General features: G+C 51.6%; 93 protein-coding genes, 2 pseudogenes and 1 riboswitch (1 of these 96 running past the window's edge). Of the genes and pseudogenes, 82 read left to right on the top strand and 13 right to left on the bottom strand.

Annotated features, from left to right (window positions below):
- From A3842_RS15550 to A3842_RS15530, 5 genes are all read left to right on the top strand, one after another.
- Window positions 1-1027, top strand: the 3' portion of a protein-coding gene (locus tag A3842_RS15550; protein ID WP_074101989.1) for a DNA-binding protein. 374 nt of this gene lie to the left of the window's left edge; 1027 of the gene's 1401 nt are visible here — the last part of the coding sequence; its start codon lies off the left edge, out of view; it ends in the stop codon at window positions 1025-1027.
- A gap of 412 nt (window positions 1028-1439) precedes the next feature.
- The gene (locus A3842_RS15545; protein ID WP_083606900.1) at window positions 1440-1826 is read left to right on the top strand and encodes a MarR family winged helix-turn-helix transcriptional regulator; all 387 of its coding nucleotides are present in this window, start codon (window positions 1440-1442) and stop codon (window positions 1824-1826) included.
- Window positions 1819-3579, top strand: coding sequence for an ABC transporter ATP-binding protein (locus tag A3842_RS15540; protein WP_074101988.1), 1761 nt, complete (start codon window positions 1819-1821; stop codon window positions 3577-3579). Before A3842_RS15545 ends, A3842_RS15540 begins: the two co-directional genes overlap by 8 nt.
- Complete coding sequence (locus tag A3842_RS15535) at window positions 3576-5489, top strand: ABC transporter ATP-binding protein (protein ID WP_074101987.1); 1914 nt, start codon at window positions 3576-3578, stop codon at window positions 5487-5489. Before A3842_RS15540 ends, A3842_RS15535 begins: the two co-directional genes overlap by 4 nt.
- Window positions 5490-5786: 297 nt before the next feature.
- Window positions 5787-8012 carry an MMPL family transporter gene (locus tag A3842_RS15530; RefSeq protein WP_074101986.1) on the top strand — a complete coding sequence of 742 codons (2226 nt, stop codon included), beginning with the start codon at window positions 5787-5789 and terminating at the stop codon, window positions 8010-8012.
- A gap of 265 nt (window positions 8013-8277) precedes the next feature.
- Here A3842_RS15530 and A3842_RS15525 read toward each other — a convergent pair whose 3' ends face one another.
- From A3842_RS15525 to A3842_RS15515, 3 genes are all read right to left on the bottom strand, one after another.
- Window positions 8278-8589, bottom strand: coding sequence for an antibiotic biosynthesis monooxygenase (locus A3842_RS15525; protein WP_074101985.1), 312 nt, complete (start codon window positions 8587-8589; stop codon window positions 8278-8280).
- Window positions 8590-8623: 34 nt separating this feature from the next.
- Complete coding sequence (locus A3842_RS15520; protein ID WP_074087374.1) at window positions 8624-9343, bottom strand: 3-ketoacyl-ACP reductase; 720 nt, start codon at window positions 9341-9343, stop codon at window positions 8624-8626.
- Between the two features lie 112 nt (window positions 9344-9455).
- Window positions 9456-11027, bottom strand: coding sequence for an FAD-dependent oxidoreductase (locus A3842_RS15515; RefSeq protein ID WP_074102017.1), 1572 nt, complete (start codon window positions 11025-11027; stop codon window positions 9456-9458).
- A 192-nt stretch (window positions 11028-11219) separates the two neighbouring features.
- On the opposite strand from A3842_RS15515, the gene A3842_RS15510 reads away from it, so the two are divergent.
- The 20 genes from A3842_RS15510 (at window position 11220) to A3842_RS15415 (ending at window position 36995) form a co-directional block, all read left to right on the top strand.
- Window positions 11220-11621 carry a Fur family transcriptional regulator gene (locus A3842_RS15510; RefSeq protein WP_074101984.1) on the top strand — a complete coding sequence of 134 codons (402 nt, stop codon included), beginning with the start codon at window positions 11220-11222 and terminating at the stop codon, window positions 11619-11621.
- 236 nt (window positions 11622-11857) lie between these two features.
- Complete coding sequence (locus A3842_RS15505; protein WP_074102016.1) at window positions 11858-13849, top strand: methyl-accepting chemotaxis protein; 1992 nt, start codon at window positions 11858-11860, stop codon at window positions 13847-13849.
- A 92-nt stretch (window positions 13850-13941) separates the two neighbouring features.
- A complete protein-coding gene (locus A3842_RS15500; RefSeq protein WP_074087372.1) occupies window positions 13942-14757 on the top strand; it encodes a uroporphyrinogen-III synthase in 816 nt (271 codons plus the stop codon).
- A gap of 38 nt (window positions 14758-14795) precedes the next feature.
- Entirely contained in the window at window positions 14796-15428 is a 633-nt protein-coding gene (locus A3842_RS15495) for a ThuA domain-containing protein (RefSeq protein ID WP_074101983.1), read from the top strand.
- 98 nt (window positions 15429-15526) lie between these two features.
- On the top strand, window positions 15527-15874 hold the full coding sequence (locus A3842_RS15490) for a phasin family protein (RefSeq protein WP_074087370.1): 348 nt from the start codon (window positions 15527-15529) through the stop codon (window positions 15872-15874).
- Window positions 15875-17545, top strand: a complete 1671-nt coding sequence (locus A3842_RS15485; protein WP_074101982.1) for an ABC1 kinase family protein — start codon at window positions 15875-15877, stop codon at window positions 17543-17545. It begins immediately after the preceding gene.
- A gap of 407 nt (window positions 17546-17952) precedes the next feature.
- Window positions 17953-19839: a DEAD/DEAH box helicase gene (locus A3842_RS15480; protein ID WP_083609601.1), complete on the top strand. Its 1887-nt coding sequence runs from the start codon at window positions 17953-17955 to the stop codon at window positions 19837-19839.
- 202 nt (window positions 19840-20041) lie between these two features.
- Window positions 20042-20998: a D-alanyl-D-alanine carboxypeptidase family protein gene (locus A3842_RS15475; RefSeq protein ID WP_083609600.1), complete on the top strand. Its 957-nt coding sequence runs from the start codon at window positions 20042-20044 to the stop codon at window positions 20996-20998.
- A gap of 592 nt (window positions 20999-21590) precedes the next feature.
- The gene (gene ltrA, locus A3842_RS15470; protein ID WP_074101981.1) at window positions 21591-22883 is read left to right on the top strand and encodes a group II intron reverse transcriptase/maturase; all 1293 of its coding nucleotides are present in this window, start codon (window positions 21591-21593) and stop codon (window positions 22881-22883) included.
- Between the two features lie 580 nt (window positions 22884-23463).
- A complete protein-coding gene (locus tag A3842_RS15465; protein ID WP_074087368.1) occupies window positions 23464-25035 on the top strand; it encodes an FAD-dependent oxidoreductase in 1572 nt (523 codons plus the stop codon).
- Between the two features lie 190 nt (window positions 25036-25225).
- Complete coding sequence (locus tag A3842_RS15460; protein ID WP_074087367.1) at window positions 25226-25561, top strand: DUF3243 domain-containing protein; 336 nt, start codon at window positions 25226-25228, stop codon at window positions 25559-25561.
- Window positions 25562-25743: 182 nt separating this feature from the next.
- Window positions 25744-26763, top strand: coding sequence for an LLM class flavin-dependent oxidoreductase (locus tag A3842_RS15455; RefSeq protein ID WP_074101980.1), 1020 nt, complete (start codon window positions 25744-25746; stop codon window positions 26761-26763).
- Window positions 26764-26877: 114 nt separating this feature from the next.
- The gene (locus A3842_RS15450; RefSeq protein ID WP_074087365.1) at window positions 26878-27354 is read left to right on the top strand and encodes a glutathione peroxidase; all 477 of its coding nucleotides are present in this window, start codon (window positions 26878-26880) and stop codon (window positions 27352-27354) included.
- Between the two features lie 243 nt (window positions 27355-27597).
- Complete coding sequence (locus A3842_RS15445) at window positions 27598-29238, top strand: formate--tetrahydrofolate ligase (RefSeq protein ID WP_074101979.1); 1641 nt, start codon at window positions 27598-27600, stop codon at window positions 29236-29238.
- A 329-nt stretch (window positions 29239-29567) separates the two neighbouring features.
- The gene (locus A3842_RS15440; protein ID WP_074087363.1) at window positions 29568-30932 is read left to right on the top strand and encodes an FAD-dependent oxidoreductase; all 1365 of its coding nucleotides are present in this window, start codon (window positions 29568-29570) and stop codon (window positions 30930-30932) included.
- 286 nt (window positions 30933-31218) lie between these two features.
- On the top strand, window positions 31219-32046 hold the full coding sequence (locus A3842_RS15435; protein WP_074087362.1) for a formate/nitrite transporter family protein: 828 nt from the start codon (window positions 31219-31221) through the stop codon (window positions 32044-32046).
- Between the two features lie 278 nt (window positions 32047-32324).
- Window positions 32325-34421, top strand: coding sequence for a molybdopterin-containing oxidoreductase family protein (locus A3842_RS15430; RefSeq protein ID WP_083609599.1), 2097 nt, complete (start codon window positions 32325-32327; stop codon window positions 34419-34421).
- Between the two features lie 129 nt (window positions 34422-34550).
- Window positions 34551-35762: an MFS transporter gene (locus A3842_RS15425; RefSeq protein WP_074101977.1), complete on the top strand. Its 1212-nt coding sequence runs from the start codon at window positions 34551-34553 to the stop codon at window positions 35760-35762.
- Between the two features lie 77 nt (window positions 35763-35839).
- Entirely contained in the window at window positions 35840-36370 is a 531-nt protein-coding gene (locus tag A3842_RS15420) for a GNAT family N-acetyltransferase (protein WP_074087359.1), read from the top strand.
- The gene (locus A3842_RS15415) at window positions 36336-36995 is read left to right on the top strand and encodes an MOSC domain-containing protein (RefSeq protein WP_371916005.1); all 660 of its coding nucleotides are present in this window, start codon (window positions 36336-36338) and stop codon (window positions 36993-36995) included. Before A3842_RS15420 ends, A3842_RS15415 begins: the two co-directional genes overlap by 35 nt.
- 329 nt (window positions 36996-37324) lie before the next feature.
- On the opposite strand, the gene A3842_RS15410 is transcribed toward A3842_RS15415, so the two are convergent.
- Window positions 37325-37873 carry a GNAT family N-acetyltransferase gene (locus A3842_RS15410; protein WP_074087358.1) on the bottom strand — a complete coding sequence of 183 codons (549 nt, stop codon included), beginning with the start codon at window positions 37871-37873 and terminating at the stop codon, window positions 37325-37327.
- 27 nt (window positions 37874-37900) lie between these two features.
- Window positions 37901-38146, bottom strand: a complete 246-nt coding sequence (locus A3842_RS15405; protein WP_074101976.1) for a DUF2164 domain-containing protein — start codon at window positions 38144-38146, stop codon at window positions 37901-37903.
- Between the two features lie 227 nt (window positions 38147-38373).
- Here A3842_RS15405 and A3842_RS15400 point away from each other — a divergent pair, with 227 nt between their 5' ends.
- Window positions 38374-40074, top strand: a complete 1701-nt coding sequence (locus A3842_RS15400) for a glutamine--tRNA ligase/YqeY domain fusion protein (protein ID WP_074087356.1) — start codon at window positions 38374-38376, stop codon at window positions 40072-40074.
- A gap of 381 nt (window positions 40075-40455) precedes the next feature.
- On the opposite strand, the gene A3842_RS15395 is transcribed toward A3842_RS15400, so the two are convergent.
- Window positions 40456-41676, bottom strand: coding sequence for an MFS transporter (locus tag A3842_RS15395; protein ID WP_074101975.1), 1221 nt, complete (start codon window positions 41674-41676; stop codon window positions 40456-40458).
- A gap of 145 nt (window positions 41677-41821) precedes the next feature.
- Between A3842_RS15395 and mobA the strand changes: the two genes are divergently transcribed.
- The 4 genes from mobA (at window position 41822) to A3842_RS15375 (ending at window position 46097) form a co-directional block, all read left to right on the top strand.
- Window positions 41822-42454: a molybdenum cofactor guanylyltransferase gene (gene mobA, locus A3842_RS15390; protein WP_083609597.1), complete on the top strand. Its 633-nt coding sequence runs from the start codon at window positions 41822-41824 to the stop codon at window positions 42452-42454.
- Window positions 42455-42559: 105 nt separating this feature from the next.
- Window positions 42560-44425: an ABC transporter ATP-binding protein gene (locus A3842_RS15385; protein WP_074101974.1), complete on the top strand. Its 1866-nt coding sequence runs from the start codon at window positions 42560-42562 to the stop codon at window positions 44423-44425.
- On the top strand, window positions 44355-45032 hold the full coding sequence (locus A3842_RS15380) for a response regulator transcription factor (RefSeq protein WP_074101973.1): 678 nt from the start codon (window positions 44355-44357) through the stop codon (window positions 45030-45032). Before A3842_RS15385 ends, A3842_RS15380 begins: the two co-directional genes overlap by 71 nt.
- Window positions 45033-46097 carry a sensor histidine kinase gene (locus A3842_RS15375; protein WP_074101972.1) on the top strand — a complete coding sequence of 355 codons (1065 nt, stop codon included), beginning with the start codon at window positions 45033-45035 and terminating at the stop codon, window positions 46095-46097.
- On the opposite strand, the gene A3842_RS15370 is transcribed toward A3842_RS15375, so the two are convergent.
- Window positions 46090-46833 (bottom strand): SDR family oxidoreductase, encoded by a 744-nt coding sequence (locus tag A3842_RS15370; protein WP_074101971.1) that lies wholly within the window; start codon window positions 46831-46833, stop codon window positions 46090-46092. The genes A3842_RS15375 and A3842_RS15370 overlap by 8 nt on opposite strands.
- A gap of 34 nt (window positions 46834-46867) precedes the next feature.
- The gene (locus tag A3842_RS15365; RefSeq protein ID WP_074101970.1) at window positions 46868-47473 is read right to left on the bottom strand and encodes a TetR/AcrR family transcriptional regulator; all 606 of its coding nucleotides are present in this window, start codon (window positions 47471-47473) and stop codon (window positions 46868-46870) included.
- 185 nt (window positions 47474-47658) lie between these two features.
- On the opposite strand from A3842_RS15365, the gene A3842_RS15360 reads away from it, so the two are divergent.
- A complete protein-coding gene (locus A3842_RS15360) occupies window positions 47659-51438 on the top strand; it encodes an immunoglobulin-like domain-containing protein (RefSeq protein WP_143186289.1) in 3780 nt (1259 codons plus the stop codon).
- Window positions 51439-51617: 179 nt separating this feature from the next.
- Here A3842_RS15360 and A3842_RS15355 read toward each other — a convergent pair whose 3' ends face one another.
- Window positions 51618-53078 carry an aminotransferase-like domain-containing protein gene (locus A3842_RS15355; RefSeq protein WP_074087454.1) on the bottom strand — a complete coding sequence of 487 codons (1461 nt, stop codon included), beginning with the start codon at window positions 53076-53078 and terminating at the stop codon, window positions 51618-51620.
- 282 nt (window positions 53079-53360) lie between these two features.
- Here A3842_RS15355 and A3842_RS15350 point away from each other — a divergent pair, with 282 nt between their 5' ends.
- The 4 genes from A3842_RS15350 (at window position 53361) to A3842_RS15335 (ending at window position 57450) form a co-directional block, all read left to right on the top strand.
- Entirely contained in the window at window positions 53361-53972 is a 612-nt protein-coding gene (locus A3842_RS15350) for a LysE/ArgO family amino acid transporter (protein ID WP_074101968.1), read from the top strand.
- 175 nt (window positions 53973-54147) lie between these two features.
- Window positions 54148-55542 carry a helix-turn-helix domain-containing protein gene (locus tag A3842_RS15345; RefSeq protein ID WP_244169784.1) on the top strand — a complete coding sequence of 465 codons (1395 nt, stop codon included), beginning with the start codon at window positions 54148-54150 and terminating at the stop codon, window positions 55540-55542.
- Between the two features lie 385 nt (window positions 55543-55927).
- Complete coding sequence (locus A3842_RS15340) at window positions 55928-56107, top strand: aspartyl-phosphate phosphatase Spo0E family protein (RefSeq protein WP_074101967.1); 180 nt, start codon at window positions 55928-55930, stop codon at window positions 56105-56107.
- Window positions 56108-56160: 53 nt separating this feature from the next.
- The gene (locus A3842_RS15335) at window positions 56161-57450 is read left to right on the top strand and encodes a helix-turn-helix domain-containing protein (protein ID WP_074101966.1); all 1290 of its coding nucleotides are present in this window, start codon (window positions 56161-56163) and stop codon (window positions 57448-57450) included.
- Between the two features lie 310 nt (window positions 57451-57760).
- Here the strand turns inward: A3842_RS15335 and moaA are convergent, their stop codons facing one another.
- Entirely contained in the window at window positions 57761-58762 is a 1002-nt protein-coding gene (gene moaA / locus A3842_RS15330; protein ID WP_074101965.1) for a GTP 3',8-cyclase MoaA, read from the bottom strand.
- A 488-nt stretch (window positions 58763-59250) separates the two neighbouring features.
- Here moaA and A3842_RS15325 point away from each other — a divergent pair, with 488 nt between their 5' ends.
- The 3 genes from A3842_RS15325 (at window position 59251) to A3842_RS15315 (ending at window position 61980) form a co-directional block, all read left to right on the top strand.
- A complete protein-coding gene (locus A3842_RS15325) occupies window positions 59251-59946 on the top strand; it encodes a TorD/DmsD family molecular chaperone (RefSeq protein WP_074087346.1) in 696 nt (231 codons plus the stop codon).
- A 167-nt stretch (window positions 59947-60113) separates the two neighbouring features.
- A complete protein-coding gene (locus tag A3842_RS15320) occupies window positions 60114-60587 on the top strand; it encodes a MarR family transcriptional regulator (protein WP_074087345.1) in 474 nt (157 codons plus the stop codon).
- Between the two features lie 157 nt (window positions 60588-60744).
- Window positions 60745-61980, top strand: a complete 1236-nt coding sequence (locus A3842_RS15315) for an MFS transporter (protein ID WP_074101964.1) — start codon at window positions 60745-60747, stop codon at window positions 61978-61980.
- 66 nt (window positions 61981-62046) lie between these two features.
- On the opposite strand, the gene A3842_RS15310 is transcribed toward A3842_RS15315, so the two are convergent.
- Together A3842_RS15310 and A3842_RS15305 are read right to left on the bottom strand one after the other, a co-directional pair.
- Window positions 62047-65217: an efflux RND transporter permease subunit gene (locus A3842_RS15310; RefSeq protein ID WP_074101963.1), complete on the bottom strand. Its 3171-nt coding sequence runs from the start codon at window positions 65215-65217 to the stop codon at window positions 62047-62049.
- 108 nt (window positions 65218-65325) lie between these two features.
- Window positions 65326-66243 carry a TetR/AcrR family transcriptional regulator gene (locus A3842_RS15305; protein WP_083606872.1) on the bottom strand — a complete coding sequence of 306 codons (918 nt, stop codon included), beginning with the start codon at window positions 66241-66243 and terminating at the stop codon, window positions 65326-65328.
- Between the two features lie 235 nt (window positions 66244-66478).
- Here A3842_RS15305 and cls point away from each other — a divergent pair, with 235 nt between their 5' ends.
- Window positions 66479-67987: a cardiolipin synthase gene (gene cls / locus A3842_RS15300; protein WP_074087342.1), complete on the top strand. Its 1509-nt coding sequence runs from the start codon at window positions 66479-66481 to the stop codon at window positions 67985-67987.
- A gap of 142 nt (window positions 67988-68129) precedes the next feature.
- On the opposite strand, the gene A3842_RS15295 is transcribed toward cls, so the two are convergent.
- The gene (locus A3842_RS15295; protein WP_256701709.1) at window positions 68130-69674 is read right to left on the bottom strand and encodes a phospholipase D family protein; all 1545 of its coding nucleotides are present in this window, start codon (window positions 69672-69674) and stop codon (window positions 68130-68132) included.
- A 280-nt stretch (window positions 69675-69954) separates the two neighbouring features.
- Here A3842_RS15295 and fni point away from each other — a divergent pair, with 280 nt between their 5' ends.
- The 43 genes and pseudogenes from fni (at window position 69955) to A3842_RS15085 (ending at window position 115204) form a co-directional block, all read left to right on the top strand.
- Entirely contained in the window at window positions 69955-71082 is a 1128-nt protein-coding gene (fni, locus tag A3842_RS15290; RefSeq protein ID WP_083609596.1) for a type 2 isopentenyl-diphosphate Delta-isomerase, read from the top strand.
- 39 nt (window positions 71083-71121) lie between these two features.
- Window positions 71122-71592, top strand: a complete 471-nt coding sequence (locus tag A3842_RS15285; RefSeq protein ID WP_256700727.1) for a GNAT family N-acetyltransferase — start codon at window positions 71122-71124, stop codon at window positions 71590-71592.
- Window positions 71593-71825: 233 nt separating this feature from the next.
- Window positions 71826-72926, top strand: coding sequence for a redox-regulated ATPase YchF (gene ychF / locus A3842_RS15280; RefSeq protein ID WP_074087341.1), 1101 nt, complete (start codon window positions 71826-71828; stop codon window positions 72924-72926).
- 298 nt (window positions 72927-73224) lie between these two features.
- Complete coding sequence (gene prfA, locus A3842_RS15275) at window positions 73225-74292, top strand: peptide chain release factor 1 (protein WP_074087340.1); 1068 nt, start codon at window positions 73225-73227, stop codon at window positions 74290-74292.
- Window positions 74293-74317: 25 nt separating this feature from the next.
- Window positions 74318-74689: pseudogene (locus tag A3842_RS33780) on the top strand (N5-glutamine methyltransferase family protein); the annotation flags it as partial.
- Between the two features lie 318 nt (window positions 74690-75007).
- Window positions 75008-75505 (top strand): annotated as a pseudogene (locus tag A3842_RS33775) (N5-glutamine methyltransferase family protein); the annotation flags it as partial.
- Window positions 75506-76174: 669 nt separating this feature from the next.
- Window positions 76175-77359, top strand: coding sequence for an FtsW/RodA/SpoVE family cell cycle protein (locus A3842_RS15265; protein WP_074101961.1), 1185 nt, complete (start codon window positions 76175-76177; stop codon window positions 77357-77359).
- 224 nt (window positions 77360-77583) lie between these two features.
- Window positions 77584-78750: an FtsW/RodA/SpoVE family cell cycle protein gene (locus A3842_RS15260; RefSeq protein ID WP_074101960.1), complete on the top strand. Its 1167-nt coding sequence runs from the start codon at window positions 77584-77586 to the stop codon at window positions 78748-78750.
- 94 nt (window positions 78751-78844) lie between these two features.
- Entirely contained in the window at window positions 78845-79603 is a 759-nt protein-coding gene (spoIIR, locus tag A3842_RS15255) for a stage II sporulation protein R (RefSeq protein WP_074101959.1), read from the top strand.
- Window positions 79604-79864: 261 nt separating this feature from the next.
- Window positions 79865-81034 (top strand): L-threonylcarbamoyladenylate synthase, encoded by a 1170-nt coding sequence (locus tag A3842_RS15250; RefSeq protein ID WP_256701711.1) that lies wholly within the window; start codon window positions 79865-79867, stop codon window positions 81032-81034.
- 145 nt (window positions 81035-81179) lie between these two features.
- Complete coding sequence (locus A3842_RS15245; RefSeq protein WP_074087336.1) at window positions 81180-81752, top strand: manganese efflux pump MntP; 573 nt, start codon at window positions 81180-81182, stop codon at window positions 81750-81752.
- A 60-nt stretch (window positions 81753-81812) separates the two neighbouring features.
- Window positions 81813-82400 (top strand): low molecular weight protein arginine phosphatase, encoded by a 588-nt coding sequence (locus A3842_RS15240; RefSeq protein ID WP_074101958.1) that lies wholly within the window; start codon window positions 81813-81815, stop codon window positions 82398-82400.
- Window positions 82401-82451: 51 nt separating this feature from the next.
- Window positions 82452-82534, top strand: a riboswitch (ZMP/ZTP riboswitch).
- Window positions 82535-82628: 94 nt separating this feature from the next.
- Window positions 82629-83282, top strand: coding sequence for a TIGR01440 family protein (locus tag A3842_RS15235; RefSeq protein ID WP_074087334.1), 654 nt, complete (start codon window positions 82629-82631; stop codon window positions 83280-83282).
- A gap of 114 nt (window positions 83283-83396) precedes the next feature.
- Window positions 83397-84647, top strand: a complete 1251-nt coding sequence (locus A3842_RS15230) for a serine hydroxymethyltransferase (RefSeq protein WP_074087445.1) — start codon at window positions 83397-83399, stop codon at window positions 84645-84647.
- Window positions 84648-85348: 701 nt separating this feature from the next.
- Window positions 85349-85978, top strand: a complete 630-nt coding sequence (gene upp, locus A3842_RS15225) for a uracil phosphoribosyltransferase (protein ID WP_074087330.1) — start codon at window positions 85349-85351, stop codon at window positions 85976-85978.
- A 68-nt stretch (window positions 85979-86046) separates the two neighbouring features.
- Complete coding sequence (gene wecB / locus A3842_RS15220; RefSeq protein WP_074101957.1) at window positions 86047-87234, top strand: non-hydrolyzing UDP-N-acetylglucosamine 2-epimerase; 1188 nt, start codon at window positions 86047-86049, stop codon at window positions 87232-87234.
- A 161-nt stretch (window positions 87235-87395) separates the two neighbouring features.
- Window positions 87396-87650, top strand: a complete 255-nt coding sequence (locus A3842_RS15215) for an AtpZ/AtpI family protein (RefSeq protein ID WP_074087328.1) — start codon at window positions 87396-87398, stop codon at window positions 87648-87650.
- Window positions 87651-87660: 10 nt separating this feature from the next.
- On the top strand, window positions 87661-88035 hold the full coding sequence (locus tag A3842_RS15210) for an ATP synthase subunit I (RefSeq protein ID WP_256701707.1): 375 nt from the start codon (window positions 87661-87663) through the stop codon (window positions 88033-88035).
- 15 nt (window positions 88036-88050) lie between these two features.
- Window positions 88051-88869 carry a F0F1 ATP synthase subunit A gene (gene atpB, locus A3842_RS15205; RefSeq protein ID WP_074087326.1) on the top strand — a complete coding sequence of 273 codons (819 nt, stop codon included), beginning with the start codon at window positions 88051-88053 and terminating at the stop codon, window positions 88867-88869.
- Between the two features lie 88 nt (window positions 88870-88957).
- Window positions 88958-89188, top strand: coding sequence for a F0F1 ATP synthase subunit C (atpE, locus tag A3842_RS15200; RefSeq protein WP_074087325.1), 231 nt, complete (start codon window positions 88958-88960; stop codon window positions 89186-89188).
- Between the two features lie 126 nt (window positions 89189-89314).
- On the top strand, window positions 89315-89803 hold the full coding sequence (gene atpF, locus A3842_RS15195) for a F0F1 ATP synthase subunit B (protein ID WP_074101956.1): 489 nt from the start codon (window positions 89315-89317) through the stop codon (window positions 89801-89803).
- Complete coding sequence (locus tag A3842_RS15190; protein WP_074087323.1) at window positions 89800-90351, top strand: F0F1 ATP synthase subunit delta; 552 nt, start codon at window positions 89800-89802, stop codon at window positions 90349-90351. Before atpF ends, A3842_RS15190 begins: the two co-directional genes overlap by 4 nt.
- Before the next feature lie 11 nt (window positions 90352-90362).
- The gene (atpA, locus tag A3842_RS15185; RefSeq protein WP_074087322.1) at window positions 90363-91874 is read left to right on the top strand and encodes a F0F1 ATP synthase subunit alpha; all 1512 of its coding nucleotides are present in this window, start codon (window positions 90363-90365) and stop codon (window positions 91872-91874) included.
- A gap of 154 nt (window positions 91875-92028) precedes the next feature.
- The gene (atpG, locus tag A3842_RS15180; RefSeq protein WP_074087321.1) at window positions 92029-92901 is read left to right on the top strand and encodes an ATP synthase F1 subunit gamma; all 873 of its coding nucleotides are present in this window, start codon (window positions 92029-92031) and stop codon (window positions 92899-92901) included.
- A gap of 133 nt (window positions 92902-93034) precedes the next feature.
- Window positions 93035-94432, top strand: a complete 1398-nt coding sequence (gene atpD, locus A3842_RS15175; protein WP_074087320.1) for a F0F1 ATP synthase subunit beta — start codon at window positions 93035-93037, stop codon at window positions 94430-94432.
- 59 nt (window positions 94433-94491) lie between these two features.
- The gene (locus tag A3842_RS15170) at window positions 94492-94908 is read left to right on the top strand and encodes a F0F1 ATP synthase subunit epsilon (RefSeq protein WP_074087319.1); all 417 of its coding nucleotides are present in this window, start codon (window positions 94492-94494) and stop codon (window positions 94906-94908) included.
- A gap of 258 nt (window positions 94909-95166) precedes the next feature.
- Complete coding sequence (locus tag A3842_RS15165) at window positions 95167-95424, top strand: DUF1146 family protein (protein WP_074087318.1); 258 nt, start codon at window positions 95167-95169, stop codon at window positions 95422-95424.
- A 191-nt stretch (window positions 95425-95615) separates the two neighbouring features.
- Window positions 95616-96998: a UDP-N-acetylglucosamine 1-carboxyvinyltransferase gene (gene murA, locus A3842_RS15160; RefSeq protein WP_074087317.1), complete on the top strand. Its 1383-nt coding sequence runs from the start codon at window positions 95616-95618 to the stop codon at window positions 96996-96998.
- A gap of 218 nt (window positions 96999-97216) precedes the next feature.
- Entirely contained in the window at window positions 97217-98305 is a 1089-nt protein-coding gene (gene spoIID, locus A3842_RS15155) for a stage II sporulation protein D (protein WP_256701706.1), read from the top strand.
- Window positions 98306-98366: 61 nt separating this feature from the next.
- A complete protein-coding gene (locus A3842_RS15150; protein ID WP_074087315.1) occupies window positions 98367-99110 on the top strand; it encodes a M23 family metallopeptidase in 744 nt (247 codons plus the stop codon).
- 310 nt (window positions 99111-99420) lie between these two features.
- Window positions 99421-99708, top strand: a complete 288-nt coding sequence (gene spoIIID / locus A3842_RS15145) for a sporulation transcriptional regulator SpoIIID (RefSeq protein ID WP_019915029.1) — start codon at window positions 99421-99423, stop codon at window positions 99706-99708.
- 130 nt (window positions 99709-99838) lie between these two features.
- On the top strand, window positions 99839-100837 hold the full coding sequence (gene mreB, locus A3842_RS15140) for a rod shape-determining protein (protein WP_074087314.1): 999 nt from the start codon (window positions 99839-99841) through the stop codon (window positions 100835-100837).
- A 50-nt stretch (window positions 100838-100887) separates the two neighbouring features.
- Window positions 100888-101763, top strand: coding sequence for a flagellar hook-basal body protein (locus A3842_RS15135; RefSeq protein ID WP_074087313.1), 876 nt, complete (start codon window positions 100888-100890; stop codon window positions 101761-101763).
- 17 nt (window positions 101764-101780) lie between these two features.
- The gene (locus tag A3842_RS15130) at window positions 101781-102596 is read left to right on the top strand and encodes a flagellar hook-basal body protein (RefSeq protein WP_074101954.1); all 816 of its coding nucleotides are present in this window, start codon (window positions 101781-101783) and stop codon (window positions 102594-102596) included.
- A gap of 8 nt (window positions 102597-102604) precedes the next feature.
- A complete protein-coding gene (locus A3842_RS15125; RefSeq protein WP_074087311.1) occupies window positions 102605-102847 on the top strand; it encodes a DNA-directed RNA polymerase subunit beta in 243 nt (80 codons plus the stop codon).
- A gap of 282 nt (window positions 102848-103129) precedes the next feature.
- Window positions 103130-103552 carry a 3-hydroxyacyl-ACP dehydratase FabZ gene (fabZ, locus tag A3842_RS15120; RefSeq protein WP_074101953.1) on the top strand — a complete coding sequence of 141 codons (423 nt, stop codon included), beginning with the start codon at window positions 103130-103132 and terminating at the stop codon, window positions 103550-103552.
- 48 nt (window positions 103553-103600) lie between these two features.
- Window positions 103601-105319 carry a phospho-sugar mutase gene (locus A3842_RS15115; RefSeq protein WP_074101952.1) on the top strand — a complete coding sequence of 573 codons (1719 nt, stop codon included), beginning with the start codon at window positions 103601-103603 and terminating at the stop codon, window positions 105317-105319.
- A 115-nt stretch (window positions 105320-105434) separates the two neighbouring features.
- Entirely contained in the window at window positions 105435-107471 is a 2037-nt protein-coding gene (locus tag A3842_RS15110; protein ID WP_074101951.1) for a DUF5693 family protein, read from the top strand.
- Window positions 107447-108583, top strand: coding sequence for a polysaccharide pyruvyl transferase CsaB (gene csaB, locus A3842_RS15105; RefSeq protein WP_074101950.1), 1137 nt, complete (start codon window positions 107447-107449; stop codon window positions 108581-108583). Before A3842_RS15110 ends, csaB begins: the two co-directional genes overlap by 25 nt.
- Before the next feature lie 7 nt (window positions 108584-108590).
- Window positions 108591-109346, top strand: a complete 756-nt coding sequence (locus A3842_RS15100; RefSeq protein WP_074101949.1) for a WecB/TagA/CpsF family glycosyltransferase — start codon at window positions 108591-108593, stop codon at window positions 109344-109346.
- Window positions 109347-109462: 116 nt separating this feature from the next.
- Complete coding sequence (locus tag A3842_RS15095; protein ID WP_074087305.1) at window positions 109463-110590, top strand: glycosyltransferase family 4 protein; 1128 nt, start codon at window positions 109463-109465, stop codon at window positions 110588-110590.
- Between the two features lie 165 nt (window positions 110591-110755).
- Complete coding sequence (locus tag A3842_RS15090; RefSeq protein WP_074101948.1) at window positions 110756-114709, top strand: S-layer homology domain-containing protein; 3954 nt, start codon at window positions 110756-110758, stop codon at window positions 114707-114709.
- Between the two features lie 153 nt (window positions 114710-114862).
- Window positions 114863-115204 (top strand): hypothetical protein, encoded by a 342-nt coding sequence (locus tag A3842_RS15085; RefSeq protein WP_074087303.1) that lies wholly within the window; start codon window positions 114863-114865, stop codon window positions 115202-115204.
- Window positions 115205-115343 lie beyond the last annotated feature (139 nt).

Here is a 115343-nt window from a genome sequence, read left to right as displayed (position 1 = left end):
GAAGTTGTTTACAGGCGGGAAGATTCAGGAATCCCTGGTTTTTTACCGGATTATCGTAGATAACGAGCCGGATAGCTATTCCGAACGAATGGCTATTTGCCAATACCGCATCTTCAAGTCGCTGGAATCCATAGTGGATAAAGAGGAACAGCTCCGTGCGGTCATTACCTTTGAGCCCTATCGCGGGCGTCTTCCGGAGAAGATGCAGCTCGATGGACTGCTGAAGCTGGCTAACGTCTGCTTCACACTCCATAAGTGGAAGGACGTAGAGAAGTTCGCCGATGAATTGAGAGCGCTGGCCAATGGGATTTACAGGGAACAACTTCGGAAGAAATCAAAGAGACGTGAGGAAGAATTGGATTTAGAACGCCCCCTGGTCATCTATTATGGTCATGGCTATCTGGCTAAGGCAACCGCACTTACCAAACAAGGTAAATATGAGGAAGCGAAGAAGTATACCGCCGGATATGCTGACCTAAGCTGGTTTGAAATTTTGGATGATGAGGGACGGGAAGTGGTTAAGGACTTCAGCCTTTTTGCAGTAGCCAACAGCTTTACGCTGGAGATGATGATAGGCAATAAAGCGGCTCTTCCGGCATATTCGGCCTTCTTGGCCAACAACCCTGGTGAGATTTTGCCCGGATTGGTAGTTATTGTCGAGGCTGCGAACCGTTACGGTTTCTCTGTCGATAAAGTGCTTGCGCAGTTTTCACGTGAAATGGTGCGCTTTGAGCAATTTATGGACCCTATTAATATTGACCGGTTATATCGTCTGCGTTACCAGATTTCGATGTACCTTCTGGACCGTGGGCAGTATAATCAAGGAGTAGAGACTATTCTTCAGTCTCTTCATTTGGCCATTCGGCTGAATGGTGCGGGCAACGTGATTGATTGTGTAACTTTATTTGAGACGTACAGGAACTATGCTACGGAACAGCAACAGAAGAAATATGGTGAAACCATAAGGGAGCTGAGAAAAAATGAAGAAAACACTGTTAACGGCATTCAGCGTTCTGGCATTATTTAGCTTTATTGTAATCGGACCAGGAGTGTCTAATGAAACTACGGGGTCAGCAGGCGGATCATTTACAATAATGGAGCATGGAATGGGTTATTAAGATCCGTTGCAGGTTGGACAACCAGGCACACAAAAAAACCGCCACTCCGGCGGTTTTTTTGTGTCTTTGATGTTTATAAAAGTGTTCTTCATTCCGTAATAATTGATAACGCATTCATGAATTGACAAAGTGCAGAACCGAAAATATAATTAGGTAACCTAATTAATATAGTGTTTAATAATTTGGCAACCTAATTAAAATCGAGGTGGAAGCATTGGGATAAATCATGAAAATCCAGTCGCACACAAGCTTTTTGCCGCACTCCGGCAGTTGCGCAAAACACACTGGCAGCACACGGTAGAGGGCCATAAGCCAAGTGAGATGACTTTATTAATATCTATCGCAAAAAGATCGCATGAAGGGGCCATGGGACTGAAGGTTTCTGAAATCAGCCGTTACATGGGACTCACCCCCCCAACCGTCACACAGTTGATTAACAGCCTTGAGGCCAAGCACATGGTGGAACGAATGCCGGATGCAACCGACCGCAGGGTCGTGCGGATCAAGCTGACGGAACAGGGAGAAATGATTACCCGCAGGGCAAAGGATCACATGAACCAGACGCTAAATCACCTGGTGGAGTATCTGGGCGAAGACGAAAGCGACCAGCTGGCGGAGCTGCTGCTGAAGGTGCGCAGATTCGTTGAGGACAATCCGCCGCCTAATTTGGACCGGTTACAAATGAACGGAGATGAGAAACTTGATTAAATTAATGAGACAATTGAAGCCCTTTAAGCTGGCTATCGCAGCCGTGCTGATCCTTGTATTCCTGCAGTCCATGGGGGACCTGTATCTCCCTACCCTGATGAGTGACATTGTTGACAAAGGGATTGTGCACGGAGACCGCAGCTATATTTGGAAAATCGGCGGATTCATGCTGCTGGTTGCCGCCGGAGGAGCTTTATGCTCCATCATAGCGAGTTACCTGTCGGCCAAAGTTGCCGCCGGGTTCGGTAAGAATACCCGTTCACGGATGTTCAATCATGTGGAGAACTTCACCCTGCATGAATTTGACAAGCTGGGAACAGCCTCACTGATTACACGTACTACCAATGATATTACACAAGTACAAACCGTACTGACAATGATGCTCCGCATGATGATCGGTGCCCCGATGATGATGATCGGCGGGATCATCATGGCGGTATCGGAGGATGCCAAGCTTTCCCTGATCTTTGTGGTCGTTATTCCGCTGCTGGTGGGTGCGATTCTCTTCATAGGGATGAAGGGTCTGCCACTGTTCAAAGCGATTCAGGTCAAGCTGGACAAATTGAACCGTGTGCTGCGCGAGCATCTGACCGGTATCCGGGTGATTCGTTCCTTTAACCGGATCAATCATGAGAACGAGCGGTTTACCGAAGCCAACAAAGATCTCACGGATACGGCCATCAAGGTTAATAAAATCATGGCAGGTCTAATGCCTCTGATGATGATTGTCATGAACTTCTCGATGATTGCCATTCTGTATTACGGCGGCATCCGGATCGGGGACGGAGATTTGCAGGTCGGCTCACTGATGGCTTTTATTCAATATGCCATGCAGATTATGTTCTCCCTGATCATGGTCTCTATGATGTTTGTGTTGATTCCCCGGGCGTCCGCTTCTGCGCTTCGTATTAACGAGGTGCTGGATATGCAGCCCGAAATTACAGATCCAACCGCTGGACAGCTCCAAACCACTGCCAATGCTACCCGCAAGGATGGACGGGACAACATGCATGGCTTTGTTGAATTCGATAATGTATCGTTCTCCTACCCTGGTGCCGAACAGCCAGCACTCTCAGGCATCAGCTTCAGTGCGAAGCCCGGTGAGATTACGGCGATTATTGGGGGTACAGGTTCAGGTAAATCCACTCTGCTCAGCATCATTCCGCGGTTCTATGATGTCGACGAAGGCGCAGTGCGTGTAGATGGCGTCGATGTGCGGGACATGACACAGGAGGAATTGCGCAGCAAGATTGGCTATATCCCGCAAAAGGCTGTACTGTTCACGGGTACGGTTAGTGAGAATATCCGCTACGGCAAAGAGGACGCTACAGACGAAGAAATTATCCATGCGGCCAAAGTCGCCCAAGCTTTCGACTTCATCTCCGCCATGAAAGACGGCTTCCATTCCGAAATTTCCCAAGGCGGGGGTAATGTCTCCGGCGGCCAGAAGCAGCGTCTATCGATTGCGCGTGCGTTGGTAAGAAAACCTGAGGTGTATCTGTTCGACGACAGCTTCTCGGCGCTTGACTTCAAGACCGATGCCAAGCTGCGGGCCGCACTCAAAGGCGAGACTACGGAGTCGACCGTAGTGATTGTTGCCCAGCGGGTCAGCACGGTTATGGATGCAGACCGGATCATTGTAATTGATGACGGCCGGATTGCCGGAATGGGCACACACCGCGAGTTGCTGGATAACAGTGAAGTGTACCGCGAGATCGTATCCTCGCAGCTGTCAGAGGAGGAAATAGCATGAGTGAACAGAATAGTGCAAGCAAATCAGCTCCCCGCCGGCAAGGCGGTTTCGGTGGCGGCCGCGGTCCTGGTGGCCCGGGCGGTCCGGGTATGGGACTGCCTCCTGAAAAGGCCAAGGATTTTAAAGGAACGCTGCGCCGTCTGATCCGCTATCTGCGGCCGCGTCAGATGCAGCTCATTATCGTATTTGTTATGGCGATTGCCAGTACAGTATTCAGTATTTTCAGTCCCAAAATCATGGGTAAAGCGACGACCAAATTGTTTGAAGGCGCATATGGCAAGCTGATGGGCGTGCCGGGTGCCAAGATTGATTTTGGCTATATTAACGATATTCTGATTATTCTGGGCGCTCTATACCTGTTCAGCGCATTGTTTAGCTATTTGCAGCAGTATGTGATGTCCGGTGTAGCGCAAAAGGTTGTTTTTGATATGCGCGAGCAGATCAACAGCAAGCTGGAACGGCTGCCGCTGAAATATTTTGATTCCCGTACCCACGGGGAAATTCTGAGCCGCGCGACCAATGACGTGGACAATATCAGCACTACGCTGCAGCAGAGCTTGACGCAGCTCATTACGGCCATTGTGACGATTATCGGGGTCATTATTATGATGCTGACCATTAGTCCTTGGCTTACCCTGATCACCATAATTACGCTGCCGCTGAGCTTTGTGGTTATCATGGGGATCAGCAAACGTTCACAGACCTACTTTATCGGCCAGCAGAAATCGTTGGGCCAGTTAAACGGGCATGTGGAGGAAATGTACACGGGTCACCGTATTGTTAAGGCTTTTGGGCGCGAGAAGCACTCGCTGGGTGAGTTCAATAAAATTAACGATTCACTCTATGACTCCGGCTGGCGGGCACAATTCATCTCTGGGATTATCATGCCGCTGATGATGTTCATCGGGAACCTGGGGTATGTGCTGGTCTGTGTGGTCGGCGGTATTTTTGTCACCAAGAAGATTATTGATGTCGGCGATATCCAGGCATTTATCCAGTATTCGCGCCAGTTCACTATGCCGATTACGCAAACGGCCAACATTGCCAACATTATCCAATCGACGATTGCCTCGGCAGAACGTGTATTTGAGCTTTTGGATGAAGAAGAGGAAATTCCTGAAGTCAGTACTTCCCTGGCCAAACGTCCAGCGGATGCAGAAGAGGGTTCGGTTGAATTCCGTCATGTGAAATTTGGCTACAAAGAAGATGCCATTCTTATTGAAAACATGAATATTGAAGTCAGCCCCGGACAGACCATTGCTATTGTAGGACCAACTGGTGCCGGCAAAACCACGCTGATCAACCTGCTAATGCGGTTCTATGAAATCAGCGGCGGTGAGATTATCATTGACGGTGTGAATATTACCCATATGAAGCGCAACGAGCTGCGCAGCAAATTCGGGATGGTGCTTCAGGATACGTGGCTGTTCAACGGGACCATCAGTGAGAATATCGCTTATGGACGCGAAGGGGCTACGGAAGCCGATGTGGTGCGGGCTGCTAAGGCAGCGCATGCCGATCACTTTATTCGTACACTGCCGCTGGGCTATAACACCATCCTGAACGAAGAAGCGTCCAATATCTCGCAGGGGCAGAAGCAGCTGTTGACCATTGCCCGGGCAATTTTGGCAGATCCTTCCATTCTGATTCTCGATGAAGCGACAAGCAGCGTCGATACACGGACCGAAGTGCAAATTCAGAAAGCGATGAATACGCTGATGAAGGGCAGAACGAGCTTTGTCATCGCCCACCGTCTGTCCACCATCCGTGACGCTGACCTGATCCTCGTGATGAACCAGGGTAGTGTCATTGAAAAAGGCACTCATGTGGAGCTGCTGGAAGCAGGCGGGTTCTACGCCGATCTGTACAACAGCCAGTTCTCCGATGAAGGTCTACCGGATGTAGGCTAAGCACTCATAATATAAACGGATAGTTTCATCAGCTGCGGCAGTTGCCGCACGAGAGGCTCCTCCTTCCAGCAGGCTAGTGCTTGCTGGGAATGGGGGGCTTTTTGATGTGCACACAAATGACAAAAAACATCTGATTCAGCACAGAGCCTGCAGTTAAGTATAGAGATATAGGCTATACACATATGAATAATGTGTTCTTTTGAAAAAAAGGTTTGATTAAAATTTTTAGGGTATATATGATAAAGGTAACAAAAATGACCCGCGGTTCATTTTGGGGCTGGTGGGTACGAAGAGAGGATGAAAGGAATGTCAGGCTACGGAAAATGGGTGGCAGGCAGTAAGACCAAATGGATTACTCTTGTTGTCTGGATTGCGGTCATAGGAGCACTCACCATGTTATGGCCTTCAGTGAACTCACAGGAGCAGAACAATGCGTCGAACTTGCCTGGGGACTCGCAGTCGGTGCGTGCGTCTGTGGTTGCAGAAAGGGAGTTCCCGGCCGGCAGCGGCGTTCCTGCCTTGCTTGTATGGCATAGGGAAGGCGGAATGTCTGAGAAGGACCTGGTACATATCACCACTATCTACAGCAAGCTTGAAAAGCAGCCATTGGCACATCAGAACTACGTTCCCCCGCTGGGACAGCTGCCGCCGCAGGCGCTGAAGGCTTCGTTGTCGGAGGATGGCAGCACGCTGGTCACACCTGTGTTATTTGATAAGACGGCTGACAGTGACCAACTCAGTGATGCTTTAACAGCATTGAAAAAGATGATAACCGCAGAAACGGGCGGCGACCCGGCTGTGGCGACGACAGACAGTAAGGATTTGAGCCTTCGGGTAACGGGACCGGTAGGGATTTCCGTCGATGCCACAGGACTGTTTCAGAACGCCGACGTATCCCTGCTGATCGCAACGGTTGTGCTGGTGCTGGTGTTCCTGCTGCTGATCTACCGTTCACCAATTCTGGCCTTGATCCCACTGGTAGCGGTAGGCTTTGCTTATGGAGTTACCAGCCCTGTGCTCGGTAAAATGGCCCAGGAGGGCTGGATCACCGTGGATTCCCAGGCTATTTCCATTATGACTGTGCTGCTGTTCGGCGCAGGTACGGACTATTGCCTGTTCCTGATTTCCCGGTTCCGTCAGATGCTGAAGGTGGAGGAGCATAAGGGCCACGCCTTGCTGCGTGCGATCACCCATTCCTCCGGTGCGATCGCGATGAGCGGATTTACCGTTGTGCTGGCGCTGTTTGCGCTGCTGCTGGCCAAATATGGCGCGTACCACCGGTTTGCGGTTCCGTTCAGCGTCTCGATTCTGATTATGGGGATTGCCAGTCTGACGCTGGTGCCTGCTCTGCTGGCGATCTTTGGCCGGACATCCTTCTTCCCGTTCATTCCGCGCACTCCGCAGATGGAAGCCGCCCGGGCCAAGGCCAAAGGCAAGCCGGCTCCGCAGCCTAATCCGACGCGTAAAAGAGGAATCGGCGATCTGGTTGTTTCCCGCCCCTGGGCGATTGTTGGCATAACGGTTGTCCTTCTGGGTGTCCTCGCGTCCTTTTCCAGCGGGATCAAGTTTACTTATGATATCCTCTCATCCTTTCCGAAGGATATGGAGTCGCGTCAGGGCTTTGACCTGATCGGCAAGCAGTTCTCTCCCGGTGAGCTGGCTCCGGCCAAGCTGATGATTGATACACAGGGCAAGGTGAACGGAGAGGATATCAAGGTTGTCCTTGGCGGCATTTCTTATATTGATAAGGTATCCGATCCGCAGCAGGGGGCAGTTAACAAGAATATTCTCGGCTATGATATTGAATTCAAGAGCAATCCGTATTCCCTGGAAGCCATGAATCACATTCCTGCGATACAGGCATCTACCGAGCAGGCACTGGCTGAATCCGGTCTGGACCATGCCAAGGACAGCGTATGGATCAGCGGACAAACGGCTACCCAATACGATACCAAAGAAATCGGAGAACGGGATACGGATCTGATTATTCCCGTCGTGATCGGGATGATTACCATACTGCTGTTAATTTATCTGCGGTCTGTGGTAGCGACAGTTTATCTGGTAGCCACTGTAATCCTGTCCTTCTTCTCTGCGCTAGGACTGGGCTGGATTATTATTCATTATATGATGGGGGCAGACGCCATACAGGGGGCGATCCCGCTGTATTCCTTCGTGTTCCTGGTTGCGCTTGGCGAGGACTATAACATTTTCATGGTCTCGAACATCTGGAAAAAGCGTAAGGTCATGCCGCTGAAGCAAGCCATTGCCGAGGGCGTGAATGAAACCGGATCGGTTATCACTTCAGCCGGGCTCATTCTGGCCGGAACCTTTGCGGTACTGGCCAGCCTGCCGATTCAAGTGCTGGTGCAGTTCGGCATCATCACCGCCATTGGGGTGCTGCTGGACACCTTTATAGTCCGCCCGTTCTTGGTGCCGGCGATTACTGTACTCTTGGGCCGCTGGTCCTTCTGGCCTGGCAAACACAAGGAGCTGGATCGGACGCTGTCTGTGAGCGAGGTTTGATAAGTATCTGAACATATTGGGAGATGGGGGTCAGGGAGCCTTAAGTAAGGCGTGACCCGGCATCTCCGATACTATTGGATATACAACAGGGATGCCTTGCTGAACCGTATAGGTCAGCGGGGCATCCCTGTTTAGGTAGGTTAAACAACGGCAGAAACGCCGTTAACGGGCGCGCCGCTGCCTCCGCAGCGAAGGCGTTTCTGCAGGCCGCTGCCGGTTTCTGCGCGATGAAGTCTGATCCGCGCTCCTTCCACCACCCGGAAGCCTACTCTCCTTGCGTACGGCTGAGCAGCAGCTCGTATTTGTCGAGCGAGGCTTCAATAATGTTCTCGTTCTTGCCGGCGCCGCGGTGAGACTCGCGGAAGGCCGGGCTGGTGGTCCAGCCCTTGAGGGCGTCCTCATCCTCCCATGTGGTGCATATTTTCAGTTCTTCTACACCGTTCTTGGGCGCGCCATGCCATACCTCCAGGCGGATGAAACCAGGCATGTCCTGTACGCCATTAGTTTGGCCAAAACGCCTGGCCAGGCCATCTCCATGGCCTTCTTTTACCTTAATGGTATTCGTTACTACGATCATGTCCAGTCCTCCTTCAAAAGGTTAATTCCCCCGTTTACTGCGGATTAGTAGTCCATATTCCTGCAGTTTTCAGGAAGACGCGGTCCGGCAGCTTCAAGGCGGCCAGCGTGAGCTCAGCTACATCCTCAGGCTGCATCATCCGGTCCTCGTCGCCAATCTTCAGGCCTGCATTCTCTGCCAGTCCGGTGTTAACGGTGCTTGGGGTGAGTGCAACCACACGGATGTTGTGCTTACGGACTTCCTGTGCCAGCGCTTCTGTCATGCCCATGAGCGCGAACTTGGAAGCACAGTAAGCAGAGCCGGTGGCAAAACCCCGCTCTCCGGCTGTAGAAGAGATGTTGATGATATTGCCGCTGCTGCGCTCAATCATTGCCGGCAGGGCTGCCCGGGTCACATAGTAACTGCCGAAGAGGTTGATCTGCATATGGCGCTCCCAATCTGCAGGGTCCATCTCCAGAAAAGTACCGAACTTGGCGATACCGGCATTGTTGATCAGTGCATCGAACGCACCGAGGTCATTCTGCAGGGCAACTACGGCCCGCTCTGCTTCCTCGCGGACAGCAATGTCTGCCACTGCAATGCTCACCTTGACATCATACACTTCGGTCAGCGCCGATCTCAGTGCCTCCAGATCAGCCGCTGTTCTGGAGATCAGCCCCAGATTTGCGCCTTCTTTGGCCAGTGCCATAGCCAGAGCTTTGCCGATCCCTTTGCCGGCACCGGTAATGACAATACTTTTTCCTCTCAAATCCATGATCTAACGTCACGCTCCTTTGCAATACTTATTAATAGGGCTGCTATTCAGCTCCCATTATACCCGAGCGGGAATGGAGAATCACGTCTCAGACAGGAGGGGGCGCTTCAGCTTACTCCCCGGACTCCAGCCTGGTGAGCGGAAGTGTCGCCGGACCTTCCAGCACATCTCCTTCAAAAGAGAAGCGGGAGCCGTGGCAAGGGCAGTCCCACGAGCGTTCTCCCTCGTTCCACTCCGTTTCGCAGCCCATATGAGTGCAGGTTCTGTCCACCAGATGCAGATGTCCCTTAGGGTCTCGGTATGCCCCAACGCGCTTGCCGTCATGAAAGACGACTGCACCTTGATCCGGCTTCAGATCATACGTCTTTTTATGGACAATCTCTACCTTGCCTGCTACCAGCTCCTTAGCGACATTGGCGTTTTGGACGATGAAATTTTTGATCGAAGGCCGGGCCTTGAAGCGTGAGGGGTCGAACAGTTCTGTGTAAGGATTGCCGTGCCGCTGGATACCGTCAGCAATCAAGCGCGCTGCCAGGGTTCCGGTAGTCATGCCCCATTTACGGAAGCCGGTGGCAATATATATTTCCTCATCCTCGGCGGTTTTGCCGATATAAGGCACACGGTCCAGAGTAACCAGGTCCTGGGTCGACCACCGGAAGGGAATACCCCGGATACCCAATAGCTCGCCGGCGAACTTCTCCAGATTCTCATAATGGCCGAAGGTGCAGATGCCTTGTCCGGTTTTGTGGTTGTCTCCGCCGACAATGACCAGTTTTTTGCCATTCCATTCCACTGCCCGCAGAGAACGGGCGGGAGTTCCGGCACTTAGATACATTCCACCCTCATAATCGGTTTCCGGATCAATAGCCAGACAGTAGGAGCGTTCTGCATGCAGACGGGAGAAATATAGTCCGCCGCCGTCATAAAAAGGAAAGTGGGATGCGGATACAGCATGTCTGCATTTGATGGTATGCTTGCCTTGTTCTGTATGCAGTGTAAGCGTGCCGCCATCCTTATCCACTTGTTCCCCAATCATCGTATGTTCGTAGATTATCCCGCCCTTATCCAAAATAACGTCCAGCAGTCCCTTAAGGTAGTGGAGCGGATGAAAACGGGCTTGGCCCGGAAGCTTAATGGCACCGTCCACGCTCAGGGGAAGCGAAATATGATCCTGCCATTCACCCGGAAGTCCGATCTTGCCATAGGCCTCGAACTCCGCCTCCAGCTGCCTCAGCGTCTTCTCATCCCCCTTGTCGGCATAGAGATAAGCTGTTTCGCGTGTAAGTCCGCAGGACAGGTTCAGCTCTTGCGCCGTTTGGATGATCCATTCCAATGCCTCACTGTTTGACTGGAAATAGAGCCGGGCTGCTTCTTCCCCGAAATCCTTGACCAGATCATGATAGATCAGTCCGTGCTGGGCGGTGATTTTGGCGGTTGTAAATCCGGTAGTCCCGGCAAATAGTTCCCCCGCTTCCAGTAGCGTCACCTTATATCCTGCCTTGGTTAGCAGGTAGGCCGTGGTAATCCCGGTAATTCCGCCGCCGACAATCGCAACATCGGTATCGTGGTTTTCTGCAAGAGGTGGAAAGGAAGGTATCTCGCTGCTGGCTCTCCAGAACGATTGCGGATATTGTGGAAGACCCTGCGGGAACTGTGGTGTGCTGTTCGAACTATTCTCTTTCAAGTCAATCTCCTCCATTACTGTAAGACTCATTTCATTTATTACCACACTCTTACCAAAAGAAACCCTGGTGCAGGGGGGGGGATGCCTGATGAAAGTAATGCGCGCGGTATTTCTGCATGCTGACCTGCCGGATTGACTATGTCATCCTCTGGATTTATACTTGGTCTAAAAACAAATTAGAGGATGATAAAGATGAAGACCCTGAATCTGACCTCCCAGCGTCAAGCCGTGTATGATATTGTCCGGGGTTCACATGACCACCCCACTGCCGCAGAAGTAATGAACAGGCTGGTAGAGCAGGGACATAATCTCGCCTATGGGACCGTATATAACTCTTTACGCTATCTGTCGGACAAACAAATGATCCGCGAATTGAAGCTGGGTGAGGCCGCCAGCCGATATGATGCCCGTCTCGATGATCATCAGCATATCCTCTGCGAGGTTTGCGGCGCGGTGGATGAGGTTATGACCCAGGTGCCGCAGGAATGGACAGACAGGGTCAGTGAGGAGACAGGCTATTCGATTACTCATGCGCATGTGGTGTTTGGAGGGGTATGTCCGTCCTGCAGAAGCAAAATGGGTAAGAGGTCTTAAGCACTGGCTGGAAGTGAAAATTAAATTCCGGAAAATCATGAACATATATAAGAAAAGACCGTTTTCATGGAAACGGTCTTTTTGCTGTGTTTATATGAAAATTCTACAAATTAGTATGATAATACTGAAGAGTTGGTAAATAAAAAAGGGTTTGTTTGGCTGATATATAATTATATATTAGGCTGAAGATCAATTCATACTTAAGACCCAAAAAGAAAGTGAGCGTGAACATGCATATGAAACACAAGTCCCGTTTAACCATCCGTATGAAGCTGATTACTACATATTTGCTTGTTCTTCTGGTACCGAGCATGATTATAGGCTGGCAAACCTACGATTCAGCCAGCAGCAAAGTGGAAGGCCAGCTTATGAACAATGCTAAGGAAAGTGTAGCGGCAGTAAATGAAATCATTGACGCGAATATTCAATCCAAAATGGATGATATCCAATATTTTGCCAAGAAGGTTTCCTCCGCATCTCTGAATGGAGAACAGTCTGGAGACGCTGGTGCTGCGGTAAAAGAAAGATTGAAGGAGTATGCCGTGCTTCACCCTGATGTGCTGGATATTTATGTCGCAACCAGCCGGGCGAAGATGGTGCATGCCGCGGATGTCAAGTTCCCGGTAGGGTATGACCCGCGCAAGGAGAATGCTTATGTAAATGCACTGAAGCACGGGAAGGGAGCGGTGATTTCACCGGCTTTCCAGACGGTTAATAATGAAACAGCAGTAGCGATTTCCGCTGTGCTTGAAGATGGCGGAGGAGTGATGACTCTGAACCTCAACCTGGCTGAGCTGGCGAATCTGACAGACATTAAGGTGGGTCAGGAAGGATACATCTTCCTTATCGACAGCAGCAAAAAGTTTCTCGTACATCCAACAGAAAAGATTGGGCAGGAATCCTCGCTTGATTTTGTGAAAGTGATGTTTGAAGGAGAGGGCGGTTCATTTGATTATACCTACAAGGATGCCCCCAAAAAGATGACGTATCAGGTAAACGAACTCACCGGCTGGAGAATCGGGGGGACCATCAGCAAAAATGAGGTGACTGCTGCCACGAGCGGGATTCGGGACAAGGCTCTGATCGTAATCTCCATCTCGGTGCTGCTCGCACTGGTGCTGATCTATTTCAATGTGTCCTCTATCCTGAAGCCGCTGACTCGTCTGCGCAAGGCAACAGAGATTATTGCCCGGGGAGACCTCTCGGAAGATATTGGTGACTTCCATAGAGATGAAATCGGACTCCTGGCAGATAATTTCCGTTCCATGGTCGTAAATCTGCGCGATATGATCATCAGCGTGCAGGAGATGACGGACAATGTATCTGCCTCCGCAGAAGAATTAACCGCCGGGGCGGAACAGACAACCAAGGCCATTGAGCATGTAACAATAGCGATTCAGGAAGTAGCGGCAGGCACGGAGCGGCAGGTGCACAGTGTGCGTAAAGGAACGGAGAGTACAGCCGCAACCGCAAACGAAGTGGCGCAAATCTCCGGATTCATGGAGCAGGTATCGGTAATGATGGATAAAACCTCGCTGTCCGCAGCGGAGGGGAATGACTCTGTGATTACTGTTGTAGACAAAATTAACGGCATTCATGAAACGGTAGAGGAGCTCAGCGGTGTGATCGACAAGCTGAATAACCGCACCGGCCAGATTCACGGAATTGTCGGTGTCATTACCGGCATTGCCCGCCAGACGAATCTTCTGGCTCTCAATGCTTCCATAGAAGCGGCCAGAGCCGGTGAGCAGGGCAGGGGCTTCGCTGTTGTGGCATCGGAGGTCCGCTTGCTGGCCGAGGAATCAGAGAAATCGGCGCATAGGATTGCGGAGCAGATTTCTTCCATTAACGCTGAGATGCAGCAGGCAACGGTGACGATGGAGGATGCCCGGGGCAAGGTGTCAGAGGGGATTCTTGCGGTGGATTCAACGGGGCGTTCCTTCTCCCGCATCCGCAGAGCCGTTAAGGGGGCAGCAGAGAAGATTGAGGCTATGAAAGGAGCCGTTGGCACGCTGACGGCAGAAGCTGTCAGTATGCAGGCAGCCATTAGCGAAATCCAAGGAATCTCCCAGGAGGCAGCAGGTAATACGGAGACGATTTCTGCAGCTGCCGAGGAGCAGCTCGCTTCAGTGGAGGAGATCGCATCTTCATCGGCCGATCTTAGTCATCTTGCTGAAGAATTGCAGAAGCTCGTGGGACGTTTTAGGTTGTATTCGACAAAATCATAAGCTAAGAATAGCTTTGCATCTTTTCTTTTTCCGCCCTTTGCAAGTATACTGATAAGCAATAATGTTTGGGCTGATGAGGGGGAGAAAGGAATATGGCAGAGCAATTGCAGGGGATTACCGTCGCCCTGGCGGGTCCGCGCAAAGCGGAGGAAATGGCCAAGCTGGTGCAGAACATGGGTGGCACCGCACTGCATCGGCCTGCGCAAGGCACCGTGTTTCTGGATGATGAGGCGCTGCGGGAGGGAATCACCGCCTGGACCGCTCATCCGCCGGACCTGGCTATTCTGACGACCGGGATGGGGCTGGAAGCCCTGTTTGATATGGCATTGCAGATGAAGCTGGAGGATCGCTTTCTCGAGGTTCTCTCCGCTGCGCCGATAGCGGCACGTGGCTACAAGACCGTTAATGCGCTGAAGAAGCGCGGGCTACAGCCTGAGGTGCGTGATGACGACGGCAGTACAGCCGGAGTGATACGGGGCCTCAAAGGCTGGGATCTTCGCGGCAAATCGGTTGTGGTGCAGCTGCACGGAGATCCGGCCCCTCATCTGGTATCCTGGCTGAAGGATGCTGGAGCATCCGTCCTTCAAGTGGAGCCTTACCGCCATACCCCCCCGGAGCCGGGGGCACTTGCTCTTTTGTATGACGATATCGCTCAGGGCAGAGTCGATGCTGTAGCCTTCACGAGTGCTCCGCAATTCCGCTTTCTGGCCCAGTATGCCAGGGAGCAGGGGGCGCTGCAGGAACTCGTGCAGGCTTTTGCAGACAAGGTACTGGCTGTTTCTGTAGGCCGGATTACCTCGGAGTCCTTGAAAGACGAAGGGATCACGCGAATTGTGATGCCTGAGCATGAACGGATGGGCAGCATGTTCGTGGAGCTTGGCAAGTACATCGCAGCACAACGCTATTAATTACTACTACAGATACAGAAAGAAGGAGGAGGCCCCCTATGGACAAGAGAAAATGTCTGCTTTTGGGTGACTATACCCATCCCCGGTTCCATCCGCTGCAGGGTGTGGATAAACAAATTAGTGAAATCCTGAATGATCTGCTGATTGTTCAGTGTTCGGAGAATAAAAAGCTGCTGCTCAGCGAGCATCTGGCCGGGTATGATCTATGCATCGCATACAATGAATTATGGAATGAGACGGTCTCCCCCCAGCAGACTGCCGGTCTGCTGAGCTATGTAAGCGGCGGCGGCGGACTGATCGTCCTCCATACCGGAATCTCACTGGCCAAGCGTAACGAGCTGGCGCAGCTGATCGGCGGCAGATTTACCGGTCATCCGCCGTATGCTCCGCTGAACTTCAAAGTGCTGGAGCATGACATTACGGAGGGTATTGAAGATTTTCAGCTTGATGAGGAGCCGTACACCTTTGAATTCGACCCATTTACGGACAAAACCATATTGCTAGAGTATGAAGCGGAAGGTGAGATGCGGCCGGCGGCCTGGTGCCATAGCTTCGGGCTTGGGCGGGTAGTATTTCTGATGCCTGGTCACCATGAGCCTTCCTTCACCCATCCAGCGATCCGCCAGCTGATCCTTCGGGCAGCCACCTGGGCAGCACGGATTCCCAGATAATGATCCTGACAACGGGCTTCAGCAGTCTTAAGCTTTGTGAAATTGCCCGCTAAAGGGTATACTTTATCCATAACTGGAATCATTGGGAGGAAAGTGCCATGAGTGATTTGTTCAAGAAAGCAATCTCTTTAGGAGTAGGCCTCACCATTGTCAGCAAGGAAAAGGTAGAGAAGGTAGTCGAAGAGCTGGTGAAAAGGGGCGAGCTTGCGCCGTCCGAATCCAAGGCTCTGGTGGACCGGCTTGTGGAGCGGGGCGAGGAAGAGCGCGGGGTGTTCAAGTCTGCGGTTCATGAGCAGGTTGAGCGCGTGCTAAAAGAACTTAAGATCCCTGTCCAGAGTGACGTTGCCGAGCTGGAAGCACGGATTGCAGTCCTGGAACGCCGTGTGGCCGAACTGGAAGGCTCTCCTTCCCCGGAGGAGACATTGCCGGAAACGCGTACGGATTAAATGGCGGTACGTATAAGACATGCCGGACGGTACCGGTCTATTGCCATGGCGCTCATGCGTCATGGCTTCGGTTATATGGTGGAGGAACTCGGCCTCTACCACCTGCTGTCCCTTCCACGGCGGATGATTACCCAGGAGGTTCACGAGAGTCTGACGCTCGGAGAGCGGATCCGCCGGGTGCTGGAGGATTTGGGGCCAACCTTTGTGAAGCTGGGCCAACTGGCCAGCACCCGCTCTGATCTGCTGCCCGATTCCATTATTCAGGAACTGGTGAAGCTTCAGGACAGTGTCCCACCGTTCTCGGCGGAAACTGCGCGCCATATTTTGGAGCAAGAGCTTGATCAGTCTATTGATGAGATGTTCAGTTACTTTGAGAATGCCCCGCTCGCTGCAGCTTCCATCGGCCAGGTCCACCGGGCCGTCCTGCATGGAGGACAGAGTGTAGCGGTCAAAATACAGCGTCCTGGTGTCATGCGGACCATGACAAGGGATCTGGAGATTCTACAGGATCTCGGCGCCCTGGCCGAGAGAAGGATGGACTGGGCGAAACAATACGGACTTACCCGGATGGTCGAGGAATTCTCCCGCGCCTTGCTGGCCGAACTGGACTACGGTCAGGAAGGGCGCAATGCGGAACGGATTGCAGGTCAGCTGACAGAACAAGATCAGGTCTATATCCCGGCAATTTATTGGGATTACAGTTCTACCCGTATACTCACGATGGAATATGTGGAAGGAATTACACTGAACCATCGTGAGGAGCTGCAGCAGAAGGGCGTGAAGCTAAAGGCGCTTGCCCAGCAGCTCGTGGAGATGATGCTGAATCAGATCTTTATCCATGGTTTTTTTCATGCCGATCCCCATCCCGGGAATGTCATGAGGATGGATGACGGCAAGCTGGCACTAATTGATTTCGGTATGGTAGGACGGCTTAGCGAAGAAATGAAGGACAACCTGTCGGCGCTGATTATCGCGCTGATGCGGAAGAATACCGACTCCATGGTGAGGGCCATCCTGCGGCTCGGTGTCATTCCTGAGGAGGCCGACCGGCTGGCGCTGCACGATGATATGGACCGGCTGCGTGAAGCCTATTATGATATTCCTTTCAATCAGGTAAGCATCGGCAAGGCACTGAACGATCTCTTTGGCATCGCCCGCAAGCACCGGCTGGTTATTCCGCCGGACCTGGCGATGCTGGGCAAGACGATGCTGACGCTGGAGGGTGTCGTCGGTAATCTTGATCCGGCCTTTAGCATTGTGCAGATGGCTGAGCCTTTCGGAAGGCGGCTGGTGAGACAACGGTTCAGCGGCAGCCGCCTCCAGCGCAAGATTCTCAGCGGAGTAGCTGATCTTGCAGAAAGTCTGGTAGAGCTGCCTGCCCAGGCCAGACAAATGTCTTCTTTGATCAGCAAGGGTAAGCTGAAGGTAGAGATTGGGCTGCCGGAGCTGAAGGGAATAGAGCAGAAGCTGAGCCGGGTAGGAAACCGCTTATCCTTCAGCATTGTACTCCTTGCCTTCAGCATCATTATGGCTGGTCTGATTGTCGCTTCCTCGCTTCGCGGAGAGCCCTCTATGCTCTGGGATTTCCCGATTGTTGAGATCGGCTCCGTAATTGCCGCACTGATGATTCTGTGGCTGCTGTACTCTATCTTCAAGTCAGGGAGATTCTAGCGAATAAATATTCTTCGATAGTTGCACACAAACCCTGCTGGATCAAGTACAATATATAGGTTAACTTCTTAATCCTATAAGAAGCTATTCGTAAAGAGTGTAATGGAACGCAAATGGAATGCCGTCTGAACGTCCGGTGGATCGCTGCTGCCCCAGAAACCGAACCTTGGACCGCACATCTGCAGGGCAAAGGGCGGCTAGTGAGACGGAAGGGCTCCGGGTGACGGGGTTCTTCCGCTTTTGTTTGAAATGGTTCCGTCCCATAACAGGACGGGAATTCGTTTCTGCTTGAATATGTGGCTATAGGCCGCTGGCGGCAACTGCAACATGCCTACATTACTCCAGAAAATGGATGACTATAGTGTTATGAATTGAACAACATTAAAGAAAATTGTGAGGTGGAGACTATGCCGGGTTTTAAAGAATTGGGAGTATCTGAAATATTGAACGGCCTGCTTCAGGGTCAGGGCATTGTGAAGCCTACGCCAGTTCAGGAAGAAGCCATTCCGCCGCTGGTTCAGGGGCTGGACGTTATTGCCAGAGCCAAGACGGGAACAGGGAAGACACTCGCGTTCCTGCTGCCGATTATGGACAAGATCCGTGTGGAGCAGGCGTATCCGCAGGCGCTCATCATGGCGCCGACACGCGAACTGGCACTGCAGATTACGGAAGAAGCACGCAAGCTGGCACGCCATACCGGCGTGAAGATTCTGGCGGTTTACGGCGGTCAGGACGTGGAGAAGCAGCTGCGCAAACTGGAAGGCGGCAGACATTTGATTATCGGGACTCCGGGCAGATTGCTGGATCATATGCGCCGGGAAACCCTCGATCTGAATGGAGTCAAAATGCTCGTGCTGGATGAAGCCGACCAAATGCTGCATATGGGCTTCCTGGAGGATGTGGAGACGATTATTACGGCTGTGCCTTACCGCCGCCAGACGATGCTCTTCTCTGCGACGATGCCGGATCCGATTAAACGGCTGGCCAGCAACTACATGAAAGAGCCGCTGGATATCATTATTAAAAGCGGTTCACCTATTCCACTGGACAATATCCGCCAGCAGGTCGTGGAATGCTCGGACCGTAACAAGGAAGAGGCGCTAATCGCCCTGATCGAGCGGGACCGTCCGTATCTGGCGATTATTTTCTGCCGGACCAAGCGCCGGGTCTCCAAGCTGAATGAAGCGCTGCAAGCGGCCGGGTATGATTGCGACGAGCTGCACGGCGATTTGTCGCAGGGTAAACGCGAAGCGGTCATGAAGCGGTTCCGCGAAGCTAAGCTGCAGCTTTTGGTTGCTACGGACGTCGCCGCCCGCGGTCTGGACGTTGAAGGCATTACCCATATCTTTAACTTTGATCTGCCGCTGGATGCGGACAGCTACATTCACCGGATCGGCCGGACCGGCCGCGCAGGCGGCAAGGGACTGGCGATCACGTTCTCTTCGCCGCGCGAACGCGCCGGGCTCGACCTGATCGAGCACGGCATTTCCCAGCGGCTGGACCGCCGCCGGTACGAGAAGGATGAATTCGGCGTAGGCGAATTCACCTCTGTGCAGGCTGGCGGGGGTTCGCCTCGCGGCGGACGCCAGAACGCTGCACCGGAAGCGGCCCGCGCTGGACGCGGCGGGCGCGGCCAGGGGCGCAGCGGCGGAGCACCGCGCGCTGAGGCCGGAGCACGGCCGGGCGGACGCGGCCGTGGCAAGGAAGCAGGCGGCTGGGGCGCGCCTGCAGAAGGACGCAGCCGCGGCGATGCGGCTGGTGGCAAGCGCAGCGCCTATGGCGCGGCTGCGCCAAGGGACGGCGGGCCCGCCGGCAAAGGCGCGGCGAAGCCAAGAACGGGCGGCGGCTACGGCAGCTTCGACGCCCGCAGCAACCCGGCTGCAGGTTCTGCAGCCGGAGGGAATGCCGCCGGCCCGCGCGGCGGCAGAGGGGCCGCCGGTTCGGGTGGCGGCCCAAGCAGCGGCTATAGCGCCAATGTCTCGCGTGGCGCGGATGCCGGAGGCTTCAGCTATGGAGCCTCCAAAGGGGCAGGCTCGGGCGGCGGGTATAACCCGGGCGGCGCTCAGGCCAGCCCTAAGCATAGAGCGAATGTGGCCCGCAGCAATGACGCCGGCGGCTGGAGTTCGGCAGCGCCAGCCAAAGGCGGCGGCTCACGCGGCGGCTCCAAAGGGAGCAAGGGCGGCAAAGGCGGCTTTGGCTCGGGTGGACGCAGCGGCGGTGGAAATGCCTCATCGCGTGGCGGCCGTGGCAACGGTTCCGGCGGCTCGCGCGGGGGCCGCGGCTCGTCCAGATAAAGGCGCTGGATTTCAGTATTGTGTTACCCTAGGACGGTCAGCTTACGGGCTGACCGTCCTAGGGTAACATTTTTTTTCGCCTGCCTGCTGGCCTGGCTAGTTATGTTTAAGGTTTTGAAACATTTTGGATACAATGCTTGTCTATAATGGATAGAGCACCAGGTGAAACATTCATCAACCTTTCTGGGAGGAAACACGGCATATGTCTAAGACTGGAAAAATCGTTATTTTATTTATCATCGTAATCGCTGTGGGCTGGGGAATCGGTAAATACACCTCACCTTCGCCTTCGGCTTCACAGGAAGAGGGAGCGGCTGCTGGTGCGGGCAATGATCTTCAGGCACAGCCAAACACAGCTCCTGAGCCTTCAGCCGTGGCCTCTGATACTCCGGAGGAGACAGGCGCGAACACGGGGAGCGAGCCTTCAACTGCACCAACTGACAAGCCGGACAATTCAGGCAATCAGGCAAGTGCAGAACCTTCACCAACCGCAACCGCAATCGCAACCGCAACTGATAAACCCTCGGATGCAGGAAGCAGCGGTTCAGGCGACCCGTCGGCGGAGCTTACGGCTGCGGAGCCGGAGAGCCTGGAGGCAATCATTAATAAGCAGTACAAGCTTCCGGACGGCTATAAGCCAGCTGACCTGGTCTATCCGGACGTGCCGTTTATTTTCTCTGAAAAGATTGAAAAGCGCATGATGCGCAAGGCCGCGGCTACCGCGTTGGAGAACATGTTCGCAGGAGCCAAGAAAGACGGCGTACACCTGGCCGGGGTTTCCGGCTACCGTTCAGAAGCTACACAGACCCGGTTGTTCAACAATTATGTAGCCAAAGATGGGGAAGAGAAGGCCCGCACCTACAGTGCCGTACCTGGGCACAGCGAGCATCAGACGGGTTTGGCTATCGACCTTTCCGGCACTAACGGCAAATGTGCCGCGGAGAGCTGTTTTGCCGGAACAGAGGAAGCCAATTGGCTTGCAGCCCATGCGGCGGAGTACGGCTTCATCATCCGTTATCCTGAAGGCAAGCAGGCCATTACAGGATACATGTATGAGCCTTGGCATGTCCGATATGTAGGCAAGGACATTGCCGCATCCATCGCGGAGAGAGGCATTACGCTGGAAGAGTATTTTGATGCGGTTCCGGTGTCGAAGTAATGGAGTTGTTGAATGTTTTACAGGCACTGCAGCCCGCCGCAAGGGGGAGGCAGTGCTTTTTTCTTTGTTGGCGTGCCCAGAGGCACGCATTATCTAGTTGGTGAAAGTCCAACCCAAGCCGCCTTTGTAGCTAGGATGCTTGCACATGGCGAAATCTGTGTGTAAAAGCGCATCGACAAAAGTACCGGTCGGAGATCGGGCGAGCAACAATCCAGGCCGCAACATGAAGTGAATCCTGCCGCGTCGTCAAAAAGGTCCTGCGAAGGGGAAAAGAGGGAGCCGAGTCTCGCGACTATAGACGAAGGCCAAGGAAACTGTATAGAACTTGGAACAACAGTGAAGAACCCTCCGGCGTAAAGGGAACGGCATGGTTTGAAAGATAATGCAGTGAACTGGGGAGACCCTCCCCCACACGGATTTTTTTTTTTTTAGGAACCCGTAAAAAGACGCTCTATAAGTCCAGAAGATGAAGTGAACCGTCAGTGGGAAGGGAGTCCGAGGGGCTCATAGTACCGAAGAACCTAAGGACAACATAACCTTAGGGAGGGAAGGAGCCCTGCTTTGTTTACGCTTTTGGAGGAGGTACGAGTGAGTGAATGCCAATCGGCTAACAACACCCAAGGAAAAAGTTCAAGAACTCCAAGAAAAGCTAGGTCATGCGGCCAAGGAGAACAACAAGCGTAAATTCCATGCGCTGTATGACAAAGTCTACCGTTGGAATGTGCTGTGTGAAGCCTGGAAACGGGTGAAAGCGAACAAGGGAGCTGCCGGAGTAGATGCCATGACGCTCGCGGATATTGAGAAACAAGGCGAAACGCAATTTCTCAAAGACTGCGAGCGAGCATTAAAGGAAGGTAACTACCACCCGCAGCCTGTACGGCGGCACTATATCCCGAAGAAAGACGGAAAGCCGAGGCCGCTGGGCATACCGACGGTGCGCGACCGAGTGGTGCAGATGGCAACCAAACTCGTGATTGAGCCCATCTTTGAAGCAGACTTCAAAGAAGTATCCTTCGGATTTCGCCCGAAGCGAAGTGCGAAAGGAGCGACAGATCGAATCCGGAAAGCCTGCAACCGCAAAGGGAATGGGGTAGTCGACGTCGATATCCAAGGCTACTTCGACAATATTAATCAAGAGAAGCTCATGAAACTGATCCAAATGCGTATCAATGACAGGCGGATCTTGAAACTAATACGGAAGTGGCTTCACGCGGGGGTTATGGAAGAAGGAAACGTAAGGCGATCCGATGTAGGTACACCGCAAGGTGGCGTGATTTCCCCGCTTCTGGCGAATATCTATCTGAACTACTTTGACCGGCTGTGGGAGAAACACGGAAGTGGAGTGGGAGAGTTGACAAGGTATGCAGACGATCTGGTGGTGGTCTGTAAAACGAAAAAGGACGCCGAACATGCGTATGAGCTCATACGCAGAATGATGGAACGTCTGGAGCTCACCCTACATCCAACCAAAACCCGCATCGTCGGCCTATGGACAGGAGACGAAGGATTCGACTTCTTAGGGATGCACCACCGGAAAACAAAAGCAGAAACGTCTCAAGGGAAGGTGTACTATACCACGCAGCAGTGGCTAACAATGAAGGCAGAGGAACGTATTCGAGGCGTGGTCAAAGAAAGATTAGCACCGCCGGGCATGCGTTCTAAATCGTTCGCGGAACAGGTAGCATGGCTCAATCCGAAGATACAAGGATGGAGAAATTACTATTACACGAACTACAGCCAAAAGAGATTAGCGAAACTGGATTGGTATATTTTGCAGCGATTAACCCGGTGGTATGCAAAGAAGAGGCAACGAAGAAGATGGATGGGGTCATTGAATGAAGTTAGACACATTGCCAACCAATATGGATTAAAAACGTTATTGTAATCCGCATGCCCATGAATGACGAACATCGGAAAGCCGTATGAGGGAAAACCTCACGTACGGTTTGATGAGGAGGGGCTGGTTAAACCCAGCCCTTTACTCTAGTGGAACGAACCGGAAGTCAAAAGGGTAGCGTGTGGGGATCTGCAGGAAGTGGAGTTAGTACACTTAAATAGGGGGAAATGCGTCCTGTATAGGGGATAGTTGGAAAAAGTAGACTTCATTTAAGCGAATTCATCTGAAAAGATGGAAATCGGTCGGATTAGGTTTCCTTTTTCCAATTAACGCTTACGCAGTAGTGGGACGAGACAGCATTAGGTTCACTTTTTCCACTTGGACTTGCCGCCAAATCTAATGAAGGCCCTCCAGGCCGCTTTATATCAGAAATCATATAGCGGCTACGCTGTCCTGTTCATGACCAGTAGGCTTTATAGCAATCTTTGTAGCTGCCGATGTACAATTCCAGCCTGTTTCTAAGCCCACTTATAAATATAAGTTGTTAAAATATCATTCCAAACTACATATAAGTTAGAGGCAGGGAAATACAGCACTCATTTTCTTTCAATTATGGAGGAGGAATGAAATGACCAAGCAGATTCAGGCAGATGTTGTTATTATTGGCGGAGGGACGGGAGGCTGTGCGGCCGCTCTGGGTGCTGCCAGATCAGGACGGTCGGTAGTAATGACCGAGGAATATGATTGGATCGGCGGACAGCTCACCAGCCAGGTGGTGCCGCCTGACGAGAACCGGTGGATCGAGCAGTTGGGCTGTACGGCAAGCTACCGGACTTATCGCAATGCAGTGCGCGATTATTACCGCAGATTATTCCCGCTCACAGAGCAGGCGCGCGCCCGGGCGGCCCTCAATCCCGGAAATGCCTGGGTCAGCCGGCTCTCTCATGAGCCGCGTGCCGCGCTGGCTGTACTCCGGGATATGCTGGCCCCCTATGTACATAGCGGGCGGCTGCAGATATGGACAGGATACAAGCCCGTGCGGGCAGAGACAGACGGCGATGATGTGATTTCAGTAACCGTATGCGGTCAGGATGGGGAGAAGCTCGTCCTGACCGGCAGCTACTTTTTGGATGCGACTGAAGAAGGGGATGTGCTGCCGCTGGCAGGCGTAGAGTACGTAACGGGCGCCGAGTCCGCTGCAGAGACCGGGGAAAGGCATGCGCTTGCGGGTCCGGCCGATCCGCAGGATATTCAAGCGTTTACGCATTGTCTGGCAGTAGACTATACTGAGGGCGAGGATTATACGATTGCCAAGCCGCGGGAATATAACTTTTGGAGAAGCTACCAGGCCGATTTTTGGCCTGCTCCGCAGCTCAGCTGGACGGTTCCTTCCCCTTCGACGCTAAAGCCTGTAACCTACGTGCTCTTACCGGAGGAGGGGGGGAATCCGCTGTTTACTTACCGTAGACTGGCGGACCGCAGTAATTTTCAGCCGGGGGTCTACCAGACAGATCTCAGTGTGGTCAACTGGCCGCAGAATGACTATTGGCTTGGGTCGATTATTGACGTTTCTCCCGGGGAAAGGCAGCGCCACCTGGAGCATGCGAAGCAGCTTAGTCTTTCCTTGCTGTACTGGATGCAGACGGAGGCGCCGCGCAAGGATGGCGGCATAGGTTATCCCGGCCTGCGTCCACGCCCCGATGCTACGGGGGCGCCGCATGGCCTTGCGCAAGCTCCGTATATTCGGGAAGGACGGCGAATCCGGGCGGAGTTCACCATCCTGGAGCAGCATCTGAGCCCGGCAGACCGCCCGGACGGCCGGGCTGAGAAATACCCGGATACGGTTGGCATCGGCAGTTACCGGATTGATCTTCACCCCAGCACCGCGCTGCGGACCTTTATCGACATTCCTTCACTGCCGTTCCAGATTCCGCTGGGAGCGCTGATCCCGATTCGGGTGAACAACCTGATCGCTGCTGCCAAAGACATTGGGACCACGCATATCACCAACGGCTGCTATCGGCTTCATCCGGTGGAATGGAACATTGGAGAGGCTGCTGGCATGCTAGCCGCATATTGTCTGGATAACGGGATCACCCCCCGTGAGGTACGGAATTCTCCCCAGCAGCTGAGCAGCTTCCAGACCCGCCTGCGCAATAACGGCTTTGAGCTGGAGTGGCCGTCCATAGGTGCGGTCTAGATTGGGCAAGGGACGAAGTACGGTCTGTATCTCTGTATTTTCTGTAGGGGTTGGCGGAAAAGTTCTCGCCTGCTGACCATGCTGTGGCTGCCTTTTCCATTGAAGGCAGCCATCTCCCGTTGATTCATCTGTCTGACCCTTGGTTAAGTAGTGGGAAACCATGAATTTTCCAGCGGAAGGGGAATTTCAGATGTCGGAGCATAATCATGTTGTAGATAAGGACGGAAATGTTGCGCTAGGCAAAGTGAATGAAGCCCTGGACCGGATTGACCCGGAACAGAAGGAAGTCATTTTGAACAATTTTGAGGATTTCAAGGCCTATTTAGGAAAGCGTATTCATCTGGCTCGGAAAATCGGTCTGGGTGAAGAGCAGCTGGCGGTGGCGGCGGAAAAAATAGCCGACTATCTGGCTGACCATGAAGAACCCCGTAATAGCGAGGAGAAGCTGCTGCAGGAGCTGTGGAAGGTGGGCAGCAAGGAAGAACGCCACCGGCTGGCCCATATGCTGGTGAAGCTGGCCCGGTGAGCCGGGCAGATGCTGCTGCACTGGCATCTCAGTGTGAGCTTGAAGATTTCCGCCCTGTACGGGGCGGTTTTGTGCGAATGAGAGCCTCCGGAAATCATGGTGAAGGCGCGGGGAACGGGATGATATAATGGAGATAGCAATGGTTATCACCCCCTATTACCTGACTTGGAGATGCTCAGTCTATGAAATTAAGCATTTTGGATCAATCACCCGTCTCTGAGGGCTGCACGCCCGCTGAGGCAATCGCCCAGACCGTAAGCCTTGCCAGAGAGGCTGACAGGCTGGGCTATCACCGTTTCTGGGTCTCCGAGCATCATGCCGCACGCGGACTGGCCGGTTCAAGTCCCGAGGTGCTGATGGCCCATCTGGCTGCAGTAACCTCAACGATCCGCATTGGTTCAGGAGCCGTGTTGCTCCCCCATTATAGCGCGTACAAGGTAGCCGAGAATTTCCGCGTACTTGAAGCTCTATATCCCGGACGCATCGATCTAGGGGTGGGCAGTGCTGCAGGAGGCGGGGCACTTGCTGTAAGAGCGCTTCAGGAGAACCGGACAGGCGGTGCGGAACTTTACGAATTGCAGATCATGGATCTGCTCAGCTATCTGTACGGCGGTCCGGATGCCGCACACCGTTTTGCCGGGCTTTCGGCCAGCCCGCAAGTCAGCACTGCACCGGAGCTTTGGCTGCTCGGGTCCAGCAGGGACAGTGCCGATCTTGCCGCAAGGCTGGGCACCCGCTTCGCCTATGCCAGATTCATTAATGGTGACGGAGGCGGGAAGACGGTCCAATCCTTTCGGAACAGCTTCCACCCCTCCCCCGCAGCCGCTGCTCCACGGGCGCTGGTATCGGTGTTTGCTGTTTGTGCCGGGACTTCCGTAGAAGCAGACCGGCTGGCTGCCAGCATGGATTTGTCGCTGGTTCTGCTGGAGAAAGGCCATGTCTCAACAGGTACACCTTCAGTAGAAACCGCTCTGGACTACACCTATACACCGTACGACCGCTTTCGGATTGAGGAGAACCGCAGGCGGACGGTCCTGGGATCGCCGGAGGAGGTGCGGCAGCAGTTTATTGCGCTCATGGAAGAATACCGCTGCGAGGAGATTATGTTCGCCATGCCGATGCACGGCTTGGAGGACAAGCTGAAATCTCTCCGGCTGATTGCAGATGCCTGCGGATTGTCCCGAACGGAAGGGGATCATTAGCTTGTCCGGGCACAATGCCTTTATTTTGTATTCCTCCGGCAATAGGGTAAGATAAAGGTTGGCTTACAGAGCATAGCCGGTTGATCAATCCACGGATGAAGGGAAGGATGCAGAATGTCTATTTACAGTTTTGCCGGGGTGAAACCATCGGGTACAGAAGTGCCTTTCAAGGACTATGAAGGCAAGGTGCTGCTGATTGCCAACACGGCCAGCAAATGCGGACTTACACCACAGTACGGGGATTTGCAAAAGCTCTATGAACAATACGGAGACCAAGGGCTTGTCGTATTGGGTTTTCCCTGCAACCAATTTGCCGGACAGGAGCCCGGAACCAGTGAAGAAGCGGAAGAGTTCTGCCAGATTAACTATGGCGTGAAGTTCCCTGTTTTTGCCAAGGTGGATGTGAACGGGCCGGATGCCAGTCTGCTCTTTCAGTATTTGAAGGGCCAGCAGCCGGGTGATGGCGAGAGCAGTGATATCCAATGGAACTTCACTAAGTTCCTCGTGGACCGCAGCGGTAATGTGGTAGCCCGTGTAGAGCCTAAGGAATCGCCGGAAGGCATGAAGGCACAGATCGAAGCCCTGCTCTAAGATGCGCATTTTTTTCGAATCCTAGCCGCTTCGCTGTCTTTTATTAATTGAATGTATACCTACACCCCCTGAATGACGGCGTTTGCTGTGTTAGGGGGATTTTTCAGTTACGGCTTATGAAAATTATCCTTGACGCTTTTCACAGACACTGTATTCTTTGAAGAGGAATAAGGTACATCATGGGGAATGGAATAAAGGGCAGAATGAAGCAGGATAATAACGGCAGGAGGGTTTTATAAGGGCATGAGATTAATTACAGAGGTGGCATCGGCAGCAGGAATTCATGAAGAGCATCTGGAACTGTACGGCAAATATAAAAGCAAGCTGTCGCCATCTCTATGGGACGAGCTTAAGCACAAGCAGGACGGAAAGCTGGTGCTGGTTACTGCAGTGAATCCGACCCCGGCAGGTGAAGGTAAAACGCTGACGACGATCGGACTCTCCCAGGCGCTGAACGCAGTGGGAATCAAGACAGTAGCTGCACTGCGTGAACCATCCCTTGGTCCATGTCTGGGCATGAAGGGTGGAGCAACAGGAGGGGGCAAGGCACAGATTGTTCCGGCAGACGAGATCAACCTGCATTTTACGGGCGATATACATGCGGTAACTTCGGCGCATAATCTGCTGTCGGCTATGATCGACAATCATATTTTCCAGGGCAATGCACTGGGACTTGACCCTCAGCGTATAGTCTGGAAGCGCGTAATGGATATGAATGACCGCAGCCTGCGCAGCATTGTGACTGGCCTCGGCGATGGCAACGGTACCGTGCGGGAGAGCGGATTCCAGATCACGACGGCCTCAGAGATTATGGCCGTACTGTGTCTATGCGATGATCTTACCGATCTCAAAAACCGGCTCAGCCGCATGCTGGTCGGATATGACCAGTTGGGACAGCCGGTGACGGCAAAGCAAATCGGAGCAGTAGAAGCCATGGCTGCGCTGCTGAAGGAAGCCGTGAAGCCTAATCTGGTGCAGACTCTGGAGGGGACGCCTGTTATCGTGCACGGCGGACCGTTTGCCAATATCGCGCACGGCTGCAGCAGTGTAATCGGTACCCGTTATGCCTTGAAGCTGGGGGATGTGGTAGTGACGGAAGCGGGGTTCGGTGCGGATCTGGGCGCAGAGAAGTTCATGGATATTAAATGCCGCCAAGCCGGACTCACTCCCGCTGCAGCTGTGCTGGTAGTGACGGTGAAATCGCTGAAATACAATGGCGGTGTCCGTAAAGATGAGCTGTACACAACCAACCGGGCAGCATTGCTCTCCGGTATTGCCAACATGGAGCGTCACATTGAGAATTTGGGCAAATTCGGCGTTCCGGTGCTTGTAGCGCTTAATCACTTCGAGGGCGATGCCCCTTCGGAGATTAACGATGTCCTGGAGGCTTGCCGCCGTCTGGGTGTGCCGGCAGCCATCTCCAAAGTATGGGCGGAAGGCAGCGCCGGGGGGCTTGAACTCGCCCTGGAGCTGAAGAAGCTCTTGGAACAGGGAGAAGGTAAGCCCTCGGCTTTCGCTCCTTTGTATGAGGACAATTTGGACATTCCGGCCAAAATCAATACAATCGTTACCGAAATCTACCACGGTGCGGAAGTGTCCTTCTCGCCGGCAGCGAAGCGCAGCCTGAACATCATAGAGAAGCTTGGCCTGCAGCAGCTTCAGGTTTGTATGGCGAAGACCCCATACTCATTCTCGGACCAGCCTAGACTGCTGGGAGCACCCGAAGGCTTCACCATGGGTGTCCGTGATATTACGCTGTCGCTTGGAGCGGGTTTTGCGGTGGTCATCACCGGCAATATGGTCACTATGCCCGGACTTCCGGCCAAACCGGCGGCAGAGGGTATACAGGTAGACGAGGATGGCGTTATTAACGGCCTGGAATAAATCAAAGTCATCTTGATTCAAGACTTCAGCCCCCATATCTCTGCGACTTAAGCAGAAGTATGGGGGCTTTGCTGCGCGGTTTGCCGGCTTAAGGGTTCCCTGCTCCTTCCTCTCCTCTCCAGACATAATGTGCTCGCCCGGAGAGAAACTAATGCAGACGCACCGGAAATACGGGGACGATATATCTGCATCAAATGTGAACAATGTGAGAAAAATCACAAAAAGGCTTGTAATGTGAGAAAAATCACAATATAATCAACGCATAAAGTGAAATTAATCACATACAAACACAAATAAATGAAATGCCCAATTTGGAGGAGGAACAAACCATGAAAGTAGCAGTCGTAGGATGTACCCATGCCGGAACCGCAGCAATCGTCAATACCGCCCAGCTTTACCCGGATGCCGAGATTACCGTGTATGAACGCAATGATAATATTTCTTTCCTGTCATGCGGGATCGCGCTTTATGTGGGTGGAGTCATTAAAGACCCGCAAGGGCTTTTCTACTCATCGCCGGAGAAGCTTGCGGAGCTAGGCGTCAAGACGAACATGCGCCACGAAGTTATCGGGATTGATACCGACCGCAAAACATTGCGTGCCCGCAATCTGGCGACAGGCCAGGAATTCGATGACTCCTATGACAAGCTGATCATGACTACCGGCTCATGGCCGATTGTTCCCAAGCTGGAGGGCATGGAGCTTGACGGTATTCTCCTCTCCAAGAACTACAATCATTCCAACACCATCATCGAAAGAGCGCAGCAGGTGGACAGAATCACTGTTGTCGGCGCCGGGTATATCGGAGTCGAGCTGGTGGAGGCTTTTCAAATGAATGGCAAACAGGTTACGCTAATTGACGGCGAGGACCGTATCCTGAGCAAATATCTGGATGAAGAATTCACGACTCCTATTCAAAAATCGCTGGAGGATCACGGAATCACTCTTGCACTTGGCGAGAAGGTTAGCTCGTTTGTTGGCGAGAACGGCAAAGTGACCAAGGTAATCACTAGCAAAGGCGAGCATGAGACCGACCTGGTTATCCTCTGTATCGGATTCCGTCCGAATACCGAACTGCTGAAGGGTAAGGTGGATATGCTGCCTAACGGCGCGATTATCGTCAATGACTATATGCAGACCAGCCTTCCGGACATCTATGCCGCCGGTGACAGCTGTGCAATTCATTATAATCCAACCGGCAAACATGCTTACATTCCGCTGGCCACCAACGCTGTACGCATGGGAACACTGGTAGCCCGCAACCTGGTATCGCAGACGATCCCATACATGGGTACACAGGGAACTTCGGGAATAAAGATTTATGAAGATAATATTGCCGGAACCGGGCTGACAGAGGATGCCGCTATTGCAGAAGGAATGGATATCGAGAGTGTTCTGCTGACCGACAACTATCGTCCCGAGTTCATGCCAACCTTTGAGCAGGTTCAGCTAAAAGTGGTCTATGACCGCTCGACCCGCCGCATTCTCGGCGCACAGATCATGTCCAAGATGGATCTGACACAGTCGATCAATACCGTGTCAGTGTGCATTCAGAATAAAATGACTGTAGACCAGCTGGCCTTCATTGATTTCTTCTTCCAGCCGCACTACAACAAGCCTTGGAATTTCTTGAATACAGCGGGACTTCAAGCCCTGCCTGCAACAGTTGCCCGTAAAGAAACCGTAACTGTCTAAACCTAAGGCTGCCCCCGTTAGCCGGAGCCGATTTTGCGGCTCCGGCTTTTTGCTGTGCTCTGGCATTTTGGGGTAACGGAAGTTGACTCCCGCAGAAAATGGGGAATTCGTCTCTTCTGAGATAAAAAATATTCCGCAGCGGATGCTTTTGTGGTAAATTTGACATGTCAGTGAAAACTTTCACTTAGTTTTTACAAGAGTGATATTTATCACGTAAATGTGTTAGTTGACACGCTACAATGGCATAAAGGAACAAATTTTAAGTAATTCGAAGGGGATAGGAATCATGGCTTATAACAAACCGCAGGGGATTGCCGAAGTCACGGTAGAGAACGGAATTAAGAAGGCGCATAATTCACTCAGTACCGTACTTATTCTTGGCTTCTTGGGGGGAGCGTTCATCGCGCTCGGATTTTTGCTGGACATTCGCGTTATCGCAGGCGCACCGAAGGAATGGGGCTCTATCGCTAACTTTATCGGCGCTTCCGTGTTCCCGGTAGGTCTGATCCTGGTGCTGCTGGCCGGAGGGGAACTGCTGACCGGTAATATGATGGCTGTGCCGCTGGCTTTTATGGCGAAGAAGATTTCGCTATGGGAAATGTTCAAGAATCTGGTGCTGATTACAATCAGTAATTTCGCCGGTGCCTTGTTCGTCGCTTATTTCTTCGGCCACGTTGTTGGCCTCACTGCAGATGGCGTGTATCTGGATAAACTGGTGGATATGGCCGGACACAAGATTGATGCTACCTTCCTGCAGGCCTTTGTTTCCGGTATCGGTTGTAACTGGCTCGTTGCCCTGGCGGTATGGCTCTCTTACGGAGCGGATAATTTCAGTGGTAAAATCCTCGGGATCTGGTTTCCGACTATGGCGTTTGTAGCTATCGGCTTCCAGCACGTTGTAGCTAACATGTTCCTTATCCCTGCTGCTATTTTTGAAGGTCACTTTACCTGGTCGCAGTATTTCGGCAATTTCGCTCCGGTCTGGCTGGGCAACCTGACAGGCGGCGCCATCTTCGTCGCTTTTGCATACTGGATGGCTTACCTGCGCAAAGCGCCAGCGGCTATTCAATCGGTGGAAGGTATTTCTGCTGCCGGTGTAAAAAAACACGCATAAAATACTAACGGTCCGCATGGGCTGGATGGTTATACAGACACTCCCTGATATCTATTAGGGAGTGTCTTTTTGTATCTCAGACAACACAAAATTCGCCGTGCATATCCGACTCGGGGGAACGAAATCGGGCTCACGGCGAATTCATAGGGAGTGTTTCATATGCTCTATTACCCTGACATAGTTGGAACGAATCAGTTTGTTTTCGCCTATTTTCTTTACGTAGAACAGGTGCAGTTATAGAATATACATATTCAAGTGACAAGGGGGGACTAACGCCCATGAGTTACAGCGGAGATGGGGTTTTTCCGGCGGTATGTCCGCTGGATTGCCCTGACACATGCGGACTTCTAGTGCATAAGCAGGACGGCAAAATCATTAAGGTGGAAGGCAACCCCGAGCATCCGGTGACCAAAGGGGCGATCTGCAACAAGGTACGGCATATGGCGGAACGGGTGCATCACCCCGAACGTCTGTTGCAGCCTCTGCGTCGTACAGGGCCGAAAGGGAGTGGTTCTTTCAAGCCGATCAGCTGGGAGGAGGCCATTGGTGAAATCGCCAGCCGTTTCAAGGAACTGTCCGGTACCTATGGGCCGGAAAGCATTCTCCCTTACAGCTTCTATGGCAATATGGGGGTGCTTAGTGTGGACGGGATGGACCGGCGGTTTTTTAATGCGCTCGGTGCAAGTCGTCTGGAGCAGGGCATTTGCAGTGCGGCAGGCACTGCTGGCTGGAAATATACGATGGGATTCAATGGCGGGACAAGTCCCGAGGATACGGTCAATGCCGATCTGATCATTGTCTGGGGCGGCAACATTGTCAGCACGAACATGCATCAGGTCATCTATGCCGAACAGGCCCGTAAACGGGGGGCGAAGGTGGTCGTGATCGATGTGCACCGCAACCGTACGGCACAGTGGGCAGACTGGTTCCTGCCGCTCTATCCCGGCACGGATACAGCCCTCGCGCTAGGGATGATGCATATCTTGTTCAGGGATGGCATGACGGATGAAGCATTTATGGAGCGTTATACAACGGGGCACACGGAGCTGCGCGAGCATGTGCTTGCATATCCGCCAGAACGGGTCGCAGAGATTACTGGCATTGCGGCGGCAGATATCGAGAAGCTGGCCAAGCTGTATGGCGAAGCCAAGGTATCACATATCCACATCGGCAATGGCCTGCAGCACCACGATAATGGGGGCATGAATGTGCGCACGATTGCTTGTCTTCCGGCACTTACAGGTGCTTGGCGGAAGACCGGAGGCGGAGCGATCAAGTCAAATGGAGGCTACACCGCAACGAATGCCCGCGCACTAACGCGTCCTGATCTGCGGTCAAACCGCGGGACACGCACGATCAACATGAACCGGATCGGTGAAGCGCTGGAGATGAAAGAGCAGCCGGTGATGGGCATGTTCGTCTACTGCTGCAATCCAGTAGTGGTGGCGCCTGATGCGGAGCGTGTGCGCAAGGGATTTGCCCGCGAGGATTTGTTCACAGTAGTACATGATCTGTTTATGACCGACACGGCGCTCTATGCCGATATCCTATTGCCTGCAACCTCCACGTTTGAGAATGTGGATCTGTACGGTTCGTATTGGCATCACTATATGCAGCTTCAGGAGCCTGTGCTGGATGCGCCGGGCGAATGCAAAAGCAATATGGAGGTCTTCTCGCTGCTTGGCCGGGCGATGGGCTTTGATGCAGCAACTTTCAGCGATTCCGAATATGATATGATCCGTCAGGCGCTGGATTATCCGCACAATCCCTATATGAAAGGGGTCACGCTGGAGCGGCTGGTGGCTGAACGGTTCGTGAAACTGGATATGTCGCCGCAGGCGGATTATCTGGAACACCTGCCGACACCGTCCGGCAGAATCGAGCTGTATTCCAAGGCCATGGAGCTGGCCGGGCTGCCTCCGCTGCCAACATACACGCCGCTCAAGGAAGGCTATGACGGTCAGCGGTTGCCGCAGCCGGGGGCGCCTTATCCCCTGATGTTTGTGTCGCCGCCGAACCATAATTTCCTGAACTCCACCTTCTCCAATGTGGAGAAGCACCAGCGCATGGAGAAGCGTCCAACGCTGCAGATTCATCCCGTAGATGCAGCGGCAAGAGGTATAGCGGACGGTGACGAACTGACTGTGTACAACGGCAGAGGCGCTATCGAGCTGTGGGCCATGGTAACGGACAAGATGCTTCCGGGCACCGTGATCAGCCAGGGGCTGTGGTGGGAAGGCAAGGGACGCAGACAGAGGGTTAACGTGCTGACACCGGACCGGCTGAGCGATATGGGCAACGGGGCCACTTTTTTCTCAGCAACGGTAGAAGTGAAGCGAAGTGGAGAAGCGCAGCCTGCAGGAGAATCTGTTTAATTTGAATGGAATATATTATGCTTAGGTGACGCGCCAATGCGTCAGTTCATACGCTTGCTCTTGACCCTGTTTTGGGATGATACTGGATGGATTAATGACACATAGGTAACAGGGGATGAAAGACAAAATATGAGGTTTTTGCAAGGATATCCTAAGGAAGTCAAAGTATTTCTCATTGCCAGCTTGATTAACGCAACCGGCAGCGCGCTCATGTGGCCGCTTGTGACCATGTATGTATACGATGAGCTCGGCCGCAGTATGAAGGATGCCGGTATCGTGCTGCTTGTTCAAGCACTCGGCGGGATTGCCGGCCAGCTGCTGGGTGGCTCGCTCTATCATAAGGTCGGCGTTAACCGCCTGATTGTAGGAGCTCTTGCCTTGACTGCCTTGTCCCTGTTCTCCATTCCTGCGGCAAGCAACAACTGGCATTTATTCATCGTCTTGATGGGATTATTCGGATTGTTCAACTCGCTGTCTCTGCCGGCAATCCAGGCATTTGTCGGATTCCGCTTTGCCGAGCAGCGCGCGGAGCTGTTTAACATTATCTATGTTTGCAATAATATAGGGGTAGCCATCGGAACGTCACTTAGCGGCTTTCTGGGCAACTATATGCTTAGTTTTGTGCTGAACGGAGTGACCTCGGCGGTGTTTGCCGTATTTTTCTTTTTTTATTTGCGCAAGGTGGGAACAGCATCACCGGATGAGCAGCACCTGAGAAAACAACCTCAGCATGAACAATCCGGCTGGAGGCTTATGGGCCACACGCGGATTTACCTGTTCATGGCTATTGGCTCGATGTTTCTGCTGATCGGGAATTCGATCTGGAATGCCGGCGTATCCCCGTTTATTATTTCGGAAGGCTGGCCGAAGCAGATGTACGGCTTCCTGTGGACGCTGAACGGTATTCTGATCTTCGCTGCCCAGCCGCTGGTCAGCCTGATCAAACGCTGGTTCGCGGCAACCTCAACGGCGCAAATGACAGCAAGTGCCGTGTTCTATCTGGCCGGCTATGCGGTGATCCTGCTTATGCCAAGCTATCCGGGACTGCTGCTGGCAATGGTGCTGGCTACACTCGGTGAGATGCTGATCTCCCCCGCAATGCCTTCGTTCATCTCAGATCATTCCGGCCACAGTGCTCCATTCTACCTGGGACTTAGTGGTGGAATCGGCGCGGTTGGCAGGGTGATCGGGCCTTATCTGCTGGGCGTCCAGTTTGATAGCGGAGGGCTTGCGCCGACGGGGTGGCTGGCCTGCGGGATGGCTGTGCTGTCGGTAGGGTTCTTTGGGTTCCATGCATACATCAACCGGATGTCCCGTACACTGGAACGGGATGCGGCATAAATCTGCAAGTGGGAATCCTTAATTGAACACGGTGGCCCGTTTCGGGTGACTAGAGTAAGGCAAGGGGTGTAAAAGCGATGCAACAACTGAACAGGGATGCCTTTACAATCCGGCCCTCGGAAATCAAGGATGCCAGGGAGCTGATTGTTCTTGATAATATGATCTGGACCGAGGATACAACACCCGGACCGTTAATGTGGCGCTCGCGCGAGGATTATCTGATGCATGCCCCTCCCGGCTCGCAGCTGGTGGCTCTGCAGGATGGGGAACTGTGCGGCTATGTCGGCTTTGGCTGTCCCAGTGGTATGGAGAGCAACCGCCATGTATGTGAGGTCAATATCGCCGTTCATCCCCGTTTTCAGAGACAGGGTATCGGGCGCCAGCTGATCCAGGCGATCAAAAGCCATGCGGCAGAGAATGGAATTCGCAAATTGCGGCTGCGTGTGCTGTCCTGCAACGAACCTGCGCTTGCATTTTACCGCAAATGCGGGTTTGTGGAGGAAGGCCGTCTGTATGAGGAGTTCTATCTCAGCGGACGTTATGTAGATGAGGTCTTTATGAGTTGCAAGCTGATTGGAGGGAATACGAATGGAAGTCATCTCGCTTAATGTAGGCAAGCCCAAGACTGTGGATTACCGGGGGAAGCCGCTGGAAACCGGCATTTACAAACTGCCGGCAGCCGGTAGGATGCAGCTTCATTCGGAAGGGTTCGACGGAGATGGACAAGCGGATCGTGTGAACCACGGCGGTCCCGACAAGGCAGTGTGCGTGTATCCCTTTGAGCATTATGCTTATTGGGAGGAGTGGCTGGGCAAGAAGCTGGAGTATTCTGCGTTCGGCGAAAATATCACTGCCAGCGGCCTGCTGGAGACGGAAGTCTGCATCGGCGATGTGTATGAGATGGGTTCGGCTCTGCTGCAGGTTAGCCAGCCGCGTTTTCCGTGCTATAAGCTGGCGCAAAAACACGGACCCGCCGATATGCCGGCCCAGGTGTTAAAAACCGGATACAGCGGTTTCTACTTCCGTGTGCTGCGTGAGGGTCAGGTGGCCGCTGGCGACCCAATCATCAAACGGGAAAGCGGCGAGGGCAGCTTTCCCGTCAAGCAAGTGCTCTATCTCATGGAGCACGGACGCAAGGTCAAGACTGGCTTGGCAGAGCTTGCCCGGCTGGAGACCCTGTCTGCTGTGACGCGGGCGAAGTTCCAGGGCTGGCTGGATGCGGAGGAGAGCTAGAGCGTCTGCGCTGTTATAGCCGGAGCTTAAGACGAATGTCCGGCTTATCTTTGATATAATCATGCACGGCATACGCAAGGTTCCATCCATACGGTCTAACATTTGAAAAGTGTCCAGGCAGATCAAACCCCCGGGGGAGTCCTCCGGGGGTTTGGGCGCTGCACTCCGTTAGTTTCGAACCCAAGGCATAGGCCGTTCATTCCAACGAGCTTTTACCTTCCGTACCGCATACTATAGAAACAAACCTGCTTTTTCCGCATCGTATACTGTGCCAGCGCACCTATACTTTCCGTACTGCTTCCCGTCCTAGCAGCCTCTACTCCACCTTTTCACCCCAGCAGCTTCCACTCACTGCGCAGCAGGCCATAGACAGCGTGGTTCACATAGCCGGCCGGGAGCTTCTCCGCTTGGCGGATGACTCCCTCGAATATGAAGCTCAGCCGTTCAGGTATGGCCCGGCTTGCCCGGTTTCCGGTGGCACAGCGGATTTCGACGCGGTTCAGATCCATTTCGAGCAGTGCGTAATCCACGAGGACCCGGCAGGCGCTGGTCATGTAGCCTTTGCCTTCATAGCCTTCGCCGAGCCAGTAGCCGATGCCGACCGAGCGGTTGTGCCAGTCAATCTCGTGGTATCCGATGATGCCGGCCAGCTCGCCCCGGACCCACAGTCCGGCGGAGAAACCGCCGTTCTCACTGGCCTGCTTTACGGAATTTTTGATGAATGTCTCCAGATGAGCCTGCTCCGTCACCCCATCAACCCAAGGCAGCCACTTTCTGAGGCGGGTGCGCGAGCGCTCCACCAGCGCGAACATGTGGCGTGCATGCTCAGGCATCAGCAGCTTCAGCGTAAGCTCTTCATCAATGACATAATTGAACATGAGGCTACCCCCTCTGCGGCACAAGGATTAGCGTTTCTTCCATTCCAATGCGTAAATGTCTTCCTCCAGCGATTGCATCCGCTCACCTACCAGTGTGCGGCAGTCGCCCAGTGCTCCGTTATAAATCGCCGGGCCCAGCTCCTGCAGGAAGAATTCCAGCAGGCTGTCCGCCGCCAGATGACCGATAGTTTCGCCACGCTCGGTCTCGAAGTAGGCCTGGATATTCCCGGTAATGATCTCCCGCTGTTCTTTGGGCAGCTTGATCGGCTTCATGAATGAGTCCCCCTCTATTAGATTTACAGATATATACCCATAATCCTCATGCTACCCCATAGCTGTGAAATAAGTCAAAGCACCCCGGGAAAACAGGCCTCTGAAGCTGGACCTCCCCGCCGTTTCTTCTTGACTTTTATTGAACATTCCCTGGTTAACGGGTATATTAGTAGGAAACATGTTCATACAAGGAAGTAGTAATATTACAGAATGAAAGGTTGATAACTGTGGAGAACCGTGGAACACCCTCCAATTTCATCAAGAATGTCATTACCGAAGATCTGAGCTCGGGAAAAGTGAAGGAAGTGGTCACCCGCTTCCCGCCGGAACCGAACGGTTATTTACATATCGGGCATGCCAAAGCGATCTGGATTAATTTTACCCTGGCTGATGAATTCGGCGGCAAGACTCACCTGAGATTCGACGATACCAATCCGCTCAAAGAGGATACGGAATACGTGAACTCTATTCAGGAGGATGTGAAGTGGCTCGGCTATGAATGGGAAGAGCTGCGTTTTGCTTCGGATTACTTCGGGGACATGTACGAAAGAGCAGAGCTGCTGATTCAAAAAGGCAAAGCTTACGTGGACGACCTTACCGCTGAGCAAATCCGTGAGCATAGGGGTACGCTGACCGAGCCGGGAGTGAACAGCCCGTACCGGGAGCGCGGAATTGAAGAGAACCTGGATTTGTTCCGCCGCATGCGGGCAGGGGAATTCAAGGATGGCGAAAAGGTGCTGCGTGCCAAAATCGACATGTCTGCCCCTAACATCAACCTGCGCGACCCGGTCATTTACCGGATTTCTCATTCTCATCATCATAATACGGGCGATGCATGGTGCATCTATCCGATGTATACCTTTGCGCATCCGCTTGAGGATGCTATTGAGCATGTGACGCATTCGCTCTGCTCCCTGGAGTTCGAGGACCAGCGGCCATTCTACGACTGGGTGGTAGCCGAATGCGAAATGCCGGCTTCCCCGCATCAATATGAATTTGGGCGCCTTAATCTCGCCCAGACGGTCACGAGCAAGCGCAAGCTGAAGCTGCTGGTGGATGAAGGCCATGTTGACGGCTGGGACGATCCGCGCATGCCGACGATCTCCGGGCTCCGCCGCCGTGGCTATACACCGGAAGCAATCCGCAGCTTTGTGCATGAGACCGGGATTTCCAAGAGCCAGGGTCTGGTGGACCTGCAAATGCTGGAGCATTTTATCCGTGAGGATCTCAAGCTGACGGTTCCCCGGACCATGTCGGTGCTGCGGCCGCTGAAGGTGGTTATCACCAACTACCCGGAAGGCCAAACAGAATGGTTCGAAATTGAGAACAATGTGGAGAATGAGGCCATGGGCACCCGCCAAATTCCGTTCTCCCGTGAGATCTATATTGAGCGTGATGACTTCATGGAGAACCCGCCGAACAAGTATTTCCGTCTGTTCCCCGGCAATGAAGTGCGCCTGAAGAATGCTTATTTCATCAAATGTACGGATTTCATCAAGGATGAGAACGGCGAAGTTGTCGAGCTGCATTGTACGTACGACCCCGAAACCAAGAGCGGCAGCGGCTTCACCGGCCGGAAGGTAAAGGGAACGCTGCACTGGGTGGATGCCAGCCAAGCTGTACCGGCAGAATTCCGCCTCTATGAGCCGCTGATTTCCGCCGAGGAGGCGGATCAGGAGGCTGAAGTTGAAGGCATGGAGCCTTCCGCCGACAAGCCGGAACCCACCTTCCTGGATCAGTTGAATCCGAAATCTATCGAGATCCTCCATGGCTTTGTGGAGCCGGGGCTGAAGGATAGTGTAGCGCAGGACAAGTTCCAGTTCTTCCGTCATGGATACTTCAACGTGGACAGCAAATATTCGGCACCGGATCACCTGGTATTCAATCTTATCGTTTCCCTCAAAAGCTCGTTCCAGCCTGCCAAATAAGGCTGTAACATCTGAAATGCCACAAGGGGCTGCCCGGAGTCATAATATGACGGAAGCAGCCCCTTTGCTCTGGGGCGAAAGTGACGGAATCAAAGGTAGAAATACCTTTGATTGAGCCAAACAGGCGAAGTAGAGCGGAATCAAAGGCAGAAATACCTTTGAATGAGCCAAACAGGTGAAGTAGAGCGTAATCAAAGGTAGAAATACCTTTGAATGAGCCAAACAGGCGAAGTAGAGCGGAATCAAAGGTAGAAATACCTTTGAATGAGCAGGAGCAGCAGTTGACTAAAAATAAAAAGCAGCGATCTTCCAGCCAAGGGACTGGATGATCGCTGCTTTTCTGATTTTTACGGCCTGAGACTCAGGCTTCAACGTTTTAGTTCAAATATCTTCTAGTTCTTCGTCCGGATGCCCGCCGTGGGGATGATAGCCCCCGCGGCTGACAAGCAGCCACATCGCGCCGAATCCCAGGGTTCCGATCAGCGTCATAAAGACGCTGGATTGGTACATGCTCTGTGCGCCAAGATACTGGTATAGCCAGCCGCCGAGAACACCGCCCATAATCCCAGAGAGGCCGCTCCAGGTCAGGGTATACAGCGCTTGTCCTGAGGAACGGTAAGGCTTCGGAACCAGCAGCATGGTCAGCCGGGTGCCGACAAAGAAGAACCCCCCGAACGTAACGCAATGCAGGATTTGTATAAAAGCCACCTGCAGCGGTGTGGTCGAATCGGCCATTAGCCACCAACGCAGGACGAATAGGGCGCTGACCAGCGCCAGCCAGCCGAGCAGTACCGGTATGCTGCGTTTCAAATAACGGTCGCACAACAGCAGAACAGCCACCTCCAGAATCGAGGAGAGGAACACGGCCAGACCGATCATGGTTTTGCTGCCCCCAAGCTCCGTGATATACAGGGACACGAAGGTGTTGTTCATCGTATTGGGGATCGAGACCAGAATCCCGAAGAAGATGAAGCTCAGAAAAAACGGATGATAAAAGATCTGGCCGAACCCCTTGAATGGCAGCGGCGCAATACCGATGGAATGGTCGAGTCTGGGCAGGACAATCAGAGAGATCATGGCTGCACAGAGCAGCGCCGCGAATAGGTAGGACAGCACGGACACCCCGCCCCAATCGATTACCGGTCCGGCAAGAATAGCCGTAAACGCCCAACCCAGCGATCCCCACAGCCGGAAAGAGCTGAAGCGGTGCCTTGTACCGTCAATGTAGCTCAGAATCATGGTGTTGCTCTCGGCAAACAGCGGACCCTGGAAAAAATAAAAGAACAGTATGGAAACATAGATCATTTCATATGTATTTGCCTGAAACACAACCTGGGATAATACCAGTGTCCCTGTCAGCATCAGCAGAACAATCCGGCGGATATTCTGGTACCGGTCTGTCCAAATGCCCCAGAAGGGATTGGCAATAATGGAGACAAGCGCCCCAACAGACATTAAACTTCCGATCTCCAGCTTGTTCATTCCCACTTCCTGCAGGTATAGTGGAAAGAAGCTGGTGAAGAGGACGACTGTCCCATATAAGAAGAAGTTGTACCACTTCAATGAGGTGAAGGAAAACTGCTTATCAAGGTTCTCCCGCAAAATTGGGCACTCCTTTCCTGCCAGATGCCTTTCATTCATTCACACAGCCTTGAAGGGGCTGCTTCTACCACTGTAACACTTGTTGAAAAGGGATACAAACCTGCGGTTAAATCATTGCCAAATCCATGGAATAGTGAGGATATATATGGAAATTACAGGAGTGATTTTGGCTGGAGGACGCTCCCGGCGGATGGGAGCCGACAAAGCGCTGCTTATGCTAGAGGGGAAGCCGCTGATCGCTTACAGCGCAGCCAGGTTATCCTCCATAACGGAACATGTAGTCATTGCTTGCGGTGAAGAAGAACGGAGGGCTTACCGCATGTTTCACCTGCCGTTGATCCCGGATATCTATCCGGGACTTGGACCGCTAGCCGGGCTGCATGCCGCACTTCAGGGATCTCATACAGAATGGGTAGCTGTACTGGCCTGTGACCTGCCTTTTGCTTCGGAAGGACTGTTCTTGCATATGCTGGAGATTGCGTACGGAGGGGGGGATATACAGGCCGTTGTTCCTGTAACCTCCGAAGGCCGAGTCCAGCCGCTGCTCGCGCTCTATAACCGGAGCATCCTCCCCATTCTGGAGAAATTCCTGTCGCGGCGGCAACTGCGGGTAATGGAGTTCCTGGATGTACTTGATGTTCATTATGTCCGGGACAGTGATTATGAGGAAGGCCCCCGAACACATACGTTTTCCCTGATGAACATGAACACACCGGAGGACTATGCCGCCGCCCTCAAGCTGGCCCCGCTTCACCCGGATGATTCCTCTCTACAATAGTCAGCCGTTTAACTTCAGTTTACACGGCTAAGATAATGTGGTGATTAAGGCGGAAGAGACGGCAAACGACGTCATTGCATGAACCCGCTGGAAAGGGGAATTTCTATGAATAATAATCAGCCTGACAAGAAGCAGGGCACGTCCTTGAAGCCTTTTTTGAAGCTATTGCAGGGCACCAGGCCTTCCTATGGACTGCTTACTCTTGCTGTTGCGCTTAGCATGATATCGACTCTTGTGGGTCTTGTGATCCCCATGTTCACCAAGAACATGGTCGACGGGTTCTCGCTGGCATCCATCAGCAAGCTGCAGATCGCCGGTATTGCGGGGGCTTTTATTGCCCAGACCCTTGCTGGAGGAATCTCAATCTACCTGCTGAACTATGCCGGTCAGAAGACAGTGGCAGGCTTGCGGGACAGGTTGTGGCGTAAGTTTCTTGTGCTTCCGGTAGCGTACTACAATGACAATCGTACCGGAGAAAGTGTCAGCCGGATGACGAACGACACCGGGATCATCAAGACGCTGATTTCGGAGCATTTGGCGAGCCTGTTCACCGGAGTGATCTCCATCGTCGGCTCGATTGCTGTACTGCTCTATCTGAACTGGCAAATGACGCTGGTGCTGTTCACGGTACTCCCGCTGTCCGCACTGATTCTGGTTCCGCTGGGACGGCAGATGTACAAAATATCCAAGGGCACACAGGATGAAACAGCGTCCTTTACCGCTACACTCAGCGGCGTTTTGTCTGAAATCCGGCTGGTGAAATCCTCCGGCGCGGAGCAAAAAGAATATGAAGCAGGGCGTACCGGAATCATGAACCTGCTGTCCTTCGGTATCCGTGAGGGCAAAATCAGCGCCATGATCAGCCCGCTCGTCTCCTTCGTATTCATGATGCTGCTGGTAGTGATTATCGGCTATGGCGGAATGCAGGTGTCTTCAGGTGTCCTGACGGCAGGGGAGCTGGTCGCGTTCATCCTGTATTTAATTCAGATCGTGATGCCGCTGACCCAACTGACCCAGTTCTTCACCCAGATTCAAAAAGCCAAAGGCGCCTCCGAGCGGATCATTGAAACCCTGGCGGCCGATGAGGAAATTTACGAGGGTGTAGAGGAGGTTAAGGGGGCTGAAGAGCCTATCGTGATCGATGATTTAAGCTTTGGTTACAAAACAGGTGAACCGGTGCTCAGCGGAGTGAGCTTCTCCATGCTTCCGGGACAGGTGACGGCGATTGTCGGACCCAGCGGGGGCGGCAAAACCACTCTTTTCTCGCTGCTGGAACGGTTCTATGAACCGCAGAGCGGGGTGATCAAGCTGGGAGCGAAGCCGGTGTCCACCTTCTCCCTTCGTTCCTGGCGCAAGCTGATCGGCTACGTGTCTCAAGAAAGCCCGCTGCTCTCCGGCACGATTGCCGACAACCTTGCTTATGGCCTGAACCGGGAGGTTGGCATGGATGAGCTGCGCCGTGCGGCGGCGATGGCCTATGCCGACGGCTTCATCAGCGAGCTGCCGCAGGGTTATGATACGGATGTCGGAGAACGCGGGGTGAAGCTGTCCGGAGGCCAGCGTCAGAGGATCGCCATTGCACGGGCGCTGCTGCGCGATCCCCGGATTCTGATGCTCGACGAAGCCACCTCCAGTCTCGACAGCCAGTCGGAGGCAGTAGTGCAAAAAGCTTTGTCTAACCTGATGAAGGGACGGACGACGATTGTCATTGCCCACCGGCTGGCGACTGTAGTGAATGCGGACCAGATTATTTTTATGGAAAAGGGCCGGATTACCGGCAGGGGAACACATGAGGAGCTGCTAAATGAGCATGAACTGTACCGGGAATTCGCTAACCAGCAGCTGCAGTTGAATACACCGGAGCTTCCGGGCGGCGGAGAAGGGGAGGGTTCAGCAGGATATGGCCAAAATTCTGGTAGTGGACGACGATCCGCACATCCGCGAATTGGTGGAAGTCTTTTTGAGGGCTGAAGGCATGGAAGAGGTCTACGGCGCTTCTGATGGAGTGGAGGCGCTGCAGGTCCTTGAGGATAACAGTGTGGATCTGGCGGTCATTGATGTCATGATGCCGAATATGGATGGCTGGGAGCTGTGCCGGCAGCTGCGGAGAAGCTATGAGTTTCCAATATTGATGCTGACGGCCATAGGGGAGACCTCCCAGATTGTCAAGGGCTTTGAGCTGGGGACCGACGATTATCTGGTCAAGCCGTTCGAGCCTCCCGTGCTGATTGCCCGGGTTAAAGCGCTGCTGAAACGGTACCAGATTTCTGCCGCGCAGAGCGTAACGGTAGGACATCTGCGCATGAACCGCAAAACGTTCGAGGTCATCACGGATCAGGGGAATATGACGCTGCCGCTTAAGGAATTTGAGCTGCTGTTCAAGCTGGCCAGCTATCCGGGGCAGACGCTGACGCGTGACCGGCTGATTGAAGAAATTTGGGGATATGACTTCGATGGGAACGAACGCACGCTGGATGTGCACGTGGGCCGCCTGCGAGATCGGTTCGCCCAGGAGGACTTTGGTTTTACCATCCGCACGGTTCGTGGTCTCGGCTACCGCCTGGAGGTGGATAAATAAATGAGCAGAAGCAGAGCAGGAGAGATTGTAAAAGCAGTCATGGGGATGATCATGGTCATCACAGGCTTCTATCTTTCCTGGAACGCCGGGTACTTCGGATTAAGGCTGCTCGAGAAGCATTATAAATGGTCTCTTACACCCTATAGGTTCCAATTGTTGACGATGGTGCTGCAGTTTCTCATTCTGTTCCTGCTGGCCGGCATCGCGGGGCTGATCGGACGCCTGAGAGGAGGCGAACGGGCCTTCTATATCCCGATTATTACGGCGATGCGGCAAATTTCCAAGGGGGACTTCAAGGTGGAACTGGAGAACGACAGGCGCTATGGGCAATTCGGCAGTATTGTTGAAGGCATCAACGAAATGGCCAGTGAGCTGAACCGGATGGAAACCATGCGCCAGGATTTCATCTCGAATGTCTCCCATGAGATCCAGTCTCCGCTCACCTCCATCCGCGGCTTCGCCCGCGCGTTGAGGGATGAAGGGCTGAGTGCGGAGAGCAGGGCGCATTATCTTGATATCATTGAAGCCGAAGGCAGCCGCCTCTCCGGACTCAGTGACAACCTGCTGAAGCTGTCGGTCCTCGAAGCGGAGAGCTTTCCGTTCGAACGCAAGGCCTACCGGCTGGATAAGCAGCTGCAGGAGATGATTCTGGCCTGTGAGCCGCAGTGGCTGGGCAAGAATATTGATGTCGAGGCTGAACTGGAGGAGGTCACTGTAGAAGCGGTTAAGGATCTCTTGAGCCAGGTATGGACCAACCTGCTGCATAACAGCATCAAATTCACCCCGCAGGGCGGAATGATCACGGTCCGGCTGCAGACACTGGATAACCGGATAGAAATTGGGATTAGAGACACTGGCATCGGCATTGCCGAGGAGGAGCTGCCCCGCATTTATGAACGCTTCTATAAGGTGGACCAGGCCAGAAGCATCAGTGGGGGCGGAAGCGGATTAGGTTTGTCTCTGGTCAAAAAAATCGTGGAGCTTCACGACGGCATCATAACCATCACAAGCCGTCCCGGAGAGGGGACGGCTTGTGTAGTGGTCTTGCCGCTGAAGCTTAGATAAATCCGCCGTTCACACGCAGCGTCTGGCCGGTAATCCACCCGGACTCTGCTCCGGCGAGGAAGCTGACGACGCCGGCGATGTCGTCCGGCTGGCCCAGACGTCCGAAGGCATTCATCTTCTTCAGGCCCTCAAGCTGAGCTTCGGATTTGCCCTCCAGGAACAAGTCTGTGGCGACAGGACCGGGCGCAACCGCGTTGATAGTGATGCCTTTGCTGCCGAACTCCTTGGCCAGCTGGCGGGTGAACTGCTCCACGGCGCCTTTGGTTCCGGCATAGATGCTGTAGGCCGGGAACATCTGCCCGTTAACTGAAGTGGAGAAGTTGATGATCCGCCCGCCCTGTTCCAGGTGCAAGAAGGCCTGCTGGCAAGAGAAGTAGGTTCCTTTGACATTAATGGCGAACTGCTTGTCGAACTGCTCTTCGGTAGCCTCCCCGACCAGGCTGTTGATCATAATTCCCGCGTTGTTGACCACAATATCGATTTGTCCGAACAATGCTTTCGTATCCTTGTACAGCTGCTCAATCTGTGCGGGCTTGCTGATATCGGCCTGAACCGCGGCGGCGGTTCCGCCTTTGGCTTGGATGCCCTGTACCACCTCATCCGCCTGTTTCGGGCTGCTTGAATAGTTGATAACAACCGAAGCCCCCTCTTCCGCTAATCTCTCCGCGACAGTACGCCCTATGCCTCTTGACGACCCGGTAACAATCGCAACCTTGCCTTGCAGGGACTGACTCATCATATATTCCTCCCAGAATGTGATATGGATTTACTTAATGAACTGAAGCGGTAAGGCCCTGTTCCAGAAGCAGCCATAGCTGATCGAAGTCCTGCCTGGAGCTTGCACTCCGCCATTCATAGGCATGGGCCGGATGGTGAAACCTGGATGTAGCATGAAAAATCGTGCGGGCGAGCACCCCCGTTTCGGCACTCTGTGCAATCCGGTTCTGCTGGACCCCTCTGTCAATAAGGATGCTCATCTGATCTATAATCCGCTGAATGTGCTGCTGGATCAGCTCAGCGGCTTCCATCGTAACATCCGTGTACATCTTGAACATTTCACTGTCCTGTTCGGCATAGTGACGCTTCAGCTCGATCAGCCGGGCGATATATATTCTTAACTGCGCTAGCGCATTCTCTGCCGGGGCATTCACAATCTGGTCCAGCGGGACAACGATCTGCTCTTCCAGCCAGCGTTCCGTAACGGCTTCCCTCAGTGCCGCTTTGCTGGGGAAATGGCGGTACAGGGTGCCGTGGCTGACACCAAGCAGCTTGGCTACATCGGTTACCGAGGTCTTGTCAGGCCCGAATCTTCGCAGCGTCTGTTCTGCGGCATCCATAATCTCCGTTTTACTCAAAAATGAGCTTGCCTTGTTCATGAGCTCACCCTCCTCTGGTATACAGCATAACATTGATTTCATCAAATGACAAAAAATATTATTTGTCATTTGATGAATGATTTGAGATTACAAAAATGTTCAACAAATTTCGACATCGCTTTACATTCGCCCTCTATTCTTAATACAGATTGTACATAATTTTAAGAATATTGGAGGAACACATGTTGAAGAAAAGAAATCTCCGCTTCTATTTGTCCACATCACTTGCTGCAGTGCTTATGTGGCAAAGCTTGTCCATACCACCGGCCTACGGCTCGCCTGCAGAAACCTTGACCCCGCAGGAACCTGCGGCTTCCGCAAGTACAGGGAAATGGATGTCGGGCGAATTCCACGCCCACACCTATGAATCCGACGACGCCCAATCGTCTCTCGAGAGCGTATTAGATGCCGCCTTCGATAAATACGGCCTGGATTGGATCGCAACCGCCAATCACTTGAGATCGTCCAAACGGGACGATACCGGAGCCGACGTGCCGGGAGGACCGATCCCGTTCTCCAAGGGCGCCAGCGAATACGAAGTCCCCAAAATAAAAGCGTTGCAGGCTCAGGGAAAATATGCGGGCAAAACGATATTTTCCGCCTTCGAATGGGACATTCCGACGCATGACCATGCGGCCGTAGGCATTCTGTCCGACCAGCCGGGATCGGCCGAGGCGCTGAAGGCTGAGAACCAATTCGAATATTTGTTCACCAACCGCTCCGAATCGATGTTCAATCCGGCCGATGTGGCGGCCTGGAATCAACAGGACACCCGCATCAGCAACTTCAATCACGCCGATGCCCTAGCGGCTATTCAATGGCTGAAGAAGAACTTCGCGGACACCAGCTACTTTATCGTCACCCACCCTTCCAGAGGGTACGGCAAGACGACGGTAGCCGCCCTTCGCGACTTCAACAATGCGGCGCCGGACATCAACTTCGGGTTCGAAGGCATGATCGGCGGGCAGATGGAGCCGAATCGCGGCGGATATACGACCAGCTACAATACCTCCGACCCGACGGCCGATAACAAGTACAAGAACCGTTCCTTCGGCGGTACGGATTATATGGTCGCCAAGGTTGGAGGCGTTTGGGACGCGTTGCTCGGAGAAGGACGGAATTATTGGAACTTCGCCAACTCGGACTATCACTTCAAGATTATCGCCCCCTACACCAGCGGATACTGGCCGGGTGAATACGCCAAGAACTACACCTGGACGCAAGGCAACGACATGCAAGCCGTTCTGAACGGAATGCGTTCGGGCAAATCGTTCTCCGTCTATGGCGACCTTATCAATGCACTCGACTTCCACATCGATGGAGAAGGCGGCAAGCTGGAGATGGGAGCGAGCAATCCGAACGTAACGGTAACCGAAGGCGATCACCGTAAACTTACGATCCGGTTCAAGAGCCCCAAGAGCAACAATTATGAGAATCCAGTGGACAGCGGGATATCGGGCGGCATGAGGCCCCAGGTGGATCACGTAGACCTGATTGCCGGCGATATTACAGGCTTGGCGGACCCGTCCGACTCGACCGCCTACAACAAGGACACCAACGATTCGACCAAAGTGCTCGCTTCGTTTACCTCGGATGATTGGGTAACGGATGCGGAAGGCTACAATGTAATCACTTATGACTTGGGCTCGGCGAAGAAGTCGCAATACTTCCGGTTGCGCGGCACGAATCTGGGCTATAACGTAGCCGGAGAGACCGATGAGCAAGGCAATCCGCTCCTCGATCCGGAGACGATCGAAGCCGACGACACCACGCGCTACAACCAGATCAACGACCGCAACTATAAAGACTTGTGGTTCTATTCCAATCCGATCTTCGTGAATGTGGCACCGTACAGCGACAAGCAGGCAGTGGATGATACCTTAGCGTCGCTGGACCTTGGAAATACAACGGCGGTGACCGCCGATCTGAAACTTCCTGAGGGCGGCAAGCATGGCGCACTGGTGAAGTGGGAGAGCAGTAATGCAACAGTGCTTAGCATACAGGATGGGGAGGGTCATATCACCCGTCCGGCAGCAGGGCAGCCCGATGCTTCAGTATCGCTGAAGGCAACAGCAAGCCGCGGAAATGAGAACGAAGTGAAGACATTCAATCTTACTATAAAAGCTATGGAATACACAGACGCTGAAGCTGTGCAGCTCGCCAAAGAGAAGCTGACGCTTGGAGACATAAGCGCTGTAAAAAGTGACCTGTACCTCCCGGCGGCGGGGGAACAGGGTACAAGCATCAGCTGGGAGAGCTCAAGTCCGCTGCTGATGACAAACGGCGGGGAGCTTGTCTTCCAGCCACAAAAGGATACTCAGCTGACGTTGACAGCTACGATCCGCAGGGGGGCTGCTGTGGAGACCAAGAGCTTCAAGGTTAATCTTAGCGGCGATGCCAGCGCGACTCCGCTTGCGCTCCACGGCACTCTGCAAACGGCGGATGGACACACCTATCTTAGCGGTGCCTGGACGAATCAAAATGTTACCGTAAGTGTGTACGCCAATGTGTACGTGCCTGGCAGTGAAGTATCCTTTAAGGTTCGTCAGGATGGCGGAGAAGGCCAGCCGTATGAGAAAGGCCAGCCTATCAAGCTTACAGCAGAAGGCCAGCACCAGTTGGAGCTTCAAGCGTTAGATACATTGGGTAATACAGCCTCATTGCCGCTTGCGGTAAATATTGACCGGACCGCGCCCGTGATTTCCCTGAAGGGCAGCAGTAGCCTGACCCTTGCCCAAGGGACCAGCTTCGTTGATCCGGGTACGGAGATTACGGACAAGCTGGGCATTGCGGGACTGGTAACAGTAACCGGAACAGTAGATACCCTGATTTCGGGAACCTATACCCTGCGTTACAATGCCAGCGATCTGGCTGGTAATGCAGCCCTTGAAGTGATTCGGACCGTAGTGGTAACAGCACCTTCCAACACCGGAAATGGTAATGGAAGCGGTGGAGGCACGACCATCAGTCCGGTTGCCACTCCGCCTGCAACAACTGTAGAGAAGCCTCCCGTTGTAGAGGTGAAGGTTGAGGTATCGGCACAGCAGGGCGCTACAGGCTCACTTCCAGGTGTGGCGAGCTTCTCTGTTCCAGCAGGGGCATTACCTGCAAATGCCACGCTCACACTGAAAGCTCTGGCAGCCAATGAAGCACCGGCTGCGGGGCAGCTCAAGTCCTTAAGCCCAGCGGTGGCATTCGCTGCAAGCAGAGAAAGCAAGCTCAGTAAGCCCGTGGCATTATCCCTCGCCTATGATCCGGGGCAGGTCACATCCGGCCATAAAGCGGCTGTATATTATTACAATGAGCAGAGCGGCAATTGGATTTATGTGGGGGGTACCTCCAACCCGGATGGGACGATCACCGCAAATGCCAACCGCTTCGCAACCTATTCTGTAATGAATTATCAGCCTCTGGCGCTCACAGATCTGAGCAACCACTGGGCTACAGAGTATACGGACCGTCTGATCGGGATGGGCGTCATGAAGGGCTTCGAAGACCAAAGCTTCCGCCCGAATGAACCGGTTACCCGGGCGCAGTTCGCTTCTATTATTGCAAGAGCTTTGGGACTGCAGGCTTCCGGCAGTGCCGCTGGATTTGCTGACCAGGGCAACATTCCTGCTTGGGCGGCTGGTGATGTAGCGGCAGCTGTAGAATCCGGGATCATCAAAGGCTATGCATCTGGGGGCCAAGCCGTATTCAGAGGCTCGGAGAAGATTACCCGCGCCGAAATGTCTGTGATGCTTGCCAATGCCCTAAGCACCGGCTCCGCCACACTTACGGGCAGCAGCATTGTCCTTGCCGATCAATCAGCGATCCCGGCATGGGCGCAGGCATCAGTGAAAGCCGGAATCGCAGCCGGCATTCTGGGCGGCTTCGAAGACAACACCTTCCGTCCGGACAAGACAGCCACCCGGGCGGAAGCTGCAGCAGCAATCTATAAGCTGCTTACAGCGCTCTCGATCTAGATGACAAATAAAGGCCGTTCCTGTGTATTGCACAGGGCCGGTCTTTATTTGTGTACAGGGAAGTATGCTTGTCCTTCATTATGCGAACGGGAACGCCCGGCAACCCTGTAACTTACAAACTTGCAAACGGCTCCGCAGTCCAGGTAAAGGCCTTTGTAGCTGTTAGCTTGTTGCACTGTTCAAACACCGGGCTGCTGCAGCTTGCGGATCAGTCCGGCTAGCAGAGGGAGGCCAAGCTCAAGCTCGGCAGGCGAGGCGTAGACATAGGACAGCCGCAGATGGCGGTTGTCACCACGGTCATACAGATCGCCGGTGTTCAGCAGCAGCCCTGCTTTATGGGCCGTGCGGAACAGCGTCCGCAGCGGTACCGGCTTGTCCAGGGACAGCCAGATGTAGAAGCCGCCCGCCGGAACGTTCCATGCAGCCAGTCCGGTAAAATGGCGCTGTAGCAGATCTAGCACGGCATCGCGCCGTTTCCGAAGCCGTGCCCGCAGGTGCTGGAGATGCTCCTCGTGATAGCCGCCTTCCAGCCACCGGGCGGCGGCCAGCTGTGATAATGAGCTGGCGCCATAATCGGTCTGCATCTTAATGTCGGCCAGCCGCCGCACGACGGGCTCCGGGCCAACAATCCAGCCGATGCGCAGCCCGGGGCTGGCTGCTTTGGAGAGGGTGCCGAGATGCAGTACTCTGCCTTCGCGGTCCAGTGCTTTTAGCGGTGGAGGCGGGGGTGTATCGAGCCAGAGCTCCTGATAGGCTCCGTCCTCCAGGATCGGGAGGCCAAGCTGGCCCGTTACCTCCATGAGTTCCTGCCTCCGCTTCGCGTTCATCAGAACCCCTGTTGGATTATGAAAAGACGGGATGCTGTACAGCATAGCTGCCTTGGACCGACGGGCTTCCCGGGCCAGCCCGTCCATTTGCAGCCCCTGCTCATCCATAGGCAGGCCGCTGAACTTCACGCCAGCGGATTGGAAGGCATGGATGGAATAGAGATAGGATGGCTTCTCCAGCAGTATGGTGGACCCGCGCGGCAAAAGGCCAACCGCAATCAGCTGCAGCCCCTGAAGTGCTCCGGAAGTAATCAGAATGGAGTCGGGATCAGCTTGTATGCCGTTCTTCGCCAGCTCGCGGCTAACCGCACTCCGCAGTCCGGGGCTGCCAAGGGGCTCCTCATAGGAGAGGGGAGGCAGGGGCTGCCGGGAGAGCTCGGCCAGCACACGGGTCATGGCCGAGCCGGGCAGCAGCTCCGGTGCCGGCTCTCCGGTGCCAAGGCGGATCAGCCCCTGCTCATATTCCAGGCGGTTGATGTCCTGTACCGTAGGCAGATTAGGGTAGTGTACGCCCTCTTCAACGTATGCATTCCAGCTTCCGGCAGACGGCACTGGCAATAGATCTGTTCTTGCCGCATCAGCAGATGAGACCGCTTCGTCTGCGGCTGCCCGTACTTCAGCCACCCGGGTCCCGCCGCCCCGCCTGCCCTCAATCAGCCCCAGCGCTGACAGCTGGCCCAGTGCGGTTACCACCGTGCTACGGTTCACACCAAACTGGCGGCACAGCTCGCGCTGAGGGGCTAGCCGCATGCCGGGCGGCCAGGCCCCGCTGCTGATTTTATCCATGAGATAATTGGAGATCTGCCTGTGCATTGGCAGGGGGGATGACGGGTCAGGTGTCCATCGCTTGCCGGGGCTTTGTTCCGTGCAATGTTTTTCTGTCACAAGCCCAGCTCCTTTTGGAGAGTTATATACACAAGCTGATTAGGAAGTGTTCTTTTATTTGCAGTATACCACCTTTGTCCTGCTCTCCTTAGTTTGGTTGGGTAGCATTTGGAGGATTTGGCTGGATACGTATGCCGTTCATACAGGGTACTATCAGGAATGCGGTGGAACCCAAATCATAATCCGCAGCAGACTGGGAGGAACAGAGTAATGTGGGAAGCAGTAGTACATGGAATCATATTGGCCTTCGGGCTTATTTTGCCGCTGGGCGTACAGAATATATTTGTGTTTAACCAAGGAGCGCTTCAGTCCCGGTTCCGCAGAGCCTTGCCTGTGGTTCTTACGGCAGCCGTATGCGACACACTGCTGATTGCTGCTGCCGTTGGCGGGATTTCGCTCATTTTGCTGTCTGTGGAGTGGGTGACGCCAATCGTGTACGGTGCGGGAATTCTATTTCTATGCATCATGGGCTGGAAAATCTGGAACGCAGCTCCGGCGGAGGGAGAGGCCCGAATGCTGTCCCTGAAAGGCCAAGTGGCCTACGCCCTCTCGGTGTCTTTGCTGAACCCGCATGCTCTGCTGGATACAGTGGGTGTCATCGGTACAAATTCGCTGCAATATACCGGCGCTGAACGCTGGGCTTTTGCAGCCGCCACAGCCGGCGTCTCCTGGATATGGTTCCTGAGCCTGGCGGCAGCCGGCCGGTTGCTGAGCAGAACTGATTCCTCAAGCAGGATGATCCGGCTGCTGAATACCACTTCAGCTCTGCTAATTTGGGGTATTGCGGTATACATGGGAGTACAGTTATGGAGATCATTTTGACATGCTAATCCTTGTTTCATTGGGAAATGGCAACTGGATTGCCTTAATATTAAGATATTTAGTTTTGTTCACTTTTTATACTAATCTAGTCTATTGACCGGTGGAATATTATCACATAGTATTACAGATATCAAAGAAAAATCCTATTTTCTGGAATTTGAAAGGCGGTGTTTCCTTGGAGGCTACAGCCACGATTCGAGATCAGCTAGCGAGTTATTTATCTGAACAAGGCATGTCTATTAATCAGTTTGCAGACAGATCCGGCATTAATTCCGGAACACTGAGCCGGATTGTCAAAGGGCATCAGCCTATCGCAATGAGTCACCTGGAGCTGATTACCAAAGGGATAGGGGAGGTGGAGGATCGCTTTTTTAGCCTGTATGTGGATGAATGCTTCTATCATTCGGCACCCACCTGGCGGCGGCTACGGCCGTTCATGATCCGGTGTGCAGAGCTTGGACGCATGGATTGCATTGAACGAATGGTCCAGATTCTGCTCGATAATCTCAGCAATGTGCCAACGTTATTCGACGTAGCCGAGGGACTGTTTGAGCATGGTCAGTGGAAGGCGGCAGCAATCTTGTACGAGAATGTGAGCGCCAGCGAGAAATACCAGTATTCCGAACGCCTGGCGGCTTGCCAGTATCGTTTGTTCCGAATCGCGCTTGGGGATGACCAGAGTGAGAATCTGCGTGCGGCGACGCTGTTCGAACCTTATGTTCCCAGACTGGATGAGGCGGATCAGCTAGATGGATTGAAGCACTTAATGAATGTATATTATTCACTGCATCAGTGGCATAAGGTGGAGGAATTGGCTCAGGAGTTACTCCGGCTTGCTACGATTCGATATGATCTTTATTGCTGTTCGGGACAGGAAAGAAATAACGAAAAAACACCTGAAAAACCGCTATACCTTTATATTTTATACGCTCATCTTATGCGTTCAAATGTATTCGAAGAATGTGGGGATTACAATTCTGCGCTGAGCCTTGTCCCTGTTTATACAGATGGCAGTTGGATACAGGAAGACAATGAGGAAGTAAAGCGAACCATAACTCAATTCCAGGAGTGGGGAAGGGCCAATTCATATTTGTATCGTTTGATGGCGGGGGAATCGGAAGTTCTAGCTGATTATGTTGAATATATTTCCACTCGGACAGGCGAGATATTTATGGCTGTTTGTAACATTATTAAATCGGCGAATCGGTATAATTGGAATGTCGATCACATTCTGGAACGTTTTTCTGCATGGATGACTTATTCAATTCTTTATACAGAGTTTGGTGAATATAACCGACAAATTATGGAAGATCAATATGCCAGGTTCCTTGCTGAATTAGCGGCCTATTACTTACGAAATAAACGAAAAGACGGTATTCGCTTCATACTACAGAGCTTGGAATATTCCACCAGAACCAATAACGAGGGTACTGTGCTCAATTGTGTAGATTTATTTGAACAGTATCGCTATTTCGCAGAAGATTCAGAGAAGGAGCAATACAAACTTCTGATAAGAGAGGTTAGGAATTTATATGATAAAAAAAATACTAATCCTGCTTGCCACGTGTAGCTTAGCTGTTTTGATCATTTTACCAAATGGAACTGTTGTATCTGTACCTGAAGGCAATATTCAAACGTTAGTCCAAACCACGGGACATGGCGCTGGTGGAGTTTAAATATTTGGGATTCTAAATAATGGATATCAGATAATCTAAGGCCAGTTGATTAAGTTTGATTACCTGTTCATATTCGTCAAGATCCGATAAGCCAGTTGGGTTCCCTTTGCCTATTTATTTAAAAATTCACTATGACGTCCTGCTACCCGGGGGCGTTTCTTTATGTATAACCCTGCTAGATCCTTTACCACGGAAATTAAATAAGGCACTGCAACTATAATAAACAACTATAATTTTACATAAATAACTAAAATATTGCATAAGGAGGCGGAAATCGTCATGAGTAATACTGAATTCATTAGAATTCGTATGGAGCGGGCAAGGCGTAAGCTTCATCCGATGCATATGCAGTATGGTGGTTTTAGCCACCCGGAGATACCTCGGCAATCAGCAGAACTGGACAAACTCCTGAACAATTACAGCAATATCCACATTAAGCAGAGACGGCGGCAGGTCTGAATAGAATGTATAAAGATAAATATGATTAAAAATCTGAAGAAGGTGGTATTGCCTTGGAGCATACAGCGACAATACGTGATAAGATATGGGCTTATTTATCAGACCAGAGGCTGACAATTAATAAATTTGCTGTACTCAGCGGTATTCATTCCGGGACACTTAGCCGGATTTTGAAAGGTCAGCAGGCTATGGCCATGAGCCATTTGGAACGGATCACCCGGAGTATGGGGCTGGAGGAAGACTATTTTTACAGTAAGTATGTGGATGAGTGCCTATATGATTCTGCACCGAATTGGCGGCGGCTTCGGCCGTTTATTTTGCGTTCTGCTGAGCTTGGACGTCTGGATTGCATCGAACGTTTGGTTCAGAGCCTGCTCGATAATCTTATGTATGGACCTCTGCTCTTTGATCTGGCGGAAGAGTTATTTCAGCAAGGTAAGCAGCAGGCGGCGAGGATCTTATACGAAAATGTAGGGGATAGCGAGAAGTATCAGCACTCCGAACGGCTGGCGCTTTGTCAATACCGTCTCTTCGAGATGTCCTTGGGCGATGATCCGCAAAAGAATCTGCTAGCAGCTACTCTATTTGAGAGCTATGTGACTCGACTGAGTGAGGCGCATCAATTGGATGCGTTAAGACAGTTAATACATGTATATTATTCATTGCATGACTGGCCAAAGGCAGATGAACTGGCACAGGAAATGCACCGACTTGCAACTATTCAATATAATCTTCGCAGCCGGTCAGACCATAGGTATACCAATGACGAAATCTTGGAAAGACCTTTATATTATTATATTCTATACGCACAACTTATGCGTTCTTGTGCATTCGAGGAGCTTGGAGACTACAAGGCTGCGCTTGAGTTTGTGCCACTCTATACAGATGGCAGCTGGATACAGGAAGAAGGGGAGGAAGCCAACCGAATTATAGCCCAGTTCCATGAGTGGGGAACGGCAAATACTTATTTGATTCGCTTAATGGATGGACAGCAGGATGTACTAGATGAGTATGTGAATTTTGTTTCGACAAGGGAGAATGAGATTTTTACAGCCTTGTTTAAAATTGTGGAGACGGCCAATCGCTATCAGTGGGATGTGGACCACATCCTGAAGCGTTTTTCTGCTTACATACCTTACCGAAGATACGCCAAACGTAATAAGCAAATCAACGATGATCATCATACCCGCTTCTGCAGCGAACTGGCAACCTATTATCTGGCCCGCAGGCGGTACAAAGGCAATGAAATCTCAATGCGCAGCGTGGATCTTTCCGCCAAAATCGACAACGGGCGTAATGTCATCAAAGGCACGTTATCGGTGGATTTTGAGATTAATATATAGGGTGGTGTTCCGAATTCAATGTTCCATCCGTCCCACTCAGTGTTTGGAAGATATAAAGAACTGATAGTAGTAGATTCAGCATTGCTATTGTCTACAAACTGATCTTTATAGCCTTGAATTTGCTTAATTGTACTGATCCTAAACTCATTCTATCTTAAGTGGTTTATAAATAGTGGTCTCTCTCTCTTTACAAACCGTATGAAAAGGAACTCCTTAGTTGTAATACGATGGATCGTCAACTAGACCGAACACAATAAACGGCAGAACTGTCCTGAAGCGGATAGTTCTGCCGTTTATTGTGTTATGGCCGCTACCCGCCGATTTGCGACATGCGTCTCGTGGTTGGGGTATGGCTTTGCGTTTTACGCTCCAGGGCGAGCGCCATTTCGTGGTTATGCGGCTTGTTGCCCAATGCCTGGCGGAATAAAGCCTGTACGGCTGCAGGATCACCGGTCAGAGGGCGTACATTGTACTCATCTGCCCAGTAGAGACAGGCCTTAATGTGTCCGTCTGCCGTAAGGCGCAGCCGGTTGCAATTGTCGCAGAAATGCTCGCTTACCGGATGGATCAGCCCGAAGGTCCCGCGCGCACCGACCACCCGCCGGTTCTGGGAGGGGCCATTGCCTGAGGGCATGTCCGCTTCTTCAGTAGCCCAGCCTGCTTCATTGCAGGCTTCAATTACCGTTTCCAGCGGCAGATACGTCTGACGCCAGGCATCGCTGGCGCTGCCGATGGGCATATATTCGATGAACCGTACATTCAGCGGGCTGTTCAGGGTCAGCGAGATAAAGTCTTTGATCTCATCATCATTGATGCCTTTCATCAGCACCACATTGAGCTTAATCGGGGAGAGTCCTGCCGCCTCTGCGGCTTCAATCCCTTTCAGCACCTTGGCGACTTCTCCGCCGCGTGTAATCATGGCGAAGCGGTCCTGCTGCAGTGAATCCAGGCTAATGTTCACACGTGACAAGCCCGATTGCTTGAGCAGCGCGGCTTTGGCGGGAAGCATCAGGCCGTTGGTCGTAAGGGATATATCTTCAATGCCCGGGATGGAGGCAATCATGGAGACCAGCTGATCCAGATCCTTGCGGACCAGAGGTTCGCCCCCGGTTAGCCGGACCTTGCGTAACCCCAGAGGGGCCAGCGCTTCCACCACAGCGGTAATTTCTTCGTAACTCATAATCTCGTCCTGGGGCTGGAATTGCATTCCTTCCGCAGGCATACAATAAATGCAGCGCAGGTTGCAGCGGTCTGTAACCGAAATGCGCATATAATCATGCAATCGTCCAAAAGGGTCCGTCAACGGTTCCATAGGGTGCTCCCTTCAGCGTCGAATTTTAAAAGATAAGAATTTATGCGCCTCGCGCAAACCATTATCCTTATCTTTCTCGCTGAAACGGGTGACGTCCTTGTAAGGACGGCGAAGCCGTTTCTACTTGGTTTAAATTTTAAGGAATGTTAGCGTCCACGTCAATGCGCCATGGCTGTGGCATGTATCGACAATGAAAGTGGAAGAGGGTGACGCCAGTTGTATATGAATAGAAACAGACAACCTATATAATATGTGACGAAACCCGAATGGCAAAGCCCAATTTTGACAGAAATGCGACAATTTAAGGGAATGGTCATAGAATGCTCACCGAAAGCGCTTCCTGATTCCGATATAATCTAGGTGCAGAAGTATTATTCGTTTACATTCACTCACTTTTTGCGAAGAACACAGCCAGGAGACCGGATAACGCGCGCCTTACATGCAATAGGCGATAAGCGCCCGGCAAACCAATAGGGAGGATTTGCAAAATGACTATAACCACTGTTCCATCGCTTGTCGTGCCGGAGGCATTCACTCGTTGGCTGGAAAGCCGGGGATTAATATATCAACTTTTAGTGGACTTTTATGGACGAAAGCCCAGTCTGTCTCTGGTCGCCCAGTGGAGCCGCAATCGCCAGATCAGTGTCGCAGCCGAGATGACGGAAGGCGGACGGGAGCTCAAACGCTACCTTTGCAGCCAGGAGCCTTCAGCGCTGCCACAGATTTGTGAGCGGGAGAACCGTGAATACATGCGCTTGATGAATGAACGTGCGGCCAGTACTATTGTGGCGCGCGAAGCAGCAGAGCTTGGCCGTGAGGAAGAATTCTGCAACGTGCTATCCGATGTGTATGCGTCGGCGGGAATTGTATTCAAGAAATGCGGCGGTGAAGCCGATGATCATATCTCCATTGAGTTGGAATTCATGGCCGTGCTGCATGAGCGTATGCTGTACAACAGCTTCTCGATCCGCAGTGCCATGGACCTGCTGGAGATCCAGGAACAGTTCCTGGAGGAGCATCTGCTGAAATGGACGCCGCAGTTCTGCGAGCGCCTGAATGCGGCAACAGATAGCCCGCTCTATCTTGGCCTCAGCCATATGTTGGAGGAATTCCTGCCGCAGGACCTGCAAATGCTGCGGGCCTGGAAAGCTTCGCTCGAGAGTTCCGCATCGGCGATGGCCTAAAAGGAGTATATACAGACAGAAATAAGACCGTCCTCAGTCAGGGCGGTCTATTTTTATTAGATAAGCATTAATAAACTTTCGGGGTGAGAGCAGGACTATCACTCTATTTTTGTTTTTGGTAAGGTAGAGTTATATTGTGGATGCACCAGCGGGTGGGAGGACAGGCCATGAACAAAGAAGAACAGGTCTTAACGGGTTTCAGGGACTTATTTAATAAGATGGTTTGGCTTAATAAGGATAAGATGGAAGACAGTCTTAAGGGCCATAAGTCTTCGGAAGTACATTGCATCGAATACATCGAAAGAAATACAGATTCCAACGTGACCAAACTTGCGGAGTCCTTGTATATGACTAGAGGTGCCATAAGTAAAATCACGAAGAAGCTCATAAAAAAGGGCCTTGTTGAAAGCTACCAGAAACCTGATAACAATAAAGAAATCTACTTTAGACTTACGGAACAGGGAAAAGAAATTAACAAAATCCATGAGGAACTGCACCAAGAGTTTCGAGAGCGGGATAAAGCTGTATTTGAGCAAGTAACTGAGGAGCAATTTGACAGTATGCTTATTTTCGTGGAAAGGTATAACAGGCACCTGGATGCAGAAATAAAAAAACTGGGTGCAGATACGAGGCCGGAATAAATTTGAATACTGAAAATCAAACCACAGGCAGCCGGGTTCTATGGAGAACGGGCTGCATTTTTATGGTTATTTTATTGTTGACTAGGAAACAAAAATATAATACGATAAATTTGTTTCCTAGGAAATAAAACGATGAGCTTTTGAGGGGAGAACTTAAGTGTCCAAATTCAGATCACACAATGAACAGAAAACGGAACAAACCGTAGATAAACACGCATTAATATTCGGCCTTATATCTGTTTTTCTTTGTGGAATAGGCTTTAGTATCATAGCACCTGTCGTCCCATTCTTAGTACAGCCCTATACAAGCAATCCAGGAGAACAAGCTATAGTTGTTACGCTGCTGACCTCTGTTTATGCACTCTGCGTATTTTTTGCTGCTCCCGTACTTGGAGCCTTGAGCGATAAATATGGCCGTCGTCCGTTGCTCTTGATTTGCCTTTTAGGTTCCGCAGTCGGGTACTTGGTTTTCGGCATAGGAGGAGCTCTATGGGTACTGTTTGCCGGACGCATAATTGAAGGTGTAACCGGCGGCAGCATAGGTACGATCTTCGCCTATTTTGCTGACATCATTCCTCCGGAGCAGAGAACCAAATACTTTGGGTGGGTCAGTGCGGTTGTAGGGGTAGGCACCGTTATTGGCCCAACTCTGGGCGGGTTACTTGCCAAGTTTGGTTATTCTATACCTATGTACTTTGGAGCCGTAATCACTTTATTGAATGTAACTTATGGATTCTTCTTTATGCCTGAGAGCCTTGGCAAGAATAACAGATTGAAAGTGATTACCTTGGTAAGATTGAATCCATTTATTCAGCTTGCAAGCATACTTTCCATGAAGAACTTAAGCAGGCTGCTTATCTCAGCATTCTTGCTCTGGATTCCGAACGGATCTTTACAGGCCGTTTTTTCACAATTTACATTGGATACTTTCAGTTGGAAGCCTGCACTAATCGGCCTTATGTTCTCAATCATGGGCTTCCAGGATATCATTTCCCAAGGTCTCATCATGCCAAAGCTTTTGAAAAAGTTCAGTGATGAACAGATAGCCATTCTTGGAATGGTCTCGGAGATGATCGGCTACAGTCTGTTTGCGTTATCTGCTTTGTTCTCGTTCTATCCTCTTTTTATCGCCGGAATGTTTATATTTGGTTTTGGCGATTCAGTCTTCGGGCCTTCTTTCAATGGGATGCTCTCCAAATCTGCCGATTCGAGCGAACAAGGAAGGATTCAAGGAGGGAGCCAGTCTATTCAGGCTCTGGCAAGAATGATCGGGCCTATCATCGGAGGTCAAATCTATGTGTCACTTGGCCATGCCGCGCCTGCTTTTATGGGTGTGATCCTTATAGCAGCGGCAATACCCGTTTTATATAAGAGAACGCAAATCAAAGTGTAGCCTATCCATAAAAAAGCACGGCGCCTTCCCATAAGGAAAGACGCCGTGCTCTTCGGAGATTAAGCCTTATTCATATACCTTTTTGCTGCGGAATTTCATCAGGAATTCATACACGACCGGCACAACGACCAGTGTCAGCAGGGTGGAGCTGACAAGACCGCCGATAACCGTTACACCGAGACCCTTGGAGATGATGCCGGCGCTGTTTTCGAGGCCGGATACGAGCGGCAGCAGTGCGCCGATGGTCGCCAGTGCGGTCATCAGAATCGGACGCAGGCGTGTAGCTCCGGCTTCAAGCAAGGCTTGACGCGTGGATAGCCCTTCTTTTTCCTTGTGGATTACACGGTCGATCAAGACAATCGCATTGGTGACGACGATCCCGATGAGCATCAGTGCGCCCATAAGGGCAGAGACGTTCAGCGTTTCCCCCGCCAGCAGCAGGGCAACCAGTGCACCGATAATCGTGAATGGCAGGGAGAACAGGATCGCGAACGGTGCCAGACCGCCGCCAAACGTAACCACAAGCACGAAGTACACAATGGCAACAGCGGCTGCCATGGCAATGCCGAGTTGTCCGAATGTATCATTAATCTGCTCGGTTACACCGCCGAAGGTGACGGTTACGCCATCCGGCAGATCGAGGGCATCGATTTTTTCCTTAACGCTGTTTGAAGCGCTGTTCACATCATTCGCAATAATCTCAGCGGTAACATCCACCTTCATTTTACCGTCTTCCCGGGTAATGGAGTCCGGCGAAGTGCCGTTCTTAATCTTGGCAACCTCACCAATGGGCACCGTAATACCGAGCGGGGAAGTTAGTGTAGCGTCTTCCATTTCCTGAATGCTAGTATACGTATCTTTGTCGGTTTCAATGTAGACATTGTAGTTTTTGCCGTCCATTGCTACCTCTGTCAGTACAGGGCGGGTACCGGCAGGGCTAAGCTTCATAGCAATTTGTCCGGCGGTTAGGCCGAGCGAACTGAGTTTGGCCTGATCTGCGACGATGGTGTACTGATCATAGGCTTCAGAGAGACTGGTCTCCCCGTCCTTGAAGTTGTTGGTGTCGGCCTTCACGATACCGGCAATTTCGTCGGCTACCGGCTTAAGCTGATCCAGACTGTCGCCAAAAATGTTCACGGTCAGCGTACTGCCGCCAAGACCACCGCCGGACATGCCGGACAAATCACCCCAGACACCATTCGGTACTTCTTTGGTCAGACCTTTAATCAGGTTTTCTTTTACCGTATCGAAATCAGGAGTGTCGCTGTCAAAGGTAACGTAGAAGAGACCCGAATTCCCGGAGCCGCCCATCCCGAACGGGCTGCTGCCTCCGATGGAATATTGCATTTTATCCAGATGCTCTTTATCCATATACTTTTGAGCCAGAATATATTTTTCGGCCTTCAGGCCTTGCTCCTTGACGTCTTCCAGCGTTTGTCCTGCTTTTGGAGAGAAGGTAAGCGTAACGTTCTTCTCTTCCTGGGAAGGCAGGAAGCTGACACCGATAGGTTTAATCAGGAACACGCTGCCTATCAGCAGAAGCACAGCAACGCCGAAGGTGATCAGCTTATGGGATAGCGACCAATTCAGAATCTTCTGATAGCCGGCAGCCATTCTGTCAGGCTTCTCGCTGTGGCTTTTCTTGCCTTTCTTCAGGCCGTTGCGGAACAGCGTATGTGCCAGTGCGGGCACCAGGGTAATGGCAACTACAAGTGAAGCGAGCAGAGCGAATACCATCGTGAGGGCAAACGGCAGGAACAGCTCGCCCACCATACCGCTGACAAAAGCGAGCGGCAGGAATACAGCAATAGTTACGATGGTGGAGGACATAATCGGCACGAACATTTCACGTGTCGCCGCGCTTATTAGCTCACGGCCGCGCAGCTTCTCCCCGGACAGGGTTAGCCGCCGGAAGATATTCTCTATGACAACGATCGAGTCATCGACGACACGCCCTATGGCAACCGTCATCGCTCCAAGCGTCATCATATTCAGCGTGATGTCCATCTGACGCAGGCAGAGAATCGCAATCAGCAGGGATAATGGGATAGAGATGATGGAAATAATCGTCGAGCGGATATTCCGCAGGAACAGCAGGATAATCAGTACGGCGAACAGAGCACCAAAAGCAGCCTTGGACAACATCGTATTTACGGAATCCTCAATCGGCTTTCCTTGATCCAGCAGGACGGTGAGATTCATCGACTTGAACTGCTTCTTCAGTTGTTCCGTTTTATCCTTAACGCCGTTGACCACGTCTACCGTGTTGGCGTCATTGGCTTTTACAATCTGAATCCCGATGGATTCCTTGCCGTTCGTGCGGGAGATGGACTCGGATTTGCCGACAACTTCAATAGATGCCAGTTCTCCCAGCTTGACTGTGGGCAGTCCGGTCATAGCCGCACCGGGAGCAGGAGCGGCACCAGTACCTGCTGCGGCACCAGCCGAAGCACCAGCTGCATTAGCACCTGGAGCTGCACCTGCACCAGACGGTACCACTGGAATACTCAGGTTTTTCAGATCTTCAACGGTAGTGACATTTCCGTCTACTACTACTGCTTTTTGCGAATGCTCCATGGTGAAAAGTCCAAGAGGCACACGCAGGGAAGAGCCTTGGACAATTCCCTTGATCGTCTCTTCAGTCAGCCCGTATTGCTTCAGCTTATCCTGGTTGAACTTAAGGGTAACTTCCTTCACATATTGTCCGGCAATCTGAACGGAGGCGACGCCTTCGATATCTTCCAGAGCAGGGCGGATATCGTTCTCCGCGATGCGGGTCAGTCCTTCCAGATTCTCAGAGCTGTTGTCGGACAAGCTAAGTGAAATGACCGGCAGGGAGCTTAGGCTGAACCGGGAGATTTGCGGCTTTTGCACATTCTCCGGCAAGGTGACTTCGTTCAGCGCCTCCCGGACAGCTGCCGTAGCGTTATCCAGATTCGTTCCATAATCAAATTCAATGGTGATGCTGGAGGCATTTTCGAGCGAGTTCGAGGTTAGTGTCTTCACGCCGTCCACATTGCGGAGCTTCTGCTCCAGCGGTTTGCTGACATCGTTCACCACGCCCTCCGGTGCAGCCCCCGGGTATATCGTTGTTATGCTGAGATAAGGAATGCTGATGTTAGGCAGCGTCTCCTGCTTCATGGTCAGACCGCTGTAGAGACCGGCGAACACAATGATAATCGTCAGAAGCCAAATAGCGAATTTGTTTCTGAGCGAGAAATTAATTAAGCTCTTCATAAGTTGCGTTTCTGCTCCTCTCGGGCCTTCCTTAGGGAAAACCTCAATATAAATGTGAGACGGTTACTCCTATACATCTTTCTCTCTTTGCTGCTTACACGTACTTAATCAGTGAAAACCGCATATGCCCGGTGATTGTAGCGGGATCTGCTTCTGTAGATCCTCCAGTTGCTGTTGAACGGCGGAACAGCCCTGCAGGTTACCCAGCATGCCTTGAATAATGGCCTTGCGGGGGTGGGGCATGAGAATTTCGCCTTCCAGAATGGCTAACGATTCCAGGCCGTCATCTATGCTCTGCAGGTCCATGTCCTTGGCCGAATTCAGCAGCTCTTTCATTTCTTTGATCAGCTGCAGGGGATTTCGTTGAAGGCTGCTGCCATCATGATTCTCTATCCAGCTGTCCAGAACGATAGGAGCGATCAGAGGGACAGGATGTCCGGCGAGAAGACCGGCAACCACAATATCCAGGAGGTCCACAAGATGATCTGCAAGTCGCGGAATGGAAACTGCGGACTCGTGGTTGAAAAGAACCCAGATGTAGGAATGGAGGATTCCATGCCCCAGCAAGAATAACTCTCCTGTATAAGGAATGATCTCCTTACCATACATAATCTCCAGCTTGTCCCGGGACCAGTTCAGCAGGGGGCCGTTGATTTTGCGCAGCCATTCAGGCGCATCGGGCATGCCTTTTCCGGCCAGCTCCTGAATTTGCCGCTGAAAAAATTCCCTCAGCTCATACACATGATGAAGCAGAATTTCAATCTGGTTGCGCAGCTTCGCGCGGGGAGGTCTTGAGCTCTCCTCTTCCTGCTGCAAAGGGTCGTGGATCATACGGAAGCAATATATATAAATGCTGCGTTCCAGCTCCTCCTTGGATTTGAACACCAGGTAGAGACTGCCTTTGGATATCCCGCATAATTCTGCAATCTCCTGCATCGAGGTGGAGGATGAACCTTTCACAGCGAATAGCTGCATGGCTGTTTTAATAATTTGTTCCTTTTTCATAGCATTTTTATTGGCTGACAAGGATGTTGGCTCCTTTCTGACCAATGAGTTCTGTAATTGACTATTGGGTCAAACCGATTATAGTATATATATTAAGCCAATACAAATGTAGCTACGCAGGAGGCAGTCAAGTGGTTACAGTATTGTTGTAATTTCTGTTTTGCAATCGATTCCTGTAGGAAGAAAGGTTTTCTTCATGTAATATATAAATGTGTCATTTTAGTGATGAAAGGTAGAAAGAGAAGGTAGGTTATCTATGAGAAGAGGATTGCAGGCTTTAGTCATTATTGCAGCATTAGTGGCATATTATTATTTTGGCTTCGGCGTATTTGGCAATACTGCCGGGACAATTATGGGTGTTCTCTCTACGCTCACCGTCGTCTCCATCGGTCTTGGCATTTTTATGGAGAACCGTAATCCCTCCACGACGATGTCCTGGATTCTGCTGCTCGCGCTGATTCCGGTGCTGGGACTCGTCTTCTATGTACTGTTTGGGCAAAATGTGTTCAAACGGCGTAAATATGATAAAAAGGCTCAACGTGACCTAATGGCCTATGAACGGATTGAGAATGATGGCCTTCGTATGCACCAGGACTGGTCCATCTTTGATCCCAACCGCCAAAAGCTGCTGGGATTATCACAGAGGCTGGCGCGGACACCTGTTTCATTCAACTCCGAGACCCGCATTCTGACCAATGGTGAAGAGACCTTCGGCACACTGCTGCTGGAGCTGCGGCAGGCACAGCACCATATTCATATGGAATATTACATTTTTCGGGCGGACCATATCGGGACGCGGATTCAGCAGATTCTGATTGAGAAAGCCCGTGCGGGCGTAACCGTCAGATTTATGTATGACGCGGTGGGAAGTATTCAGCTGTCCCGTGCCTTTCTTAAGGAATTAAGCGATGCCGGAGTTCAGGTAGCGTCTTACGGCAATTCTACGTCCTTTTTTTCCAGCCGGGTCAACTACCGGAACCACCGTAAAATCGTGGTGATTGACGGAGATGTCGGCTTCATGGGCGGATTGAATGTGGGTGACGAATACCTCAGCCGCAGCAAGACATATGGTTTCTGGCGTGATACCCATATGTTGATTAGGGGCGAAGCGGTGCGGACGATGCAGATTATTTTTCTGCAGGACTGGATGCATACGACGGGCGAAAAAATACTGGAGCAGGATTACCTCTCCCCGCAGCTGCGGTTCACGACGGGGGACGGGGCGGTGCAGATTATCGCCAGCGGACCGGACAACGAGCGGCGTGCCCTCAAAAATATTTTCTTTTCCATGATCACTTCGGCGGAAAAATCAGTATGGATCGCCAGCCCCTACTTTATTCCGGATGAGGATATCTTAACAGCACTGCGGGTGGCGGCGATGTCCGGACTGGATGTGCGGCTGCTGTTCCCGGCCAAACCGGACAAGTGGATTCCCTTTCTGGCCTCCCACTCCTATTTCCCGGCGCTGCTGGAATCGGGCGTGAAGATTTATGAATATGAGAAGGGCTTCATTCACTCCAAGCTGCTGATTACCGACGGTCAAATTGCAACGATTGGAACGGCAAATATGGACATGCGCAGCTTCCATCTCAACTTCGAGGTCAATGCGCTGCTGCTGCAGACGGAAAGTGTCTCCCGTATCGTGGCGGATTTCGAACGCGACCTGCTGTCCACCAGTCAGATTGTGCATGAGACCTTCATGAACAAACGGCTGCTGGAGCGGCTGCTGGAATCGGCGGCAAGACTGATGTCCCCATTGCTGTAAGTCAGGCTTAAGCGGGCTAACGCAGATGGCTAAGCAATCGGCCAATCCAATATATAACCTGAAAAGACCGCCGGACAAGGCTGCGTACAGCTGTCCGGCGGTCTTTGGTATGGAATCAGAGAGTGTGATGCTTCTTCAGGACTTAAAAAGTAGTGAACCCCAGGTTCTTCTGCATACGGAACAGGATATATTTGATCCAGGTCACATCACTTTGGTACTCTTCAAGCGGCAGACTGTACTGTGCATCCTCGTTGCTCCACAGCCGGTTGAAGTAGCTCTCCATTTCGGCATACAGCGGTTGTTCCTTCGTCAAGCCGACCCACAGATTATTTTCCAGATTAATGTCATCCAGGTTGCGGGCTGTAAAATTGGTTGAGCCACCGAGGACTACTGACTGGCCGCTGGCTTTGGCAATGAACATTAGCTTGGTATGGTATTGTTCTGTGCCTGTATTGTACCAGCGGATGGCAATTTTTCCGCCGGTGCGCTTGTTCAGATCCATGGCCACCGGACGGTTGGGGATACCGATTTTATCGCGTCCGAAGGCGTTCTGGTTCGGATCCATCAGGAGCCGGATGTCTGCCCCCCGTGCGGATGCCTTCACCAGTTCGTCCAGAATCCTGTCATCGGCCAGATAGAACATGCCCATCCAGAGCGTGTCGCCCTTGCCGGTGGAACGGATGCCTTCGAGTGCGTATTTATAGATTTTACCTTCGGTTAAGTAACACACCTCCAGTGGTCCGCCGGGCTTCACAGCACCCTGTCGGGAGAATACGGGCATCTTGCTGAGGATCGGCCCCGCTTCAGACAGATCGGCTGCCGCCTGCTCGCTTTTCAGGATATCGGAGATGATGGGCCCCTGCACTTCCAGCGCACTGTTGGAATGATAGGCACTGGCATCATGTACATTACCCGATGAGATCAGTGCGGTCTTCTCGCTGACTACCACTTTGCGGTGATTGGCTTTTACATTCAGCAGTTTCAGATAAGAGCGGACCGTGATATCGGGTCCTCCGCTTGCCATCAGGTTGGGAATCCACCCTGTACCGGACTGGCCAAACCATTGAATGAATGTCCGCCATACGGCTGAGTAGGCAGGGGTCGAATCACGCAGCGGATCAACATCAGTCAGGATGATCTTGATTCCGGCGGCTCTCATCTCTTCCAGCAGTGGATTCGGGGCAGATCCGTAATTGGTATTGACCTCATCCGTGATGAAGACGATCTCCATATCGGGGTGGGCCGCCTGCTGTGTGACGAGTTTATCGGCCAGCTCCTGGCTTACTGCAGGAAAGTGCTGATCTTTATGGGTGTAATGATTGAACAGGAACAGATCAATCACCAAAAACTGCCGTGATTCTTCTATGATCTGCAGGATGCGGGGCAAGATCTGATCTTCGTGCTGCTCACGCCCGCTCTTATCCGGATAGGTAAGGTCATGCCAGAAAGACACCTTGTCGACTTGGTACACAGGACTTTCGAAAGATATTCCCGCAGGAAGCGGCTTGTGGGTCTGATATATCATCACCCCCGCCAGCCAAAAAATAAGGAGTCCAAGCATCCACCAAATCCATTTGTGTCGGCGGTGGCGGGGTGGCCGCTTGTGATGAAGCGGAGGGGAATTCCGGTTATTGGCATTGTTGTTATCCGTTGGCCCGGACGGAGCGGTAGAGTGGTCTGGATTCATGGGTTCCTCCTGATGTGCTGCTGAATAAGCTTGTTATTAAGTATGCTCCGGCATAGTATTCAACTATTTACACCCGGAGCATTAAATTGAAGCAGATCTAATGCCTGATGCAAGGTTGCTACCGTGATTTATGAACATAGATGTGCTTTACGGATATGCGTTGCGGATATGCTATAATGGAACGTGCTGGTAAGCGCTCAACATTATGATGCTGAAAATCTCTTGCGGGAGGCAGTACCTCCCTGCATATCATAGATCGTTAGGAACGGGGGATGTCAGCATGAACCAGATGCCGCAGGATGAATTATCATACAACGTAGGCAAGAAACCCGGCACAGCCCCGCAAGCTGCAAAACCTGACGGACATCAGTCTCTGCTGCCTTCATCCACAACGGGGGAACGCAAGATTGAACATGTGAGACTCTGCTTGAACGAGGAAGTTGGAGGCAGCGGCATTACATCTGGCTTCGAGCATTACCGCTTCCGCCACAATGCGCTCCCTGAGATGAATTATGATGATATATCACTGCGGACAGTCTTCCTGGAACGGGAGCTGCGTACTCCGCTGCTGATCAGCTCCATGACCGGCGGAAGCAGTTCTACAGGCGCTATTAATGCCAGGCTGGCCGAGGCAGCCGAGCGCCGGGGTTGGGCGCTCGGGGTCGGTTCCATCCGGGCGGCCGTGGAACGGTCCGAGCTTGCCTCCACCTTCCAAGTCCGTGATAGAGCTCCAGGGATTCCTGTCATCGCCAACATCGGAGCGGTGCAGCTGTCCTACGGCTTTGGCGTGGATGAATGCCGCCGTGCTGTAGAGATAGCCGGTGCAGATTGGCTGGTGCTGCATCTGAACGGGATTCAGGAGGTCTTTCAGCCTGAGGGCAACACCGGATTTGCCTCCTTGCTATCGCGGATTGAGCAGGTATCCCGGGCACTTGATATCCCTGTCGGAGTCAAGGAGGTCGGTTGGGGAATTGATGGCGAAACGGCTTCCCGGCTGTATGATGCCGGTGTTGCCTTTGTCGATGTAGCGGGGGCTGGTGGAACATCATGGAGTCAGGTGGAGAAGTTCCGCAGCAGTGATCCGGTACGGCGGGCCGCTGCAGAGGCCTTCGCGGATTGGGGGATTCCCACTGCCGAATGCATTGCGGAGGTAAGAGCGGCATCGAAGCACGGTGCGCTGATCGGCAGCGGCGGGCTGAGACATGGCGTGGATGCAGCGAAAGCACTTGCGCTTGGGGCCGATCTGGCCGGCTTCGGGCGGAATCTGCTCGGTCCGGCAGTGGAATCCGAGGAGGCGCTGGACCATGCGCTGGCTCAGGTGGAGTTGGAGCTGCGGATCGCAATGTTCGGAATCGGTGCGCCTGATCTGGCTGCACTTCGCAATACTCCCCGCCTAATAAAGCATTGAAGCGATTAGAGAATACGGAACAAGGAAGGGCGCAAAACGATGATCAAACTGGTCCAAATGGACGAAACCACATTTCAATTTTTCCTGAGCCAATCTACACGGGATTATGCAGAAGATAAAATAAAAGCCGGATCATGGGATACCGAGACTGCCATGCGCCTGTCCCAGGACGAGATGACCAAATCCCTGCCCGAAGGGCTCAACACCGAGGGGGCTTATATCTTTTCCATAGTAGAGACAGAGTCGGATGCCCAGGCCGGGTATATCTGGTTCAACGTGATCGAGGGACGCAGCGGGCGTGAGGCCTTTATTTATGATTTTTATGTTTTCGAACCGTTCCAGGGAAAAGGCTACGGCAAGCAGACGCTGCTTGCGCTTGATGAGGAAGCCCGTAAGCTGGACGTAACCAAAATCGGCCTGCATGTATTCGGGCAGAACAACCGTGCTTTCGAGCTGTACAAAAAAATGGGTTTTCTCATCACGGATATCACCATGTCGAAAGATCTCTAGAATAACTGGCCATGCTGGCAGGGAAGAGACCTCGGGGAGAGGTCTTTTTGGCGTTTTTATACATGAAGGTGGGGGTGGAGCTGATCACTATAAGCAGGCAGCTGCCCTTTAACGGACACATCCACCGGAGATCCGCTGTTGCTGGCGGTTTTGTTCTAATATATAATGGTTGAGATCAAGCCCCGGAAATTATGCGGTGATCAATCCAACCGAAAATAGGAGTTGTCATATAAATGGCTTTGAAAGCAGGTATCGTAGGACTTCCGAACGTAGGGAAATCCACATTGTTCAATGCAATTACACAAGCGGGAGCAGAATCCGCCAACTATCCGTTCTGTACCATTGACCCGAACGTAGGTGTCGTGGAAGTGCCAGATGAGCGTTTGGATAAGCTGACAGAGCTGGTGCAGCCGAATAAGACGGTTCCCACGGCTTTTGAATTTGTGGATATTGCCGGTCTGGTGCGCGGTGCGAGCAAAGGCGAAGGCCTCGGCAACAAGTTCCTGGCCCACATTCGTGAAGTGGATGCGATCGTTCATGTCGTGCGCTGCTTCGTGGATGAGAACGTTACCCATGTTGATGGCAAAGTGAACCCGATCAGCGACATCCAGACGATTAACCTGGAGCTGATTCTGGCTGACCTGGAGAGTATCGAGAAACGGATCGAACGCTCCCGCAAAAACATCAAGGGCGGCGACAAGAAATACGCCCAGGAAGTTGAAGTTCTGGAGCGCGTCAAAGAAGCGCTCTATCAAGACCAACCTGCGCGCAGCGTGGAATTATCCGATGACGAGCGTCTGATCGTGCGTGATCTTCACCTGCTCACCCTGAAGCCGGTACTGTATGCGGCCAATGTAGGCGAAGATGAAGTTGCCAGTGCTGAAGAGAACCCTTACGTTCAGCAGGTACGCGAGTTTGCTGTTGCCGAGAATGCCGAAGTAGTACCGATCAGCGCCAAAGTGGAAGCGGAGATTGCCGAGCTGGAAGGCGAAGACAAGGCAATGTTCCTGGAAGAGCTGGGCCTGCAGGAATCCGGGCTGAACCGCCTGATCAAAGCAGCCTACAAACTTCTCGGACTCTACACTTACTTCACTGCAGGTGTGCAGGAGGTTCGTGCCTGGACGATCCGCAAGGGAACCAAAGCACCGGGTGCCGCAGGGGTCATTCATACAGACTTTGAACGCGGATTTATCCGTGCGGAGGTTGTAGCATACGCTGATCTGCTTGCTGCCGGTTCGATGAACGGTGCCAAGGAACGCGGACAGCTGCGTCTGGAAGGCAAAGAGTATCTGGTACAGGACGGCGATGTCATGCATTTCCGTTTCAACGTATAAGCAAGCTAATCAAGTTATAGCAGCAGGAGGAAGTCATCCGGGCAGGGTTCTACTGGCGGATGGCTTTTTTTGCATAAGACCGTAGTAAGTCAACCTGTGTGAATAACATTTCTGCTGTTTTTACATAATAAGGAGCGGATTTCTCGGGCTGCAAAAATATACGTGACCTGGTGTGCGGCACTGTAGCCAATTGGCAGGTTCGGTGGTATAATATAAAGTCGTATATCTATTTTTATTGTATCAACAATTTAAAGTTTTAATATTGAATATGAAATTGAATCAGGAGAGGTGAATTCCCTTGTTGGACCGATTGCAATCCCTGGCGGACCGCTATGAGAAACTCAGTGAACTGCTTTGTGACCCGGATGTTGCAAGCGACAGTAAGAAACTGAGGGACTATTCCAAAGAACAATCCGATTTGCAGCCCGCCTTTGAGGCGTATGCCGAATATAAAAATGTAATGGAAGAGCTTGAAGCCGCTAAGATGATGCAGGGCGAAAAGCTTGATGATGAAATGAAGGAAATGGTCAAGATGGAGATTGACGACCTTTCCTCGCGCCAGGTTGTCCTGGAGGAGAAAATCCGCCTCCTGTTACTGCCGAAGGATCCTAATGACGACAAGAACGTGATTGTGGAAATCCGCGGCGCAGCCGGTGGGGACGAGGCGGCATTGTTCGCATCTGATCTGTACCGGATGTACACCCGCTATGCCGATACCCAAGGCTGGCGCATTGAACTGATGGATGTCAATACGAATGACCTCGGCGGATTCAAGGAGGTTATCTTCCTGATTAATGGACGTGGCGCCTACAGCAAAATGAAATTCGAAAGCGGCGCACACCGTGTTCAGCGTATTCCGGCCACGGAATCAGGCGGACGTATTCATACCTCGACTTCTACGGTATCGGTGATGCCTGAGGCGGAAGAATTCGAAATTGAAATTCACGATAAGGATATTCGCGTCGATACCTTTTGTTCCAGTGGTGCAGGCGGCCAGTCGGTTAATACCACCAAGTCAGCCGTTCGCGTAACCCACATCCCTACGGGGATAATGGCTACCTGTCAGGATGGAAAATCCCAGAACTCCAACAAGGAGAAGGCATTGCAGGTCCTGCGCGCCCGGATCTCGGATATGAAACGCCAGGAAGAGGAAGCAAAGTATGCCGGAGAACGCAAGAGCAAGGTCGGCACCGGTGACCGCAGTGAGCGGATTCGTACGTATAACTTCCCGCAGAGCCGTGTAACCGATCACCGTATCGGCCTTACGCTGCACCGCCTGGAGCAGGTTATGAACGGAGATATTACAGAAATTATCTCGGCGCTGTCAATTGCCGAGCAAGCGGAATTGATGGAAAAAGGAGAATAATGCTTTGAAACACGACGCTTATGTCATGCTTAACGTGCAAAGCATCCGGGAAGCCTTTGCGGAGGCTTCTTCTTTTTTGGACCAAGCCGGGTGTAATGAGCCGCAGCGCAGCAGCCAGCTGCTGCTAGAGCATGTGCTGGGCTTGTCCGGAGCGGCCTATTATATGGCTCTGGCTGACCCGTTTCCGCCTGCGGCGCGTGAGGCCTGGGAAGCCGCAGTCACCCGCCGCGCGGCCGGTGAGCCGGTGCAGTATATCATCGGCGAGCAGGAGTTTTACGGGCGGGCATTTGAGGTGACGCCCGACGTGCTGATTCCCCGGCCCGAGACGGAGCTGCTCGTCGAGGCGATTCTGAAGTACGGCGCGGAGCTGTGGCCGGACGGCCTTGTATCTGCGCCGGGCGGAGTGGCGCGGGACGTTGCATCGGCTGCGGGCGAAGTGGCGCGGGACAGTGCGGCTGCGGGTGAAATAGCGCTGGACAGTGCTGCGGTTGCGGGTGAAATGGCGCGGGACAGTGCGGCTGCGGGTGAAATAGCGCTGGACAGTGCTGCGGCAGCGGGCGGAGTGGTGCGGGACATTGCGGCTGCGGGTAAAGTGGCGCGGGACAGTACATCGGCTGCGGGTGAAACAGCAGCCGATGGGGGAGTTGAGGCGGGCAGCCTGGCAGCCCGCCGGGAGAGCGGCGCGGCAGGTGCGCGCGCGCCGCGTCCGCTGACCGCCGTCGATATCGGCGCCGGCAGCGGAGCGATCTCCGTCACGCTGGCGGCGGAAGCGCCGGCGTGGCGGGTCTGCGCCGGCGACATCTCGCCCGGCGCGCTGGCCGTGGCCGGGCGCAATGCGCAGCGGCACGGCACGGCAGTGGACCTGCGGCTCGGCGACCTGCTCGAGCCGTTTGCGGGGATGGAGACGGATATTCTCGTCTCCAACCCGCCGTATATTCCCGGCGCGGACATCGCCGGGCTGCAGCGTGAGGTGCGCGACCATGAGCCGCGCACCGCTCTGGATGGCGGCGACGACGGGCTGGACCCGTACCGCCGCATGATGGAACAGCTGGCGCTGCTTCCGGCGCCACCGCGCCTGGTCGGCTTCGAGCTCGGCCAGGGTCAGGCCGGGCAAGTGGCCGGCCTGCTGCGGGCGGCAGGCCACTGGAACGAGATCATCACGATCGATGATCTCACGGGCATCCCCCGCCATGTGCTGGGGATAGCGCGCTAGAACGGCCAAGTGCTATTTGCTGCTGGTGATTGCCCTTCACACGGTCAATCCCCGCGCCGTACAAGGCTGCTAAGGAAGGCTGGACAAGCCGGAGACAAGATATCTCCTGTAGTTTATCTTCTGTCTGTAAGAATAGAACTTTAAGAGTATTAACTGCTGATAGTGAAGTGGAATTTCTCCACTTATCCAGCAGGTATCCCTCTCAAGGCGACAGTTAGTGGGAATTCCTCCACTTATTTTGGATGAATCAAGGCTATTCACTCTAAATATCCAGATTAATTCTACTTATTCCCACTAATGACGTTACGGAAGCCGATTACCGCTGATTTAGTTTTACTTTTTCCACTATATAGAGTGAACTTAAGAATCTTACCTTGCAATTCGGTGAATCCCCGGGATAAAAAAGGGAGGGCCGTGCCGCTGCAGCTAAATGTAGCTTATATATACTATTAAGTGCGGTGAAAGTAAGGCATTCGTGTTACCTGTTACCAGATATGTTACGTTCTAATATGAACTAACTCTATGGGTTGGGCGGACATCCGTTCAGTGGAGCAGAACGATCCTCGTGTAAAATTGTATTTTTGCTGCCCCTTCCTTTACAATAGAATGGACGGGCCTTCGGTGCAGACAGGAATTCAGAAGACCCAGTACGGAGTAAGGAGACAGAATATGCTTCAGAAGATTAAAAAGATCGACGGTGTCATTGTAATCATTCTATTGCTGCTGATGGTCGTCAGCATTTTTTCCATATACAGCGTCACGCATGGGCGGGATAAGCTGGATGGGGCACATCTCCGGATGATCAAGTTCTATGTACTGGGCATCATCGCTTTTATCGGCCTGACTTTTGTGGATTATCGTTTGCTCGTGAAATATGCACTCTATGTGTATATCGCGGGAATAGGGATTCTGGTGCTGGTCAGCTTCATCGGCAAGGAGCAGAACGGAGCCCAGGGCTGGATTAAGCTCGGAGGGTTCAGCCTTCAGCCGGCGGAGCTCTTTAAGCTGATTTTGATTCTCTTTCTGGCGGCCATGCTTGTACGTAAGCGCAAAAACAAGCTGCTGTTCTGGCGGGATGTCGTTCCGTTGGGACTGCTCACCATACTGCCGTTCCTGATCGTCATCAGCCAGAATGACCTGGGTAATGCCCTTTCCTATATCATCATCCTGATTGGCCTGCTATGGATCGGCAATATCAAGTTCACCCATGCGCTGATCGGATTGCTGGTGATAGGCGGGACGGCAGCCGGGGGGATTATAAGCTACATTCACTACCATGATGAAATCAAGAATTTCCTTACCGATATCGGACGCTCCCACTGGGTGGAGCGCTTTGACCCGTGGCTGGTCCCTAATGAAGCGACTGCCAAAGCAAGCTACCATACCAAAAATGCCAAGCTGGCCATCGCCTCAGGAGGCATGAGTGGTGAGGGGTACATGAAGGGCAGCTCCGTGCAGACGGACCGGGTGCCTTACACCTATTCCGATTCCATTTTTGTGCAGATTGCTGAGGAATTCGGCTTCGTTGGCTCGGCGCTGGTACTGCTGCTCTATTTCATACTGATTCACCGGATGATTCTGATAGCACTGGAGTGCAAGGACCGGGGCGGGCCCTTCCTGATTGTAGGCATTGTAGCCATGATGCTGTACCAGATCTTCGAGAATATTGGTGCTTTTATCGGCTTGATGCCGCTGACCGGTATTACTCTGCCGTTCATTAGCTACGGGGGAACCTCACTGATGATCAATATGGCCAGCATCGGCCTGGTCATGAGTGTCCGCCTGCATGGTCAGGAAGTGGAAGAGGATCTGCCGAATCCGTCTTTATATGCCTCTCCTGCGAAGCAGGGATAGCTGTTTGAAAGATATACATGAAACCGCTGAAGCCCATCTGATGACGGGCTCCGGCGGTTTTTTATATTTCAGTGATGGTCTTGATGCCACACCAGGGATTATATAGACGGCTTCTAGAAATTGTATTTGTATTGCAGCATGCTTTAAAATGGAAATTAACGGGTTTCTTCTGAATGGGTGCTCCAGCGGGAAACCGATTCCATGTACAGTTAGGGGCTAGCTCCATGCTGCAGAGGTTCAAAAAGATCGATGGTGTCATCGTCGTTGTTCTGCTTATGCTGATGGTCGTCAGTATTTTATCGATATATAGTGTCACGCACGGACGAGATGACGACGGGCTGCACATTCAGATGCTGAAGTGGTACGGGCTGGGCTTTGTTGTGTTCTTCGGATTGTCCCTGTTTGATTATCGTCTTCTGGTCAAGTATGCACATTATATCTATATGCTGGGCGTAGTGATTCTGGTGGTGGTCAGCCTTTTTGGGACGGTAAAGTACGGTGCACGGGGCTGGCTGGAGGTAGGGGGATTAAGTGTTCAGCCGGCGGAGCTGTTCAAGCTGATTCTAATCCTCGTGCTGGCTGCACTGCTGGTCCGCAAAAATAAAAATGAGCTTCAGTTCTGGCGGGATGTCGTGCCGCTCAGTATGATTGCGCTGCTGCCGTTTGTGATCGTCATCAGCCAGAACGACCTGGGCAACGCGCTAAGCTATATGGTCATCCTGCTCGGTCTGCTGTGGATTGGCCGGATTAAATGGTCTCATGCGCTGATTGGACTGATTGTTGGGGGCGTTGCGGTGGGAGGATTTATTTTCAGCTACATTAACTATCATGAGCAGATGACCCATTTCCTCAGTGATACTATTGGCCGCAAGCACTTTGTGGCCCGCTTCGACCCCTGGCTGGTGCCAGAGCTGGCAAGCAGCGACGACAGCTATCAGACGCGCAATGCCAAAATAGCCATTGCCTCAGGCGGGCTCAGCGGGGAAGGCTATATGAAGGGCGGTTCGGTACAGTCTGGTAAAATACCAGTGTTGTATACAGATGCGATCTTTGCCCAGATTGCCGAAGAGTTCGGTTTCGTGGGAGCGGCACTGCTGCTGCTGCTGTTTTTTATTCTCATCCACCGAATGATTCTGATCGCCCTGGAATGCAGAGACCGCGCCGGACCTTATCTGATCATCGGGATTGTAGCCATGCTGCTGTATCAGATTCTTGAGAACATCGGCGCGTACATCGGCCTAATGCCGCTAACCGGAATAACGCTGCCGTTCATCAGCTATGGCGGGACCTCTGTATTAATTAATATGGCCAGTATGGGCATTGCGATGAGTGTGCTGCTGTATGGCCAGGATGTAGAGGAAGACCTGCCAGCGCCGGTAGTACATTTCTGAAACCTGTATAATTCATAGATTGATAGGTTTGCAGACTCTCCTTCCCGGGCATACTGGGGACATAAGCATTTTTGAGGGAGAGGGGCTGCTGGAGATGGAACGGAACAAGACTGGAAAACAGGATTCGCTACGGGTAACTTTTAAGTATACTGCCATTTTAATTTGTTTTTTTATGGTTCTTATGATGGCCTGGGAAGGACAAAAAACCGATGCGGCTGTAGCGGAGATGTCCATTCCGCAGGATTCGATCCGGCTGCGCATTCTGGCGAATTCGGATGCGGCGGGTGATCAGCTCGTCAAACGCCAGATCCGCGACAGTGTAGTCGACCAGATGAACCAGTGGGTGGCTCTGCTGGAAGATCCGCAGAGTCTGGAACAGGCCCGGACGCTGATCCGGAGCCATTTGCCGGAACTGAATGCATTGGTGGCTCGGGAGCTGAATAAGCGGGGGATAGAATATGGCTATAACGTAGAGCTGGGTGTCGTCCCGTTTCCGACCAAAATGTACGGCGGCAAGGTCTATCCGGCCGGAGAGTATGAAGCGGTGCGCATCACGCTGGGCGCCGGCAAGGGACAGAACTGGTGGTGCGTGCTGTTTCCGCCGCTGTGCTTCATCGATGCAGGGTCCGGGGATGCAGCGGCACCTGCCGCGGCCAAAGCTAAGACCGCCTTGGCCGCAGCAGCTGGAGAGGGAGCCAAAGTGAAGACAGCGGATCAAGGGGCGGTAACCACAGCTTCTGTGAATACAGCGGTATCCGCTGCAAGCGGGGAAGCGGAAACGCCGAAGGTGCGGTTCTTCTTCTGGGAGCTGCTGGAGAAGTTATGGAGCTGGATCAGCGGATTATTCAGCTGAGATTATATGAATCTATAACGGCCTATGTTACGATATAGTGTGAACTGAATCAGATTTCCTGCGGCGCCACCTGGTGGGGCCGCTTTTGTTGAACTTATAAGAGTTTATATATAAGGCTTTACATGCTGAGGCTATAAAGTCACCCTATGTAGAAAGCTTGTGATGAAAATGAAAAAACCTCAAGATTCCTCGTTTGCGGTCCAGCGCCGCAGCGGCCATATCGAATCTACCCGCTATTGGAAGCTGTCTCCGGCAGGACCAATGGGTACGGATTGCGCTCCTTATCCCCAGAGCACGGCAGACCGGGAAGCCATTGAAGAGGCAGCAGCTCTGCTGCGAGAAGGAAGTACCGTCGCGTTCCCGACCGAGACGGTGTACGGACTGGGAGCGGACGCGCGCAGCACGGCTGCAGTAGAAGCGGTTTTTGCCGCAAAGGGGCGGCCTTCCGACAATCCGCTGATCGTGCACATTGCCGAGCGGAGCGAATTGGACGGGCTGGTGACAGAGGTACACCCTTCCGCGGCCGCGCTGATCGATGCTTTTTGGCCGGGTCCGCTAACTGTTGTGCTGCCGGTCCGGCCAGGCGTGCTGTCCCCACTGGTGACAGCGGGTCTGGATACAGTCGGCGTGCGCATGCCGGATCATCCGCTCGCGCTGGCGTTGATCCGCGCAGCAGGCTGCCCGGTGGCTGCCCCCAGCGCCAACCGCTCCGGGCGGCCGAGTCCAACGCTGGCCGCCCATGTGCTAGAGGACCTCGCCGGATACATCGGCGGGGTGCTTGACGGCGGCGCGGCCGGAGTCGGCCTGGAGTCGACCGTCGTGCAGGTGCAGCCGGACGGGACGGCCGCCGTGCTGCGTCCCGGCGGCATCACCGCCGAGCAGCTCGCGGCGGTGCTTGGTCCCGGGGCCGTCACCCCGGCCCCGGCCCCTGCCGTGGACGTTGCTGCCGGGGCCCCCGGCCCGTCCACGGACCCTGCGGAAGCACCTGCGGTCGCTTCCGGATATTCCCCCGGCGCGGCGCATGCCGCCGGGGACAATAGCCCGGCTCCGCGCGCGCCGGGCATGAAGTACACGCACTACGCCCCGCGCGGAGCGCTTGGCGTAGTGCGCGGGGCTTCCGCGCAGCGCGTGGCGGAAGCCGCTGTGGATCTGCTGCAGGCGGCGCAGCGCGCCGGCGAGATCACGGGCCTGCTCCTCTTCGAGGAGCATAGGGCCCTGTATCCCGCCAACGCGGCCGCCTGCGTGGTCTCCCTCGGCTCGCTGGCCTCGCCGGAGGAAGGGGCGCGCTCCCTGTATGCCGCGCTGCGGCGCTTCGATGAAGCGGGAGCCACCTACATTCTGGCCGAGGCCTGCCCGGATACCGGCCTCGGCTTAGCCATCATGAACCGGCTGATGAAAGCCGCCGGCGGAACCGTCGTCGACGCGGGATAACCCTCGGGTGGCTTCATTGCCGTATACCCTGACTGTTAAAGTTCCTATGTTGTACTCTCCGTGCGGACAGCGTGCTACAGTCATGAATCCCCCCTTGTCCGCATATGGTTGTGGTACAAGACTTTCGGACTTTGGGGGTATGGGCATGGACATAGGGGGAGTATATGCTGGCTGGGGCCAGATAGTGACGATAGCCATTATGGCAATCGCACTGGGGATGGACGCTTTTTCACTCGGTGTAGGCATCGGGATGAAGGGCATCCGTCTTTTGCATGTGCTGCAGCTCAGTCTCTTGATTGCTTTTTTTCATGTGCTGATGCCCCTGCTTGGGTTGTTCACCGGCAGCTATGTGGGACATTTCCTAGGACAAGTTACCACCTATGCAGCCGGAGGGCTGTTGGTACTGCTCGGCGGACACATGGTATTCAATTCTTTTCGGACAGAGCATACCCGGAGTAATCCTGTGGATCACCGCAATTTCTGGGGGATGCTGCTGATTTCGCTCAGTGTGAGTATAGATTCATTTTCGGTAGGGGTTTCCCTTGGGATGTTTGTGAATAGCATAGTGTTAACCGTGCTCGCCTTTGGGGCCTGCGGGGGTCTGATGTCGATTTCCGGCCTGCTGCTGGGAAGGAGAGTCAGCCGTGGACTTGGTGATTACGGGGAGGCGCTGGGCGGGGGAATCCTGCTTGCGTTTGGCTTACTGTTCATCTTTTGATACAATAACGGCACAACAATATTCTATAACTCAATTTATTCGTTGATGGAGGTGGAAAGTATGCTGCATATTTTATTCGTCTGCACAGGCAATACGTGCCGTAGTCCTATGGCTGAGGGGCTTCTCCGGAAGCTTGCGAAGGAGCGGGGAATCGACGTGGAAGTGCGGTCTGCAGGCGTTTCCGCCATTTCCGGTACTTCCATATCCAGACATGCCGCGGCGATTCTGCGGGACGAAGGAGTCCATGATCATATCCAGTCCACGCAGTTGAGCGGAGAGACAGTAGCCTGGGCAGATTTGGTGCTTACCCTCACGGGAGGCCACAAACGCCACTTGCTGCAGTATTTTCCAGAGGCTGTTGCGAAGACATATACGCTAAAAGAATATGTCTACGATGAAGAAGCCGTGAACGCAGATATCCGCGAGCTGGATAGCCTGTATGCGGATGCCGAGCTTAGTCTTGCACTGGGAGCAGAGCCGAAATCCGCTGATTTGCAGCGGATCATCGAAATCCGTCAACGGATTCCAAGCTTTGATATTTCCGATCCTTTTGGAGGTCCCAGGGAAGATTACGAGCTGGCCGCTGCTGAGATCCGTACAGCACTGTACAGTCTTCTGGATAAACTGGAGTCCTTACGCCGCTTGTAATGGTGGTTGATTTTTTGCAGCCATTCCTTTAAAATAAAATTAAATATTATCCGGTTCCGGTGTAACTGGCGACAGATGTGGATCAAACCACGATGGAGCACTGGAATAAACGGCCGGTCGCCTGGGCAAAAGAGCACATCCGCAGTAGGTTGCGGACTGCTCTTTTTTGTTTAAAATGCAGGACTGCAGTTAAGTTCAGTTTCTACTTGCTTGAGGGAGGCAGAAGTGATGAATCAAGTCATGAAGCAGGACTCACGGGCGAATCCGGCATCCGGCTATCAATCCGGTGATGCCGGTCAACCGGCGGGAGCAGAGCTTTCTTTAACGGCTGCAACCGCTGCTGTAGTACGGGAGCTGTCAGAAGCCGGAAATCTGGGACCCGGTAAAATCCTAGTCGTTGGTGCAAGCACAAGCGAGGTAGCCGGGGTCCGTATTGGTACCGGTGGTGCGCTGGAAGTGGCGCAGCAGCTGCTAGAGGGGATTGTTCAGGTCGCTGGGGAGAAAGGATTTCATCCGGTATACCAGTGCTGCGAGCATTTGAACCGCTCGCTGGTCATGGAGCGTTCATTGCTGGAGAAGCTGGGGCTTAGGGAAGTATCGGCTGTGCCGATACCGGGAGCCGGCGGTTCTATGGCTGCGGCTGCTTATCGTTCGATGGCCGATCCGGTCCTTGCGGAAACGGTGGAAGCCCATGCCGGCATTGATATTGGCGAGACGCTGATCGGCATGCACTTGCGCCGGGTAGCGGTGCCTTTCCGGCCAAGCTTGCGTTACATTGGTTCGGCCCGGGTGAATGCAGCCTGGAGCAGACCTCCGCTGATCGGCGGGGAACGTGCGGTTTACCGTACTCCGGAGACCAGCGGAACAGGCAATTGCGATTAGTACGCCTGAAATCTTTAAATAGTGGACAGACAGGTGTATTTTACCGGCATGCCACTGAATATGGAGTTTGACTTTACACAACATAAACTAAAGAGCACTAGGGAGGAAATAAGAATCATGGAACAATTGCGTAAGAGTGACCCTGCAGTACTGGAAGCGATGGGACTGGAACTGAGCCGTCAGCGTGCCAACATTGAGCTTATTGCCTCGGAGAATATCGTCAGCGAAGCCGTAATGGAAGCGATGGGTTCTGTGCTCACGAATAAATATGCCGAAGGTTACCCCGGCAAACGGTATTATGGCGGTTGTGAAGATGTGGATATCGTAGAGAATCTGGCCCGTGACCGTGCCAAGCAGCTCTTCGGTGCCGATCATGCCAATGTACAGCCGCACTCCGGTGCCCAAGCTAATATGGCGGTATATCTTGCTGCGCTGAATCCCGGCGATACCGTTCTGGGGATGAACCTGGCGCATGGCGGCCACCTGACACACGGCAGCCCTGTGAATGCTTCCGGCCTTTTGTATAATTTTGTGGCTTATGGTGTGCAGGAAGATACCTTCCTGATTGATTATGATGAAGTACGCAAGGCTGCATTCAAACACCGTCCGAAATTGATTGTTGCCGGAGCAAGCGCGTATCCCCGTACGATCGATTTTGAAGCCCTGGGCTCTATAGCGAACGATGTAGGCGCGTTGTTCATGGTGGATATGGCCCATATCGCCGGACTGGTGGCGGCCGGTCTTCACCCAAGTCCCGTTCCGCATGCCCATTTTGTAACCACAACCACACACAAAACCCTGCGCGGTCCCCGCGGAGGTATGATTCTCTGCAGACAGCCTTGGGCAGCGGCGATCGATAAGGCCGTATTCCCGGGCTCACAAGGCGGACCACTGATGCATGTGATTGCGTCCAAGGCGGTTTCCTTTGGTGAAGCTCTTCAGCCTTCATTCAAAACCTACGCCGAGAATGTGGTAAAGAACGCCAAGGTGCTGGCAGAAACATTGATTGGTGAGGGAGTTAACATTGTATCCGGCGGAACTGACAACCACTTGATGCTGCTTGATACCCGCAATCTCAATATCACTGGCAAGGATGCAGAGAAGGTTCTCGATTCTATCGGTATCACGGTTAATAAGAATGCTATTCCGTTTGATCCTACCAGCCCTTTTGTGACAAGCGGAATCCGTATTGGTACACCTGCAGTCACCTCGCGCGGAATGGACGAGCAGGCGATGGTTACCATTGGCCGCATTATTGCCAACGTATTGAAGAATCCTGCTGATGAAGGTAACCTCTCTGAGGCTGCCCGTGAAGTCGCTGCACTGACTGAGCAATACCCAATCTATCCAGGTCTTCAATACTAAACAAAAGGCAACGGCTGGAGCCACATTCCCGGCCTGTTGTTTCAAAAGCCTTTACAGACATCGGTGATGCCCGGTGCTGTAGAGGCTTTTTTTAAAAGATAAGAACGCATAGGTTTCACGCAATAATGAATCTTCTCTTTCCCGCTGAAACGGATACCCGAAAGCGATACCGGAGGGTCGCTGCTTCGGAAGCATAAGGCTTTAGAAGGACAGTGTAGACGTTTCCACTTGTGAAATGGTATGGATATACCTAAATGAAGGATATGATATTTGAAAACTGCATGTGTGCATGTTTGTATATAGTGGTCTTCCCGAACCTGCAGTTCTCTTAGAAGTTGTGAATCGATTAGAGTTGTTGCATAATGTTCACATTTACTTCCGTTGTTTTGTCGAAAATACTCATGAAAAATTCATGAAAGTTCATGGAATTTTCAACGAAATAAGTGAAAAAAATGTGAAAAGTATGATTTGAATAAAAGAGCATAAACTAAGGCGGATTTGTTTTTTGTACAGAAAGATACAGTTTATAGCCTTTTCGGCAAAGCTATGCAGCAGCAAATGTAATTCCGTTCTTCAGAACCAGTCCTTCCTAGGTGAAATACACCTCGGGTGATGATATAATAGACAAGATTTAGCCAGGGGAGAAGCAAAAGCGCTTTCTACGGCTATAAATAAGACTTACAATTACCGGAGGGACAAGAATGGGAAAATTGGTGATTTGCGATCATCCTTTGATTCAGCACAAGTTAACATTTATTCGCGATGTGCGGACGAACACGAAAGAGTTCAGAGAGCATGTTGATGAAGTCGCTACACTTATGGCATATGAGATTACGCGTGATATTCCACTCGAGACCATTACTGTGCAGACGCCTGTAGCAGAAACGGAGAGCAAAGTGATTTCCGGAAGAATGCTGGGCCTGATCCCGATTCTGCGGGCTGGACTGGGAATGCTTGAAGGCGTACTGAAGCTGCTGCCTGCTGCCAAGGTAGGCCATGTTGGATTGTTCCGTGATCCCGAAACCCTTCAACCGGTTGAATATTACATTAAGCTTCCTACGGATGTTCAGGAGCGTGAATTGATTGTTATCGACCCGATGCTCGCAACAGGCGGCTCCGCCATTGCCGCTATCACTTCGCTGAAGAACCGCGGATGCACACAGATCAAGATGATGAACCTGATTGCGGCTCCGGAAGGTGTTGCTGCTGTACAAGCTGCCCACCCCGATGTTGATATCTATGTAGCTGCGCTGGATGACCATCTGAATGATCACGGCTATATTGTTCCGGGACTCGGGGATGCCGGTGACCGTCTGTATGGAACCAAGTAAACATAATTAAGTAACAGTAGTATAGAACAAAGAAAATACTTAAGTATTTTGAAGAGAGGGTGGGGGTTATGTCCAAAATTAAAGTGATGACGATTTTCGGAGTTCGCCCCGAGGCGATCAAAATGGCGCCTTTGGTTCTGGAGCTTGCCAGACATCCCGAACACATTGAATCCGTGGTTTGCGTAACAGCGCAGCACCGCGAACTGCTGGACCAGGTGCTTGAGGTCTTCCGAATCACTCCTGATTATGATCTGGATGTGATGAAGGACCGCCAGACGCTGAACGAAATTACCATTCGGGTGCTGGAGGGGCTGGAACCGGTGCTTCGGAAAGCTAAGCCAGACCTTGTGCTGGTGCATGGCGATACTCTTACCACCTTCCTTGCCAGCTACGCTTCGTTCCTGCAGCAAATTCAGGTAGGCCATGTGGAAGCAGGACTTCGGACCTGGAACAAGCTGTCCCCTTATCCTGAAGAAATGAACCGTCAGTTGACAGGAGTTCTTGCAGACCTGCACTTTGCTCCGACTGACTGGTCGGCAGGCAATCTGAGACACGAGAACAAAAAAGAATCAAGTATTTATATCACAGGCAACACCGTAACCGATGTGTTTCAATATACCGTACAGCCGGACTACCGGCATCCTGTGCTGGATTTTGCTTCAGGAAAACGACTTATTTTAATGACGGCGCACCGCAGAGAATCCCAAGGCGAACCGCACCGTCATATTTTCCGTGCTGTCAAAAGAATCGCTGATGAATTTGAAGATGTAGCCATAGTTTATCCTGTGCATCCGAGTCCGGCAGTCAAGGAACCGGCACATGAGATACTCGGCGGACACCCTAGAATCAAGCTGATTGATCCGCTGGATGTCGTTGACCTGCATAATTTTTATCCGCATACCCACCTGATATTAACCGATTCCGGCGGCCTGCAGGAGGAAGCTCCCTCCTTTGGAGTTCCTGTGCTTGTGCTGCGTGATACCACCGAGCGCCCGGAAGGGATCGAAGCCGGAACACTGGAGCTTGTGGGGACGGACGAGGAGAAGGTGTATCAACGGACACATGCCCTTTTGACTGATCAGGACCTCTATCAGTCGATGAGCCGGGCCGCCAACCCGTATGGAGACGGTAAAGCCTCCGAGAGAATTGTCAATGCGATTTTACATCATTTCGGTGTGGTCCAGGAACGTCCGGAAGAGTTTCACAGAATGTTCACAAAACAGTCAGATGGCATGGAAAATGAACTTCTCAAATAACCAAAACCAACATACAGTGAAACTGTACGGTTTATATGGTTTTGGAATGTTTTGCTGTGATTATTTTCATATTTTCATCCGAAAAGTCCACATTTTTCGCTGGATTGACAAAGTATTGTAACATTCAGTAAAATGAATTGGAATTCCGAGGACGGGATAGAATGAAAGAGCCTGGGCAGTCAAATAATGACAACCAAAAGCTGAGAAAATCATTTCAAGCGGCGGGTCTTGTCAGTGCTATCGGCATCGATCTTGCCGGATGTACAATTGGTGGATATTTGCTGGGAAGATGGCTTGGCAATATGTGGGGAAACCTTGGGCTGTGGGTGGGTATAGGTGTTCTTTTCGGTCTGCTGTCCGGAGCTTTCAGTATTGTAAGTCTTATCAAGAAAGTGACGAGGGATACCGATGACTGATCCGTCAAAAATGAATAAATTAATGCTCTTCAGCATAGCGGGAATTGTAATTGCATGTCTCGTTATCGCGGAGATCATGCCCCACCGCCGCACAGTGTTCCATGGTGTTGTACTTGGCGCTTCTGTCAGCTGCTTCAACATTTTTTACATGGCCCGCAAGATCATGAATATCGCCAAATCGGCATCTGGAGAACGCAAAGGCCGGGCTACACTGGGCTTTGGCTTTCGGATCGCTACTTCTATTTTGGCAATTGTGCTCGCGATTGAGTATCCTCATTACTTTAATGAGATCGCTGTATGCGCCAGTCTGGTAACCGGTTATTTTATCCTTCCTATTATAGGATTCATAATGGTATTAAATGAAGACAAACATCATGCTAAATAGAAAGGGGGGAGAAAAATGCACATATCGCCAATGATTGAGGTGGGAGGACTTGATTTCGACCTTTCAATCATATTGATGCTGATTGTTACCTGCACTATAGTTTTTGTCCTGGCTCGTCTGGCCACACGTAATTTGTCTGTGGAGAATCCGGGCAAGCTGCAAAATTTTATGGAGTGGCTCGTTGAATTTGTACAGGGCATGATGTCCAGCACCATGGATTTGAAGAAAGGCAAGCCGTTTCTCGGCCTGGGGCTTACATTAATCCTGTTCATCTTTGTAGGGAACATGCTTGGCCTACCGTTTGGTATTGTGACTGAATACCACGATGTGAACAAAGCGACGTTCTTTGGACATCAGCTTGTTAATGTAGTGGAAGAGATTCACAAGGTAGAGGCCGCAAATCCTGGCAAAGAAGTTGAAGTTGGAGTCACATGGTGGAAATCCCCTACAGCGGATGCTTCCGTATCGATGGGCTTGGCTGGACTGATTTTTGTGCTTGTGCACTTCCTGGGATTGACCCGGAATACAAAGGGTTATCTTAAGCACTATTTACAGCCGTTTGCCGTTTTCTTGCCGATTAACCTCATTGAGCAGTTCTCCAAACTGCTGACGCACGGCATGCGTCTATTCGGTAACATCTTTGCGGGTGAAGTGCTGATTGCACAACTGGTCAAGCTGGGATCCACAGGTATTATAGGAGGAATTGCCTCTATACCGCTTCTAATGGTATGGCAGGGCTTTAGTATCTTTGTAGGATCGATTCAGGCGTTTGTTTTCGTCATGCTGACCTTCTTGTACATCTCGCAGGTTATCGATACTCATGAGGAGCACTAGCTAGCTACACAGTCACGGCGCACGCAAGTACGTCTGATTTTTAATTATATTTAAATAGTAAAACACAATTTTAAGGAGGATTTCACTAATGGGAGTTATGGCATACATCGCGGCAGCAATCGCGGTAGGTTTGGGCGCGCTTGGCGCAGGTATTGGTAACGGTCTGATTGTAAGCAAGACAGTAGAAGGTATCGCTCGTCAGCCGGAAGCTAGAGCAACACTGCAAACAACAATGTACATTGGTGTCGCTCTGGTAGAGGCCCTGCCGATTATCGGTGTCGTATTGGCATTCATTTTCTACGCAGGTGCAGGTTCTTAATACATGCTTTGATCAACTCGGCGGGGAAGGCCTTGGCCCTCCACGCTTTCTTTTTTGAACTGAAACGGAAATAAAAACGGAAATAAGAAGCATACAGAATGTTTACCCGGAAAGGAGTGACCTTAATTGCATTTTTCAATCACATCTCTTGTACTGGCGCTGATTGCGTTCCTAGCCCTGTATTTCCTGCTGAACAAATATGCTTTCGGGCCTTTGTTCTCTGTGATGGAGAAACGCCGTGAGCTAGTACTGCAGCAGATGAATGAAGCAGCCCAGACCCGCGAACAGGCAGTCTCTTATGTTGAAGAACAGAAACAGGCGCTTCAAACTGCACGTAAAGAAGCTCTTGAAATCATCGAGCAGTCCAGACAGACCAGCAGCAAGCAGACCGAGCAGCTGATCGAGTCGGCTAAGGTTGAGGCTTCCCGGATCAAGGATGAAGCCGTACGTGACATCCAGAACGAGAAGAACAAAGCGGTAGAAGAACTGCGCAGCGAGCTCGGAGCGGCATCCGTCAAGATTGCTTCCAAGCTGCTTCAAAAGGAAATCAGCACCGATCCTGCGCAAGAAGGGCTTGTTGACCAATACCTCAAAGAGGTCGGAGGCCGGTCATGAGTCGGGATACGATAGTCGCCAAAAGATATGCGAAGGCATTGTTCGAGGTTGCTTTTGAAGAGCGGCAGACCCTGGAAATCGAAGAGGATCTGAAAAGCCTGGTTACTGCGCTGAATTCGGATACAGAGCTGCAGAGATTTATCAGCTCTCCGCGAATCTCCGGTGAAGACAAGCTTGCCGTGCTGAAAAGAGCGTTGGAAGGCAAGCTGTCGGGGGCGGTTATCAACACTCTGGAAATCCTGATGAAGCGGGGCAGAATGGATATCCTTCCGGATCTGCTGGACAGCTATATCAAGATTGAAGGAGATAGTCTTGGTCTGGCAGATGCCACCGTCTATTCAACCTATTCGCTCAGTAGTAGCGAGCTAACCCAGGTTGCCGAGGAATTCGGCCGTTTGTCGGGCCGGAATATCCGTATCACAAATGTGGTTGATAAAAGCTTGCTTGGCGGACTCAAGGTCGTCATCGGCGATACGCTGTATGACGGCAGCCTGTCCGGCAAACTTGCGCGTCTTGAGAAATCTTTTAATGATAAGCATAGAAGATAGGGGTGAGGATATTGAGCATTAGACCTGAAGAGATCAGCAGTTTGATCAAAAGTCAAATTGAGCAATATAAAGCCGAAATCGAAGTGGCCGAAATCGGCACCGTCATTCAAGTCGGCGACGGTATCGCCCGTGTCTACGGTCTGGAAAACGCGATGGCAGGGGAACTGCTGGAGTTCTCCAACGGAGTAGTGGGCATGGCTCTCAACCTGGAAGAAAGCAACGTCGGTGTTGTTATCCTGGGTGAGTACACGGAAATTCGTGAAGGCGATCAAGTAAAACGTACAGGACAAATTATGCAGGTTCCCGTAGGCGAAGCCCTGCTGGGCCGTGTAGTGAATGCACTGGGTCTGCCGGTTGACGGCAAGGGTCCAATTGCAACAACGGAATTCCGTCCGGTGGAAAACAATGCACCAGGCGTTATCGACCGTAAATCGGTGCATGAGCCTATGCAGACCGGTCTTAAGGCCGTCGATGCGATGGTGCCGATCGGCCGCGGACAACGCGAGCTCATCATCGGTGACCGTCAAACAGGTAAAACTGCAATCGCTATTGATGCGATTATCAACCAAAAAGGCAATGGCATGAAATGTATCTATGTTGCCATCGGCCAGAAGCAATCTACAGTAGCACAGGTTGTTGAAACCCTTCGCCGCCACGGCGCGCTGGATTATACAATTGTTGTAACCGCGTCGGCCTCCGAGCCTTCACCGCTGCTGTATATCGCTCCATACGCAGGCTGCGCAATGGGCGAATATTTCATGTACAAAGGCGAACACGTTCTTGTTATCTATGATGACCTTTCGAAGCAAGCTTCTGCTTATCGCGAATTGTCCTTGCTGCTCCGCCGTCCACCGGGCCGCGAAGCGTTCCCTGGTGACGTATTCTATCTGCATTCCCGTTTGCTGGAACGTGCGGCTAAGCTTAGCGATGAGCTTGGCGGAGGTTCATTAACCGCTCTGCCATTCATTGAAACACAGGCCTCTGACGTATCGGCGTATATTCCTACGAACGTAATTTCGATTACGGACGGTCAAATCTTCCTGGAATCCGATCTGTTCAACTCCGGTCAGCGTCCGGCGATCAACGTGGGTATCTCTGTATCCCGTGTAGGTGGTTCGGCACAGATCAAGGCGATGAAGAAGGTTGCCGGCTCACTTCGTCTGGATTTGGCCCAATACCGCGAACTTCAGGCGTTCTCCCAGTTCGGTTCCGATCTAGATAAATCTACGCAGGCCCGTTTGAACCGTGGTGCGCGCATGATGGAGATCCTGAAACAGGGCGTTAACCAGCCGCTCTCCGTTGAGCATCAGGTTATCAGCTTGTATACCGCTGTCAAAGGCCATTTGGATGATATTCCAGTCAAAGACGTTAGACGTTTTGAGAAGGAATTCCTGGCTTATGTAGACAGCAATGCGGCTGAAATTGCTAAATCCATTACCGACACCAAGGATTTGACTGCTGATAACGAAGCTGCCCTTAAGGAAGCTATCGACAAGTTCAAAAGAGGCTTCGCGACCAGCTAAGCATTACAGTCATTCTATGGATGTTTCAAACCGGGCTTTGGCCTAGCCAAAGCACTGAAATATGCTTACAAATGGAGCTTTGATTATCGTCAAAGCTCAGATTATGCTTACGAAGTTAGCTTTGACTTCGTCAAAGCTCTAAGGTGGTGAAATCATGGCAAGAAGCATGCGTGATATTAAACGTCAAATCAAGAGCGTTCAGAACACCAGACAGATCACTAAAGCCATGGAGATGGTTGCCGCCTCCAAGCTGCGCAAAGCGCAGGAAAAGGCAGAAGCTGCCCGTCCTTATTCAGAAAAGCTGAAAGAGGTCGTAGCCAGTATTGCTTCCGGCTCACAGGGTGCTACGCATCCCATGCTGGTCAGCCGTCCTGTGAAGAAAACCGCGTATCTGATTGTGACCTCCGACAGAGGTCTGGCAGGCGGATACAACGCGAATATTCTGCGTAAAGTGACCATGCTGCTCGCGGAGCGCCACAAGTCTAAAGATGAGTATGCTCTGTTCGTTATCGGCCGCAAAGGCCGTGACTTTCTACGCCGCCGTGAATATCCGATCGTGGAGGAAGTTACTGAGCTCTCCGATACACCGAAGTTTGCCGACATCAAGTCGATTGCCTACTCGGCGGTGCAGCAGTTTGAAACAGGCGTTTATGACGAGCTGTACATCTGCTATAACCGCTTTGTGAATGCAATCAGTCAAGTCCCTACCGTTGACAGGCTGCTGCCTATGGAAGCGGTAGAGCATGAGAAGAAGGCAGAAGGCCTACATGCAATGTACGAGTATGAGCCTTCCGCTGAAGGCGTGCTTGAAGTACTGCTTCCGAAGTATGCAGAAACGCTGATTTACAGCGCTATTCTGGATGGCAAGGCCAGTGAGCTGGGTGCGAAAATGACAGCAATGGGCAGTGCAACGAAGAACGCGTCAAAAATGATCGGAGAACTTACACTTACGTATAACCGTGCCCGTCAGGCCGCAATTACGCAGGAAATTACCGAGATCGTGGCAGGAGCGAACGCGCAGTCTTAAAATATATGCGAAGCCAAACTCTTCGGCTTATATTTTCACAAGAAACAGGTGCCGTATAAGTGAGATTTATCCCACTTATGCGGTGCGGTGATTTCTTTTTAATGCAACAGCTTTCGAGGAGGGAAATAATATAATGAACAAAGGACGCGTTGTAAGCATTATGGGTCCGGTTGTCGATATTGAATTTGAACGCGGCCAGCTGCCCGAGATTTTCAACGCTATCAAGATTGTAACCAGCCTGGCAAACGGCCGCACGATTGATTTGACCCTGGAAGTTTCCAATCACCTGGGTGACAATCTGGTGCGTTGTATTGCCATGTCTTCCACAGACGGTCTGGTTCGGGGCTTGGAAGCAGATGATCAGGGAGGGCCGATTTCGGTTCCGGTTGGCACAGCTACACTTGGACGGGTATTTAACGTACTGGGAAATCCAATTGATAACGGCGCCGAAGTGGTTGCGGAGAGAAATCCGATTCACCGCCTGGCTCCGACATTTGATGAACTGTCAACACAAGCTGAAATTCTGGAAACCGGGATCAAGGTTATCGACCTGCTGGCCCCTTACGCTAAAGGCGGTAAAATCGGCCTCTTCGGCGGTGCCGGTGTAGGTAAAACCGTAACGATTCAGGAACTGATCAACAACATTGCCCAGGAACACGGCGGGATTTCCGTATTCGCAGGCGTTGGCGAACGTACCCGTGAAGGTAATGACCTCTATCATGAAATGACCGATTCCGGCGTTATCAAGAAGACAGCAATGGTATTCGGACAAATGAATGAGCCGCCGGGCGCACGTCTTCGTGTAGCTCTGACCGGACTGACCATGGCGGAATATTTCCGTGATGTAGAAGGCCGCGACACGCTGCTCTTTATCGATAACATATTCCGCTTCACCCAGGCGGGTTCCGAAGTATCCGCATTGCTTGGCCGTATGCCTTCTGCCGTAGGTTACCAGCCTACTCTGGCAACAGAAATGGGCCAGCTGCAAGAGCGTATCACTTCCACCAAAAAAGGTTCGGTTACCTCCATTCAGGCGATCTACGTGCCGGCGGATGACTACACTGACCCTGCTCCGGCCACAGCGTTTGCCCACTTGGATGCAACTACCAACCTGGAGCGTAAGATCTCCGAAAAAGGTATCTTCCCGGCTGTAGACCCTCTGGCATCCAGTTCGCGTATGCTGGCTCCGGAAATTGTTGGTGAGGAGCATTATGACGTGGCACAGGGTGTTAAGCAGCTGCTGCAGCGTTATACCGAGCTTCAGGATATCATTGCCATCCTGGGTATGGATGAGCTCAGTGAAGAAGATAAAATCATTGTGTCCCGTGCCCGTAAGGTTGAACGGTTCTTGTCGCAGCCATTCCATGTAGCTGAACAATTCACCGGTTTCAAAGGCAAATACGTGCCTATCAAAGAAACCGTACGCAGCTTCAAAGAAATTCTGGAAGGCAAACATGATGATCTTCCGGAAGCAGCGTTCCTGTTCGTAGGAACAATCGAAGAAGCAGTTGAAAAAGCGAAAACGATGTAACCCTGAACTATGGCTTTCGATGCGAGCTTGATTTCGTAAAGCTCTGAGGAGGAATGAAAGTGAATACCTTTCTGTTGGAAATTGTCACGCCGGAGCATCTTGTCTACTCCAAGCAGGTTATCAGCTTGACTGTAAAGGGTGCCGATGGTGATCTGGGTATTTTACCGGGACACATTCCGCTTGTAACTCCACTTCAGGTTGCTCCAATGTTCATCAAGGCGGATGGTGCTACAGTTACTATCGCTGTTCATGGCGGGTTCGTGGAAGTGCATAAAGACAAGGTGACCGTTCTGGCCGAAAGTGCTGAGCTGCCTACGGAAATCGATGTTGAACGCGCTGAAGCGGCGAAGGAGCGCGCACAGCGCCGCCTTCAGGCCCGCAGCAAACAGGATGAAATTGACCACCGCCGTGCGGAGCTGGCGCTTCAGCGCGCCGTTACACGGATCAAAGTGTCCACCAGAAAAGGACAACAATAGCAATTACGGTCAAGCCTGTGGCTTGGCCGTTTTTTTGCAGATATAGAAAGTTTCAGTTGTCCTTTTCCCCGCTTAAACAGTTCGTTCTGGCGGATAGCCGCCAAAGTCGTTCTTGTTGGGAAAGTGAATATCTCGTAAACATTACAGCTTACATTGTCTGAAATGTTTAAAAATTCGTAAAAGTACTGGATTCTTTTCCCCTACGCAAGTATGATATAAGAGTCGATTTCCGAGTAACCTAATACACAGGGGGCTAACATGGATACAGGGCTATATGATGAGTTGTCAAGCTCAATCGGCAGCAGTGGTTTGGTTTCTATGGTCATATCTTTATTTTGTGTTGCAATATCTTGGTGGGCACTTCAGAACCTTAAGCTCGATTTGGTCATAAGATATCCCAAGAGCCCTCAGGCAAGACTGCTGCATTTATTGCTGGCTATCGTATTGGGACACTTTGTGGCTGGGTTCCTGCTGGATTATCTGGGCTGGAGCGGGCAGATTCGCAACATGTTTTAACAAGAGGTGCTTTGGTTATATCTCTGTTAGGCCAAAGCCGTGAAAAAAGTGTCGAATAATACGGTTTTATTATGTCAACACTGATGTTTAAGGAGCGTGCCCGCACCTCGGGCGCAGGTCAGGGAATGGTAATATAAGAATTTCATACTAAGCCTTAATTTAAGAAATAATGGACGCGGAGGGAAACCGAAATGAGCAAATTTATCGTCCGCGGTGGCAACAGATTGACCGGGAGCGTGAAAGTTAGCGGCGCAAAAAATTCCGTACTACCGATCATAGCCGCCTCTCTATTGGCAGAAGAAGGAGTCAGCGTCATTGTGGACGCACCTCCGCTAGACGATGTAATGACAATCAGCAAAGTATTGGAATCTCTGGGTGCGGGTGTTACATACCAGAACGATATCATTGAGGTTGATGCCAGAAATCTTACTTCCTGTGAAGCACCATACGAATGGGTGCGGAAAATGCGGGCTTCTTTTTTGGTAATGGGCCCTCTTTTGTCCCGACTGGGTCATACACGTATTTCCTTGCCAGGCGGCTGCGCCATCGGTACAAGACCGATCGACCAGCACTTAAAAGGCTTTGAGGCGCTTGGTGCCGAAATTAGTCTGGGCCAGGGTTACATTGAAGCGAAAATAAACGGACGGTTGCGCGGGGCCAAGGTATATCTGGATGTAGCCAGCGTCGGCGCGACCGAAAACATAATGATGGCGGCAGCACTCGCCGAAGGCGTAACTGTAATTGAGAATGCGGCAAAAGAGCCGGAAATTGTGGACTTGGCTAACTATCTGAACGGGATGGGCGGTATCGTGCGCGGTGCGGGCACCGGAGTCATTCGCATTGAAGGCGTAGAACGCATGCACGGCGTCAGACACCATGTTATTCCTGACCGTATTGAAGCAGGTACCTATATGGCGGCGGCTGCGATTACAGGGGGCGATGTCTACGTGGAAGGCGCAATTGCAGACCACCTCGGTCCTGTGATTGCCAAGATGGAAGAGATGGGCGTGACGATTATCCCGGATGAGAACGGTGTTCGTGTTATCAGCGACAAGCCTCTCAAGGCTGTGGATTTGAAGACATTGCCGTATCCGGGTTTCCCAACCGACATGCAATCACAAATGATGGCGTTATTGCTTCGTTCGGAAGGCACGAGTGTTGTGACCGAAACGGTATTTGAGAACCGGTTCATGCATGTGGATGAATTCCACAATATGAATGCTGAGATTAAGATAGAAGGACGTTCCGCGATCGTAACCGGCAATGCAGAATTGGTCGGAGCCAAAGTAACCGCTACAGACCTGCGTGCAGGCGCTGCACTGATTTTGGCAGGACTGGTTGCAGAAGGCACGACAGAAGTTAGCGGAACCCATCATATCGATCGTGGATATGTACATCTGGCTGAGAAACTGTCGGGACTTGGTGCGGACATATGGCGGATTTCCATGGAAGAGTCAGAAGCGGCTGCTACGGCTGTGAAGGAAGAGGTTGCTAAACCGGGAGCTTCTAGAAGCGAATCCTTCAAAAGCGAAGAGGTTAAGCCCCGCTTTCAGGTTCAGCCAACCTGGGTATAATCACAATTCATAGCTCTTCAAGACCACCTCTATTTGCAGGTGGTCTTTTTTCGTTGATCTCTCTTTCTCTTAGAATATCGTTCTAGCAGTTGCACGTAATTCATATCTATAAGAATCAACGGTGACTGACGGAAGGAGACATAGAGATGAAAGATTACCGCTATCTGCTGCGGCGTAAAATCAAACCCCCGCGCCGTATCCTGCGCGCGCGGCGCACGATGCCCCGGCTAAGGCGGCTGGCCCCCGCCGCCTGGCTCGCAGCGCCCCTGCTGGCGGGGCTGCTGCTGCCGATGGCCGTTGTCCTGCTGCGCGGGGGACAACCAGTGCCCCCGGCTGTGCCGCAGCAGGTCACAGCCTCCCCGGCGAGGCCGGGTCCGGCAGCGGAGGAAGCCCCGCAGCCGAAGGTCGCTGTCTATTTGTCGCGCAGCAGACAAATAGAGACATTGCCGCTGGAGGACTACGTCAGCGGCGTGGTTGCGGCCGAGATGCCGGCGGACTTTGAGCTGGAGGCGCTCAAAGCGCAAGCCGTCGCGGCGCGCACCTTTATTGTCCGCCGCCTGCGGGCCGGCGACAGCAGTGGCGTGCCCGTTCCGGGCGCGAATGTGACGGATACGGTAAGCCATCAGGCTTACGTATCCCGGGCCGCACTGGAACGGGAGTGGACGCTCGGCGGCAAGAGCGCCGGGCTGGCCAAGATCCGCCGCGCGGTCCGGGAGACGCGCGGAGTGGTGATGACCTATCAAGGACAGCCGATCACCGCGTCCTTCTTCGCCTCCAGCGGAGGCTTTACCGAAAATTCCGAAGACTACTGGAATGCGGCTGTACCTTACCTTCGTAGTGTGGCCAGCCCATGGGATCAGGAAATCACGCCGAATCTGGCGGTGACATATACGTTCACGACTTCCGAACTGATACAGAAGCTAGGGATTGCAGATAGGGCCATTCCGGCTTCCGGCCATCTCGCTGCTTCTTCCCTGGCAAGACCTGTCTCCTCCTCCTCCTCGAGCCTGCCTGCGGAAGTGCTGTCCCTGACAGCGGGGCACCGGGTCAAGAAAATTTCTATCGCCGGCACGGTGTTCACCGGACGGGAGGTTCGCGAAAAGCTGGGGCTGCGCTCCAGCCAGTTCACCTGGAAGCGGCAGGGCGGAAAAGTAGCGATTACAACCTATGGCAACGGACATGGTGTCGGTATGAGCCAGTGGGGGGCGAACGGGATGGCGAAGGAGGGGAGCACCGCTACGCAAATTCTCAAACACTATTATAGCGGCGTCTCTTTTAACCAAGTCTCAACTCTCCTGAAAAAATAACTTGAAAGATACGTATAAAAGCGAAGCGCCCGGTAACACTGGTTACTGAGGTGATAAGCATATGAATGAACAAGACAAAAACAAAACAAACCATGATGAATCTCTCAAAAATAAGCAGGGAGATTCAGGCGCTCAGCCTTCTTCATGGAACAGACTGTTGTCCAAACGGTGGGTATTTCCGGCAGTCTACACGGCGGCAGCGGCAATTATACTAACCTTGGTGTGGGTCTATCAGGACGCAGGCCAGAAGCCGCTGAATCCAGACACCGCCGCGGTTGTTTCACAGGAAGCCGGAGGTACAGGTACTGAGGCAGGCGCCACCAAGAATGACCCTGCTGCACTGGAAGTTGTTGCTTCCGCAGAAACCCTGGCCTGGCCGGTAGCCAGTCCGGCAGATGTAGAAGTGGTTAAGCCGTTCTATGACGAAAATGGAACCGAAGAGAATCATGTGGCGGCCATGGTGCAATATAATGACACCTTCGTGCCTAACGTAGGTATTGACATCGCCCGTGAGGACAATCAGTCTTTTGATGTCAAAGCCGCACTCAGCGGTAAAGTCACCCGGGTAGAAGACGTTGCCGTATTCGGTAAAGTGGTTGAGGTCACCAGCGCAGGTAATTTGAAGACCGTCTACCAAAGCCTCGGCGACGCCAAGGTGAAGCAGGGGGACGAAGTGAAGCAGGGCGACACGCTGGCAACAGCAGGACGCAGTGAGATCGAGAAGAATCTTGGCAACCATGTTCACTTTGAAGTGTACGAGGATGGCAAGGTAGTTAACCCGTCGGATTTGCTGCCAAAGCGCTAAGTTTGAGAACTCTGCAGGGGGCCTTGGGCCTCCTGTTTTTTTGTAAACATAAGCAATAATAAGTTTCACGCTATATATGATCCTTATATTTCTTGCTGAAACGGATACCGTCCTTATAAAGACGGCGAAGCCGTTTCCATCTGTCTTGGAGAATCACATTTTGAAGCCATACCGCCGCAAGCAAGGGCTTATTTAGGTTGTCCAGGAAATAAAATGAGCCTTCCGGAGCTTGTCACGTCCTGAAAGCGTGAATATATAGGCCCGCCCCTCATATAATGTACCAAACTATCCACAGTTGGGAGGCGGGAGCGTGCACGATTACATCAAGGAACGTACGATCAAAATCGGACGCTGCATCGTGGAAACCAGGCACACGGTCCGGACCATAGCCAAAGAATTTGGCGTATCAAAGAGCACGGTGCATAAAGATTTAACGGAGCGTTTGCCGGAGATCAACCCTGATCTGGCCGATCAGGTGAAGCACATTCTCGAATATCACAAATCGATTCGTCATCTTCGGGGGGGAGAAGCCACAAAAATTAAATATAAAAAAACGACAGGGAAAAAGCGCGAGGTTGCCGTAGCCTCAAAGCCATAAGATTTTCGGAAATTTAAGGGATAATTCAGTTTTATTTCATTGTATCCTTCCCCTAAAGTATGGTATTTTTAAATTTGGGACTAACTAACTATTTTCTCATTTAAAATAACACTTTGGGGGCTCTTTCATTATGCTTAGCAAGGATATCGGAATCGATCTCGGCACGGCCAATGTGCTCATTCATGTCAAGGGAAGGGGAGTCGTTCTGGATGAACCCTCCGTGGTCACGCTCGAAAGTGATACGAAGAGAGTCCTTGCGGTAGGCGAACAAGCGCGGCGCATGGTAGGCCGTACACCGGGAAATATTATTACGATCCGTCCTCTCCGGGATGGGGTTATTGCGGATTTTGCGATTACGGAAATGATGCTGAAGTATTTCATTGACCGCGTAGGTGGCCGCTCCTGGTATGCAAGGCCACGTATTTTGATCTGCGCCCCCACAAATATTACCTCCGTTGAACAGAAATCGATCCGGGAAGCGGCGGAACGCAGCGGGGCCAAGGAAGTTTTTATGGAAGAAGAGCCCAAAGCCGCAGCGATCGGTGCGGGTATGGATATTTATCAGCCAAGTGGAAATATGGTCGTCGATATTGGCGGCGGAACGACGGATGTAGCCGTGTTGTCCATGGGCGACGTCGTCACCGCCTCCTCGATCAAAGTTGCAGGGGACAAGTTCGACGAGGCCATTTTAAGATATATTAAACAGAAGTACAAGCTGCTGATCGGCGAACGCACGGCAGAAGATATCAAGGTAACCATCGGCTCCGTCCGTCCGGGCGGTATGAAATCTGAAATGGATATTCGCGGGCGGGATATGGTAAGCGGACTTCCCCAGACGCTGACCATTTCTTCCGGTGAGGTTAAGGAAGCACTGTGGGATCCGGTTTCCTCCATCGTAGCTGCTGCCAAATCGGTTTTGGAGCGCACACCGCCAGAACTGTCAGCAGACATTATTGACCGCGGTGTCGTATTGACCGGCGGAGGCGCATTGCTTAACGGATTGGACGAGCTGCTCTCTGAGGAACTGCATGTTCCAGTCTGGGTGGCGGAGGATCCCATGCATTGTGTGGTTAAGGGTACCGGGATTATGCTTGATCAATTGGACAAGAATGTTAAGAAAAAATTCTAGGCTGCCGATAATATAAGTTAACAGCACAATCAGGAAGGGGACTCACCCTCATGCTTAGAGGATTATATACGGCCGCTGCCGGAATGGTAACGCAGCAGCGCAGACATGATACGGCAGTGCAGAACATTGCCAATTTGAACACAACGGGGTACAAGCAGGTAGACAGTGTCAGCCATGCTTTTCCTGAGGTACTTATTTCCGCAATGAGCGGCGGCATCGTCAAACCCGTTGGTAAAATGAATACAGGCGTGTTTGCCGAACAATCTGTCTCCCAATATTTGCAGGGGGATCTCATTGAAAGCGGCAAGCCGGCCGATTTCGCATTATCTACGGATCTGCAGGTGGCAGACCCGGCTACAGGCGGCAATATTAATTTTGACGGCTCGGGCAAGTATATAACCCCTCAAGGCGAGGTTATCTACCGGCCACAGGCTTTTTTTACGGTACAGGATAATGACGGTAATAATCTATATACACGAAACGGGAGCTTCAGAGTAGGACCGACTGGGGAGGTGCTTAGCGCGGGCGGCTTCAAAGTGCTCGACAGCAACGGCAAACCGCTCATCTTGACAGGTCCGCAAGACAATCTTAAAGTAGACGGACAGGGCAATCTACTTGACCCTGTAACAGGGCGCCCTTCTGGAACCAAAATAGGCATCAGTGTAGTTACCAGACCCCAGGAACTGGTTCGTGACGGGAACGGTGTTTTCCATGCAGATGATGTTAAGAATGCGGAGATCCGCTTCGCTAATGGCACAGACAATCTGCAGGTACGGCAGAGGTATCTTGAGAATTCCAATGTTGATGCGACCAAGATGACTGTAGATATGAATGCAGCTTACCGGGCGTACGAAGCAAATCAGAAGGTTGTCCAGTATTATGACAGCAGCTTGCAAAAAGCTGTAAATGAAGTTGGCAGAGTCTAGGACAGGAGGAGTAACCAATGAATAACTCGACAATAGGCGCATCCGTCTCAATGTCCAGTCTCCAGCAGCGTTTGGATATTATTGCTGACAATATCGCCAATATATATACTGAGGGATATAAGAGCAAAGAAGGCTCCTTTGAGGATGTTCTGACCCGGGTTCAGCAGCAGTCCAAGGATTATGATCAGCCGGGCCGAAGCACACCGCTTGGTTTTAATATCGGATTTGGGGTCCGGGTACCTATGGTGACAACCAACTGGGAGGAAGGCCCTCTCAAGGAGACTGGGAACCCAACCGATCTGGCCATTCAAGGCAATGGGTTATTTGGAGTTCAGGTGAACGGTGCTACAGCCTACACACGCCAAGGGGATTTTCACTTTGTACCGGACACCGCTAATCCTGCTAATATGATGCTGGTGGATAACACTGGTAACCCTGTGCTTAATACGCAAGGTAAGCCATTAACTGTACCGGCTAATGTAAAAGCCGCTATTGATGAGAGCGGACGGGTGCTGACCAAGACGGATGAGAATGCGCCAGCTAAGGTAGCTGGAACTATAATGATTGTAGAGCCTCTCAGCAAGAGTGCACTTCAGGCGGTTGACGGGAATTTCTATATGCTTGCTGACGGAGTTACCACACAGCAGGCTTTTAAAGCGGCGGGATTGCCTTCGACGGTAGGCGTAAGGTCTGGGTATCTGGAGCAGTCCAACGTGGATGTAAGTAAGGAAATGACGGAAATGATGCAGATTCAGCGCACTTACCAGCTCGCCTCCCGGGCACTATCCTCCAGTGATCAAATGCAAGGCCTGGCTAATAACATGCGCGGGTAGGTGAAGGAATGGCTCGTCAGATCAATGGTAAGCCGGAATCAACCGAAGATGAACATCAGCAGCAACCTGTAAAGCGCCGGGGGATCTCCAAATGGACGATTGTTCAATGGTTTCTAATTCCGGTACTGCTGATAGCAGCACTGTCCGGTGGCTTGGTGACCGGTTACGTTGTCCTCGGTAAAAAGGATTTCAGCGATGTGCTTCAGTGGAGCACCTGGAAGCATGTTTACGATTTAGTGTTTGCGCCATAAATAAGCATAAATATTCACACTCCCTTGTTGTACAGGGGAGTTTTCTTTTTTATACTGGAAAATGTATAATGATGGAGGCCCCTGAGACAAAAAGGGCCCTCTCCGCCATGTGTGGTGGAGAAAGCCCCTTATCTCAACCTCCACTGCTGCAGGTGGTGAAGGATATTATAATATTTCCCGATGCTGCCCATATTTATGCAGTACCGTGAAGAATAAAACAAAACGCTGCAGCGGCAGACAGTGTAGAAGATGCGGTTTATATCCGAAAGGAGCTTTGTATCCATGATGAATATCAATGAAATTCAAGAAATAATCCCCCACCGGCCCCCATTTCTGCTGGTGGACAAAATTACCGAAATAGAGATGGGCAAGCGGGCAGTCGGCATCAAGAATGTTACAGTGAGCGAACCTTTTTTTGCAGGCCATTTCCCCGGATTTCCGGTTATGCCAGGTGTACTGATCACTGAAGCGCTCGCTCAGGTAGGTGCTGTAGCGATTCTTGGCGTGGAAGCCAACAAAGGGAAAATCGGTTTTCTGGCAGGCTTGGACGGATTCCGTTTCCGTGGTCAGGTTGTTCCGGGAGACACGCTTGAGCTGGAAGTGGAGATTACACGCCTTAAGGGCAGCATAGGTAAAGGTCAAGCTACAGCGAGAGTGGATGGCAAAGTGGTTGCGTCCGGTGAAATAATGTTCGCACTCAGCTAAGACCTGTTATAAAATCATATATCATAAATGGAGAAGGAGAGATTTGATATGACTCAACTAAGCCCTAAGGCCGCAGAGACCCTATCACGCTGGCTGCAGGACCCATCCGTTGACGAGAACACCAAGGCGGAACTGAAGGCACTCGAGAATGAGCCGCAGGAACTGGAAGAACGCTTTTACAGAGACCTGGAGTTCGGTACGGGCGGTTTGCGCGGAGTTATCGGAGCAGGCAGCAACCGGATTAACCGGTACACGGTAGGCAGAGCGACTCAAGGCTTCGCCAATTATATTCTTGAACAGCACACTGGTGAAGGCAGACCTTCTGTGGTAATTGCGCACGACTCCCGCCGCTTCTCGCCGGAGTTCACCCTTGAGGCAGCGCTGGTACTGGCCGGAAACGGTATTGAGACTCATCTGTTCACATCTCTTCGCTCTACGCCGCAGCTGTCTTTTACTGTGCGTCATCTGAAGGCTACTGGAGGCATAGTGATTACTGCAAGCCACAATCCTCCGGAGTACAATGGCTACAAAGTATATAATGCCGAAGGTGGACAACTTGTTCCTCATGAGGCTGAAAAAGTCATCTCCTACATCATGGAAGTGGACTCCTTTAATGGTGTAAAACGCATGTCCCAAGAAGAGGCAGAGGCTGGAGGGCTGCTTCACTGGCTAGGTGAGCAAGAAGATGAAGCATTCACTGATACGGTGGCGGCTGTCAGTGTGGCCCGTGATGAGATTGCAACCAAGCTGGGACGTGATTTCAAAATTGTATACACACCGCTTCATGGGACAGGCAATCTGCCGGTCCGCAGTGTACTGAACAAAATTGGTTTCACTGAGGTGCATGTGGTGCCCGAGCAGGAGCAGCCGGATTCGGAATTCTCCACAGTGAAATCACCTAATCCTGAAGAACGGGAAGCTTTCACTCTTGCGATAAAGCTTGGTGAGGAGCTCGGCGCAGATCTGCTGATTGGTACAGATCCGGACGCAGACCGCATGGGCGCTGTCGTACGCGACAATGAAGGGAAGTTCGTCGTTCTCTCCGGCAACCAGTCTGGAGCCCTCATGATTCATTACTATTTGAGCCGTCTGCAAGAACAGGGCAAGCTGCCAAGCAATGGAGCAGTCGTTAAGACCATAGTAACGAGTGAAATGGGTGCAGCTGTTGCTGAGCATTATGGGGCTACTGTATTTAATACCCTTACCGGGTTCAAATATATCGGTGAAAAAATGACCCAGTTCCAGCAGTCCGGTGAATATACCTACCTGTTCGGCTATGAAGAGAGCTATGGATACCTTGCCGGCAATTATGCCCGTGACAAGGATGCCGTGCTTGCTTCCATGCTGATTGCTGAAGCGGGTGCATATTACAAAGCTCAGGGCAAGACGCTATATGATGTACTTCAGGAGCTCTACGAACAGTTCGGCTATTTCCTGGAGAGCCTGGAATCACGTACTTTGAAGGGCAAAGACGGTGTGGCGCAGATTCAGGGGATTATGAATGACTGGCGCAGCAATCCACCGAAGGAGATCGTCGGTGCGGCTGTAAGCGAGGTGCTGGATTATTCACTGGGACTAAACGGACTCCCTAAAGAAAACGTTCTAAAGTATTTGCTGTCTGACGGTTCATGGTTCTGCTTGCGTCCATCGGGCACAGAGCCGAAGATTAAAGTGTATTTTGCAGTACGCGGAGAATCGCTGCAGAACGCAAAAGATAAGGTTGCTAAGCTTACAGAACAGGTTATGTCCCGTGTCGACGGGAAATAAATAATAGAAAAACAGGATTCAAGCGAAACGGATACCGGTCCTCTAAGGATGCGCATCCGTTTCTGCTTGAAATTAGCCTTGAACAGGCTTTAAGTGAAAGAGGAGGTACTTTGGAGTGCAGCAGAAATGGCAACGTTGGAACATCGCTTCACGGAAGTGGTTGTGGATAATAGTGGTGATTGGTGTGCTTGCCGCATTGCCTGTCGTCTATGATCGTCTGCAGACGGAGAAATCTTCCAAGACTGTTGAATTTGTTTTTGATTATCGTGACTTAGTGGAAGTGGCCAGCTACCGGGCGAATCCGCAGGACTATATTTCCCAGCAGCTTGACCGTTTGAAGGCTGCCGGAGTAGGCAGTATGGCTATTTACGAGAACACGCTGGAAGATTACCGCAAAGCCCGCCGGGTGATGATATGGGGAGCGGCGGATATTGCCAACCTCATGAACACCGTGATTCCGGAGAATGAGAACTATACATATGTTCTCTTTACCAGCCCGGAGAACAGTGAGGCCCTTGCACCTATCATCCGTGATGGTTTTAGCGGCATGGATATAGCTACTGAGGATTGGAGCTTCCGCGGGCAACATGGACTTATTATCAAAACTCCGCTGGAGGATGCTACATTAAAGCCGTTGCAACCAGACCCTTTTACTCTGGAGATGCTGCATGACAAAGGGTTTAATATCGTACCTCGGCTTGTGGATTCCCTGCCATACAATGAGGCTGCTGTCACCAAACTGCTGGATCGATACCAGGAGCTCGGTGTCAAACGTCTGCTTTTTGAAGGCGAGTCTGTTAAAGGATTTAACGATGATGCTGATTTGAAGAGTATTACTGCGTTTGCTGATCTTCTTAAAGATCGGGGAATGGGGATTGCTGCTATTGAGAATATCAAAGCACAGCAAAAAGGCTTCAACAAACTAGCGTATCTGCTGGATTACAATGTAACCCGTCTGTACTCGCTCAGTGAAGGGGATTCGGCCCTTTCTCCGGAAACGATTGCCGACCGCTTTGCACTTGCCACAAAGGACCGGAACATCCGTATGATTTACCTCAATACGATTCCATCACGTGACACCTCCAAGGCGCAGATCAAAGACACTTTGGATAATCTCATTACAAGCCTCAGTGAGCCTGGGGGCGCGGTGGAAAAAATCAAGAGCAACGGATTTACTTTGGGACAAGCCACTGCCTTTGATGTTGTGGATTCCTCTTTCCAGCGGTATTTCAAATTAGTTGCTGTGATAGGTGCATTGGCGATGGTAGCTCTTTTGGTCTCTTATTTTATACCATGGCTTACGTTGCCTGCTTGGGCCCTTGGTCTTGTGGGGAGCGCCGGGCTTATGCTGCTGAAACCGGAATTGTTCGAACAGGCTTTAGCGCTTGCAGTAGCGATTAGCGCACCGACTGTTGCAACCATACTGGCGATTCGCAAAATTAATGAAATGGGTCCTCCGCTTAGGACTAATCCATTGACTTTTGTGGTTATGACACCGCAGCGCCGCCTGACCCACAGTCTGGTACTCTATATCAAAACTGCTTTGATCTCCCTGAGTGCCGTGCCGTTTGTCATCGCGCTGCTGAACAATATCACCTATAGTCTCGTGCTCAACCAGTTCCGTGGTGTCAGTCTGCTGCATCTGGCGCCAATTGCGCTGATTGCTGTATATGTGCTGCTGTATCGTGGAGAATTCGTTCTGAGCAAGACCGGTAAGCTTCTGCGGACGCCGATTACCTTAGCTTGGGTGATAGCTGCCGGTGTGCTTGGAATTATGGGAATGTACTATCTGAGCCGGACCGGAAATAACGGCAATGTAAGCTCTCTGGAAATGTCTTTCCGTAACTTCCTTGAGAATGCAGTCGGGGTCCGTCCGCGCAACAAGGAATTCCTGCTCGCTCATCCGCTGTTTATCCTTGGGGCTTTTATGGCCTATAAATACCGGAATGCCGCTTTTATCATGATCATTGCTGTTATCGGCCAGCTCTCCATGGTTGATACCTTTGCCCATATTCACTCTCCAGTTCTTATTTCACTGGTTCGTGGACTTCTGGGACTTGGTCTGGGCCTGATTATCGGTCTGATCGCGGTAGGGGTATGGCAGCTTGTAGAAGGGTGTTGGAAACGATGGTCGCCGCTCCTCAGAAAATAATCATCTCGGGTTATTACGGTTTCCGAAACAGTGGAGATGAAGCGGTGCTGCAGTCCATCCTTACTGCACTGCAGAAACATTCCCTGGCGACGGGGCTAGCTATCGACCCTGTTGTACTATCGATAGATCCCGAATGGACGACAGCAACCTATGGCGTAAAGTCTGTACACCGCATGAAGCTGGGAGAGGTGCGAAGCGCAATTGCCGGAAGCTCAGGATTGATCAGTGGGGGAGGCAGCTTGCTGCAGGATGTGACCGGAAGTAAAAGTATCCCGTACTACCTTGGTATCATCAAGCTGGCACAATGGATGGGTAAACCGACCTTTATTTATGCTCAGGGAATTGGCCCGGTCAATCGTAAGCTCTTTCACCCGTTAATCAAATCGGTTTTCCGCAAATGCAGCTATATCTCTGTACGGGATGAGCAGTCGCGTGAGTTGCTGCAGTCCATGGGATTAGACTGGAATAAGATAGAAGTGGTTCCTGACCCGGTGATGGGCTTAAGCCTTCCGGAAGATCAAGTACCAAGCAGCAAAGGAGCTCTTTCACCGCAGGCAGTTCAGACTGTTGGGATTTCGGTACGCTTCTGGGAACAATCCCGGGGAGAGCTGGATGCAATCGCCGACGGGTTGCTGAAGGCCTGCAAGCAGACTCCGCTTCATCTTAGGTTTCTGCCTTTCCACCATCCAGCTGATAATGAAGCATCGCGGTATATCATGCACAAGCTGGAGCAAGAAATCTCCCAGTATGGTGGAGTGGTCAGTATCAGTGAGGATGCACAGCATCCGCAGCAAATGCTGCGGGAGGTAGGGGAATGTGATGTTCTAATCGGAATGCGTCTGCACAGCTTGATTTATGCTGCAGGCAGACGGGTGCCTCTCATTGGCATATCATATGATCCGAAGATTGATCATTTTCTGGAACGGGTTGGCTGCCAGCCTATTGGAACGACGTCTTCACTGGATAGCGGCAAGCTGGCTGCGGAAGTGCTACAGCTTTTATCAGCAACGGATGAGTGGAAGCTTAATCGTGAGCCGCTTATTGCTTCACTAGTGCAGGAGGCAGAGGCGCCAGCCCGGCAAATTGTTGAATATTTCCGCCGTAAAGGGTGATTGATACATGAAAGCAGACAGTAGGATCCCCACGGTGCCGATTTATGGTATCCGGGTATCCAAAATTGATATGAAAGCCACCGTTTCCTATTTGACCGATGCCGTCCAAAAACGTGAGCCGCATCAGGTCATTACAGCCAATCCAATCATGGTAATGATGGCATTGGAGAATCCGGCGTATATGGAAATTATGAAATCAGCCGAACTGGTGGTTCCCGATGGAACAGGTGTCGTGTGGGCTGCGGAATACTGCAAACAGCCCGTAGCTGAGCGCGTAGCAGGGTTTGATCTGTTACATGAATTGCTGCACCGAGGAGAAAGCTACAATTGGAAGGTATATCTGTTGGGTTCTACACCCGAGGTGATTCGCGAGACGGCCTCCCGGTTACAAACTCAGTATCCTGGTATCATCATCGCGGGCTATCACGACGGCTTTTTCGGTCCCGATGCGGATGAGGAGATTATTAGTGGAATCGTCAAAGCTCAGCCTGACCTGCTTTTTGTCGCCAGAGGAGCAGATAGTCAGGAGCCCTGGATCGCCAAATACAAAACCCGGCTGAACATCCCGGTCATGATGGGTGTCGGCGGAAGCTTTGATGTGATCTCCGGCAAGAGCCGCAGGGCGCCAAAAGCCTTCCAAAAACTTCGTGCGGAGTGGTTATATCGCCTTCTTAAGGAGCCAACCCGCTACAAAAGAATGCTTGCGCTGCCGAAATTCGCAGTAAAAGTGCTACGTGAGAAAGATAAAGTGACAAAAGTCTAGAGAAATGCGGTTATTTAGTACAAAAATCCGTTCAACAGCCTAAAAACGGAATTGGAATTTGTTTTACGTTCAGCGTATAATTCAATGCGGTAGAGAAATGGAGGTCGACTGGTCAAATGTTAATCATATACATCGCCGGATTCATTGTGTGCATGGGACTTGCACTGCTTTTGACACCACTGGTGAAGAAATTCGCAATTAAGATTGGTGCCACGGATGTGCCGAATGCCCGTAAAGTGCATACTAAGATCATGCCCCGTCTCGGTGGACTAGGTATTTTTCTGGCGTTTGTGTTAGGTCTGCTTGCCGTATTACCGCTTATTCCTTATGATTTTACTCCGCGGGAGGTAAGTTTCATCAAAGCGCTGCTCTCGGGCGGCGGACTGATCGTTCTTATCGGTGCACTGGATGACCGGTTCGAGCTTTCGGCAAAGGTGAAACTGTTAGGCCAGATAGCCGCAGCGTGCATCGTTGTTTTTGGATTTGGGATTACCGTTGATTTCGTAAACATTCCATTTAATAATACGTATTCCTCGCTGGAAAGCTGGATTGCCATTCCGCTGACCATTTTCTGGATCGTCGGGGTAACGAACGCCGTTAACCTGATCGATGGGTTGGACGGGCTTGCTGCCGGGGTTTCCGGTATCGCGATCGCTACTATTGCTGTCATGGCGTTTTTGATGGGCAATACGATGGTTGCACTGCTTTGCCTGCTTCTGCTGGGCAGTATTTTGGGTTTCTTGTTCTTTAACTTTCATCCTGCCAAAATTTTTATGGGTGATACAGGCTCACTGTTCCTGGGCTTCTGCCTGGCGCTTCTTGCCTTGCTGGGATTCAAACAGATTGCGGTTGTTTCCTTTATTACACCACTGTTGATCATCGGAGTTCCGCTGTCGGATACGTTTTTTGCAATCGTCCGCCGGAAGCTGCAGAAGAAGCCGATCTTCGCTCCGGACAAAGGTCATTTGCATCACTGCCTGCGCGAGCTCGGCTTCAGCCACAGACAGACAGTATTGATTATATATGGGATTGCCGCATTCTTTGGGGTACTGGCTGTGATCCAAACATCTGCGTCCCTATATGAAGCCAACTGGGTAACCTTCGTCGTAATTTGCGTGATGCTCTTCTTCCTGCAGATCGGCGCGGAGATCACGGGTGTCATCAGCAAGACCAAACGTCCTTTAATTGACTTCCTGCTAAGAATGCGAATGAAGGTCAGTCCGGAGCGCGGTTCCAAGTCATAAAGGCATTAAATACGGAAATATGCAATTATATTCCTTTAATTTACAAAGCTCATCCTTTTTAGGATGAGCTTTTTTATTGTATTCCTAAAAAATTCTGCCACTATAACCGATAAAGAACAAAGTGAAGGATATCGAGAACATATACTCAAAGGAGAGATATAACACATGTTACGCTTTAAGAGACCATTCGTTTGGCTGCTGCTCGCGGCTCTAATCGTTTCCATGTTTCCAGGCAAATACACGCCGCAAGCAGCGGCAGCAACTACTGCGACCACGACCTACTTCAGTCCGGATGATCTCACGCTGCGGAATACAGCAAAACTTGACCAGACAGCTGCCACTGGTTCTTTGACTGAAATTACCAGGAATACAGTATATAAGACAAGCACCCCTAACTTCTCCATCACGGGTACCTATGCACAGGTAACAGCTTCCACTATGAAAGTTACTGTGCAACAGATGACGCAGAGTGGGGGAAAGTGGGTTACCGATGATACGCATACCACTACTGGTGCGGTAACTACAGACACATTAAACCCTGATAACCGGTTCATTGCAAGTGGCCTCACCCTTTTTACAGGATATAATAAAGTCACTTTCTCAGGGATGCAAGGCTCGTTGACACGCTCCGAATCGTTTTATGTTCTCTATGATAAGGTCCCTTACATTTCTTCTCTCCAAGTGCTTGGAGGAGGACCTACAGCCATTAATTTAAATGAAGGTACAAAGGTTGTTGTACCTAACCAGCAGATTACGCTCCAAGGTAATGTAACGAATGCAACCAAGGTAGGCGTATCTCTCAACGGGGGTTCCTCCCTGCAAACCTCACTTCTTGAGGATGGAACCTTCTTTACACCAGCTCTAACTTTGAAATCCGGAGAGAATACGCTGGACATTGTTGTGCAGAATGCAGCCGACTCGATTTCAATTAAACGTTCGGTGTATTACTTTGACACTAATAAGCCTTTTACCGATTTACTAATCACTCACGGAGATTCAACGCTGGCCACACCCGTTTATAAAGCTTATAATATTTTGGATAACATCCCTACCCTAACCGCTCAAGATACCACAGCCAAGATTATGGGGCAGGTACTTTTGCCTTACAATGCTAGCACCAAGTCTTTTGAAGCGGATCATGAAGTGAAGATTAATGATCAGATCGTTCCAATCGACGTACTGGATTCCTATACGGTTGCCGCAGACGGTACATTTAGTACAAAGCCGAGTGCATCACCACAGAAAGAAATCATTATCCCGGCTCCGGATGGCGTGACACCTCAATATCGCCTGATCACATTCCAGACTACAAACCCATTCACGATTACTGCGGGAACTTCTAACGTAATCGTTGGTATTAAGTACGGAACTTACACTACATCGGTCAAAGAAACCTATAAGTTCTTGTCGGGCGAGAACGTCATTACAGATATGTACTATCTTTCAGGGTATAAGGAAAGTACAGGTACCATTGATGCTACAACCTTATCGAAGCTTCCTTTAAACGGAGCTCAAGTTGAAACGCCTGACTTTTTCATTATGGTGAAGTCAAGCGCAGCACCTTCAACTTTACTGGGTTCTTACCTTCCCTTGGGTGCATCGTTGAAGCTAGTGCTACAGTCTAACCTTACTAACCTAGGTACTAATGAGGCTGTCTATAAAGTCGTTGGCTTCTCCAACGGACAGCAGAAGGTGAAATTTCAATTTTCAGGTTCGCAATCCTTCTATAATGCAGATATTGCTTATGTTTCTAAGAACTATATTTATGTAGCTAACTTAAATGATGGTCAGACCTACACATTTAGTTCGGCTAGCAATGCAAACACGATGTTGGTATCAGGTGAATATATCGGGTTCGAAAATATCAGCAATGCCCAATTTTTCGTCAACGGAACTTCAAATGACAAACTTGTTCCGGCGCTTCAGTCTACTGATAAATTCGATCCGAAGAGTGACCCGAAATTCTCATTTGTATTGAACATTGCAGCTGCGGGACCACTTGTATATGGAGAGAATAAAATTGTATTCACCGGGACATCCATGGACAATGTGGGGAATAAGAGAGAAATCCGCAAAGAACTGAAAATCTATATTGTAGATACCAATGTTTCTAACCTGTCGCAATTCCACCCTAAGCTACCTAAAGGGAGAGCTGCGCTCAGCCATACGGATATAAAGGACTATACGGATAAAGAGCTTAACGATATTCTTGGTTTGACTTCTGAGTTCATCTATAAGGACGAAAAGTATGTTACAAGTCAAACCAGCTACGATTTGGTACTCAGAGGTGGAGCGGCGACCAAACTTAACCTGTACCAAGGTTCTGAGTTGTTCCTTTCCCTGGATAATAATATCCTAGGTACATCCTCAGCCAAAGCAGGTCCAACAAATTTCACTTATAGAGGAAAGACTTACTACTATGATTTTGTAGGTAGCAGCAAGGATTTCATTCTCCGGATCATGGATATTCCGGCAGAAACCGCAGGAAGCATTGTATATAACCTGGAATTAATCAATGAAACTGGTGCCCGCACGAATCAACGTATGGAAGTGGAACGCGAAGTTTCTCCATACCGTATTTTGTCTCCAGTAGAAACAGTCGGAAAACAGATCGTCGTCAATAAAAACTTTGTCCGTTTTGATATTGAAGCTGAAGGGGCAACTAAGGTTTTAGTTGATAAGTTTGTAGCTGTTCCACGCACAGATTTGCCGAACAGATTTACGCTGGATTATGTAGGTTTGAAGCCAGATAAGGCTACTACAATTAAAATTCAGATTGTCCGTGCTGCGGCAACCATTAATGATACAATCACTGTCTATTACGCTAGTGCCGTTCAAGTAGACACGCAATTTATGGCTGAAAAGGTTGCTGCTAAGTATAGCGTGTTTAACAAAGGACTGGAGCTTTCGTTTCCAAAGGGCACACTAATGAAAGGCAACACCAGTTCCGGTGCAGCAAAATACTATCCTGATACCAAGCTGCTATTCGGAATTGCAGATCCGGTAGACGGTGTGGTTGAACGTAAAAATGATTATGGTAACACGATCAACGTAGATGCAGATGCACGTACCCCAGGAGGCCAAAGCACATTGCTGATTCCTTCCGATTTGGTTTTGCGTTTTAACTCTACAGTAGAAACCAATAACTTTTCACGGGTTTCCGACATTTACTGGATCAGTGGAGGTCTTGGAGAAAAGGGAACTAAGGGCACTGCACTCTATAAACCGGCTACAAATGGTATTGCGCCATACTCGGTAGAAGGTAACTTCACACAAATTGAAGCCGAACGAAAAATTGTTCCTACACAGCGTGGAGATCTGACCCTGACATTTAGTCCTAATATTGTGGATGAAGTTGGGTCAACAATAACAGTGTACCGTTATACGGATTCGGGACAATGGGAAAACATTGGCGGTGAGGTCGATACGAAGAAACACACGATCACCGTGCCTTTTGATCAGTTCGGATATTATACAGTAATGAAACTCCGTCGTGGATATACAGACATCACGAATCATCCATGGGCAAGAAACCTTTTGAACGGGCTATACTCCAAAGGTATTATGAAAAATCTTAGATTCGACCAATTTGGAGCGGATGATACGACTACGCGTGGTGAATTTGCCACCTTGCTGGTAAAAGGGTTGAATATCCCTCTTAGCTACAATAACAGCCAGCAAACCTTCTTTGATATTGTGCCGGAGGCAGTTTCGACAACATGGGACTTCAAACATATTGAGACCGCGGCCAGAGCAGGGATCGTAACAGGCTTAAGTGATGGATTCTTTGGCCCGGATCAGCCGCTAACAAGAGAACAGGCCGCAGTAATGATTGCAAGAGCCTTGAAGCTTAAAATGGCCCTCAACGATGCCAAGCTGCTGACCACCCTTACCAAATCATTTGTAGATTCGGGAAGTATGGATTTTTACTCCAGACCAGCCATTGACGCGGTGTCGAAAGCTAAAATCATGGAAGGCAGTGCAGTGACGATTACGGGTCAAACCAAACCGGTATATAATTTCAATCCGAAGGGCAAGCTGACAAGAGCGGAAGCCGGAAAGATTGCTGTGGCACTCTTTCAGAAGAGCACAAGCATCTTCCCAAAAACCTTCAATTAATGTAGGAATAGAACGACAGGTCCGCGAAAACTGTTCGCGGGCCTGTTCTTTTGTAATGGAAAATATCTGCCATCGACATTAACTTTGTAATCTGTATCGTTTTACGTTACAATAACTTAGAAAATAATATTTTCTGAAAGGTGAAAGCCATCGATGAAACCGATTTTATCAAAAGCACAGCTAGACTACATGAAAGCAAAGAATGCGTTTGAGAATAGAGCAAAAGTTATGGAAAAGGAAATTGCCGCAAAACGTGCATTGCAGGAGATAACGCAAGAGGTTATGGAAGAGCTTGTACAGGCTACAGGATTCCATGACGCATACAATGATCTTGTCTCTGCAGAGAATGCTCTAATTGAATGGTCGCATACTACAATCAAACATGAGAAGACCTACCGCGAAAATCGCGGGGCAATTGATGCAATGTACGAGAACGTAAACGCCAGCCCTGAGAAACGTCAAGAATTGATTCAACTATCAATGAAGATTCGTTAGACTATAGCTATAGAGAAAGCGCCTAGATGGGCGCTTTTTGTTTGCTCTTATTATCAAAGAATGGTTTGAAATAGGATAATTATGTTTATTTACTTAACAAATATTGCTTAATGACGTTTTAAAAGTCTCTATGCTATAC

It is taken from the genome of Paenibacillus sp. P3E (assembly GCF_001909045.1).
GTDB classification, from domain to species: domain Bacteria; phylum Bacillota; class Bacilli; order Paenibacillales; family Paenibacillaceae; genus Paenibacillus_AQ; species Paenibacillus_AQ helianthi.
Note: the sequence above shows the minus strand (reverse complement) of the source record. Positions and strands in the feature narration are given on the sequence as shown.

Bases quoted from the DNA above. Each gene is read 5' to 3' on its own strand.
- A3842_RS15165 (WP_074087318.1), top strand. From the start codon at position 95,167: ATGGATACAGGGCTATATGATGAGTTGTCAAGCTCAATCGGCAGCAGT.
- A3842_RS15530 (WP_074101986.1), top strand. From the start codon at position 5,787: ATGAAAGGAATGTCAGGCTACGGAAAATGGGTGGCAGGCAGTAAGACC.
- A3842_RS15380 (WP_074101973.1), top strand. From the start codon at position 44,355: ATGGCCAAAATTCTGGTAGTGGACGACGATCCGCACATCCGCGAATTG.
- A3842_RS15135 (WP_074087313.1), top strand. From the start codon at position 100,888: ATGCTTAGAGGATTATATACGGCCGCTGCCGGAATGGTAACGCAGCAG.
- spoIID (WP_256701706.1), top strand. From the start codon at position 97,217: ATGCCCCGGCTAAGGCGGCTGGCCCCCGCCGCCTGGCTCGCAGCGCCC.
- A3842_RS15460 (WP_074087367.1), top strand. From the start codon at position 25,226: ATGTCGGAGCATAATCATGTTGTAGATAAGGACGGAAATGTTGCGCTA.
- A3842_RS15245 (WP_074087336.1), top strand. From the start codon at position 81,180: ATGGACATAGGGGGAGTATATGCTGGCTGGGGCCAGATAGTGACGATA.
- A3842_RS15375 (WP_074101972.1), top strand. From the start codon at position 45,033: ATGAGCAGAAGCAGAGCAGGAGAGATTGTAAAAGCAGTCATGGGGATG.
- atpG (WP_074087321.1), top strand. From the start codon at position 92,029: ATGGCAAGAAGCATGCGTGATATTAAACGTCAAATCAAGAGCGTTCAG.
- A3842_RS15425 (WP_074101977.1), top strand. From the start codon at position 34,551: ATGAGGTTTTTGCAAGGATATCCTAAGGAAGTCAAAGTATTTCTCATT.
- A3842_RS15440 (WP_074087363.1), top strand. From the start codon at position 29,568: ATGAAAGTAGCAGTCGTAGGATGTACCCATGCCGGAACCGCAGCAATC.
- fabZ (WP_074101953.1), top strand. From the start codon at position 103,130: ATGATGAATATCAATGAAATTCAAGAAATAATCCCCCACCGGCCCCCA.
- atpE (WP_074087325.1), top strand. From the start codon at position 88,958: ATGGGAGTTATGGCATACATCGCGGCAGCAATCGCGGTAGGTTTGGGC.
- csaB (WP_074101950.1), top strand. From the start codon at position 107,447: ATGGTCGCCGCTCCTCAGAAAATAATCATCTCGGGTTATTACGGTTTC.
- A3842_RS15215 (WP_074087328.1), top strand. From the start codon at position 87,396: ATGAAAGAGCCTGGGCAGTCAAATAATGACAACCAAAAGCTGAGAAAA.
- A3842_RS15090 (WP_074101948.1), top strand. From the start codon at position 110,756: ATGTTACGCTTTAAGAGACCATTCGTTTGGCTGCTGCTCGCGGCTCTA.
- A3842_RS15190 (WP_074087323.1), top strand. From the start codon at position 89,800: ATGAGTCGGGATACGATAGTCGCCAAAAGATATGCGAAGGCATTGTTC.
- A3842_RS15430 (WP_083609599.1), top strand. From the start codon at position 32,325: ATGAGTTACAGCGGAGATGGGGTTTTTCCGGCGGTATGTCCGCTGGAT.
- A3842_RS15260 (WP_074101960.1), top strand. From the start codon at position 77,584: ATGCTGCAGAGGTTCAAAAAGATCGATGGTGTCATCGTCGTTGTTCTG.
- A3842_RS15240 (WP_074101958.1), top strand. From the start codon at position 81,813: ATGCTGCATATTTTATTCGTCTGCACAGGCAATACGTGCCGTAGTCCT.
- A3842_RS15150 (WP_074087315.1), top strand. From the start codon at position 98,367: ATGAATGAACAAGACAAAAACAAAACAAACCATGATGAATCTCTCAAA.
- A3842_RS15125 (WP_074087311.1), top strand. From the start codon at position 102,605: ATGGCTCGTCAGATCAATGGTAAGCCGGAATCAACCGAAGATGAACAT.
- A3842_RS15525 (WP_074101985.1), bottom strand. From the start codon at position 8,589: ATGATCGTAGTAACGAATACCATTAAGGTAAAAGAAGGCCATGGAGAT.
- A3842_RS15410 (WP_074087358.1), bottom strand. From the start codon at position 37,873: ATGTTCAATTATGTCATTGATGAAGAGCTTACGCTGAAGCTGCTGATG.
- cls (WP_074087342.1), top strand. From the start codon at position 66,479: ATGAGAAGAGGATTGCAGGCTTTAGTCATTATTGCAGCATTAGTGGCA.
- fni (WP_083609596.1), top strand. From the start codon at position 69,955: ATGAACCAGATGCCGCAGGATGAATTATCATACAACGTAGGCAAGAAA.
- mobA (WP_083609597.1), top strand. From the start codon at position 41,822: ATGGAAATTACAGGAGTGATTTTGGCTGGAGGACGCTCCCGGCGGATG.
- A3842_RS15210 (WP_256701707.1), top strand. From the start codon at position 87,661: ATGAATAAATTAATGCTCTTCAGCATAGCGGGAATTGTAATTGCATGT.
- mreB (WP_074087314.1), top strand. From the start codon at position 99,839: ATGCTTAGCAAGGATATCGGAATCGATCTCGGCACGGCCAATGTGCTC.
- A3842_RS15505 (WP_074102016.1), top strand. From the start codon at position 11,858: ATGAAACACAAGTCCCGTTTAACCATCCGTATGAAGCTGATTACTACA.
- A3842_RS15465 (WP_074087368.1), top strand. From the start codon at position 23,464: ATGACCAAGCAGATTCAGGCAGATGTTGTTATTATTGGCGGAGGGACG.
- A3842_RS15235 (WP_074087334.1), top strand. From the start codon at position 82,629: ATGAATCAAGTCATGAAGCAGGACTCACGGGCGAATCCGGCATCCGGC.
- ychF (WP_074087341.1), top strand. From the start codon at position 71,826: ATGGCTTTGAAAGCAGGTATCGTAGGACTTCCGAACGTAGGGAAATCC.
- A3842_RS15450 (WP_074087365.1), top strand. From the start codon at position 26,878: ATGTCTATTTACAGTTTTGCCGGGGTGAAACCATCGGGTACAGAAGTG.
- A3842_RS15420 (WP_074087359.1), top strand. From the start codon at position 35,840: ATGCAACAACTGAACAGGGATGCCTTTACAATCCGGCCCTCGGAAATC.
- atpB (WP_074087326.1), top strand. From the start codon at position 88,051: ATGCACATATCGCCAATGATTGAGGTGGGAGGACTTGATTTCGACCTT.
- spoIIR (WP_074101959.1), top strand. From the start codon at position 78,845: ATGGAACGGAACAAGACTGGAAAACAGGATTCGCTACGGGTAACTTTT.
- murA (WP_074087317.1), top strand. From the start codon at position 95,616: ATGAGCAAATTTATCGTCCGCGGTGGCAACAGATTGACCGGGAGCGTG.
- A3842_RS15310 (WP_074101963.1), bottom strand. From the start codon at position 65,217: ATGAAGAGCTTAATTAATTTCTCGCTCAGAAACAAATTCGCTATTTGG.
- A3842_RS15480 (WP_083609601.1), top strand. From the start codon at position 17,953: ATGCCGGGTTTTAAAGAATTGGGAGTATCTGAAATATTGAACGGCCTG.
- A3842_RS15535 (WP_074101987.1), top strand. From the start codon at position 3,576: ATGAGTGAACAGAATAGTGCAAGCAAATCAGCTCCCCGCCGGCAAGGC.
- wecB (WP_074101957.1), top strand. From the start codon at position 86,047: ATGTCCAAAATTAAAGTGATGACGATTTTCGGAGTTCGCCCCGAGGCG.
- A3842_RS15365 (WP_074101970.1), bottom strand. From the start codon at position 47,473: ATGAACAAGGCAAGCTCATTTTTGAGTAAAACGGAGATTATGGATGCC.
- A3842_RS15325 (WP_074087346.1), top strand. From the start codon at position 59,251: ATGACTATAACCACTGTTCCATCGCTTGTCGTGCCGGAGGCATTCACT.
- A3842_RS15085 (WP_074087303.1), top strand. From the start codon at position 114,863: ATGAAACCGATTTTATCAAAAGCACAGCTAGACTACATGAAAGCAAAG.
- atpD (WP_074087320.1), top strand. From the start codon at position 93,035: ATGAACAAAGGACGCGTTGTAAGCATTATGGGTCCGGTTGTCGATATT.
- A3842_RS15320 (WP_074087345.1), top strand. From the start codon at position 60,114: ATGAACAAAGAAGAACAGGTCTTAACGGGTTTCAGGGACTTATTTAAT.
- A3842_RS15490 (WP_074087370.1), top strand. From the start codon at position 15,527: ATGAGTGATTTGTTCAAGAAAGCAATCTCTTTAGGAGTAGGCCTCACC.
- A3842_RS15285 (WP_256700727.1), top strand. From the start codon at position 71,122: ATGATCAAACTGGTCCAAATGGACGAAACCACATTTCAATTTTTCCTG.
- A3842_RS15100 (WP_074101949.1), top strand. From the start codon at position 108,591: ATGAAAGCAGACAGTAGGATCCCCACGGTGCCGATTTATGGTATCCGG.
- A3842_RS15455 (WP_074101980.1), top strand. From the start codon at position 25,744: ATGAAATTAAGCATTTTGGATCAATCACCCGTCTCTGAGGGCTGCACG.
- A3842_RS15520 (WP_074087374.1), bottom strand. From the start codon at position 9,343: ATGGATTTGAGAGGAAAAAGTATTGTCATTACCGGTGCCGGCAAAGGG.
- A3842_RS15355 (WP_074087454.1), bottom strand. From the start codon at position 53,078: ATGCACAGGCAGATCTCCAATTATCTCATGGATAAAATCAGCAGCGGG.
- A3842_RS15510 (WP_074101984.1), top strand. From the start codon at position 11,220: ATGAAGACCCTGAATCTGACCTCCCAGCGTCAAGCCGTGTATGATATT.
- A3842_RS15495 (WP_074101983.1), top strand. From the start codon at position 14,796: ATGGACAAGAGAAAATGTCTGCTTTTGGGTGACTATACCCATCCCCGG.
- upp (WP_074087330.1), top strand. From the start codon at position 85,349: ATGGGAAAATTGGTGATTTGCGATCATCCTTTGATTCAGCACAAGTTA.
- A3842_RS15475 (WP_083609600.1), top strand. From the start codon at position 20,042: ATGTCTAAGACTGGAAAAATCGTTATTTTATTTATCATCGTAATCGCT.
- A3842_RS15095 (WP_074087305.1), top strand. From the start codon at position 109,463: ATGTTAATCATATACATCGCCGGATTCATTGTGTGCATGGGACTTGCA.
- A3842_RS15500 (WP_074087372.1), top strand. From the start codon at position 13,942: ATGGCAGAGCAATTGCAGGGGATTACCGTCGCCCTGGCGGGTCCGCGC.
- A3842_RS15485 (WP_074101982.1), top strand. From the start codon at position 15,875: ATGGCGGTACGTATAAGACATGCCGGACGGTACCGGTCTATTGCCATG.
- A3842_RS15340 (WP_074101967.1), top strand. From the start codon at position 55,928: ATGAGTAATACTGAATTCATTAGAATTCGTATGGAGCGGGCAAGGCGT.
- A3842_RS15545 (WP_083606900.1), top strand. From the start codon at position 1,440: ATGACTTTATTAATATCTATCGCAAAAAGATCGCATGAAGGGGCCATG.
- A3842_RS15115 (WP_074101952.1), top strand. From the start codon at position 103,601: ATGACTCAACTAAGCCCTAAGGCCGCAGAGACCCTATCACGCTGGCTG.
- A3842_RS15250 (WP_256701711.1), top strand. From the start codon at position 79,865: ATGGGTACGGATTGCGCTCCTTATCCCCAGAGCACGGCAGACCGGGAA.
- A3842_RS15295 (WP_256701709.1), bottom strand. From the start codon at position 69,674: ATGAATCCAGACCACTCTACCGCTCCGTCCGGGCCAACGGATAACAAC.
- A3842_RS15445 (WP_074101979.1), top strand. From the start codon at position 27,598: ATGAGATTAATTACAGAGGTGGCATCGGCAGCAGGAATTCATGAAGAG.
- A3842_RS15130 (WP_074101954.1), top strand. From the start codon at position 101,781: ATGAATAACTCGACAATAGGCGCATCCGTCTCAATGTCCAGTCTCCAG.
- A3842_RS15350 (WP_074101968.1), top strand. From the start codon at position 53,361: ATGTGGGAAGCAGTAGTACATGGAATCATATTGGCCTTCGGGCTTATT.
- A3842_RS15405 (WP_074101976.1), bottom strand. From the start codon at position 38,146: ATGAAGCCGATCAAGCTGCCCAAAGAACAGCGGGAGATCATTACCGGG.
- A3842_RS15385 (WP_074101974.1), top strand. From the start codon at position 42,560: ATGAATAATAATCAGCCTGACAAGAAGCAGGGCACGTCCTTGAAGCCT.
- A3842_RS15265 (WP_074101961.1), top strand. From the start codon at position 76,175: ATGCTTCAGAAGATTAAAAAGATCGACGGTGTCATTGTAATCATTCTA.
- moaA (WP_074101965.1), bottom strand. From the start codon at position 58,762: ATGGAACCGTTGACGGACCCTTTTGGACGATTGCATGATTATATGCGC.
- A3842_RS15435 (WP_074087362.1), top strand. From the start codon at position 31,219: ATGGCTTATAACAAACCGCAGGGGATTGCCGAAGTCACGGTAGAGAAC.
- A3842_RS15370 (WP_074101971.1), bottom strand. From the start codon at position 46,833: ATGAGTCAGTCCCTGCAAGGCAAGGTTGCGATTGTTACCGGGTCGTCA.